Origin of the sequence: Streptomyces sp. NBC_01506 (genome assembly GCF_045040295.1) — a bacterium.
In the GTDB taxonomy this organism is placed as follows: domain Bacteria; phylum Actinomycetota; class Actinomycetes; order Streptomycetales; family Streptomycetaceae; genus Streptomyces.
The window spans coordinates 6,190,625-6,304,361 of the sequence record NZ_CP109422.1 but is presented as its reverse complement, the minus strand read 5'-3'; the positions used below and the strand labels follow the sequence as shown (position 1 = coordinate 6,304,361).

Genomic DNA, 113,737 nt, shown 5'->3' with positions numbered 1-113,737 from the left:
GCCGCGCGCCCGTACCGCCGGGGCCGGCCGCGCCCGCCTTCGGGATGTCCTTGCCACGCCCCTCCACGAGGTACCGCCAGGTGTCCGGCCCCGGCAGCCCGTCCGCCTCCGCGCCCCGCCAGCCCTGCGCCCGCTGGAACGCCTCCGTGGCACGCCGGTCGGCCTCGCTCCAACGAGGTCCGGGACCCACCTCGTAGAAGCGCCCGGCGCCCCGGCCGACGAGCATGACGCCGAGCCGGGTCACGTGCGCGCTGTCGGCGCCGGGCCCGAAGGACTTCGCACCGGGGAAGGCCACCGACGCCGGTGTGCCCGTCGGACCGCCGGCGGTGCCGCCGGTCACGCCGTTGTAGCGGTACGCCACGTAATTCGCTGAATTGTTCCAGTAGGCCATCGGCGTGGACTGCGTACGCGCGTTCGGCTTCGTCTGCTCGTACGCGAGGTAGTAGGTGTGCGTGTAGTCCGTCCAGCCGCCGAAGATCGTCACGTGTGACCCCTTGGTGGGGTCTGACGGGTTGTGGAACAGCAGGATGTCGCCGGGCTGGAGGTCGCCCCTGTCGATACGGGTGCCGAAGCGGGACAGGGTTCCCGTCCACTCGTTGCCGTCCAGGTTCCAGGCCATCGAGACATAGCCCGAGCAGTCCTGGCGGTAGCCGTCGGACCAGTACTCCGTCATGGAGTAGGGGACCTTCGCGCCCACCCACCGCTTGGCGCGGTTGATGATGTCGGCGCGGCTGGTCCTGCGCAGCGTGTCGACGGAGTGGTTCGGCGACGGTCCCGCCGACGGGGGCCCGTACAGCGGGCCGCTCTCGCCCTGCGGGGTCGCCGGATCCGGTTCGGCCACCGACGCGGTCCCGCCCGCCGTCGTATCCGCGTCGGCCTCCCCCGCCCCCGCACCGCTGACGCCGAGGGCGACGCCGGCCGCGGTGACGAGGACCAGGGCGCGGCGCGCGCCGTGTGCGGCGGGGTGGCCGCCGGCGCGCAGGGACAGACCCCGGGCCAGTCGGCGGCGCTGCTCGGCGCATCCGTCACAGGGACAGTCGCAAGCGGGTTCGTACTCCTCGAAGACCGGTGCGGTCATGCGATCCCCTCCACACTCGACAAGATGCTGTGCGGTGTTGCACGCGCGTCGGACGTCAACGATCATGACTAATCACATTTTGACGGATCAAAGGTAAAAAACGACCATCCGACAGGCCACATCACTCATCAAATGGTTGGGAGCACTCCGGAGCGTCGGGTAGAGTTCTCCAGGTCAGCAGGCGCCGCTAGCTCAGTTGGTTAGAGCAGCTGACTCTTAATCAGCGGGTCCGGGGTTCGAGTCCCTGGCGGCGCACGCACGGCTGAGGCCCCTTCGCATCACGCGAGGGGGCCTTGCTCGTTCCCCGGCATCACCGCGCGGGAGCGGGAGACCTTCGCGGCAACTTCACAGTACGGCCACAGCTCGACCTCCGACGGACCCCCCAATGGGGGCATATGACACGCAAGTAGTATCTTTCACTCTTGCGATCATGACGGGGGTCGTAGAACCTATCCTGAAGCCGACGAGTCCAACGAAGCACGCGTTTCTTGCAGTTGGGGCAGCAGAATAATTTGCTCCGGTTTGCATAGTGATCGGGGTGGGGGTCCCGTTCATGGGCTGATGTCGCGAACGGCATCATGCAACCGGAAGGTCCCGATGTGTGTCTGTACTGACGGCGGGGCGCGACCGGGCGGGCCATCACCGGGCGGCCCGCCACCGACACGTCCGGGACGGGTGGTCTGCGGGGGCCCTCTCCGGACGAACCGACCGACCAATCACGCAGCCGGTCTGCGTGCGGGGGGATGACTGATGACGTCGACGCCGAACGGCGAGCGGCCGAACAACGACGCGTCCCGGACCACTCAGCTCCGGGTTCCCCCGCAACTCAGGAGAGCCCGGCCGCGGCCCAGGCACGACAAGAACGAACTGCCCAAGTACGACTACGAGCACTACAGCCGGCTCGCGGGCCCGCTCACCCAGCCGGACCCGGACAAGCCGTACAAGGTGCAGTACCGCTCGCTGCTCTCGCAGGAGCCGCACCGGATCCGCGCCGCCCTGCTGCTCGGCGCCGCCCCGCTGCTGTCGCTCGGTCTCTTCGCCTGGCTGATGCAGCCTCAGCACTGGACCGAGCGCGACCCGAATCTGAAGAACGACACGCTGCTCGTCCTCGACATCGTGATGCTCGTCTCGATCGGACTGATCGAGCTGTTCCGCACGATGAACGTGCTGTCCAACGCGCACGCGACGCTGGTGGCACGTGACCCCGTCCCCGTCGTACCCGCGAACGGCACCCGCGTCGCCTTCCTCACCTCCTTCGTACCGGGCAAAGAGCCCCTGGAAATGGTGACGAAGACGCTGGAGGCCGCGGTGAAGATCCGGCACCGGGGGCTGATGCACGTCTGGCTCCTCGACGAGGGCGACGACCCCGCCGTCAAGGAGGTCTGCGCCCGGCTCGGTGTGCACCACTTCTCCCGCAAGGGCGTGGCGAAGTGGAACCAGGCGAAGGGCGCGCACCGCGCGAAGACCAAGCACGGCAACTACAACGCCTGGCTCGACGCGCACGGCGACGACTACGACTTCTTCGCGTCCGTCGACACCGACCACATCCCGATGGCCAACTACCTGGAGCGGATGCTCGGTTACTTCCGTGACCCGGACGTCGGCTTCGTCATCGGCCCGCAGGTGTACGGCAACTACGACACGTTCGTCACGAAGGCGGCCGAGTCGCAGCAGTTCCTCTTCCACGCCCTGATCCAGCGCGCGGGCAACCGCTACGGCTCGCCCATGTTCGTCGGCACGAGCAACGCCGTACGGATCTCGGCGCTCAAACAGATCGGCGGGCTGTACGACTCGATCACCGAGGACATGGCGACCGGCTTCGAGATGCACCGCGCCAAGAACCCGCAGACGGGCAACAAGTGGCGTTCCGTGTACACCCCGGACGTGCTCGCCGTCGGCGAGGGCCCGACCGCCTGGACGGACTTCTTCACCCAGCAGTTGCGCTGGTCGCGGGGCACGTACGAGACGATCCTCAAGCAGTACTGGCGGGGCTTCACCACACTGCCGCCCGGCAAGCTGTTCAACTACACGATGATGATCATCTTCTACCCGATGTCGGCGCTCAACTGGATCCTGGCGGCGCTGAGTTGTGCGCTGTTCCTGGGCATGGGCGCCTCGGGTGTGCAGATCGACCCGGCGATCTGGATGATGCTGTACGGCAACGCCTCGGCCCTCCAGATCGGTCTGTACATCTGGAACCGGCGGCACAACGTCTCGCCGCACGAGCCCGAGGGGTCCGGCGGGCTCGCCGGCATGGCGATGTCCGCGCTCTCGGCGCCGATCTACGCGCGCTCGCTGCTGGATGCCGTACTGCGCCGCAAGAGCGGCTTCGTGGTGACGCCCAAGGGTGACTCGTCCAGCCCGGACACGCTGTTCGGGACGTTCCGGATCCATCTGTTCTTCATTCTCGTCTTCGCCGGATCGCTGGGCTCGTCCTTCTACTTCGGGCACGACCATCCCGCGATGATCACCTGGGCGTCGCTGGCGCTGCTGATCACGGCGTCACCGATCATCGTCTGGCGGCTGGGCATGCGCGCGGAGAAAAAGAAGAAGCGCCATCAGCCGGGGCCGCCGACGCAGCCGAACTCGCGGCCCGCGCCACAGCAGGCGCCACAACCGACGCCCCCCGGGGCCCTCGACCAGACCATACAGATTTCCCTTGGGGGACCTAAGCAATGAGTGCGCTTCCCGTCCGGCCGAATCACCGCAAGAACCGCGCCCGTCGGATGGCGATAGGCGCGGCGGTGATCGTCGTGGTGGCCGGGATGAACGGGCCGGCGATGTGGCGGTTCGGTTCGGAGCAGTACCACGAATACAAGATCAACCGGCCCGAGTACAAGGCCGAGAACGGCCACTGGGGCTTTCTCGACATCCCGTCGAAATTCAAGATCAATTCGATTCACGCGGCACTGCTGCACACCGGCAAAGTGCTGCTGATAGCCGGGTCGGGCAACAACCAGAAGAACTTCGACGCGAACAAGTTCGAGTCGGTCCTGTGGGATCCGGCGACCAACGACTTCAAGATGATCCCGACGCCCAAGGACATGTTCTGCGCCGGGCACACCCAACTGCCCGACGGCAATCTGCTGGTGGCGGGCGGTACGAAGCGGTACGAGAAGCTGAAGGGTGACACCACCAAGGCCGGCGGCCTGATGGTGGTCCACAACGAGGACCCCGACAAGCCCATGACACTTCCGGCGGGCACGATGTTCACCGGCAAGGAGAACGGCAAGACCTTCGAGTCCAAGGACCCGGTCCTGGTCGAGAAGGCGGAGAAGATATTCGACCCGGTGACCGGGGCCTTCCTGCGGACCGAGCCGGGTCTGGGCCGTATCTACGTCGAGGCCAAGGAGTCCGGGAAGAAGTACGAGACCGGCACCGAGGACAACTACCGGGTGCAGGGCATGAAGGGCGCCGACGCCCGTAATGTCTACGGCATCGCGCAGAAGCTCGCGCTCGACAAGAAGGATTTCCAAGGCATCAAGGACGCCTTCGAATTCGACCCGGTCGCCGAGAAGTACATCAAAGTGGACCCGATGAACGAGGCCCGCTGGTATCCGACACTCACGACGCTGGAAGACGGCAAGGTGCTCGCGCTGTCGGGCCTCGACGAGATCGGGCAGATCGTCCCCGGCAAGGACGAGATCTACGATCCCGAGACCAAGGAGTGGGAGTACACGGGGATCATCAGGAAGTTCCCCACCTACCCGGCGATCTTCCTGATGGACAACGGCAAGCTGTTCTACAGCGGTTCCAACGCCGGATACGGCCCCGCCGACGTCGGCCGCCGGCCCGGCGTCTGGGACCTGGACACCAACAAGTTCGACAAGATCCCCGGTCTGAGCGACGCGGACACGATGGAGACGTCGGCGACCGTCATGCTGCCGCCCGCGCAGGACCAGAAGTTCATGGTCATCGGCGGCGGTGGCGTGGGCGAGTCCGAGAAGTCCAGCGAGAAGTCCCGGCTGGTCGATCTCAAGGACGACAACCCGGAGTTCAAGGACGGCGCGGCGCTCGACAAGGGCACCCGCTACCCCAGCGCGTCACTGCTGCCGGACGATTCGGTGCTGGTCACGGGCGGCGCCGAGGACTACCGGGGACGGGGCGGCTCCAACATCCTCGAAGCGCGGATGTACGACGCCAAGGCCGACGAGTACAAGCGCGTCGCCGATCCCGAGGTCGGCCGCAACTACCACTCGGGCTCGCTGCTGCTGCCCGACGGCCGCGTCATGATCTTCGGCTCCGACTCGCTCTACGCCGACAAGGCCAACACCAAGCCGGGCGTCTTCGAGCAGCGGATCGAGATCTACACCCCGCCGTATCTCTACCGGGACTCCAAGCCGGCGCTGAGCGACGGACCGAAGAAGATCGAGCGCGGCGAGTCCGGGGTCTTCAAGACCAAGGACGCCGCGTCGCTCACGTCCGCGAAGCTCATGCGGCCGAGCGCCGTCACCCATGTCACGGACGTCGAACAGCGGTCGATCGCGCTGGACATGGAGAAGACGGCGGACGGGATCGAGGTGACGGTGCCGGACAACCAGGCGCTGGTGCCGGCGGGTTGGTACATGCTCTTCGTGACGGACGACAAGGGGACGCCGTCCGAGGGTGTGTGGGTCGAGGTGCCGTAGGCCCGTATACCCGTATGTACGTGACTGAACGCGCAGGCCCCGGAGCGGAAGCAGCCCCGGGGCCTGTTCGTTCTGCCGTACGTACTGCGTGGCGTCTCTACTTGGCGTTGCGCGCCAGCTCCAACGCGTACTGCGGATACCAGTCGCCGGCCTTGGGTCCGCCCTTGCAGTCGCCGTCCGACTCCCCCGGGCGCTTGACCCACAGATACGCCTTCACCAGCGGGTCGCCGGTCTTCGTGGTCGGCGGCTCGCCGAGCGCGCGGCCCGGCGGGTTGCACCAGTTCTCGCTGGGATCGCCCGCCGTGTAGGGGCCGTTGCCGTTGCGGCTGGTGTCGATCACGAACGGCTTGTTCCCGACCTTCGCCGACAGCTTCTTGCCGAACTCCTGACTCACCTCGGTCGGGAAGAAGTTGGAGACATTGACCGAGAAGCCGTCCGCCTTGTCGATGCCCGCCCACTGGAGCGGTTCGAACAGCGAGTCGGGCGACTGCCAGCCGGCGTTGCCCGCGTCCAGGTAGACCGTGGTGGCCGGCTGCTGCTTGAGCCGTTCGACGGCCCCCTTCAGCAGGTCGTACCGCTCCTCGTGGAACTCCTCGGGCGTACACCCGTCCACCAGGTGCAGCAGCGCGTCCGGCTCCAGGACGACCGTGGCCCGGCGGTCGCCGATGCCCTTGGCGACCTTGTCGACCCACTCGCGGTACGCGTCGCCGTCCGCGGCGCCGCCCTTGGAGAACTGGCCGCAGTCGCGGTGCGGGACGTTGTAGAGGACCAGCAGGGCGTCCCGGTCGGCCTTGGTGGCGGCTTCCGTGTAACCGCGGGCCTCCGCCTCGGGGTTGTCCGGGCCGATCCACTCGCCCACGGGCTGCGAGGAGATCTTCTTGATCAGTTCGGCGTTCTTGTCGTCGCCGTCCTTCGTGTACTCGGCGACCTGCTTGGCCGCGTTTCCGTCGGGGTTGACCCAGTACGGATCGGTCGCCTTGGGCTGCTGGCTCGAGGCGGCGGCGTTCTTCTCGCCCTTGTCCTCGCCGTCGGAGGAACAGCCCGCGACGAGCAGAACCGCCCCCGCGGTCGCCGCGCATGCCGTCACTCGTAGGTTGCGACCGGAATTACTGCCGTACATCCACTCCCCCTCGGTGCCTGTTCGTCGGAGCCGCCCCCCAGGCGCCCCGTTCCTGCCCTGCCTGCTGTCTTCCTGTCTGACTGCCTGCCCGGACAAGACGGTCGAATCCATCCTGGCACACGGCCCGGAGCCGTAACGCCGCCCGCTCGCCTTCGTGTACGAGCTGTGACAGCGGGGCTCCCGGGACGCCCGGGAGAGCGGGATCAGCCATCGTGATGCGCCTCTCGCACATCGGTGAGGTACGCCGAGACCACCACGTTCGCCGTGTACGTACCGCTCTCGCGGTCGAAGGTCCCGCCGCAGGTGATCAGGCGCAGCTCGGCGCGGTCCGGCTCGTGGGAGCCGTACACCTTCCGCGCGTCGAACTTCTCCCGCGAATAGACCTTCACGTCGTCGATGGTGAACTCGGCGACCGAGTCGTCCGCTCTGGTCACCCGGACCTTCTCGCCGGGCCGGGCGGCGCTCAGCCCGTAGAAGACGGCCGGTTCGGTCTGGGTGTCGACGTGGCCGACGAGGAGCGCGGTGCCGGTGGCGCCGGGCCGGGCGCCGCTGTCGTACCAGCCGACCGTGCCCGGTTCTTCGTACGGCGGCGGCTCGACCGCCCCCGTGACGTCGAGGCCGCGGGAGACGATGGGCGCCTTTATCCCCACGGAGGGGACCTCGACGCGGCGCGGATCGGCGGGCTCCAGCGGGTCGCGGGCCGCAGGGCGTTCCTCGACCGGGCGGCCCACGGCGGCGATGTCGCCGGTCATGGGCCCGGAGGTGCCGACGACGCCGTCGTGGCCCCAGGCCCAGAGGCCGAGCAGCAGGAGGGCGAAGAGGATGCCGGTGAGGAGCCGGCCGGCTCCGGTGTGGTGGTGGGTGCCGGTCTTCGTACTGGTACTGGTACTGGTTCTGGTTCTGGTGGTCGACATCTCAGCCATGCCAGCCGTCTCAGTCGGAGTCCCGCGCGGCGGAACGCCTCCGGCGCGCGCTGCGGAAGGCCACGGCCACGGCGGCGACACCGGCGAGGACGAGACCGATCACGGTGTGCGGGGTGCTGGGGCCCGCCTCGTCGGCGGCGGCGGTGCTGGTCGTCCTGCCGCCACCCCCGGCCCGCACGGGCGCGACGGGCGACGCCTGGCTCGCGCTCGGGCTGGCGTGGGCCTGGGGCCGGGGCTGGGAGGACGGCGGCGGTGTCGGCCGGCCGGTCCGGGCGGGCTTCGGCTCGGATTCGGGCTTGGGCTCGGATTCGGGCTCGGATTTGGGCTTGGGCTCGGATTTGGGCTTGGGCTCGGACTCCGGCTTCGCGGAGGCCGTGGCGGAGGTCTTCGGCTGCGGCTTGGGCTTGGGCTTCGTGGAGGGCTTCTCCGAAGCCTCCGTCGGCTGGGGCTTCGGCTTCGGCTTCGGCTTCGGGTCGTGATCCACCTCGAAGACAGTCGCGCCCCGATGGTCGTGCCCGTCGCACCAGACGTCGACCTTGTACTTGCCGTCCTTGGCCGACGACTTGACCTTCGCCTCGCCGTTCAGCGCCTTGCGGTCACCGCCCCGGCCGGCCGCGAGTTCCGAGTCGGCGACGAAGACGTCCGACCGCGCCGCCGCCGCGCGGAGGTTCTTACAGCCCGTGACCTTGATCTTCACCTCACCGCCGGGGCGGACGGGCGCCGGCGTGACCTTCACCTTCACGGAGTCGTGGGCGTCGGCGGCGGTGGTACCGAGGACCGGGACCGCCACCATGGCGGCGACCAGCCCTGCGGCACGGAGAGCGAGCAAGCCTGAACGCATCGTGAACCTCCTGATGAGGGAAGCCTCACGCGTCCAGCCCGATCCCGCATCCGCAGCGGACCCGAAAATGCCCCGTACGCGGCTGTGACCAGCGAGTATTCAGTCAGATCCGGTCAGACCAGATCGACCAGATCGGCGATCGAGTCGACGATCGTGGAGGGCCGGAACGGATAGCGGTCGACATCGGCCGGCTTGGTCAGTCCGGTCAGCACCAGGAAGGTCTCCATCCCGGCCTCAAGACCGGCCAGGACATCGGTGTCCATCCGGTCGCCGATCATCGCGCTGGTCTCGGAGTGCGCCCCGATGGCGTTCAGCCCGGTGCGCATCATCAGCGGGTTCGGCTTGCCCGCGAAGTACGGGTCCTTCCCGGTCGCCTTGGTGATCAGCGCGGCGACGGAGCCGGCGGCGGGCAGCGGCCCCTCGGCCGAAGGGCCCGTCTCGTCGGGGTTGGTGCAGATGAAGCGGGCGCCGTCGTTGATCAGCCGGATCGCCTTGGTGAGTGATTCGAAGCTGTACGTGCGCGTCTCACCGAGCACCACATAGTCCGGGTCGTGGTCGGTGAGGATGTAGCCGATGTCGTGCAGCGCGGTCGTGAGGCCGGCCTCGCCGATGACGTACGCCGTGCCGCCGGGGCGCTGGACGTCCAGGAACTTGGCGGTCGCCAGCGCCGAGGTCCAGATGTTGTCCACGGGCACGGCGAGACCCATCCGGGACAGCCGGGCCTGGAGGTCGCGCGGGGTGTAGATGGAGTTGTTGGTGAGGACGAGGAAGGGCTTGCCGGAGTCCCGCAGCCGCTTGATGAAGGCTTCGGCGCCGGGGATGGGGGTGCCTTCGTGGACGAGGACACCGTCCATGTCGGTGAGCCAGGATTCGATCGGCTTGCGCTCTGACATGTGACGGACTCCTGCCGTACGCAGTGTGCTGGTGGCGCCGCGGGCACTGCTCCGTGCCGCTCGGCGACCCCAGCCTAATCAGGTACTGATGATGGTGGCTCCCGGGAGGCGGGGCCGGGGTGGGACGGGCGTCAGTTGCCGGTGGCGGACTTCCAGCCGTCGACGTAGCCGTCGAGGCTGGGCTCGATCTTCTGCCAGTTGGGCTCGAACAGCGTGACGCCGTCGATCAGCTTTTCCAGTTCGATGGCGTTCTCGTCGGTGGGCTTGACGTCCGTACGGGCGGGGAAGCCGCCGCCGATGCCGCTGACCTGCTTCTGTGCCTTCTCGGTCAGCATGTAGTCGAGCAGCTTCTTGCCGTTCGCGCTGTGCGGGGCGCCCTCCATGAGGCCGGCCCCGTAGTACATGGCGAACGTGGTCGGCTCGCCGCCCTCCTTCGCCGGGAACCAGATCGCGATGTTCGACAGGGTCTTGGACTGCTCGAAGTTGGTCTGTACGTCGCCGTTCGCGACAAGGATCTCGCCCTTGTCGACCTTGGGCGCGAGCTTGAAGGTGGAGGGGGTGGGGCCGACGTTGTTGTCTTCGAGCTTCCGCAGATACTCCAGCGCGGGCTTCTCGCCGCCGAAGTCGTTCATGGCCTTGATGAGGAGGCCCGTACCGTCGCCCGCGACTCCGGGGGTCGAGTACTGGATCTTGTCCTTGTACTTGGCGTCCAGCAACTCTTCCCAGGTGGCCGGAGGGTCCGTCAGTTCCTTCTTGTTGTATATGAAGCCGAAGTAGTTGTTGACGACCGACGTCCATCTGTTGTCGACGGACTTCCACGAACCGTGCACCCGGTCCGCGCCCTTGGGGTCGTACGACGCCAACAGCCCCTTCCGCTCCGCCTGTTGGATGTACGGCGGCAGGGCGACTATGAGATCGGCGCGGGTGTCGTCCTTCTCGCGGACCGCCCGGTCCACCATCTCGCCCGAACCGCCCTCCTCGTACATCACCTTGATGCCGGTCTCGTCCTCGAAATCGGCGAAGACCTTGTCGTACCAGCCGTCGAAGTCGACCCCCTTGAGCCCGTCGGCGCTGTAGACGGTGACGATCCTCTCCCCGGAGTCGCCCGAGCCGCCGCCGCACCCGGCGAGCGAGGCGGTCAGGACGAGGCTGCCGGCGACGGCCGTGAGCGGGGTGCGACAGGATCGAGTGGTGCGGGAGTTGGGGGAGTTGGGGACGTTGCGGGGCATGACGGCTCGTATCTCCTAGCGGGAGGTGGCTCGGGGCGGCGCCGGGCGGTGTCCCGTACCTCTGTACACCGACACGCCGCTCACCACCCGTAGATCGCACAGGGACCCGCGGAAATGGCGAAATCGAGGACCACGCACGCGACTTCGTGGGTCACGGGGATGGTCGGACTCCAGAATCGCTTCGTTCAGGCCCAGGACGAGCACGAGAGTACCGCTCCGTGCGCGCCCTGGCAGCGGCCGTGCCAGGAATCGAGACTGGGTCAGTGACGGCGGCGCAGACGGCGGACGCCGACGATCAGGGCGACGCCGGAGAGGACGAGCACTCCGGCGGCGATCGCGGGGCCGGTGAAGGAGCCGGAGCCGGTGTCGGCGAGCGCGCCGATGCCGAGGGGAGGCGAAGAGTCTTTGTGGCCTTGGGAGTTGGGGGACGTGCCGGGGGTGGGGTCCCGGGTGGGGTCGGGGGTACGGGGGCGGTCGCCGGTGCCGGGGGCGGTGCCCGAGTCGGGGTCGGGGGCGGGGTCCCGATTGGCGTCGGGGGCCGTGTCGGGGTCCGTTCGCGCTTCCGCGCCGCGTACCGAGAAGCGGTAGTCGTTCGACTCGCCCACCCAGTCGCCGTCACCGCCCCGCCGCTGCACCGTCGCCGCGTTCGCCACGACCTTGTTCGTGTCGGCCGCGGCCGTGAAGGCGAGCCTCGCGCGCACGGTGACGGTCTGCCGGCCCGGAACGGCGAAGCCGGGGAAGCCGCCTTCGAGGACGGCGATCGTCTCGTCCTCGTCCGACTTCTCCAGGGACATGGCCCGCCAGCGTCCCTTGTCGTCGGTGAGCTGGAGCCGGACCTGGGCCGCGGTGAGGGACCGGTGCCGGTCGCTGAGAACGATGACCGGGTGGATGTTGTGGCACGCCTCGTCGGTGCTGTTGGTGAGATCGATGGACCAGGTCGCCGGCGGACCGCCGGGGCGGTACTCGTCCGGGCCGCCGTGGATACGCGTATCGATGGGGAAGTCCGGGTCGGACGGCTTGCCACAGCTCGGCTGCCGGTCGGCCCCGGGCCCCGAACCGGGCCCGTCGCCCGCGTCCGCGTCCACCTCCGAGACGACGGCGACAGCGGTCGTCACGGGCAGCACGGTGGGCACGATCGTGCCCACCGTGATGCCCACTGCTCCGATGGCTCCGGAGATTCCGTGGATTCCGGTGGCGAGGACGGGGCGCAGTCGCATGGATCGCATGGGGGGGGTGCCTTTGCTGATCGCGAAGCGGTCGGGCATGGGGGACGGCCCCGACGCTGCCATGGGCCGGTCACGTGCCCGTGACGCCACGTCCGCCCATAGTCCGAAAATCTCATGAATACGCCCCAACGGCCCCGTCCGTCCCCGCCGTACAGCGCGATTCCCGAATCCGGCTTGACCCTCACGTCGCGTGAGGCTGGAGGGTGAGGTGCGTGACCGACTACTACAACGCGTTCGAGACGAGTCCCGTACCCGCTCCCGGCCCGGACGCGGCTGCGCCCGAGCTGTTCCGCGGCATCTACGGCATGCCGGCGTTCGTGACGATCCCCACGAGCGATCTGGCGGCGTCCGTGGACTTCTGGATCCGTGGGCTCGGGTTCTTCGAACTGTTCAGCATCCCCGGCCAGTTGGTGCATCTGCGGCGGTGGGCGTTCCAGGACGTACTCCTCGTCCCGGCGGCGAGCGCCCCGAAGGAGCCACCGGCGATGAGCGTCAGTTTCGCGTGCGTGCTCAGCCAGGTCGATTCCCTGGTCGAGGACTGCCGGGCGCTGCGCCCGGACTCGGTCGACGGTCCACGGGACACCCCCTGGAACACCCGCGACGTGGCGGTGATCACCCCCGAGAACGCACGGATCGTCTTCACCGCGGCGAAGCCCTTCGATCCGGCCAGTGAGGAGGCACGGAATCTTGCGGCCGTCGGGATCACCCCACCGGACGACGTCGGCCACGGCGACAATGAGACGCATGCCTGATGCCACCGAGGCCACAGACGCCACTGTCGCCACTGCCGCCGATGGCCTGACCGTCGGCCAGGTCTCGGCGCGGCTGGGCGTGACAGTCCGGGCGCTGCACCACTGGGACGAGATCGGTCTCGCGCGACCGTCGCTGCGCACAACTGCCGGATACCGGCTCTACACCGCCGGTGATCTGGAACGCCTGCACCGCATCGTCATCTACCGTGAGATCGGCCTCGGCCTGGACCGGATCCGGGCCGTCCTGGATGACCCGGCCACGGACGTGCCCGCCGCGTTGCGTGCGCAGCGCACCCAGGTCGCCGAACGGATCGACCGGCTTCGGCAGCTCAGTGCCGGGCTGGACCGGATGATCGACGCCCACGAGCGCGGCTTGCTGCTGACCGCCGAGCAGCAGGCCGCGGTCTTCGGCCCCCGGTGGAACCCGGACTGGCCCGCCCAAGCCCGTCAGCGCTACGGAGACACGACGCAATGGCAGCAGTACGCCGAGCGCTCGGCCTCCCGCGGTCCGGCGGAATGGCAGGACATCTCCGACGCCGTGGCCGGTCTCGACCGCGCCCTCGGCGACGCGATGGACGCCGGTGTCACACCCGGTAGCCCGGAAGCGAATCAACTCGTCGAGAGACACCGCGAAGTCTTCGCTTCGTACTTTCCCCTCACCCGGCACATGCAGGTCTGTCTCGGTCGCAAGTACGAGGCCGATCCGGGATTCGCCACCCACTACAACAGCATCCGCACCGGCCTTGCCTCGTGGTTCCGTCGCATCATCGACGCCAGTGCGCACGCCCACGGCATCGACCCCGACACCGCGACCTGGCAGTAGAGCACGGGTCCGCAAGCCCGCACCGGACTAGCGGGCAGCCGCCTCCGGCCCTCCTGGCCCCCGCCCTCGCCCGAAGACCCGCGCGTGGCCGAACACGGGCGCCAGTACGAGTTGCGCCGCGCCCTCGGCGACGGGATGCGCACCGCCGTCGGCCATGGTCACCGGTACGACGGGACCACGCGCGCGCTCCGTCAGTACGGCTCCGACTCCCGTGACGAAGCGTTCCGCCGCGGCGGCGACCGTGCGGCCACCGAGCAGCACCCGGTCGATGTCCAGCAGCCCGACGAGATTCGCCGCCCCGGCGCCCAGCACCCGCGCGGCCTCAGCCAGGTCGCCGCGCGCGACGGCCGCCATGCACAGCGCCTCGATGCAGCCGCGGTTCCCGCAGTCGCACGGCGGCCCGTCGAGCTGGATGACCTGGTGCCCGAACTCGCCCGCGCCGGTGCGGTCGCCCCGGTAGAGGGCACCGCCGAGTACGAGGCCGGCGCCCAGCCCCGTACCGAGGTGGAGATACGCGAACGAGTCGCCGGGTCCGCGCAGCGCCAGGCCGAGGGCGGCGGCGTTGGTGTCCTTGTCCAGGACGACGGGCAGGCCGAGGCGGGCGGCGAGCGCGTCGCGCAGCGGGAAGCCGTCCCACCGGGGGAAGCCGGTGACGCGCCCGAGCACTCCGGCGGTGTGGTCGAGCGGGCCGGGCAGGGCGACACCGACGCCCAGCAGCCGGCCGGGGCCCGCCGTGCCGGGGGTCGCCGTGCCGGGGGGCTCCGCACCGGGGATCGCCATGCCGGAGCCTGTCGCGCCGGGGCCCGCCGCGCGGAGCCGCGCCGCCGCCCGTACCGCCTCCACCTGCCCGGCCGCGGTCTCGACCACCTCGGCCGCCGCCGCGCCCAGGTCGAAAGGCGCCGTACGGACCGCGACCGGTGTGCCCGCCAGGTCGACCACGACGGCTGTCAGTTCGTCGCGGTCCAGATGCAGGCCCACGGCGTGGGCGGCGGAGGGGACCAGGCGCAGCACCGTCCGGGGTTTGCCGCCGGTGGACGCCCGTTGGCCGGCGCCGGCCGCCAGGCCCTCGGTGCGGAGCCTGGCCGTGATCTTGCTGACCGCCTGGGGGGTGAGGCCGGTGGATTCGGCGAGTTCGAGGCGGCTGATGCCGCCTTTCCCCGCCGTACGGAGCAGGTCGAGGACCAGCGCGGAGTTGTGGCTGCGCAGGGAGGGCAGATTCGCACCGGCGTGCGGGCTCGGGTGCGCGCCGGAACGGATGCCCGCCGACGCGCCCCCGTCCCCGTCCCCGTCCACCTCCCCGTCCACCTCCCCGTCCACCTCCACGCGCGCACCTCTGTCTCTGTCGCCGCTGTCACCCACGCTGTCATTGTCCCGCACGCTTGCACTATGGCAACACCGTTGCTTAAGTGGAAGCCATGACTGGCACCGGTACCCCTCTGCGCGTCGCACTCGTGGGCTACGGCCTCGCGGGCTCCGTCTTCCACGCCCCGCTGATCTCCGCGACCGAGGACCTGGTCCTCGACACGGTCGTCACCTCGAACCCGGAGCGCCAGGCACAGGCGCGCGTCGAGTTCCCCGACGTCCGCTTCGCCGCGTCGCCGGACGAACTCTGGTCGCGGGACGACGAGTTGGACCTGGTCGTGATCGCGTCGCCGAACAGGACGCATGTCCCGATCGCGACGGCCGCGCTCAAGGCGGGCCTGCCGGTCGTCGTGGACAAGCCGATCGCCGGCACCGCCGCCGAGGCGCGCGGCCTCGCCGCTCTCGCCGAGGAGCGCGGCCTGCTGCTCTCCGTCTTCCAGAACCGCCGCTGGGACAACGACTTCCTCACCCTGGCCCGCCTCGTCGCGGGCGGCGAGCTGGGCGACGTACAGCGCTTCGAATCGCGTTTCGAGCGGTGGCGGCCACAGACGAAGGGCGGCTGGCGCGAGTCGGGAGCGCCGGAAGAGATCGGAGGGCTGCTGTACGACCTGGGCAGCCATGTCGTGGACCAGGCGCTGGTCCTGTTCGGTCCGGCGGCGCTGGTGTACGCGGAGTCCGACGTACGCAGGCCCGGTGCCGCGGCCGACGACGACACGTTCATCGCGCTCACGCACACCGGTGGTGTGCGCTCGCACCTGTACGTCAGCGCCACCACGGCCCAACTCGGCCCGCGCTTCAGGGTGCTGGGCTCGAAGGCGGGCTATGTGAAGTACGGCCTGGATCCCCAGGAGGCCGACCTGCGCGGCGGTAAGCGGCCCAACACCCCTGAGTGGGACGGTAATTGGGGTGTGGAGCCCGAGTCGCTGTGGGGCCGTATCGGGGCCGGCGAGTCCCCGGCGACGGGTGGCGGCCACCCGGTGGAGAGCACGCCCGGCGACTATCCGGCGTTCTACGCGGGTGTCGCGCGAGCGCTGCGCGACGGTACGGCGCCGCCGGTGACCGCGCACGAGGCGGCTTCGGCGCTGGACGTCCTGGAAGCGGCGCGCCGCTCCGCCCGCGAGGGCGTCGCGGTCGCGATCGGGGCCTCGTCATGACGGCGGCCCAGGGCACGCCCCCGCCGACGGTGGCCGAACTGGAGGCGCAGGAGGCCCGGTTGGTCCTGCCGCACTTCACGTACGACGACGCCTGGGCGCTCGGCAGCCTGCTGGTGGAGCTGTCGCGCGAGCGCGAGGCACCGGTCGCGATCGACATCCGCCGGGGCTCTCAGCAGTTGTTCCACTGCGCGCTGCCAGGGTCGTCGGCGGACAACGACGCCTGGATCGACCGCAAACGGCGGGTGGTTGAGCGCTACGGCGCGAGTTCGTTCCTGGTCGGTACGCGCTTTCGCGCCAAGGGCGGCACGTTCGAGGACTCCTCGCGTCTGGACCCGGACCGGTACGCGGCCCATGGCGGCTCGTTCCCGATCACGGTGGAGGGGGCGGGAGTTGTCGGTACCGTGACGGTCTCGGGCCTTCCGCAGGAGGCGGACCACGCGCTGGTGGTGCGGGCTCTGGAGCGGACGCTGGAGCGGATGTCTTCCGGCCCTCGGGACTGACGTACCGTCAGGTCTTGATCTCGCGGAAGCCCGGCACGCTCGCGACGAGGAGTGTCCCCTCCCACAGCCGCAACGCGTCGTCGGGCCCCGGCGTCTCGGTGACGACAGGGCCGAAGAACGCGTGCCGGGCGCCGGAGGGGTGGGTGACGGCGAGGATCGGCGTACCCACCTCCCCGACGACGAGGCTCATCGCTTCGGCGTGCGAGGCGCGCAGCGCCGCGTCGTGGTCGGTGGACAGGCCCTCCTCGGCCAGTGCCGCGGGCAGCTCCGCGGCGCTCAGGGCCTCGGCGATGTCGCCCATCCACTCACGGCACCCGCCGTCATCGGCGGTCCACAGGGCGTCGTAGAACCTCCCGAGCGCCGCGTACCCGTGCGCCGCCCGGATCGCGACGCAGACGCGGGCGGGGATCCAGAGGTAGCCCTCCTCGTCGCCCTCGGGGTCGACGTCCTTGCCCTCGTTCAGCACCGAGAGGCTCATCACACGCCAGTGGATGTCGATCGGGCGCTGTTCGGCGACGGCGACGAGCCACGACGCGGTGATCCGGCTGAGCGGGCAGGCGGGGTCGAACCAGAAGTCGACGGTGTGTCGTTCCGTGACGGTGACCGTGACCATCGCAGTGCTCCCTCTCGTCGGCCCGTCCCCGCCAAACCCTTTCACGGACAGGGCGGTTACGCGTCCTTGAGTTGCTGCCGCTGCCGCCCCAGCCCCTCGATCCCCAGCTCGACCACGTCGCCGGCCCGCAGATACGGCTTCGGCTCCGGCTGCCCGAGCGCGACGCCCGCCGGCGTTCCGGTGTTGATGACGTCGCCCGGGTAGAGCGTCATGAACTGGCTGACGTAGCGCACCACTTCGGCCACCGGGAAGATCTGCTCGGCCGTCGTCCCGTTCTGCTTCCGTTCCCCGTTGACGGACAGCTCGAGCGACAGCGCCTGCGGGTCGGGCACCTCGTCGGCGGTCACGAGCCACGGGCCGAGCGGGTTGAACGTCTCGCAGTTCTTGCCCTTGTCCCACTGGCCGCCGCGCTCGTTCTGGAACTCGCGCTCGGAGACGTCGTGGGAGACGGCGTAGCCCGCGACATGCGTCAGGGCCTCCGCCGCGGAGTCCAGATAGCGGGCGGTGCGGCCGATGACGACGGCCAGCTCCACCTCCCAGTCCGTCTTCACGCTCTTGCGCGGTACGAGGACGGTGTCGTCCGGGCCGACCACCGTGTCCGGGGCCTTGAAGAAGATGATCGGCTCGGTCGGGATGTCCGCGCCCGTCTCGCGCGCGTGGTCGTAGTAGTTCAGCCCGATGCACACGATCTTGCCGATCCGGCCGACCGGCGGTCCGGTGCGCAGTCCGGCGGAGTCGATGACGGGCAGCTCGCCCGACGCGGCGGCGGACCGTACCCGCTCCAGCGCGGCCTCGTCGGCGAGCAGCGCGCCGTCGATGTCCGTGACCAGGGCGGACAGATCCCTGAGGGTTCCGTCCTGGTCGAGCAGCGCGGGGCGCTCCGCACCCGCCGTACCGACACGCAGCAGCTTCATGGTCTGTTCTCCCTGTGGTCGAGCGGGGCACCGCCGACGGGTCGCGGCCATCGGCGGACCGGCCGATCCTCCAAGACATCGGATCACTCCGCAAGACCCCGTTCACACCCTGGACCGGGCCGCGGCGCCTTCCCTGCCGCGCGTCGGCGGTCCCTGCCGCGCTTCGGCGGCCGTTACACCGCGGAGGCCAGCGCCCCCGTCGCCGGGACGTCCCGGTACAGGAAGTACCGTTCGACGGCGGTCCATGTGGTGCTTGTCACGACGTACAGCGCGGCGGCCAGCGGCACCACCCCCACCGTCATGAGCGTCGCGAAGGACAGCAGCGGCATCACCTTGGTCATGGCCCCCATCCCGGGCATCCGCTGCCCGTCCGCCCCGGCCGTGGATGTCGGCATGGCGGCCATCATCCGCTTCGTACGCCGGTAGTTGAAGGTGGCGACGGCCACGACGATCGCGAAGAGCACGACGTACACCAGGCCCGCTCCCCCGAAGATCCCGCCGTCCGCGAGCGCGTCCTTCCAGCGGTGGCCGAGCGGCGCGGCGCCGAGGGAGTGGCCGAGCAGTTCGTTCGGCTTGCCGCCGATCTCCTGGCTCGAGAACAGGTGGTACATCAGGAAGAACGCGGGGATCTGGAGCAGGCTGGGCAGGCAGCCCGCGAGCGGTGAGACCTTCTCCTTCTTGTGCAGCTCCATGATCGCCTTCTGGAGGCGTTCGGGGTTCTTGGAGTGCTTCTTGCGCAGCGCGGCGAGCTGCGGCGCGAGCTTGGTACGGGCCTTCTGGCCGCGGGCCGCCGCCCGGGAGAGCGGGTGTACGGCGAGCCGTACACAGGCGGTGAACAGGATGATCGCCACGGCGGTCGCACCGCCCTGGAAGAGCGGCTGGAGCAGGTCGGCGAAGTAGCCGACCAGGGAGGCGAAGCCGGACAGGAAGACGGACATGGGTGAGCCCTCCGGGGGGTCTCGTCGTGCCGGACGGAAGGCGCGGCACCGCTGGTGCGGCACGGCGCGGCTCGGCATGACGACCCACGTGGGGCCGGATCGCTGAGGAGGTGGCCCTACGCGGTCGTCAGGACGGGACGACCGGGGGCTCGGGGCCTGGTGCGGCCCCGTGCGTCGGGATCTCGCTGCGGCAGGAAGGCTGTTCGCTGCTCGCGGTCGCGGATCGCCGTACGGACCCGGGTGGGCGGTACGGCGGGGGCGCACCGGGCCGAGATGACGGCGGAGGTGGCGAACGCGGTGGAGGCCGCGGCGGTGGCGGCGAGGGCGACGGCGGCGGAGAGGCTGCCGGCGTCGACGAGCAGGATCTGGGCGAGGCCGAAGATCAGGAAGAGGACCGGGGCGGCGGAACGGGGCAGCCGCGTGGCGCGTCGTGCGGCGCGTCGGATCATGCCCTGCCCTCTCCCGGTGTCGTACGACTCGGCTTACTCGGCCTACTCGCTCTGTCCAGAGCCTTCCAGGCCCTCCAGCCGTTATACACGATCCGTTTCGAGAGGCTGAAGCAGCCGTCGGGGAGCGAGCAGCGCCCGCCCCACCGGATCCTGCGGTTCCGGATCGAGGCCGGGCCCCGGCCGCATCGCCACGTCGCGCGGCGGTACGGCCATGCCGCAGGCCGGGCACTCGCCGTACGAGCCCAGCTCGGTCCCGCAGACGGTGTGTGTGAACACGCGCAGCGGGGGCCCGCCTTCGATGTGCTCACGGCCCCAGAGGCCGAGGGAGCGCAGGACGGGCCACAGCGCGATGCCGCGCTCGGTCAGGACGTACTCGTCGCGCGGCGGCGACTGCTGATAGCGCCGCTTCTGAAGGACGCCGGCCTGCTCGAGGCTCTTGAGGCGGGTGGCGAGGACGGCGCGGGGCATGCCGAGATGGCTGAGGAAGTCGTTGTAGCGGCGCACTCCGTAGAAGGCGTCGCGTACGACGAGCAGCGTCCAGCGCTCGCCGACGACCTCCAGCGCGCTGGCGATCGAGCACTGCTGGGTGGAGTAGTGCTTGCCGAGAGCCATGGCCTCACCTTAACAAAATCCAGGTTCAATGAACGAACTCACCATGCTACGGTCGGACCGCCTCGTGAGTTCATTCACCGAACCTTGAAGGGTGGCACCTCGCCATGTCCTCAACACCCGTGGCCGCGAGCCCCGCCGACTCCCCTGGCCGCGCTTCCCACGGCCCCGGCGGCGCCGCGGCCACGCTCGCCGTCACCAGCGCGGCCACGACCGTCGCGCTCATGAACTACACCGCCCCGATCCCCGCGCTCCCCGACCTGACCGCCGACTTCGGCACCGCGATATCCGCCCAGGCATGGCTCCTGAACGGCGCCCCGCTCGGCCTCGCGGCCCTCCTGCTGGTCGCGGGCAGCCTCGCCGACGACTACGGCCGGCGCAGACTCTTCCTCGCGGGCACCCTCGGCCTCGCGCTCACCAACGCACTGGGCGCGCTGGCCGGCTCCACCCTCACCTTCACCCTCGCGCGGATCGCGCAGGGCGCCTCCAGCGCGGCGATCATCGCCAGCAGCCTGGGCCTGCTCGTGCACGCGTTCCCGGCCGGGCCGGGGCGGATCAGGGCCACCGGCGTCTGGGGAGCGTTCGTCAGCGCGGGAATCGCCACCGGGCCGCTGCTCGCCGGGGCGCTGGGTACGTACGGCTGGCAGCAGCCGTACGCCGTACTCGCCACGGCCTCCCTCGTCATCGCCGTCCTCGCCTTCCGCACGCTCGACGAATCCCGCGCCCCGCGCCGCGGTCGCCCCGACCTGGCGGGCGCGGTCGTGCTCGGCGCGGCCATGACCGCGCTGCTGAGCGCGCTGACGCTGGGCCGCGACGGGTGGCTGCGTACGCCCGTCGTCCTGCTGCTGGTGGCCGCCGCCGTACTGGCCGGGGTCTTCGCCGCCGTGGAGCGGCGCGTCGGCGCACCGCTGATCGATCCGGCGCTGGTGGGCCGACGGCCCTTCCAGGCGGCCACGTCGGGCGCGCTGTTCACGGGGGTGGCGGTGATCGGGCTGTTCAGCTACCTGCCCACGCTGCTCCAGCGCACGCTCGGCATCTCCCCGATGGGCGCCGCGTCGCTGTTCCTGCTCTGGTCGGGCACCGCGTTCCTGGTCGCCTTCCAGGCCCGGCGCCTCGCGGGCCGCGTGACCACCCGCCACCAACTCGTCCTGGGCTTCGCCCTGCACGCGGCGGGAATCCTGTCGATGCTGGGCGCGGTGGGCGCGAACTCGTGGGGGCGGCTGGTGCCGGGACTGCTCGTCGCGGGCGTGGGCAGCGGCCTGCTGAACACCGCGCTGCCCCGCCTGTCGGTCGAATCCGTCCCGCAGGAACGCGCGGCGATGGGCTCGGGCGCGAACAACACGGCCCGGTACACCGGCTCGTCGGCCGGAGTCGCGCTGATGATCGCGGTGGTGACATCGGCGGACACCCCGCAGTACGGCACGGACCTGGCGATCCTGGTGTCGGCGGGGGTGACGGTGCTGGGGGCGGCGCTGGTGCTGGCGCTACGGGACGCCCCGAGGACGCGCCCCTGAACGAAGGGCCCCCGCTCCCTCCTCCCCCTCCCCGCCCGGTCTCCGAAGGCCCTCCGCCCCGAACGGCGTACGGCAGTACGGTGTGGACCATGCGCCCCGACATCCCTGCCGACCACACCACTGAAGCCGAGCGCCTGCTGCGCACAGCGGCCCAGTACCCCGAGGACCGCGAGCCCCTGCTGCTCCAGGCCGCCGCCCACCTGGAACTGGCCGGCGCCCGCGACCGCGCCACCGGCCTCTACGACGACCTCCTCACCGGCGCCCCGGACCACCCCCACCTGGTGAAGGCGCTGAAGGCCGCGAACCTGTGGGAGTACGGCCACGAGGCCGAGGCCCGCGCGATCATCGACGGCCTGCGCATCGCCGAACCGCTGGAGCCCGCGCCGTGGGAGATCGTGGCTCAGACGCTGGAGGCCCACGACGAACTCGAAGCGGCCCACGACTCCTACACAACGGCCCTCAACCTGCTCCTGACCCCGGGCGAGGAAGTCCCGTACTCCGCCGGCTCTCTCCTCCTCGGCCGCCACCGCCTGCGCCGCCTGCTGGGCCTGGAGCACGACGACTGGGACGCCCTCGGCGACCAGGTGAACAAGACGTCGGTCCCCCTCGACGAACTCCACGACCCCAAACGCCTCTGGGCCCTCGGCTCCGACAACCCGGCCGAACTCCAGGCCGAGATCGCCCGCCTGCGCGCCGAACTGGGCTCGTACCGCTCGGCCCTCTCCCGCCCGTTCCCGGTCGCGGTCCTGCACTGGCCGGCGGCGGAACTGGACGAACTCCTCGCGGCGTACCCGAACCTGCGCACCGAGTACCCCTCCCGCGAGACCCACCTCGCCCAACTGGAGTCCTCCCTGCGCGAACTGGCCACCACGGGCACCCCGAACCTGGGCATCGTGACGGGCACGGTCCCCTCCTACGAGGCCTTCGCCGCCTCCGAAGCCGCCTCCCCCGCGGACCCCAACCTGCTCCCCCAATACGCCACCACCCTGGCCGCCCGCGGCCGCGCCACCGCCTGGCCCCCGGCCCGCAACGCTTCCTGCTGGTGCGGCTCGGGCAAGCCGTACAGGGACTGCCACGGGGCGGGTTAGGGGGCGGGAACGGATCAGGTCCGCGGTCATGAACACAGCGAAGCCCTCATCAGCCGGCGTCTCGGCCCGGATGAGCCGTCAGGCTCGCCGGGACACCGCACCCGAGGTGGCGGTCCGCAAGCTGCTGCACGCCTCCGGCCACCGATACCGGGTCAACGCGCGCGTTCCCGACATGCCTCGCCGGACCGTCGACATCATGTTCACCAAGGCCAAGGTCGCCGTCTTCCTCGACGGTTGCTTCTGGCACGGTTGTCCCCTCCACGCGACACAACCCAAGGCGAACGCCGAATGGTGGCGCGAGAAGCTGGACAAGAACATCGCCCGGGACAAGGAGACTTCGGCCCATCTGGAAGCGGCGGGCTGGACGGTTCTGCGGTTCTGGGAGCACGAGACACCGGAACAGATCTCGGCAGAGGTGGCGGCAAACGTGGCCCGCATCAAGTCCCGACAAGCCCGACGACCCGAGGACGGAAACCCGTGAAGAAGCTGCGTTCCCTGGATGTGTGCGCCGGAGCGGGTGGCTTGGCACTCGGGCTCGAACAGGCCGGATTCGAGCCGGTGTTGCTGATCGACAAGAAGTCCGTCGCGTGCGAGTCACTACGACTGAACAGACCTTCCTGGCAAGTCCTGGAAACGGACCTCCTGGACTTCGACCCGGTGAATCACCAGCAGTGCTACGACGTCGACCTCCTCTCGGCCGGTCTGCCCAGAGTGAAGTCGACCGCAACGCGCGGACGGACGACCGACGGCGACGAGGAGGTACGTCTCCTGGAGGCCACCATCTACCTCGTACACGCAGTACAACCGAGGGCGCTCCTGATCGAGAACGTTCCCGGGCTGGCCGGCGCGCCCGAGTTCGCCGAGTTCCGCGACTTCGCCCACAAGGAGCTCGTCCATCTCGGATACACCTTCAACTGGTTCGTACTCAACGCCGCCGACTTCGGAGTCCCGCAGGATCGCAAGCAAGGTGTGTTGGTCGCGATGAAGAGGGACGGCTCGCGCGACTACCGACCGCCCGAGGCCACTGTGAGTCGCCATGTAAGCGTGGGCCAGGCCCTGCACGCCTCGATGTCCGCCCGTGGTTGGACCGACGCCGACGACTGGGCCGCGTCGGCCGACGTCGTGGCCCCGACCGTCGTGGGGGGCTCCGAGAAGCGTGGAGGCGCTGATGTGGGCCCGACCGGAACCAAACGTGCTTGGGCCCGGATGGGAATCAACGGCGGCGCTTTCAGCGAAGAGGTACCCGGCCCCGACGGAGTCCAGGAGTCGGACACGTCCGGCTCCCCGCTCAAGAAACTCACCGTGGCACAGACCGCCGTCCTGCAATCCTTCCCGGCAGGTTGGCAGTTCGCCGGCGGCAAGACCGCCCGCTACCGGCAGATCGGCCACGCCTCGCCGCCACCCGTGGGGCACGCTCTGGGGATGTCCATCGCCGAGGCCTTGATCTGACGCGCGGGTCCCGAGAGGTGATCGAGTCTGCACGTGGCCCACTCCCTGGCGGTGGCACCGGCCGGGCGCGGGTATCCTGTCCGACGGCGATCTTCGTGGATCGGGCACGCCGACCGACCACGTGACGTCTGCCCAACAGCTACTTCGACAGCCTGGAGATCATGTGCGTGCCGTCGAAATCGTGGATCTGTTCGCAGGTCCGGGCGGACTGGACGTGGCCGCGAGGGACCTGGGGCTGACGGTCAACGGCATTGAATGGGATGACAACGCGTACGCCACACGCCAGGCCGCAGGCCTCGCCGGGCCTCAAGGTGATGTGCGGGAATACGGCCCTGCGCATTTTCCGAACGCCACGGTTCTCGCAGGTGGTCCACCCTGTCAGACCTTCACCGTGGCGGGCACCGGTGCCGGACGTAGGGCGCTGGACACAGTCCTGAAGTTCGTCCGGCGAATGGCCGGCGACGACGACGTCACCGCTGATCTGGCCGAATTGGACGACGAACGCACGGGCTTGGTGCTGCAACCGCTCCGATGGGCGCTTGAGGCCAAGAAGGCCAACAAACCGTATGACGTGATCGTGCTGGAACAGGTGCCGTCCGTACTGCCGGTTTGGGATGCCTACGCCGAGGTGCTCAGAGAACGTGGCTATTCGGTAACTCTCGACGTGCTACGTGCGGAGGAGTACGGCGTTCCTCAGACCCGTCGTCGCGCCATTCTGATCGCACGCCGGAACGGCGTCGCCAAGCTGCCTGATCCGACCCATCAGCCCTACCGCAAGGGAACAAGGCCGGCCCCGCGTCACCCAGGTCGTCCGGATCCGTGGGTGGACATGCGTCAGACACTGGATCGGACAGAACCGTTCGTCGTCGTCTCCAACTACGGCACGGGTGGTGACCCAAAGGAACGCGGCCGACGGAGCTGGGACGAGCCCTCGGCAACAGTGACCGGGAAAATCTCCCGGAACCGTGTGATGACGCTCGACGAATCGCGGGAGTTGCCCCGATTCACCCACTCCGAGGCAGGACTCCTTCAGACGTTTCCACGCGACTATCCGTGGAGCGGCAAAGACATCGCGCAGCAGATCGGCAACGCCATCCCACCACTTCTTGCCAAGCGCGTCCTTGAGGCCGCACTGGGCCTTTCGAAGCCGTCCCCCTCCGAGGCCGAGCCCGGCATGCTGGACTTCGTCGTCGCTCGTTGAGCCACAGACTGCCGGTCGGTCCGCAGGGTCACCCTTCGGCCGGTGCGGTCCTCCCCCGTACCGGAGCGTCCTGGAACAGTTCACGGAAACGTTCGGCGAGCGTATCCACAGCCAGTTCCGGGACCGGGTCGTCGGCCGGTCCGTCCGGCAGGTGCCGTCGAGACACCACCTGCGCGGAGTCGGCTCCGGCGACCCATGCCTCCAGAGCGTCGCCGTACCAGTCGTCGTCCTCCGCCAGAACGTCGTAGAGCAGCGTGCCGGCCGCCGCGTTCGCCACGGTGGCGAGCGCGTTCACCTCACGGCCTGTGCGGGCGACGCCGTTCTCCACCAGTCGGATCATCGCCTGAGCGGTGGGGCGATGATCGATGATGTCGAGGCGCAGGAGCGTGTTGAGTACGTCCTGGTTGCCGCAGGCCACCACCGCCGGGGCGTAGTCGGCACCGTTCCTGAACAGCTCCGCCGCCCACCAGAGGCGGGAGAACGCCTGGGTGTAGTGGGCCCCGCGGAAGCGGCTCGCCGACACCATCGGTGGGAGCCCGTCCTTGCCCTTGTGCGGCAGGTGACGCCACACCAGGTAGTCCGGGGCGACGGCAAGGGCGAGGTGATTCCACATCCCCTCGTCGGCGGCCTCCCTACGGGTCAGTCGGAGAGTCGCGTGCAGCCGAGGCGCGAGCCAGGCGTCGGCCCTGGTGCGCTCGTCGGCCGGGTAGAGGTGCATCACGTCGTCGATCAGGTCCCGCACCGGCTCGACACGTAGGCGAACGTCGTCGTCGGGCAACGACGTCACCTGGCGGCCCAGTTCGATGTACGGCGGATTCTCGCGGCCGGACCGGACACCCATGCCGATGTGCTTGACCGCATTGATGTCGGAGAGCAGAGCCAACCGGTCCGGGAGCGGTTCGGGCTTGTCGGTCATGCCTTGCTCGCCTTCTGGGACGCGTCGAGTACACGGATTGCGGTGCTGAGGTTCCTGGCCACCTTGGCGCGGCGACCCGCCGCGTAACTGATGCGCGGTTGCAGCTCGTTCCAACCGGAGGACTCCAGGCGCCTGGCGTGGATCTCACTCAAGGCGTCGATTCCGGACATTCCGGGGAGCACGTCGGAAAGCATCACGCGGAGTACGGCATCACGCCAGCCGCCCGGCCATTCGGGATTGCCCTCGTCGTCCAACTCCAGGTCGCTGACGGCGGAGTGGAACACCGCTGTCCAGGTGTCGGTGGCGATCTGGGTGGCGAGCATGTCCCTGACGGCCCGCTCCGCAGGGCTTCCGCCGGAGTTGAGCAGCTCGGAAACGCCTTCGAATCCGGTGTTGAGGTGCACGGTCGGGAGGTCGCCCGACGTCTCCACGATCCACGGGGCGTCCTTGAAGGGGCGGAGCCACTCCTCGGCGCCGGTGGCGAAGTCGACCTCGTTGATCTGGAGTTCCCTGCGCCGTACGGGCGTTCGGGCCATGAGGTCGACGACCCAGTTCTCCTCGGACCCACCGATGATCCGCCCCGGTACGCCGTCGACCGTAGCCACGACCGACACGGCCAGCTCGGCCTGGCTCCGATGCGCGGCCCGCCACAGCCTGATCCGCCCCGTCCACTCCCCGTCGGCGCCGCCACGAGGATGAAGAACCGCCGTGGTACGTGCGTTGGTCGCCTTCTCCGTCAGGACGAGAACCACGGACACGTCCTGCCAGGGCCCCTCTCCGAGCTCCTTCACCGGGAGGGTGGCGACAACGCTGATCCTCGCGTACTTCCAGTCGTCCCTTTCCACCTGGTGAAGTGCGACCACGCGCTCGTCCCCGGAGAACACCGACGTGTGGAGGTCCTTCTGGTCCTGCTTCACGGCCGTCACTCGCAGGACGACCTCACCGGCCAGCGTCCGGTAGGGAAAGACCTTCACGCCGGGGCACCTTTCGTCTTCTGGAGGTCGACGATCAGCCCGGCCAGCGCCGCACGGACCGGATGGGTGGACGCGTCGGTGGTTGCGGTGAAGGTCGCGCTGCGCGCGCCGGCCTTGAAGCGCAGCGCGCCGTCCACGAACTCGCAGTTGGCACCGGCGACGACCCGTGACCAGCCGACCGTCGGCCGACCACCGGATCTGACGTCGAATCGGGCAACGGGGTTCATGACCCAAGGATCCTGACGCAGAGGCAGCTTGACCTCGGCGTCGATCTGCCAGGCACCTGCTTCGTCCACGAACGCGTCCACGTCGAGAATCGTGGGGAAGCCGCCGCCCCGGGCGGCGGCCGGCGGGGCCCCGTCCAGCCCCAACAGGTCTCGCAGTGCCTTCGGGCCACCCTCGCTCCGCTCCTTGCGTTGTCCGACGAGTTCTCGCACCGCGTTGTTCGCGGCCCTGGTGAACTCGGAGATCCGCCGGTGTGCGGTGGGTGAGTAAGTGGCACGCAGCTCCTCGGTCTGTGCCCACTTGTTGTGCTCGGGAGGTTCGGACGCCCGGAGGAACGCCTCGGCCCGATCGGCCTCGACGGCGTCCCCGCCGGCCGCGTGCCCGGCCAACAGCACCGCCTGGAACGAGTTGGTGCCCAGAGGAAGATCGGGGACGCGTGCGGATCGCACCTTCATCCGGCTGCCCCGCATGGTGACCATGTGGTTGGGCTTGCCCTCGTCCGCGTCCTCGGCGGCTGTCACCAGAAGCACCGCCTCATGCTCGGCGGCCTTGCCACGGCCCCTCACGGCAGGGACCTTGAGAGGCACCTTGGCCATGGCGACCTGACCGGTCTCGGTGAGTTCGTCGACGGTCCGACCGTCGAAATACGCCTTGAGCGCCCGGGTTCGTGAAGGCTGCACGAGTTGGGGATCGACGCGCTGCTCCTTCATGACGACGACGCCGTTGCGCAACGTGCGTACCGAGGCCTCCAGCAGCGGCGAGGTGGTCTCGCCGGAGGTCATCGCGGCCCAGAAGTTGTTCGCGAGTGCGATCAGGAGCTTCTTGTGCATCGCCTGGACCGACTCCTCCTCGTCGCCCTCGTCACCCGTCGTCGACTCGTTGATCCCGCTCGCGACGTCGTGGGCCCCGACGACGAGGAAGGAGGTGCCCGGCTCGTCGTTCTCACGGGTGAGGTACAGACGCTCGACCGTTTCCTCGTCGGCCCACCAGGATCGCGCCACGTTCTCGCTGCCCGGCACCGTGTCGGGCTCACCGAACCAGGCGGGGCCAGCGCAGGCCTTACCGTCCACCACGCGCCACGGCAGGTCGAGACGTCCGATCAGCCGACGTTCGGTACGGCCTTCGTGCGCAACGGACAAGGTGGAATTGATGAGCACCAGGCCCAACCTGCTGGTGGCCCAGAGTGTGGCCTTGCCGAGTCCGTACGAGCCGCCGGCCCCGTCGTCCGACTTGTTGCTGTCGAGTTGACGTCGGACGACGGCGGCGAAGCGGCCGTCGTCGTAGTCATCGCCGGTGAGGCCCGACGCGTTGTAGTCGTCGACCCGCAACAGCACCAGCCGGTCCCGCTCGTTCATGTCCCGCAGACCTTCGGCGATGACCCTCCCCACCTTCTGCTCCTGGGCGGCGGCGGCTTCGTAGTGCGGTCGGAGGTAGGCCCAGCCGATCGACTCCCTGAAGCGCGCGAGGGGTTCGCCGCTCAGCTCGTGCAACGTGTAGCGAACGCGAACCGGTCGCGTACGGTCAAGACGCTCGTCCAGGCTGTTCTGGGTCGCTTCGCGTGCCAGCACCTCGACATCTGCCTCGAAGGCGAACGCGGCGGCGTTGCCGAAGTCTCGTCCGCCGTCGGTGTATGCCGGTCGGTGGTACCAGGAGACGGGGCGCCCGGTCACGGTGTCCGTGGTGCGGGTGTGGACGGTTCCGGTGTCGGTACCGATGGCCTCCGCGATGCGGCGCATCATGTCCTCGCGCGGCACCGCCCTGCCGGTGATCCACGCGGAGACGGCCGCGCGAGTCAGGCCGACGCGCTGCCCGAGCTCCGCCTGACTGATGCCCTGCCGCCGTAGCTGCCGCGCGAGCCAGGGACCGAAGTCCTCTCCGTCCACGTCACACCACTCCTCAGCTCAGGTTCTGCACATGCTGTGAGGTTCACTCTACACTGTTATTTGACACACTCCAGCTCCGACAATATTGATTGACACGCACACCTTCAGTCGAGACGGTTCCCTCGGTTCAGATTTTTCGCCCAGGGATAACAACCCATACGCGAATTACGTCCATGATGACCGTCTTGCCCGAATGTGGAATCCCGCTCAGAGGGCGAGAGATCGACCCGTTCACTCGAACGAGCGTCAACGGGTGGGGAGTTGACGGATGGGGAATCGCAATCTAACGTCGTGGCACAGCCGAATACCGGCAGCCGAGAAACCCTCGAATCGCTGCCCTCTACTTGCTGTGCCCAACAACAGAAGACTCCTCTCGCCGCCCACAACGTGACGAGCGGAACCGACCTGCTCGAAAAGTCTTCAATTCGACTCGGGAGAACCGCCCTCATAAGAGGTGGAGCCCAGTTGCGCTCGGTTCCATCTCTCCTCCAGGCCCGTACCTCATGGGAGCTCCTTCCCTACGGGTGCACTCGGCCGCTCCATAGACGTGCCATCGCTTCACCCTGCCCGAAAACATAGAGAACGGGGCCTCCCATGCCGGAAGACTTCTCGCACATCGACCTTTACGACTCCATCGAAGAGCCGGAACTCCGCTCCGAGTTCCTGGACGCGATCGGGAAGACACTTCCCTACATCAAGAGCGCTCGGCGCAGGCGTGAGGCTGCTCGGTGTGCTGCAGCCGAGCAGAAGAAGACCACGGAGCGGAGCGAGGTTCCGGTGACCGCCGCCTCGCGCCGCAAGCGCGGCATCCGTCGGCGTCGTCCCACGTCAACACGGAAGTCAACGACCGGACCGCGCAACAGGAATGCTCCTCGTCCCCGCATCCGGCGGTCCCCGTCCCGCCGCAGGATCATCCTCATCATCATCGAGCTGTGAGCAACCCGATACACCGTCAGACCTGACGTCTATCGTCTCACCCGGGGGGCCGGCCCCACAGCGGTCGGCCCCTTGCTCTCCTCGCGTCCGGCGATCGGCCCCAGAAACGGAATTCACTGTGAACCAAGCCTCTGCGACGGGCACTTCGGCCGCTTCCCCCGTCATCCAGAAGATTCTTGCGCAGTCGGCTCGCGTACTGGAGACCTACCGTGTCGATCCCGGCCTCATTCTGGAGCATGCCAACGGCGAGCGTCGGATCACCCAAGGGGGTTACGGGGACCGCCAGTTGTTCGAGCTGGTCCAGAACGCCGCGGACGAGGTCGCCGCCGAGCCCGGCGGGAAAATCCATGTAGTCCTCACGGATTCCCATCTCTACTGCGCGAACGAGGGAACCGAAGTCACACCCGAGGGCGCCGAGACCATTCTCCGCATGAGCGTGTCAAAAAAGCGTGGCGGCCAGATCGGCCGATTCGGCGTGGGTGTGAAATCGATCTTGGCTGTAACCGACACGCCCCAGTTCTTCAGCAGTTCAGGCTCCTTCGGGTTCGACCGGGCCTGGTCCTACGAAGAGATCCGGAAGGCCCGTGGGGCCGGGCCCGACGAGCAGTTCGAGGCACCCGTTCTTCGGATGGCCCGCCCGCTCGACGCCGCCGAGGAGCGTCTGGCCGACGCCGTGCTCGACCAGTTGCTCGACTGGGCGACCACGGTGGTGCGGCTTCCGTTGCTCGGCGGCGCTGCGGAACGGCTCGGGCGCGACATGCATCGGACGAAGGCGAAGGACGACGAGGACCGTAAGGAGTTTCCCGCCGGCTTCCAGCTCTTCTCGCACCATGTGGGGACGGTCGTTCTGGAGGATCGCCGCTCGGTGCCCCATGCCCGCCGTGAGATCACCGTCGAGCACGACGAGTACCGGCACACGATCCACGAGACCCGGACAGGGCAGGCCCTGGTGAAGAGCGACTGGAGAGTCTTCACACACGCACACCGGCCCACCGAGGTCGCGCGGCGCAGTGCCGGAGAGATGCATGACCGCGGAACGATCGACATCGCCTGGGCCGTGCCGGAGTACACCGGCGACACCGTGCTCGCGGCTCAGCGAGGGCGGGGCGAATTCTGGTCCTTCTTCCCGACCAAGTACCCCATGACCTTGAGTGGGGCACTCAACGGTGCTTGGAAGACAAATGAGGACCGGCAGAATCTGCTGGACGCCAGCCCCTTCAACCAGGAGATCATCCAGGTCGCCGCTCGGCTCGTCGTCGATTCCCTCCCTCTTCTCGCGCCGCCTCAGGACCCCGGCGCCTACCTGCCGTTGCTGCCGGGCCGTGTCAGGGAGGCGCTGAACTGGGCCGACAAGTATCTGACCGAGCAGGTATGGAAGTTGGCGGGTCAACGCCCTTCACTGCCCGACCAGGACGGCGTCCTGCAGTTCCCCCGAGACTTGCGACTGCACCCGAGCATGGGTCTCAAGGGGAGTCTGAAACTGCGGTGGCTTCGCATGTGGAACGCCTATCCGGGTCGTCCCACGAACTGGATCCACCCCTCCACCCAGGAGGACGGGCTTCGTATCGGCAAGGTCGAGCACATTCTCGACGAGACGAAGCAGCAACGTGCGACCGTACGCGAATGGTTGGAGGCACTGGTGTCCGACGGCACCGCCGAGGCCTCGGCGGTCGCCATCCGTATTCTCGCCGAGATGATTCGCGAGGATTCGCCCTTCGCGGCGGAGGCTCGCCGGGCCCACATCGTGCTCACCGAAGAACACGGCATGGTTGCCCCGGTGGCCGGCAAGGTCTTCCGTAGGACGGTCCAGGACGGTCTCAAGGACGACCTGGTGTATGTGGACACACAACTCTCGCAGGACATGTCGCTGACCGGTGACCTCAACGAGATCGGCATCCGGGAGGCGGACGCCCGTGGCCGCTTCGTCGGTGTTCTCGACCAAGGCTTCGACAGCTACGGGCCGCAGGACTGGACCCGTTTCTGGGAACTGTTCCACAGCGCCGGCGGCAGCCATGTCTCCATGGAGGTCAAGTCACGGATCTCCGCCCCGATGACCACTCTCTTCGTGCGCACGGTGGACGGGCGCTATCACCGGATGAAGGACTGCTTGCTGCCGGGCCCTGTCGTCCCCGGTGACGGGAGCCGCGACAAGTCCGTCGCGGTGGATCTGAGATTCCACTCCGACGACATGCCCGTCTTCCGCGAGTTCGGCCTCAGTGATCGGCCGGTCGGCGGACATCAGCCGACGGAAGCCCCCTGGTTCGAGGAGTACCGCGCGTCGGTGCACGAGGCCTACTGCAAAACCTTGGACAGCAGCTCCAGCCGGCCCGCGCTCAACCGGCTCAAGTTGGAGGGTGCCGCGCCCGGCGGGCCGCTGCATCTCCTGGCCCATCTCTCCGACGACGGGAAGGCCGCCTTCGTCAAGGCCCTGCCCGACGAAAGCGTCATCGACTCATGGACCATGCAGATCGGCGTCCAGGGGTCGACCCGACGGCCGGTCCTCTCTCCCCTGCGCTGGATGCTCAACCATCACGGCATGCTTCCGACGTCCCAAGGGGTCGTCCGGATCAGCGCCGCCGTAGGACCACAACTCCACGCGTACAGTGACGTTCTGCCCGTGGCGGACATCAGCGCGGAGAAGGCCCGCAAGTTGCATCTGCCCGTCGTCGTGGCCGACGTCCCACCGAGCCAATGGGCCAAACTGCTGGAGGAGTTGGCCACGAGCGTGGACGACGCTTTCGTCGGACGCACCTATGTGATGCTCACCCGCCTGGAAGTGCCGTTTCCCGAAGACACGCTCACGCGCTGTCGTATCGGCTCCGAGTGGGCCACCCGCGAGGACGGTGAGATCGCGGTGGCCGCGGGTGACGACGAATACCGGGCCCTTCGCGCCGAGCAGATCCCGGCTCTGCTCACCGACACCCAGGCGGACGCCGATCTGCTGGTCCGCTCCTGGGGAATGCTGCGCCACTCCGACGTCATAACGAAGGAGACCCGACATGTGGGGGTGGGCGAGCCGATCCTCCTGCGGGACGAGTACCCCACGCTGCGCCAACGGCTCGGCAACTCCATCAACAACTTGAGTCTTCTGCGATGCTCCGAGTTGGAGGAGCTGACCCGTACAGCGCAGGGGACCCGCGCGACGCCACTGACTGGCGCCCTGCACGGCACCACCGTGCTCGTGCTGGAGTCCAGGTCCCGACTCGAGGCGCTGATCACCGCCGACAGCGTGCTGCGTTGGGGGTTGAACGAGGCAGGCTGCCGCGCCGTGCTCGACGCCCAGGAACGTCAGGAGGCCGATCAGCAGTTGCAGAGCGCGCTTCGCAGGGTCCGCGAGGCGGAGACCGTCGAGGAGAAACTGGAGCTGCTCATCGGTCCCAAGGCGCTACGGGCCGGCCTGCCTCCAGGTCTTCTGGAGAGCGAGCGTGTCGCACTCCGTGATGCCGAGCCGTCGCCCCGCCGGATCGCCCGTATGGCGTACAACGCCCATGGGGACGGTGTGTTGCAGATGCATGCCAGGGACCTCGTGGCCGCGTACCCGAGCCATGCGCCCTCCTCCTTCACCGGCTCCTCCCCGGCCGTGAAGTTCGTGTCCGAGTTCGGCTTTCCCGATTCCTTCGCCGGTGCCCGGACCCCGACCCTGGAACCGAGGATCGACGTCTCCGGCCCCACGGAGTTCCCTCGGCTGCACGACTACCAGGAACGGCTGGCCACCAATGTGTTCGCGATGCTGGACCGACTGACCCCGCAGCGGGGGATGCTGTCCCTTCCCACCGGTGCCGGCAAGACACGGGTGGCGGCCGAGGCCGTCATCCGGTGGGTCAAACAGATGGGGGAGTTGGCAGGACCCATCCTATGGATCGCCCAGACGGAGGAGCTGTGCGAACAGGCCGTGCAGAGCTGGAGTTTCGTCTGGTCCAAGGTGGGGGCCGACAGCCCTCTCGCGATCAGCCGGCTCTGGTCGTCGAACGAGGCCGGTCCGGTGAACGACCGACCGCACCTCGTCGTGGCGACGGACGCGAAGCTCCGCAACTGCCTCGGGACGGACGGTTACAGGTGGTTGCGATCGGCCTGTCTGGTCATCGTCGACGAGGCCCATATGGCGATTGCCAAGCAGTACACGGAGATACTTTCCGAACTCGGCCTCACGGCGCGTGAGACGGAGCGGCATCTGCTCGGGTTGACCGCCACGCCGTTCCGTAACACCAACGCCGAGGAGACACGCCGGCTCGTCCAGCGCTTCGGAGGCCGGCGTCTCGACGACGGGATCTTCACTTCGGGCAACGCCTACGCAGAGCTCCAGGAGTTGGGCATGCTCGCAAGGGTCACTCATCGTGAACTCACCGGCGGCACCATCGAGCTGACGTACGACGAGAAGCAGCGTGCCGACCAACTGAGTCTGTTGTCCAAGGCGGCGGAACAACGACTCGCCGACGACCACGACCGCAACGGTCGCATCATCGACGAGATCCGCACCATGCCGGCCGACTGGCCCGTCCTGGTCTTCGCCACTTCCGTGGGGCACGCCAAGTTCCTGGCCGCCAAACTCAAGGATCTCGACATCACGGCCGCCGCGGTGGACTCGGCCACCCCGACCGGTGAACGCAGGCAACGTATCGAAGCCTTCCGTCGGGGCTCGACCCGTGTCCTCACCAACTACGGAGTCCTCACTCAGGGCTTCGACGCCCCGGCCACCCGTGCCGTCGTGGTGGCCCGCCCCACGTACAGCCCGAACGTCTACCAGCAGATGATCGGTCGTGGCCTGCGCGGGCCGCGCAACGGGGGCAAGGAGACCTGCCTGATCCTCAATGTTCGGGACAACATCACGAACTACGGGAAAGCACTTGCCTTCACAGGCTTCGAGCACCTGTGGGGAACCAAGTGAGCGACATCTATCTCGACAGTCCACAACTCACGGCCGAACAACGGGTGGTTGTCGAACAGTCCTGGGACACAAGGCTGTTGGTCACCGCAGGTGCGGGGGCCGGCAAGACCCACACTCTCGTCCGTCGCCTCGACGCGCTCATGAGTGACGAGGAGGAGGCCCTGGAAGCGCGGGAGATCCTCGTTCTCAGCTTCTCCCGGGCGGCGGTTCGGGAATTGCGCGAACGGATCGCGCAGCATGCCCGCGAAGCCCGGAGAGTCCGGGTGCAGACCTTCGACTCGTGGGCGTACACCCTGTTGAGGGGCGCCTGTCCGGACCGTGACTGGAGCGGGCTCCGCTTCGACGAGCGCATCCAGGAGGCCACCGAGGCCATCATGCAAGGAGCCGTCGAGGCCGGTGAATCCGGAGCGCCGGCCCATGTCGTCATCGACGAGGTCCAAGACCTGGTCGGTGATCGCAGAGACATGGTGGAGACACTCCTCGACCGCTTCCAGGACGGCTGCGGCTTCACCGTGGTGGGCGACGGCGCGCAGGCCATCTTCGGCTTCCAGGTGGCGGACGACGATGCCCGCGCGGCGGAGACGAACTACTTCTTCGACTGGCTCAGGGCGTCGTACCCGGACGATCTCGTCGAACTGCATCTCTCCGCGAACTTTCGGGCCCGCACCGACGAGGCCCGTACGGCGCTCTCCCTCGGCCCCACGCTCCGGCGGCTGCCCTCCGAGGCCGAGGAATCCGACGCCGCCGGTGAGCTTCTCCACCGCGAGCTTTCCGACCTGTTGCGTGCCTGCCCCGATTTCGGACCGCTCGACAGCGACTTCGCCCTCGCTTCACTCCAGGATTTCCCCGGTACGTGCGCGATCCTCTGCCGGGACAACCGGCAGGCACTCGTCCTTTCGGACACGCTGCACTCACGGGGTGTCCGTCCCCGGTTGCAGCGGTCGTTCCAGGACCGCCCCGTGCCCGCCTGGGTGGCGTCCGTACTACGTGCCACCGGCTCCACGACCTTGGTCGAGGAGCGCTTCCGGGACCTGCTTGCCGCCGGCTCGACGCCGGACATTCAGGACCCGGGCCGGATCTGGCGCTCACTGCGCGGTGCGGCGCGTGCGCCCCGCGGCCTGATGGACGTCACGGCCGTGCGCCGGCTGATCGTCGAGGGGCGCTTCCCGGACGACCTCGTCACGACAGAACCGGCCGGGCTGGTCGTGTCCACGGTTCACCGCGCCAAAGGACTCGAGTTCGACCGCGTCATCGTGGTGGAGCCTCCGACCACGAGGGAGCTACGCAGACAGCACACGCACATCGACCCGGCCGCCGAGGCAAGGGCGCTCTATGTCGCGATGACTCGCCCCCGGGACGATCTGTTCCGCATCACAGCACCCGATACGGCCCTTGTCCGAAGGGAGAGGTCCAGCGACCGTTGGTATCTGGGCGGCGGACAGTCGTACTTCCGTAACGGGTTGTCGGCATCCGGTCAGGATGTCTCTCAGGAACACCCTCCGGGTACGGACGGCTTCGAAGCGGATCCGTCGATGATTCAGAGCTATCTGGTGTCCGCGGTTCGGCCCGGCGACGAATTGGTACTGCGTGCCCAGCATGAAATGCCGATGGCCGCGGACGAGAGCCCCCCGTACACGGTTCTCCATCGGGACAGGCCGATAGGTGTGGTGTCGGAGAAATTCCGTCGGGATCTCTATTCGTCCTTGAAGATCAACCGCACATGGAACATCAACTGGCCTTTGGAGATCACGGGCTTCAGGGTCGACTGTCTGGAGAGCGTCGCCGGCAGTACGGCATCCGGCGCACGCGCCGGCCTCGGCGACCACGGAGTCTGGATCGTGCCCCGTATGTCCGGGCTCGGCCGATACAAGCGGGCCGCCATGAACTCCCAGGAAAGCCGTAACAAATGACGATCGACGAAGGCCGACATGCCCAGCACTACGCGATGCGTGACGAACTCGTCACTCAACTCCGCAAAGATCTTCTGGGACCTGGTAGAGACGACGAGGTCCTGACACAGGACCCACCCATCACGGCCTACCCCATCGGCGTGCTCTTCCCCCGTCCCTCGACGGAAGCGGCGGAGGAAGAGTTCGCCTCCCGGAGGGCCGAAGACGACGGACCCGATGACGTTCCCGTGCTGCGAGGCAGGGACATCGAGGACACCGGGCCGGATCTCGGCGTCGCGCTCGCCAACAACCGTCGGCCGTCCTCCATGGGGCTCACCTTCGCTGTCGACCCCGCCGTGTCGCGCACGATCGTCGTCACCGCCGAGGCCGCCGTCTACGATCCGATCGATCCGCAGGGCCGGCCGATCTCCGCGAAACGCGCGGAGGCCCGGAGCACCTCCGAACAGTCCGAACATTGGCGACGTCGGCTGTTGGCGCTGCGTCCTGTGACGATCGATGTGACACGCCCCGGCATGTACCGGCCGGACCCTCTCGGCGACCAAGTGGAGCTTCGGGCACTCGTACGTCGCCCCTCGGGACCCGACCACACCGTCACCGTGACTCTCACCTTGATCAACGAGAAGCGGGTCGGCGAGCGCGAACTGCAGGACGCCTTCTCCCTCTATCAGCCTCGCCTCACCGTGACCTGCCCTGCCGGTGAGCGGGCGTTCGTGGAGCGTCCGGCCACACAGGGACCGGTCGATTCGGAACAGAGTGTGAGCAGGCTGCTCCACCGGCATGCGCCCACTTTCGCCGTGGGCCACGGCTGTGCCGCCGACTGGGACTGGACCCCACCCCCCGTCGGTTCTCCACCTGCCGAGCGGTCGGCCGTCAAGGAAGTGCGGACCGAGTTCGTACCGGCCCATGACGTACTCCTGACCGACTCCAACCCGGAGATCGACGATTCGGCACTCACCATGCACGGTCTGGGGACCGGAGCGGATTCCCAAGTGCTGGCCGCGCTCGAGGATCTGATGGCGGGATACGAGAAGTGGATCGAGCGCAGGGACAGGGAAGCCACGGCGCTGAACGGAACGTCCTTCGAGGCCGCCGCCGTGGAGCAGGTCGAACAGTGCCGTGTGGCGCTGGGGCGCATGCGAGCGGGCATCCATGTGCTGAGCACGGAAGCCGATGCCATGAAGGCGTTCCGCCTCGCCAACCTGGCGATGGCTCGGCAGCGAGCCCGCGGTGAGTGGATCAGGAACGAGCGCGTCGGATCACCCGACGACAGGGCGGGACGATGGCGCCCCTTCCAGGTGTCGTTCATGCTCCTGTGCCTCGAAGGAATCGTCGATCCGGAACACGGGGACCACGAGATCGCCGACCTGCTGTGGTTCCCCACCGGAGGCGGCAAGACGGAGGCGTACCTCGGACTCATCGCCTTCACCACATTCCTGCGTCGCATGCGGCTGAACGAACGTGGCGCGGGTGTCACCGTACTCATGCGCTACACCCTCAGACTGCTCACCCTGCAACAGTTCGAGCGCGCCACGGCCTTGATCTGTGCCATGGAATGCATCCGTCTCGACGACGAAGCGACTCTGGGGGGCGAGCCCATCTCCATCGGAATGTGGGTCGGCCAATCCGCGACCCCGAACACGCTCTCAGTCGCCGATGCCAGTCTGGCGGACCTACGGAGCGGCAAGACGCTCCAGGAGAAAAACCCCGTTCAACTGCACGCCTGCCCGTGGTGCGGTACCCGCCTCGACGCGTACCAGTACGAGGTGGACGAGGAGGCGCACCGGATGTACGTCCGCTGCCCCGACGGGAGCTGCGACTTCCGGAACGGCCTCCCCGTCCACCTCGTCGACGAAGCCGTTTACCACGCCCGTCCCACACTCGTGATCGCGACGGTCGACAAATTCGCCGCCATGCCTTGGCGCGAGAGGACGGCAGCCCTCTTCAACCGTGATCGCTCGGACGGAACCCCGCCGCCCGAACTGATCGTCCAGGACGAGCTGCACCTCATCTCGGGACCTCTCGGCACACTCACCGGTCTGTACGAAACGGCGGTGGACCTCCTCTCCGACCGTCCGAAAGTCATTGCTTCCACAGCCACCATCCGACGAGCGGCCGACCAGGGCAAGGCACTGTTCGACCGCAGCGTTTCCCAGTTCCCGCCGGCTGGACTCGACGCCCGCGACTCCTGGTTCGCCGTCGAGACCCCCCGGGAACGAAAGGCCAGCCGCCAGTACATCGGTCTCCTCACGCCGAGCACGAGCCAGTCCACGTTGCTCATCCGTACCTATGCGACGCTTCTGCACCAAGCGATGCGGACCGACACGACCGATGAAGTACGCGACGCCTACTGGACGCTCGTCGGGTACTTCAACAGCCTCCGGTTGTTGGCCGCGGCCGAACTCCAGGTCCACGACGATGTCGAGGCGTATCTGGAGTACCTCGCGGACAGGGACGGCGTCGAAAGGCGGAAGATCAAGGAACAGACCGAGCTGACCAGTCGTGCCAACTCCAGCGAGGTCCCGGCCCGTCTCAAGCAGATCGAGCGGCGGCTGCCTCACGACGAGACCGTGGATGTCCTTCTCGCCACCAACATGATCTCCGTCGGCGTCGACGTGGACCGGCTGGGACTGATGGCCGTGATGGGTCAGCCGCAGACGACCGCCGAGTACATCCAGGCCACAAGTCGGGTCGGTCGACGGCACCCGGGACTGGTGGCCGTCATGCTCAACTCGGCCCGTTCTCGAGACCGTTCGCACTACGAGAATTTTTTGCACTTCCATTCGGCCCTCTACCGCGAAGTGGAGTCCACCAGCGTGACACCGTTCTCCGCTCGCGCCCGCGATCGTGGTCTGCACGCGGTGATCGTCGCCCTGACCCGCCTACTCATCCCCATCGCCCGGCCCGACGACGGCGCGGGCAGGATCGGTGAGTTCCGCGAAGAACTCGACCGGAGGGTCAAAGGCCCGCTGCTGGCCCGGGTTCTCCGGGTCGACGAGGACGAGTACGAGGCGACGTGTCAGGCGTTCGACGAGTTCGTCGATGATTGGTCCGATCAGGCCGAGGCGAACGGGGGGCTGGCATACGAACCTCAACGTGGCAGGAGGGCACCCTCACTTCTGTGCGCCTTCGACGACGAGACGAACCTGGCTGCTTGGCACACCTTGTGGAGCCTGCGTGATGTCGACGCCGAGTCCGCTCTCTTCATGGAGGCATCCCGATGACCCCGCCGCCTGCCCGACGTCGCCGAGGAAGCGCGCCCGAGCGCAGTTTCCCGCGACGTGGCTCGGTCCGACGCTCACAGATGATCACGACGTACGGAGTCGGCTCACTGGTCGCCGTCGACAACGAGTCGTTCATCGTGTCCGGGACCGACTCCTGGAACGTGAGTGACGCACCGAAAATCCACGAACACCGGCTCGCGCGCATTCTCGGGGTGAAGTACTTCCGACTTCCTCCCGCCTCCGACGAAACCAGCAGGGACGGTGTAAGGGTCCGCCGTTTCCCTCTCTGGCACTCGTGCCCCAAGTGCGGCACCTTGCAGCATGTGCGGGGCTTCAACTCTCCACCGGGGAAGAACGAGTGCGGGGAGTGCGAGGAGGAATTGGTCCCCTCCCGCTTCGTCATGGCCTGCGCTCACGGACACATCGACGACTTTCCCTACTGGAAATGGGCGCACCGCAACAACCGCCAGGTCGGGGAAACCGGTTTGTGCGGGGGAAAGATGCATCTGCGCACCAGTGGGAAGACCGCGTCGCTGCGCTCCATCCTGATCTCCTGCACCTGCGGAGTCCCCCCGGTGTCCATGGAAGGTGCGTTCAGGGGCAGAGCGCTCTCGGATCTCAAGGTCCGCTGCGACGGCAGGCGTCCATGGCTCAAGAACGCCCCTGCCGAGGCTTGCTCCGAATCGCCGAGAACCCTCCAACGAGGTTCGTCCGTGGCATGGCAGGCGATTGTGAAGACAGCCCTGTCGATCCCGCCATGGAGCGGCGGTCTCGCCTCACGCTTGGCGGACCACTGGGACGAATTGCGCGTCATGACGCGCGATCAGATAAGGATCTATCTCAAGGCCATCACCATGAAGGAGTCCTACGAGTTCTCCTTGGACGCCGTGGTCGCGCTCCTCGAAGCGGAGAATCACGAGGACGGGGGAGACGAGAGCGAGCAGAGTAAGGACAGTGCCTACGTCGCCCTTCGCAAAAAAGAGTACGAGCGACTGAGCGAAGGAAATCCGGAGAAGTCCGCCGATCGGGACGAGCAATTCATCTGCGAGCCGCCGAAGGGGTCCGCGTCGGCCCTGCTGCCCTACGGAGTGTCGACTCCGATGCTGGTCAAACGACTTCGTGAGGTTCGAGCGCTCAAGGCGTTCTCCCGGGTCGGCACCCCGGACACACATTCCGACATCTACGAGGCGCAGTTGTCACTGACTCCACAGGAGTGGCTTCCCGCCATGGAGGTCCAGGGTGAGGGGGTGTTCCTCCGACTCGACGAGCGGCGGCTCGATGCGTGGGCACAGAACGTCGCGGTGGCAGCCCGGGTGGAACGGATCAGGAACAACCAGCTACGCCAACTACGCGAGCGAGCCAAAGACCCGAAGGCCGTGCCCGTATCTCCTACGACTCCCCGCTCCGTGCTGCTGCACACACTCGCACATGCACTCATCAACGAGTGGAGTCTGGACGGCGGTTACCCGGCATCGTCGCTCCGGGAACGGTTGTACGCCGACGACAACATGGCCGGTCTCCTCATCTACACCGCAACCAGCGACTCAGCCGGCAGCCTCGGCGGCCTGGTAGCCCAGGGTGAACCGGTCAAACTGGAACATTCCCTGCCGTCGGCCCTGAGTCGCGCCCGATGGTGCTCAGCGGATCCGCTCTGTGTGGAGTCGGAGGCGAGCGGTGCCGGCAGCATCAACCTCGCCGCCTGTCACGCCTGCGTCCTGCTGCCCGAGACGAGCTGTGAATTGAACAACGGGCTGCTCGATCGGGCCCTGCTGATAGGGACACCGGAGGACCCCTCGATCGGCTTCTTCCACGACACGCAACCTCTCTGAGCCGAAGGCGAGCGTGACGTCTTCAAACTGGAGGCACGCTCCGGGGGCGGGCTGAATGCGCCGCAGGGCCAATTTCGTCGGCGCGCTGCGCGTATCACGGCTTTCCTGATCAAGGGCAACCCCGGCGATCCGACGGTCGCCGTGGTCGGTGGCGCGATATAGCCTTGAGTGGAGGAAAGACGTTCGCTTGGTGGAGAGGAAGTGATCGCCATGGCGGGCCGTAGTCGAAGCGAGGTTGAGTCGGAGATCAAGGAGACGCTTGGTCTCGTACCGCATTTCTTGGCACAGATCCCCGATGACCTGCTGGATGCCGAGTGGGAGATCTTCAAGAAGATCGAACTCGGCGAGACGCTTATCCCGAACAAATACAAGGAACTGATGGGGATAGCGTTGCATTCGGAGACGAAGTGCCGTTACTGCACGCTCTTCCACACGGAGGCCGCGAAGATGTTCGGGGCCACCGACGAGGAGATTCAGGAAGCTGTCCACTACGCGAAGAACAGCGTCGGTTGGAGTGTGTACCTGAACGGTACTCGTGAGAACTACGACCACTTCGCGGAGGAACTCGGGCAGATGAAGGACTACATGGCAGCGAAGGGCTGAGACCATGCGCCTCGAGTGGGCCCGGCCGGGTGTCGTGCGGGCGACTGCTCACGCTTACGAGTTCGCCGCGCTCGTGTCCGCAGCCCGGTTGGTGGCTGAGTCCGCGTCGCCCGAGATCCCTCCGGAGGCGTTGGAACACCTCCGTCAGATTCTCGATGAGTACGACGCCCAGGCGGTGCGTCTGCGCGAAGCGCCGTCCCCCGTGGATGGCGCTTGAGCGCAGGTGCTCTCTGCGGTCCCATGAGGTCGGGCGCAGCCCTGCGACTTCAACCGCCGAGCCGAGGAAGCACGTTGGCAGCACGGCATGACATGGACGTGGAGCGTGAGCTGTGGGATACGTATGCCGAGAGCAGCACCCGGGGCGATGTGCTCGACGGCGAGCCCGTTTTTCGGTGGACTCAGTACGCCGGGCATGGGCCGGGAGTTGAGCTGTTGGGGGAGCCCGGGTCCGCGCTCGAGGTCGGGTGTGGCACCGGGCGGGCGGTGGCCCTTCTCGCTCAGCGGGGTGTGAAGGCGACCGGAGTTGATCTCTCCCCCGTCATGGTCGGGCGTATCAGGGAGCGTTGGGGGTATACCGGAGCGCGGTTCGTCTGTGCCGGGGCGCTCGATCATCTGCGGGACAGTGCGGAGACGTATGACGCCATCTGCTCGATCTTCGGGGCTGTGTGGTTCGCCGATCCGGTGCGGCTGCTTCCGCTGATCGCTCGGCGTCTCAATCCGGGTGGGGTTCTCGTCTTCTCCCATCCCCCGGCCATCCCCGGAGCCTATGGGCCCCAGGGGATGTACAAGGGTGGCTTCGCGGGCAAGGCGATGTTCACCTATCGGTACAGCTATACGCCTCGAAAGTGGCTCGGCCTGCTCAGCGGGAGCGGATTCGCGCATGCCGAGGCGGAGATCCTGGACGCCCCGAAGCCCGGTCATATCGGGACGCTCGTCGTACGGCACAGTGCCCTAGCTGTAGTCGTCCGGGTGGTCCTGCATCCAGGTGTTGATGTTGTCGCGGGTGGTGATCAGGTCCTTGCGGTGGGTCTCCAGGTTTGGGGTGGACGTGTCGTTGCCCAGGGTCTTTTGGAGGTTGGCCGTCCATTTCAGGGGGTCCTTGAAATGGGCCGGGCCCTTCGGGTCGGCCTTCATCGCGGCGTCGAGGCCCATCAGTTCGTCGTGCACGCGGCCGAGGAAGTAGGCGCAGTCGCCGGGGGTGCAGTCGTCGCCCATGGTCGCCTGGAGGGTGGCGAAGGCGTCGCGGACCTTTTCGACCGGTGGTGTCGTGTCGTCCGCTGCCGGCTCCGCGATGGTCGGGTCCGCCGGTGCGGTCCGGGGTGGGGAGGACGCGGCCGCGTCGTCCTGGGGTGGGTTCTCGGAGCTGGAACAGGACAGCGTCAGCGCTGCCAGAAATACGACCAGTGCGGCCGTGCGACGGCCTTGGCGTATGGACATGTGGGCCCCCCTCGGGCTTGATCCGGATGAGCTTAACCATGACGGCGTCTCAGCGGCGGAGAATGACCCGGGGGGCGGGTGGGGCCGGTGGTGGCGTGGTGGAGTTTGGTGAGGACGGCGGAGATCAGTTCTTGTGGGTGGTCGCGGACCAGGGACGGGGTCACGCTCAGGACCGATACTCCGTGGGATTCCAGCAGGAGACGGCGGCGCAGGGTGGCGCGGTACTCGGTGATGCCCAGGTGGTATTCCGCCGAGTCGACCTCCAGGGCGACGCCCTCGTAGGGCCAGTACGCGTCGGGGCAGGCCAGAAAGGCGCCGGACGGGGTGTGGAGGGTGGCGTTCCAGAGGGGGTCGGGGATGCCGGCGCGCAGGAGGGTGTCGCGGGTCTCGCCCTCGGCGAGGGAGCGGATGCCGACGCGGAGGTCGTCCAGCACCGCGCGGACCGCCGGGTTGCGCAGGGCGTGGGACGCGTGGAGTTCGGCGCGGAGGTCGTCCGGGTGGCAGCGGCCCTTCTGGACCGTGCTCACCAGGAGCGAGCGGACGCGGTCGGGGGACGGCTCGTGCGCGGCGAAGTCCGAGGCCGCGCGGACCGCCCGGACGCAGGGGATGCCCTCGCCGCGGAGGGTCGGCGGCCACCGGCGGGTGGGGTGCAGGTGGACGTACGACCGGTCGCGCAGCCGGCGGCCGGCGCCGACCAGGACGTCGGCCCGGTCGGTGCGGGCGCCGCGTACGCCGTAGATGGCCAGGACCGCCTCGCCCGTCAGCACGGCGGTACGGCCCGACATCACGCAGGCGCCCCGGGCCGCGAACAGGACCGCCGCCAGCAGCCGTTGCCAGACGTCCGGCTTGCCTGTCTGTATCAGGACGACCCCCGGCAGCGGTCGCTGCCAGGGACCGCCCGTCGCGCAGCGGCGCACCGCCGTGCTGGCGGCCAGGCCGGTGGCGCGCAGTTGTCCGGTGGTCGCCAGCCGCATCTGTGTACGGGCGAGGCGGTCGATGGCCGTGGTGTCCGCTGTCGTGGGTTTCGGCATGGGTGAGTTCTGCCCACCGGTGACTCTGTGTAGTGGCAATCACGGAATGTTGTTGCCTTGTGTGGTGTGGGAAGCGTTCAACGCCTGGTCGACCCTCGGTGTGATCCGTGTCAATGGCCCGATCACGCCTGGTGGTTGTGATCCGGACGGCCCTAACGTGCCAGGACCACAAGCACGCTGATCCGTACGTGGAACGGGGGATTCTTGAGACGCAAACGGAAGTTGGCGGCGGCACTGACAGCGGTGGCGGCCGTGATCGCGGCCGTGTTCGCGGCCGGTGCCGGTGCCGGTGCAGTTGAGGGTCCGGAGCTGGTGCCCACAGGGGCGGCCACCGCGGCGGCCACGAGTCTGAAGGTCATGGACTGGAACATCCAGGGCGGGAACAGCTCGGACGGGGACGCGAACTGGGACAGCATCGTGAACACGATCGCCGCCGAGGCCCCGGACATCGTCACCCTTCAGGAAGTGCACAACGACAAGGGCCACCTGGTCGACGGCCGTCCCGGAATCAACCAGTACCAGACCCTGCTCGACAGGTTCCCGCAGTACGAGGGGCACTTCGCCAGGAGCGACACCAACGCCTACGGAGGGTCGGCCGGGCAACTGATCCTCTCCAAGTACCCCATCAACGAGAAGGTCAGCTACACACTGCCGAACGACAACAGTGGTGCAGTCGACCGCAGCATGGGCGGCGTCAATGTCGGCGTCGCCGGCACGGCTGTGCGCGTCTACAGCACCCATCTGTCCGCCGGTGAGGGCGCGGCGGCCGTCGCCCGCCGCGAGGCGCAGGCCAGGTACATCCTCGGCAAGCTCCCCGCCGACAAGATGACCACCCCGATGCTGTTCACCGGGGACCTCAACGTGCGGCCGGACGCCGCCATCCGGTCCTGGATCGCCGGTGCCGGGTGGGTCGACACCTGGACGCAGGTCAATGCCAACACCGGTGCCGCCGTGGTCACCCACCCGGGCAGCGGCGACGACGCGCGTATCGACTACGTCTACGGCTCCGGCGCGATCGATGTGTCCGACGCCCGCACCCGCACCACGACGGCCTCCGACCACCGGCCTGTGGTGGCCGACGTGACCATCCACAGCCCGTCCGTCGCCAAGTCCGGAGCTGTGCTCGCGGGCGCGGACTCGCTGGCGGGCTCGGCCGACGTCGCGGTGTATTCGGACGCCGCCGCCAAGGTCCGGGTGTGCGACAACAAGGCGGACGGTTGGGGCGTACGGGCCTACGTCTACGGAAAGGCCGGCGGCCCTCTCGTCGTGACGGGCCACGACGGGGCGTACGCGGATCGCTGTGGAACGTTCAACGTCGCCCCGGGCACGACCACTTCGCCCGTTGTGAAGGTATGTCTGTACAAGGCGGGCGAGGAGAAGGACTGCAGGCAGAAGACGATCACCTAGGGACGTCTGCCGGACGCCCGTTCAGCGCGGGGAGCAGATGTTCCTCCTCGTACGTGAAGTGGTCGTCCAGGTCCTTCGCCAGGCGTTCCAGCTCCTGCCGCAGGGCGTCCGGCGAGGCCGGCGGCTCGTCGCGCAGCTTCGTCAGCGCCGCCGAGACCGCGCGGTGTTCCGCGCGCAGGCGCTCCAGCACCGGGGCCAGCTCCGGGAATTGCCGGTCGAAGGCGGAGAACGCGCCGTCCTCGGCCGTGTGGTGCATGCTCAGCGACTCGCAGAAGCTCAGGCAGTGGCGCAGCAGCCCCCCGTCGAGAGTGGCGGGGGTGGCGGGGGTGGCGGAGGTGGCGGGGGTGGCGCGCAGCGTTGCCAGCTCGGCTCGCAACTGGGCGTGGACTCGTACGAGTTCCTCCCCTATCGCCCGGTTCCGCGCCGGGTCCGTCAGATTCAGGGGGTGCAGGGCGATCACCGGGATCGTACGGTCGGTGCCCGCCTGGTACGCGGCGAAGCCCGGGTCCCGCGCGGCCTGGAGGGCGTACTGGTGATCGCGCTCCTCGCCCTGGAGCGGTTCGGCGCGGGCCGAGAACGTCATGACGCCGCCCTCCTCGGTGCCGATCTCGACGGTGACCCGGTTGTCGGCGAGCAGGTTGAAGTACCAGCCCGGATGCGCCGGGCCGCCCGCGTTGGAGGCGAAGACGAGGAGGCGTTCGCCGTCGCGCGCGTACGCGGCGGGGTTCGTGCGCCGCTTGCCGCTCCGCGCGCCCAGCGTCGTCAGCAGCACGAGCGGAGCGCCCTCGAACATGCCGCCCACCCGGCCGCCGTTCGCCCGGAACTCCTCGATGATCAGCCGGTTGAATTCCTGGATGTCCTGCCGCTGTTCGGGTTCGGTCATGGGGTGGCCCTCTCCGGATACTCTCGATCAGAAGACGTGTTTGCTTTATAAGCAAAGATGCTTTGGATTCAAAGCTATTGAGAGGGTGGTACGGATGTCAACCGACGGCCGACATGACGAGGAGGCCACCGGTCTCGGCGTCGAGGACGGAATCCGTACGTTGTTGCTGCTCATGCCCCGGATGGTCGGGCGCGTGAAGCGGATCAAAATCCCCGCGGAGCTGGAGGCGTTCTCCCTCGCCCCCCGCCATCTGTCGCTGTTCGCCTTCCTCCTCTTCGACGGCCCGATGACCGTCAACGCGCTCGCGGCACGGCTCGAGGTCGCCCCGGCGACGGTGAGCCTGATGGTCGGCGAGCTGAGCCGGCAGGGGATCCTGCGGCGCGAGGCCGACGACAGCGACCGGCGTCGCACGATCGTCAGCATCAGCGACGAGCACCGGCCCTCCATCGACAACTGGCTCGCGCGCGGCGCCGGGGCCTGGCGCAGGGCACTGGAGCCGCTGACACCCGAGCAGCGGCGGATGTTCGTCGACACCCTTGAGGCGTACGAGCAGGGGCTGGAGTAGACGCCCCCGGAGCGCCTAGCCGGGCGTCGGGGGCAGGAACTCCTCGATCAGCGCGTGCAGTTCGGCCGGTCTGTCCAGGTGTACGTCATGGCCCGCCCCCGCCACCACCTCGACCCGCGTCCCCGCCGGGCGGCGTACGCGCATCTCCTCGGCCTCCGACGCCGGCATGGCGCCCGACTCGCCCCGCACCACCAGCGTGGGGCAGCGCACCTGCTCCCACTCCCGCCAGAACGAGCGGACGGCGCTCTCCGCCACGCAGCCCACCATCACGTCCCGGTCGACGCGCGGATACAGACCGTCGGAACGGGCCTCCAGGCCCGCCGCCCAGGCCAGACCCGCCGGGCCGCCGCCGAAGAAGCGCGCCGCCGCGTCGGCCGACGCGAACGGGACCGGCCAGGAGTCCAGCCAGGTCCCGATCTTGCCGGGCAGTTCGGGGGCCGGGCCCCTCGGTCCGGCCTCCAGCAGGACCAGCGCGCGGACGAGTTCGGGGTGGGCGGCGGCGGTGAGCAGGGCCGTAAGTCCGCCGAGGGACTGGCCGATCAGGACGGGGCGGGTCAGGGCCAGTTCCTCGATGACGGCCACGGCGTCGCGTACGTGCGCCGCGCGCGAGACATCTTCAGGAAGACGGTCGCTCATGCCGTGGCCCCGCGCGTCGTAACCGATCAGGCGGTAGCCGGGGCCGAGGAGGCCCGCGAGTGCGTCCCACTCGGCCGTGTGGCCCGCGAGGCCGTGGAGCAGCAGGACGGGGACCGCGGATTGCGCGGCGGGCTCCGGTCCGTACGCCGTGCACGTCAGTCGTACGCCGTCGCCCGTCGTGATCGTCGTGACCGTGGTGATCGTTCGTTCCTCCTTCGCTGAACGCCTGCGTGGGTGAACCGGGCAGTCCCGGCGGACCGCCCGGCGGACCGGCTCACCCGGTCAGCGCGTGCGAGATCGTGTAGATCAACAGGCCCGCCAGCGCGCCCACCACCGTGCCGTTGATACGGATGAACTGGAGGTCGCGGCCGATGTGGGCCTCGATCTTCTTGGACGTGTGCTTGCCGTCCCAGCTCGCGACCGTCTCGGAGATCACGGAGGTGATCTCGCCCCGGTACGTCGTCACGACGTAGTCCGCCGCGTCCTCCACCCAGCCCTCCAGCTTCCGCTGGAGCCTGCCGTCCGTCGCCAGGCGGGCGCCGAGCGACAGGAGGGAGGCGCGGGCGCGCAGCCGCAGTTCGCTGCGGTCGTCCTCGGCCGCGGCGATGATCATCGCGCGTACGGAGGACCACGCCGAGGCGATGATGTCCTGCACCTCGGGGCGCGCCAGCAGGTCCGACTTGAGACGTTCGACGCGCGCCCGGGTCTCCGTGTCCGACTGGAGGTCGGAGGCGAAGTCGTTGAGGAAGCGGTCGATCGCGCCGCGCGCCGGGTGGGTCGGCATGTCGCGCATCTCCGTGACGAAGCGCAGCAGTTCCTTGTAAACGCGGTCGCCGATCCTGCGGTCGACGAAGCGCGGCGTCCAGCCGGGCGCGCCGCCCTGGACCGCGTCCATGACCGAATCGCCGTGCTCGACCAGCCAGTCGTGCGCGCGCGTGCAGATCAGGTCGACGGCGCGGTGGTGGGCGCCGTCCTCCACGACGCGCTCCAGCATCTTCCCTATGCCGGGGGCGATCTCCGCGGCGTCCGCGCGGCGGGTGATCGCCTCGCCGACCACCGCCTGGACGTCGCCGTCCCGCAGGACGGTCAGCGCGCCGCGCAGGGCCGTGGCCAGTTCGGCGGTGACGCGGTCGGCGTGGGCGGGCTCGGCGAGCCAGGCGCCGAGCCGGCCGCCGATGCCCAGCCCGCGCAGCCGCTTCCGTACGACGTCGGAGGAGAGGAAGTTCTCTCCTACGAACGAGCCCAGCGACGCGCCGAGTTGGTCCTTCTTGTTCGGGATGATCGCGGTGTGCGGAATCCGCAGGCCGAGCGGGTGACGGAACAGCGCCGTGACGGCGAACCAGTCCGCGAGCGCGCCCACCATGCCGGCCTCGGCCGCCGCCGCGACGTAGCCGGGCCAACCGGTGACGCCCGAATTCTCGGCCCAGGTGGCGAGGACGTAGACGACCGCGACAAAGAGCAGCAGGCCGGTCGCGGTGGTCTTCATACGGCGGACGCCGCGCTGCTTCTCCTCGTCGGCGGCGGTGAAGCCGAGGGCTCCGCGCGCGGAGAACGGCGAGGGCTTGCCGGGGCCGGAACCGGGACCGGAGCCCGCACCGGAGCCCCCTCCGGAGCCCGAGCCCGAGCCCGCACCAGAGCCCGCTCCAGCACCGGCGCCAGCACCCGTTCGTGAGCCCTGCTCGGGCTCCGGACGGGCGGTGAGGGCCGTCGCCGACCTGCCGGGGCGGCCGGCGTCACCCGCCGCCGAGTCCGTACGTGACACATCGGCCCCGGGCACGAGCCCGTCGGGCACGGACCCACCCGCACCCCTCACTCCGTCCGGATCAGCCGGATCAGCCGGATCGCGTCGTTCCATTCAGTCCACCCATCCGCGTACATACCGCCGTGCCACCGAGCCCTGCCCTGCCTGCCCTACCGTCCCGCACCCCGCCCGTACGCATTGTCCCTACCTCTGGTACTCCCGGGGCGCATCCCGAGTTCCCGCGGCATGCCGGATGATGTCCTTTGTACGTAGGTGAGGGAGACACGGGGGACATGACCAGACAACGGGGATTCGCCCTGCTCGCGGGCCTTCTGGCGGTCGTGGCGCTGGTGTGCGCCACGATATTCGCCGGGGTCGGCGCGCTGGGCGGCGCCGGTCGCAGCGACACGGGCAGCAGTGCCCAGGCCGCCGGATCGGGGAGTGGAGCGGCGGGCGGGCGCGGCCGTACGTCCGTGGGGTCCGCGGCGCCCGCGTCCGCCGACGCGTGGATCGGGACCTGGGCCGCCGCGCCGGCCGGGGTCGAGCCCGGCGTACCCCACGGCCACGTCGGGCGTTCCATCCGTAACGTCGTGCACACCAGCATCGGCGGCACCGCCGCCCGCATCACCCTCTCCAACCTCTTCAGCCACGAGGCCCTGCTCATCGGCCGCGCCTCGATCGCCGTCGCCGCCGCGAACCACGAGGAGAACGCCGCGGCCGCCGCCGGCACCCTGCGGGCCGTCACCTTCAGTAAGAGGACGTCCGTGGTGATCCCGCCGGGCGGGCGCGTCGTCAGCGATCCCGTACGGCTCCAGGTGCCGCCCGACACCGACCTGCTGGTGAGCGTCCACACGCCCGAGCCCGGCGGCCCGGTCACGTACCACCCGCGCGCCCTGCGGACCTCGTACACGGCCCCGGGGGACCGTACGCGGGACGTCAGCGGCGCCGCGTACACCGACCGCGCCCCGGTCTGGCGTTATCTGACCGCCGTCGACGTGCTCAACCGGCAGGCGCGGGGTTCGGTCGTCGTCATCGGCGACTCGATCACGGACGGCATCGGCTCCTCCTACGACGCCGACCACCGCTGGACCGACACACTGGCCGACCGGGTGCGCGGCAGCGGTCTGGGGGTGCTCAACGCGGGCATCAGCGGCAACCGTCTGCTGCGACAGAGCCTTGCCGTAGGCAAGGGGCCGAGCGGCGTCTCCCGCTTCGGGCGCGACGTCCTGGGGCAGGCGGGGCCCGAGGTCGTCTTCGTCGAGCTGGGCATCAACGACATCATCCGCCGGCCGAACGAGACCGACCCGGACCGGATCACCGCCGGTCTGAAGGCCCTCACCCGGCAGGCGCACGCCCGGGGGCTGCGGGTCGTCGGCTCGACGCTCACGCCCTTCGGCAGCAACTCGCGCCACACCGACGAGCTGGAAGCCGTACGGGACCGGGTCAACGACGCCATCCGGTCGGGCGACGTCTTCGACCGGACCGTCGACTTCGACCGGTTGCTGCGCGACCCGTACGCCCCCGACCGGCTGCGTCCCCATTACGACTCGGGCGACGGTCTGCATCCGAGCGACGCCGGTTACGAGGCCATGGGGCGCTTCGTCGAGCTGGAAGACCTGGTCGGCGAGAAGCCCGCCCAGCTCTGAGCGCGCGGGCCGCAGGGGCGCCGGGCCGCCGGGCCGCCGGGCCGCCGGCTCAGCCGACCACCCCTCCCCCGGTCCCCCGGTCACTCGGCGAAGCGTCAGTCCAGCTCCTTGCGGAACCTGTCTTTCTCCCTACGGAGCCGGTCCTTCTCCTCCAGTTCCGCCTTCTTGCGCTCCTCTTTAAGACGACGCTTGTCCGCCGCCCTCATCTTGCGCTCCACACCCACGCCGCCCATCATCACGAACCCCGTGATGATCACCCGCGGCGATCCGGGACTCACGTCGACCGCCTCGCCGTCCTCACCGAAGCCACCCATCAGACCGAAGCCGCGCACCGTGACATCCATGTCCGGCGGTACGACGACATGGATGCCGCCCATCAGCGCGAAGCAGCGGATGACCACGTCCCGCTGCTCGAACCGCGCCTCGCGCAGGTCGATCTCACCGCCTGCCTGGATGGTGCCTCCGGTGAAGGACGGGCCCACGGTCCAGGTGCCCTTGCGGCTGAAACCTCCCCAGAAGGCGAAGCCGAACTTCGATGTCGCGCGGCTCTGCCCGATCCGGGAGCCCCAACGGCCCCCGACAGCGGAGGAGTCGGAGATCGACGGTGCGAGGTCCGCGGTCGTACCGGGGGCGGGCAGATCGCGCACCAGGGGCTGCAACTCCCCATGCGTACGGGCTCGGTACGCCGCGTCGAGACGGGTGTCGAACTCCGCCATGTCGATGCGCCCCTCGGCCACGGCCTCCCGCAGCAGTTCGGCGACGCGCTCGCGCTCGGAGTCGGAAGCGCGCATCTCAGGAAGTTCACTCGTCATGTTGTCAGCCTAGTCAAAGGTGAGTCGGACGTCACAGCGCTGGGCCGCAGACCCTCCAGGCTCCCGCGCGCACGGCGCCGCGTCCCCGCGCGCACGGCGCCGCACGCACGGCGCCGCGTCCCCGCGCTCACAGCGTCGATCGCTCCGCAGGCTCCGGGACCTTCCCCCTGGAGAGCATCTTCGCGATCACGGACTCGATGTCCGGCTCCCGCACCGACAGGTCCATCAGCGGATACTCCGCCGCGATCCGCGCCACCAGGGGCGCCGCCGACTCCGCCGCCGGGAAGGCCAGCCACTGCCGCGGCCCGTCCACCTTCACCACCCGCGCCCCCGGCAGCTCGACCGGCGGCAGCTCGCGTTCGAGGTCGACAACCAGGGTCCGCTCGCTCTCGCCCACCTCGTGCAGCCCGGCCAGCGCCCCGTCGTACATCAGCCGGCCGTGGTCGATGACCATGACCCGCTCGCAGAGCTGCTCGATGTCGGTGAGGTCGTGCGTGGTCAGCACCACCGTCGTACGGCGCTCGGCGTTCAGATCGCGCAGGAATTCGCGGACCCGGGCCTTGGAGATCACGTCCAGGCCGATCGTCGGCTCGTCCAGATACAGCACCTCGGGGTCGTGCAGCAGCGCCGCCGCGATGTCGCCGCGCATCCGCTGGCCGAGTGAGAGCTGCCGTACGGGGACCTCCAACAGCTCGCTCAGTTCGAGCAGTTCGACGCAGCGCTCCAGATTCTCCCGGTACCGTTTGTCCGGGATGCGGTACATACGGTGCACCAGTCGGTACGAGTCGATCAGCGGCAGGTCCCACCACAGGGTCGTGCGCTGGCCGAACACCACACCGATACGGCGCGCCAGCTTCGTACGCTCCCGCGACGGGTCGATCCCGGCGACGCGCAGCCGGCCCGCGCTCGGCGTCAGGATGCCGGTGAGCATCTTGATGGTGGTGGACTTGCCGGCGCCGTTGGGGCCGATGTAGCCGACCATCTCGCCGCGCGCCACTCGGAAGGTGATGCCGTCGACCGCGCGCACCTGCTGCTTCTCGCGGCGCAGCAGGCCCGCCCTGCGACGGACGTCGAAGACCTTCTCGATGCCGTCCAGTTCGATGAGGCCGGAGCCGTCCGAATCCATGTCGTGTCCCTTTCCGGTGTCCCTCTCCAGTCCGCGGTGCGGCTCTGTCCGTGGCCCTGACTTCCCTAACTTCCCGTGCTGCGGTACATGCGCAGCCCCACCCGCCACGCCAGCCCCGCCACCACGCAGAACCCCACCGCCACCAGCGGCGGCAGGAACGCCACCCAGTCCGGCAGCCCCAGCGGATCCTCGCGGTCCATCACGTACAGCGCGGGCATCCAGTTGACGAAGGCGAGCGGCACCACGAACGTCACCCCGCGCACCAGGTCCGTCGCGAAGACCGTGGGCGGGTACTGGAGCAGAGTGGTACCGCCGTACGTGAAGGAGTTCTGCACCTCGGCGGCGTCCTGCGCCCAGAACTGGAACGCCGCGCCCGCCACGAACACCGCCGCGAAGATCACCGCGCCGCTGAGCAGCATCATCGGGATCATCGCCACCTTCAGCGGCGTCCAGGCGATGTCGAGCGACGTCAGCGCGTATCCGAGCACGAGTACGCCCTGGGTGATCCGGCCGAGGCGCCGCAGCGCGAACCGGTCGGCCGCGACCTGCGCGAGCACCGGCACCGGGCGGACCAGCAGCGTGTCCAGAGTGCCGTCCCTGACCCGGCGGCCCAGCCTGTCCGTCGAGCCCATGACCAGGTCGGCGAGGCCGAAGGACGTACCGGCGGCGCCGTACAGGAAGGCGACCTCGGGCAGCGAGTAGCCGCCCAGTCGGTCGACGTGGGAGAACATCAGCAGGATCGCGATGAAGTCGAACGCGGTCACCGCGAAGTTGCCGAAGGCCGTCATGGCGAACGACGCGCGGTAGGTCATCGTCGACCGGATCCACATGGCCGCGATCAGGCCGTACGCGCGCAGCCCCTCCCACAGAGGCGAGCGGGACCACTCCCCGGCGACCGCGACCGCGACCGGGCCCCCGCCGCCGGCCGTTTCGCCGGCCGTTTCGTCGGCCACATCCGTACTCAGCTCGTCAGCCACCCTGCACCACCACCCGTCGCGTCGCCACGGACTGGAGCAGCCGCCCGAGCGCCAGCAGCGCCAGCGCCCAGCCCGCCTGGAAGGCGAACGCCCCCAGCAGCCCCCACCCGGTGTGACGGCCGAGGAAGACGTCCGCCGGGACCTGGAGCAGCGACGACCACGGCAGCGCCCTCGCGACCTCGCCGAGCAGACCGGGAAAGAGCGTCAGCGGCAGCAGCATCCCGGAGAAGAACAGCCCCATCAGGAAGGCGATCTGGCCCACGCCCGCGCCGTCCAGCAGCCAGAAGGCCGACAGGGCGACCAGGAAGCGCAGGGCGAAGCTGACCACGACTCCCAGGAACACGGAGAAGAGGAAAGCGAGCCAGATCAGCGGATCGCCGGGCAGCGCCAGATCGAAGGCGAGCGCGCCGAGCGCCATCGGTACGATCCCGCGCCCCATCAGATGGAACGCGGCGCGCCCCAAGTCGGAAGCCATCCACCACAGTTGGAGATCCACCGGCCGGTAGAGGTCGATCGCGACGTCGCCGGTGCGGATGCGCTCCATCAGCTCGTTTTCGAAGCCGCCGCCCATCATGGCGCAGGTCATCAGCAGCGCCTGGCCGAGCCATACGTAGGTGAGGGCCTGCGAGAGGTCGTAGCCGCCGAGCTGGGGCCGCTGGTCCCACAGGGCCGTGTAGGTGTACGCCATGATGAAGCCGAAGACGGTGTTGGTGAACACCCCGGCTGCCGTGGCGATCCGGTACGTCGCATAGCGGCGAAAGCCACCCGCCGCGACGACCGCGTACAGACGCACGTCAGCACTCCCCCTCGGCCCCGTTACGTGTGGTCTCCCGGCGCCGTTTCCGCTGTACGGCACCAAAGCGCACGAGCCTAGCCCAGGGGGGTCAGCCACCGCGAGCGGTTATCCGGTCGGCGGCCCGGCACCGGTTCGAGCGTGTTTCATGGTGCCTCAGACGAATCACCCGTAACACCCATCTAGCTCGTACCGCCCCATATGACCCGGCCGAGGAGCCTCCGCACACATGAGCGACGCGCAGCAGCAGGGCTGGGCCCCGCGCGACCCGACGGACCACGGCTCCGGATCCGACACCGGCTCCGACACCGGCTCCGGGCCCGGCGCGAAAACCGGTCGCCAGGGCGGCAAGGGCCCCAAGGGCCGCAAGGAGCGCAAAGGCCGCCGCAAGCGCACCGGTTGGCGCCGGGCCCTGCCCACCTGGCGGATGCTGCTCGGCGCCTTCCTGATCTGCGCGTTCCTCCTCATCGGCGGCTTCATCACCGGCTACACCCTCGTCAAGATCCCGGCCGCCAACGTCGCGGCCGTCGCCCAGTCCAACGTGTATCTGTACGAGGACGGCAGCCAGCTCGCACGCGACGGCGAGGTCAACCGCGAGAACGTGCCCCTCTCCCAGATCCCGCCGCACGTGCGCCGCGCCGTACTGGCCGCCGAGGACCGGGACTTCTACAACGAACCCGCCATCGACCCCCAGGGCATGATCCGCGCCGCCTGGAACACCATGACCGGCAAGGGCACCCAGGGCGGCTCCACAATCACCCAGCAGTACGTCAAGAACTACTACCTCGCCCAGGAACAGACCGTCGTCCGCAAGTCGAAGGAGTTCTTCATCTCGATCAAGCTCGACCGCGAGGTGAGCAAGACGCAGATCCTCGAGGGCTATCTCAACACCAGCTACTTCGGGCGCAACGCGTACGGCATCCAGGCCGCCGCACAGGCCTACTACAGCAAGGACATCCAGGACGTCGACCTCGCGGAGGGCGCCTTCCTGGCCGCGCTGCTCAACGCGCCCAGCGCGTACGACGTGGCCACGCACCCGGAGAACAGGCCGCAGGCGCAGGGACGTTGGGAGTACGTCCTGAACGGAATGGTCACCGAGAAGTGGCTCTCCCCCGCCGACCGGGCCGCCCTGGCCTTCCCGGTGCCCGGCAAGGCCAAGCCGTCCACCGGCCTGTCGGGGCAGCGCGGCTACATCGTCCAGGCGGTCGAGGACTACCTCACCAAGAACAAGATCATTGACGACAGCACCCTCGCCACCGGCGGCTACCGGATCACCACCACGCTCCAGCGGCCCAAACAGAACGCCCTGGTCGACGCCGTGAACGACCAGGTGATGTCGAAGGTCGACGACACACGCGCGGCCGACCGCAACGTACGGGTCGGCGGCGTCTCCATCGACCCCGCCACCGGCGGCGTCGTCGCCATGTACGGCGGCGTCGACTACACCCGGCAGTACGTCAACAACGCGACCCGCCGCGACTATCAAGTCGGCTCCACCTTCAAGCCGTTCGTGTTCGCCGCCGCCGTCGAGAACGACTCGCGGACGCAGGACGGCGAACAGATCACCCCCAACACCGTCTACGACGGCACCAACAAGCGCATGGTGGAAGGCCCCAACGGGTCCACCGGCTACGACCCCGCCAACGAGGACGACGTCTCCTACGGCCCCGTCACCGTCAGCGAGGCCACCGACAAGTCCATCAACGCCGTGTACGCGCAGATGGCGCAGGACGTCGGGCCCACACAGGTACGCGCCACGGCCGTCGACCTGGGCATCCCCGACGACACCCCCGACCTCACCGCGTCGCCGTCCATCGCGCTCGGGCCGGCCACGGCGAGCGTGCTCGACATGACGGAGGCGTACGCGACACTCGCCAACCACGGCGCGCACGGCACGTACACGATGGTCACGAAGATCACGAAGGACGGCGCGACCGTCGAACTGCCGCGCGGCCGACCGGGACAGGCCGTCAGCCGCCAGGCCGCCGACACCACCACGGCGATCCTCCAGAGCGTCGTGGAGGGCGGCACGGGCACGGCGGCCCAGTCCGCGAACCGACCGGCGGCCGGCAAGACGGGCACGGCGGAGGACGACAAGGCGGCCTGGTTCGCCGGCTACACGCCCGACCTCGCGACCGTCGTCGCGATCATGGGCGCCGACCCCAAGACGGCGCAGCAGCGGCCGCTGTACGGCGCGCTCGGTCTGGCGCGCGTCAACGGCGGCGGGCCGCCCGCGCAGATCTGGGGCCGGTACACGGCGGCGGCGCTGGAAGGCACCGACGCCACCGGGTTCGAACTGGTCCTGGAGGACGGCGTGGAGGACATCTCCCCACCGCCGGACGGCGAGTCCGGCCGGCCCGAACGGTCCTCGTCACCGGGGCAGTCGCGGAGCCCCGGCGCATCGGGACAGCCCGACGCGCCGGGCCGCAGCTCGGGACAGAGCGCGGGCGCGGCGCAGGGGCGCGGCGAAGGCGCCACCACCGGCGGGAGTCAGGGACAGACGCAGGGCCAGACACCGGGACAGACCGGCGGCGGCGGTACGGACGGGGGCCAGGGCGACGGCGGGACGCAGGGCCAGAGCCAGGGGCAGGGGCAGACGAACGGACTGACCGACGGACTCCTCGGAGCCGGCGGCGGAGGTGGTGGAGGTGGCGGCGACGGAGGCGGGGGTGGCGGCGCAGGCGGTACGGCGGACGGGGGTACGGGCAACGGCGCGCCCCGCACCCCACATCCGCCGCAGTGACACCGCTCGGCGGCGGATTCTCGGTGACCGATCCTCAGTGACCCGACGTCGCCTTCAGACCGACCACGGCCACCAGCAGCAGACTGACGAAGAAGATCCGGGCGGCGGTCGTCGGCTCACCCAGTGCCACCATGCCGACGATGGCCGCACCGGCCGCGCCGATCCCGACCCATACGCCGTAGGCCGTACCGATCGGCAGCGTCTTGGCGGCCTGCGACAGCAGCACCATGCTGACGACGATTCCGGCACCGGTGAACACGCTCGGCCACAGCCGGGTGAAACCTTCGGTGTACTTCATCCCGATCGACCAGCCGACTTCGAGCAGACCGGCGATGATGAGCAGGACCCAGGCCATGACGGCACCTCCGAGAAGAACGCGGACAACAGGTGCGTCGTCTTTCGATTGACCCGGTACGGCGCGTCTCGGCGGGTCCCTCAAACGTAGCAAAGAGACGGCGGAAGGGCCCGGTGACGCTGGTCACCGGGCCCTTCCGCCGTCTGCCGTCTTGCCGTCTGCCGTCTGCCGTCTGCTAGAGGTAGAGCCCCGTGGAGTCCTCCGACCCCTCGAAGCGGTCGGCCGCCACCGCGTGCAGGTCGCGTTCGCGCATCAGTACGTAGGCCACGCCCCGCACCTCGACCTCGGCACGGTCCTCGGGGTCGTACAGCACCCGGTCCGCGGGCTCCACCGTCCGCACGCTCTGGCCGACCGCGACCACCTCGGCCCAGGCGAGGCGCCGCCCGACGGCGGCGGTCGCCGGGATGACGATGCCACCGGACGAACGCCGCTCGCCCTCCGGGATGTCGGTCCTGACCAGCACCCGGTCGTGCAGCATCCGGATGGGCAGCTTGTCATGGGAGGTGTCGAGGGTGTTGTCGCTCACACCCACGAACCTACCCGCCCGAACACGCGCCCCACGACGGACCCCGCACTCAGGGCCGGCGGCGGCGCGCCGACATCGCGAGCAGACCCACCACACCGACGACGACCAGCGCCACCGGGACAAGCCGCTCCAGCCGCGGAGCGCCGTCGTCCGAGACGAACCTGTCCTTCACACCCGCCACCGTGCGATTCACCGCGACAAACGCCTTGCCCGCGGTCTGGTCCACCCGGGAAACCATCCGGGCCTTCGCGTCGCCCACGATCGTCTGCGGGTGCACCCGCACCCCGATCTCGTCCAGCGTCTCGGCGAGCTGGTCGCGCCTGCGGACGATGTCCGCCTCGATCTGCGCAGGGGTCCTGGCATCCGACACCGCGCTGCCTCCGTCGTCGTGTCCGATTGATTGGTCCTTCGATCCTTCGCCTTCACCGACAGTCTGTCAGCTCGGCGGCTCTCGCACCCCGCGGCGCCCCTACTACGCTCGGCCCGATACACCCGGGCGACCTGCCCGCCCCCGTACCGAGGAGAACCATGAGCGAGCGACTTCAGCCGGGCGACACCGCCCCCGCCTTCACCCTGCCCGACGCGGACGGCAACGACGTCTCGCTCGCCGACCACAAGGGACGCAAGGTCATCGTCTACTTCTACCCCGCCGCCCTTACCCCCGGATGCACCAAGCAGGCCTGCGACTTCACCGACAACCTCGGCGTGCTGGCCGGCGCCGGCTACGACGTCATCGGCGTCTCGCCCGACAAGCCGGAGAAGCTCGCCAAGTTCCGCGACAAGGAGAACTTGAAGGTCACGCTGGTCGGCGACACCGACAAGGCCGTCCTCACCGCGTACGGCGCCTTCGGCGAGAAGAAGCTCTACGGCAAAACGGTGACGGGCGTCATCCGTTCGACCGTCATCGTCGACGAGGAGGGCAAGGTCGAGCGCGCCCTGTACAACGTCCGCGCCACCGGCCATGTCGCGAAGATCATCAAGGACCTCGGTATCTAGGTCGTGTCTTCGCGAGCCGGAGCCCCGCGACGCCACCACCGCCGTGGCTCCGGCTTGCGGCCCCACCCGCACGGTGCTGAGGCTTTCCCGAGGACTCACGTCCCCGAGGAAAGGACCCCGGACCATGGCGGCACCCGAGCACGAACAGGCTGTCGACTCCCCGGCGGCCCGCCGGCACCCGACCCTCTTCCGAGCGCTCGAACGCCGTAAGAACCCACGACTGCGCAGGTCGGACATCACCATCACCGACGAAGCGGCCGTCAAGCGGGCCGTGAAGGCGGCCTCGCTGGGCAATGCCATGGAGTGGTTCGACTTCGGCATCTACAGCTATCTGGCCGTGACCATCGGCCATGTCTTCTTCCCCACCGGCAACGACACGACCGAACTGCTCTCCTCCTTCGCGACCTTCGCGGTGGCCTTCCTCGTACGGCCACTCGGCGGCATGTTCTTCGGTCCTCTGGGCGACCGGATCGGCCGCAAGAAGGTCCTCGCCACGACCATGATCATGATGGCCATCGGCACCGGCACGATCGGGCTGCTCCCCTCGTACGCCGCGGTCGGCTTCTGGTCCCCCGCTCTGCTGATCCTCTTCCGGCTGATCCAGGGCTTCTCCACCGGCGGCGAGTACGGCGGCGCGTCCACCTTCATCGCCGAGTACGCCCCCGACAAACGGCGCGGATTCTTCGGCAGCTTCCTCGAATTCGGCACTCTCGCCGGCTACATCGGCGCGGCCGGGCTCGTCACCGCGCTCACCGCGTGGCTCGGTCCCGGCGGCATGGACGACTGGGGCTGGCGCGTACCGTTCCTCGTCGCCGCGCCGCTGGGACTCATCGGCCTCTATCTGCGGCTGAGACTGGACGAGACCCCCGCGTTCGCCAAGATGGAGCAGGGCGGGGTCCACGCGTCCGAGGCCGCCGACGCGGTCGAGACCAGCACCACCTCGGACCTCCGGAAGATCTTCCACGACCACTGGCCGAGACTGATCCTGTGCGTCTGCCTCGTCGGCGCGTACAACGTCACCGACTACATGCTGCTGTCGTACATGCCGACCTACCTCTCCGACCAACTCGACTACAGCGACACCCACGGGCTGCTCATCCTGCTCGGCGTCATGGTCGCCCTGATGGCCGTCATCAACCAAGTGGGCCGTCTCAGCGACCACTTCGGCCGCAAGCCCCTTCTGATGACCGGCATGCTCGGCTTCCTCGTCCTCTCCCTTCCGGCGTTCCTGCTGATCCAGCAGGGCGCCGTCCCCGCGATCATCGCCGGGATGGCGATGCTGGGGCTGTCCCTGGTCTGTCTCCTCGGCACCATGTCGGCGGCCCTGCCCGCGCTCTTTCCCACGAGCGTCCGCTACGGCTCCCTGTCGGTGGGCTACAACCTCTCCGCGTCGCTGTTCGGCGGGACGACCCCCTTCGTGATCACCGGCCTGATCGGACTCACCGACAACAAGCTGATGCCCGCGTACTACGCGATGTTCGCGGCACTGATCGGTGTCGGCGCGGTGGCCTGCATGGAGGAGACGGCACGTCAGCCGCTGGAGGGATCGCCCCCGTCGGTGGAGACGGCGGAGGAGGCGGCGGCGCTGGTCCAGGCGCAGGCGTCGGGGCTGAGGTTGTGAGGTTGTGAGGTTGTGAGAGCCGGGGCCGGCTGTCCCGGGCGGGCAGCCGATTTTCGCTCACCTCGACCGTGAGCGGTGCGAGTTATCCACATTTCGGACGTGACAAACCGATTAGCGGCTCGTTGGGCTGTACGGGACCGCGAACACGCGGTCGGATACGGAGCGAAAACATGCCGGTGAGTCCCTACACGCGGCAGCGCCTCGCCCAAGCGGCGGCCTCGTCGCGGACGTTGTCGGATGCGCTGGTCAAGTTGGGCGTGGATCCGAAGAGTTCGACACGGCGCTACATACAGGAACGCATGAGGACGATGGGCATCTCGACCGCACACTTCCAGCGAGAGGGAACGCGCTGGACCGAAGACGTACTCTCGCCCGCCGTCGCGGCCTCGGCGACCATGTGTGAAGTGCTGCGACGCCTTGGACTCGATGTGGTCGGCGGCCACCACACCCACATCAGCCGACGGGTGCGATCCCTCGGAATCGATACGTCGCACTTCGCTCGCCCGTCAGACGCGGGAAAGCCGAGGCGTCGGCGGACATCACGAGAACTGCTCGTGGAACAGGAAGCGGCCGTCGCGCGTCGTGTTCCGGGCGCGCGGCTGAAGGCCGCGATGGCCGCGCTCGGCGTCCCCGAGCGCTGTGCGTTGTGCGGTACGGACCCTGTCTGGCAGGGCCGGCCGCTCCCGCTCGAAGTGGACCACATCGACGGAAACTGGCAGGACAACCGATTGCGGAATCTCCGCCTCCTGTGCCCCAACTGCCATTCGACGACTGACACTTACCGGCGGCGCGCGAAGGGACGCCAGGGAGCGGCGGCACTTCCCGCACCGCGAAGGGCGGGCGGCCGGTGAGCGGGGGCGGCCGCTACTCACGTGCGCGTCTGGTCGAGGCGGCGGAGCGGTGCGTCGATGTGGACGAGGTCATCGCCTTCTTCGGCACACGCCCCTACGGCCATCTGCGCCGGTATCTGCTCAGGCGCTTCGCGCACTTCGGTATCGACGTCTCGCACTTCCGACGCCCCGGGGACATCCGGCGAGGGGAGGCGCGTCCGGACCCGGCCCGACTCGGCGAAGCCGTACGCCGGTCCCGTTCCGTCGCCGAGACTCTTCGCCGGCTCGGGATACCGGACAACGGCCGTCAGCGAGCCCGGCTCCGCGGCTGGCTGGCCGACGACGGCCTCGACACCTCCCACTTCCTGGGGCAGGCGCATCGGCGCGGCAAAGGCTCGCCGACCCCGGCGAGGAGCCCGGAGGACATTCTCGTCAAGCACCGGGGAAAGACCCGTACCAGAACCGTTCTCCTGCGCAGGGCGCTCCTCGAGACCGGCGTCGAGCTGCGATGTGTGGGGTGCGGGACAGGGCCCGAGTGGAACGGGCAGCCGATGACACTTGAGATCGACCACATCAACGGCGACCTGAGCGACGACCGCGCCGAGAACCTGCGGCTGCTCTGCCCGAACTGCCACGCGGTGACAGCCACGTGGTGCCGTGGTGGCGGAAGGCGCTCCTCGTACAGCTCGGCGGAGGGCGTGCGGGGCATGTAGGGCGCTATCGCGTATCGGAACATTCGCAGGCCCGATACCATGGCTGGCGACCAGCGGCCGTTGCTGAATTGGTATAAGCGCGACACTTAGGATGTCGTGGGAGAAATCCCATGTGGGTTCGAGTCCCACCGGCCGCACATGACCGATGGCCCCGTCCCAGCGGGGAGGGGGCCATCGGCGCGACTCAGCCCAGCAGTTCCCGCACCGCCGGTACCAGTGACCGGAACGCCTTGCCGCGGTGGCTGATCGCGTTCTTCTCCGCCGGGGTCAGTTCCGCGCAGGTGCGGGTGTCGCCGTCCGGCTGGAGGATCGGGTCGTAGCCGAAGCCGCCCGTGCCCGACGGGGTGTGGCGCAGGGTGCCGCGGAGTTGGCCTTCGGCCACCCGTTCCGTGCCGTCCGGGAGGGCCAGGGCCGCCGCGCAGGCGAAGTGAGCCGTGCGGTGGGGGGCCGTGATGTCGGAGAGTTGGGCCAGGAGCAGGTCGAGGTTGGCGCGGTCGTCGCCGTGGGTGCCCGACCAGCGGGCGGAGAAGATGCCGGGGGCGCCGCCGAGGACGTCGACGCACAGGCCGGAGTCGTCGGCGACGGCCGGGTGGCCGGTCGCGCGGGCCAGGGCGTGGGCCTTGAGGAGGGCGTTCTCGGCGAAGGTGACGCCGGTTTCCTTGACGTCCGGGATGTCGGGGTAGGCATCCGCGCCGACGAGGTCGTGGGTGAGACCGGCGTCGGCGAGGATGGCCTTGAGTTCGGTGATTTTCCCGGCGTTGCGGGTGGCGAGGATCAGACGCGTCATGCGTCGATTATCCGCCGGTGAAGCGGTGGGCCCGCGGTGGGTCCGTTACGGGGTGCAGACCTTGCCGATCTCGGTGGCCGCGTCCGTCACGGGGCTGAGGTCGGGGGTGGCGTCGCCGTTCTCGATGGCCTCGCGGACGGTGCCGACGCCGGTGTCGAGGTCGTCGACCGCCTTACTGAGGTCCGCGTTGTCGGTCTTGTCCTTGAGCTTGCCCAGCTCGGTGTCGATGTCGTTCAGCGCTTCCACGGCCTGCGTCGGGTCGTCCGCCGCGCTGGAGGCCGCCTGCTGGAGCTTGTCCACACTGGTGGCGATGGCGTCGGCGGTCTGGACGCAGTCCAGGGCCTTGTCGAGTGCGCCACAGCCGGCCGTCCCCGTGAGCGTGAGCAGGACGGCGGCTATGGTCACCGCGGTGCGTCGGCGCGAGGCCATGGGTGGGTTCCCTCCCTTGGTGCGGAAGGGCGTACGGGCAAGTCCGTACGCCTTTGAGAGTCGCGACTGTAACGACGCCCGCACCAGGGCTCTTGGTTGCCTCTTTACCTGACGAGCCGACTGACGAGCTATCTGGCCAGGGTTTCTTCCAGGACTGCGGTCTGGAGGGCGGCGAGGTCCGCGCAGCCGCCGGTGGCGAGGTCGAGGAGCGCGCCGAGTTCCTTGCGGTCGAAGGGTTCGGCCTCGGCGGTGCCCTGGACCTCCACGAAGCGGCCGTCGCCGGTGCAGACGACGTTCATGTCGGTGTCGGCGCGCACGTCCTCCTCGTAACAGAGGTCGAGCAGGGGCGCGCCGTCGACGATGCCGACGCTGATCGCGGAGACCGTTCCGGTCAGGGGCTTGCGGCCGGCCCTGACGATCTTCTTGGTCCTGGCCCATTCGACGGCGTCGGCGAGGGCGACGTACGCCCCGGTGATGGCGGCGGTGCGGGTGCCGCCGTCGGCCTGGAGGACGTCGCAGTCGAGGACGATGGTGTTCTCGCCGAGCGCCTTGTAGTCGATGACGGCGCGCAGCGAGCGGCCGATGAGGCGGGAGATCTCGTGGGTGCGCCCGCCGATCTTGCCGCGTACGGCTTCGCGGTCGCCGCGGGTGTTGGTGGAGCGGGGCAGCATCGAGTATTCGGCCGTGACCCAGCCTTCGCCGCTGCCCTTGCGCCAGCGCGGGACGCCCTCTGTTACGGAGGCGGTGCAGAAGACCTTGGTGTCGCCGAAGGAGATGAGTACGGATCCTTCGGCGTGCTTGCTCCATCCGCGTTCGATGGTGACGGGGCGGAGCTGTTCGGGGGTGCGGCCGTCGATTCGAGACATGGGTGTGAGCCTAGCGGGACGTGGGTGAGGGGCCTCGTTCCGGTTCTCCGCTGTACGTACGGCGCTTGCGCGGTGCTGTACGGCGGTTGTCCGGATCGGGCCCCTCTGTAGAAGGCCGTCCGAGCGGTTACATCATGTCTTCGATGTCGGCGGCGATCGGGTCGGCGTCGGTGCCGATGACGACCTGGATCGCGGTCCCCATCTTGACGACGCCGTGCGCGCCGGCGGCCTTCAGGGCGACCTCGTCGACCTTGTTCGGGTCGACGACCTCGGTACGGAGGCGGGTGATGCAGCCTTCGACCTCTTCGATGTTCTCGATCCCGCCGAGCCCGGCGACGATCTTCTCAGCCTTGCTGGCCATGTTGTGCTCCCTGCTGTCCAAGGGGTGTTGTCCCGGTGCACCGTGGGTCCGATTTTTCACGGTAACTCACGGTTGGCCCATCTTCACGGGCGGGTGACCGCCTCGTACCGAAAGATGACGGTCACCGGCGGTACGCCGTCCGTGGCCCGGCCTCGGGAGCGTATCGCAACTGGTCTACACCACTGTGCCACGGGAGGACGCGGATGAGTTCGACGGGTGCCGACGCGTCGGCCGTCCCTCCGGCGGTGCCCCCGCGGCGGTGGTGGAACGGTCTGTTCCAGGGGCTTCAGAAGGTCGGGCGCAGCCTCCAGTTGCCGGTGGCGGTGCTGCCCGCGGCGGGTCTGCTGGTCAGTCTGGGCAATCTCTTCGCGGCGTATCTGCACGGCCCCTTCTGGGACAAGACGACCAAGGTCTTCCTCCAGGGCGGCAACGCGATCCTGGACGGGAGTTTCGGGCTGCCGCTGCTGTTCTGCATCGGGGTCGCGATCGGCTTCGCCAAGAAGGCGGACGGGTCCACGGCGCTGGCCGCCGTCGTGGGCTTTCTCGTCTATCACAACGTCCTGGCGGCGTTCCCCGCCGACAACACGGTCACCGACGCGCTGCCGGAGGGCACGCCGCAGAATCCGGGGGTCCTCGGCGGCATTCTGATCGGGCTGCTCACGGCGGTGGTCTGGCAGCGTTTCCACCGTACGAGGCTGGTGGACTGGCTCGGCTTCTTCAACGGCCGTCGTCTGGTGCCGATCCTGATGGCGTTCCTGGGGGTGATCCTCGGGGTGCCGTTCGGGCTGCTGTGGCAGCCGGTGGGTGACGCGTTGACGTCGTTCGCGAAGCAGTTGATCGATCTGGGCGCGTGGGGCGCGGGCATCTTCGGTGTGGCGAACCGGCTGCTGATCCCGATCGGGATGCATCAGTTCCTGAACACGTTCTTCTGGTTCCAGGCGGGCGAGTTCACGACGAAGGACGGGACCGTGGTCCAGGGTGACCTGACGCGGTTCTTCGCCGGGGACCCCACTGCGGGTCAGTTCATGTCGGGCTTCTTCCCGATCATGATGTTCGGTCTGCCGGCCGCCGCGCTCGCGATCGCGCACTGCGCGCGGCCCGAGCGGCGCAAACAGGTGGCGGGGCTGATGGTCTCGGTCGCCCTGACGTCGTTCGTGACGGGCGTCACGGAGCCGCTGGAGTTCTCGTTCATGTTCGCCGCGCCGCTGCTGTACGGGCTGCACGCGCTGCTGACGGGTGCGTCGATGGCGATCACGTGGGCGCTGGGTGTGCACGCCGGGTTCAGCTTCTCGGCGGGGTTGATCGACTATGTCGTCAACTGGCATCTGGATACGAAACCTTGGCTGATCATTCCGATCGGGCTGTGCTTCGCGGTCGTCTACTACGCGCTGTTCCGCTTCGCCATCGTCAGGTTCAACCTGCCGACGCCAGGCCGGGAGCCGGAGGCGGTGGAGGAGGAAGTCGAGCGGGAGAACATGGGGAAGTGAGCCGGCGAGAAGTGAGCTAGGGCAGCGTTTCGCCAGGCCCTCCTCAAGGACCCTCGGACCCTTGGTCCGGGGGTCCTTGCGCGTGCCGGAACCGTGCCGGAACCATGCCGGAACCCGCCCGGATCCATCGAGTCCGGATCGAAAGAATTCGAAGGTTCCTTATTCAACCCTCACCATGCTACAACTGGTCTACACCACTCATAGGTGTAGACCACATGGCCGCGCGCCGTGTTCCGCAGGTCGCCGCCGCTCCCCATTGTCCCTGCTCACGGCGGTGCCTTGTCCTCTGGAGGAAGTTGATGTCCACGGCCAGCGCCGCCCCCGCGGCACAGAAAAAGGGCTCCGGCGTGATGTCCGTCATGCAGCGCATCGGCCGCAGCCTCATGCTGCCGGTCGCCGTGCTGCCCGCCGGCGCCCTGCTGGTACGCCTCGGCAACCCCGACATGCTCGGGCGCGAGTCGTTCCCCACCTTCATCACCAAGATCGCCGGCTACATGGCGGCGGGTGGCGGCGCGATCCTCGACAACATGCCGCTGCTGTTCGCCGTCGGCATCGCCATCGGCTTCGCCAAGAAGTCGGACGGCTCGACCGCGCTCGCCGCCGTCACCGGCTATCTGGTCTTCCAGAAGGTCCTCGCCACCTTCACGGACAGCAACCTCCCGCAGGTGGCGAGCGTCGTCGACGGCAAGATAGTCATGTCGGACGCCCCGGTGAACGCGGGCGTCCTCGGCGGTGTCGTCATGGGCGTCGTGGTCGCCCTGCTCTACCAGAAGTTCTACCGGACGAAACTGCCCGACTGGGCGGGCTTCTTCGGCGGCCGGCGGCTCGTCCCGATCCTGTCGGCCTTCGCCGGTCTGCTCATAGGCATCGTCTTCGGACTCATATGGCCCGTCCTCGGCGCCGGTCTGCACAACTTCGGTGAGTGGCTGGTCGGCTCGGGCGCGGCCGGCGCCGGTATCTTCGGTGTCGCGAACCGCGCGCTGATCCCGATCGGCATGCACCACCTGCTCAACTCGTTCCCCTGGTTCCAGGCCGGTTCGTACGAGGGCAAGAGCGGCGACATCGCGCGCTTCCTCGCCGGTGACCCGTCGGCCGGACAGTTCATGACCGGCTTCTTCCCGATCATGATGTTCGCGCTGCCCGCCGCCTGTCTCGCGATCGTCCACTGCGCGCGCCCCGAGCGCCGCAAGGTCGTCGGCGGCATGATGTTCTCGCTCGCGCTCACCGCCTTCGTCACCGGTGTGACGGAGCCGATCGAGTTCACCTTCATGTTCATCGCGCCGGTGCTGTACGCGATCCACGCCGTGCTGACCGGTGTGTCCATGGCCCTGACCTGGGGGCTGGGCATGAAGGACGGCTTCGGCTTCTCGGCGGGCGCGGTCGACTTCTTCCTCAACCTGGGGATCGCGACCAACCCATGGGGTCTCGCGCTGGTCGGGCTGTGTTTCGCGGCCGTCTACTACGCGGTCTTCCGCTTCGCCATCGTCAAGTTCAACCTGCCGACGCCAGGCCGGGAGACGGACGAGGAACTGGCCGAACTCCAGAAGGCCGAGGCCAAGTAGCCGCCCGGCAGAGGTTGTTGTACACGACGGTGCCCCCCGGCCTTCCGAAAGGCCGGGGGGCACCGTCACGTGCGCGTCGGGAGGACCCGTCTCAGACCTCGTACACCGCGCCCGGCGTGGCGAGTTCGGCCGGTCCGCCGTACACCGCCCGCGCGTCGTTCAGATTCCGCTCGGCGTCCGTCCACGGCGGGATGTGCGTGAGGACGAGTCTGCGCGCCCGCGCGAGGGCGGCGTGCTCGCCGGCCTCGCGGCCGTTGAGGTGGAGGCCGGGGATGTCTTCCTTGCCGTAGGTGAACGCGGCTTCGCAGAGGAACAGATCGGTGTCCTCGGCGAGTTCGACCAGTGCCTCGCTGACGCCGGTGTCGCCGGAGTAGGTGAGCGATCTGCCGTCGTGCTCGACGCGGATGCCGAACGTGTCGACGGGATGGGCGACCTTCTCCGTACGGACCGAGAAGGGCCCGATCTCGAAGGAGCCCGGCTTGAGCGTGTGGAAGTCGAAGACCTCGCTCATGGACTTGTCCGTCGGGGTGTCGGCGTGCGCGGTGGTGAGGCGCTGCTCGGTGCCGTCGGGACCGTAGACCGGGATGGTGTCGCAGCGTCCGCCGTCGTGACGGTAGTAGCGGACGACGAAGTAGCCGCACATGTCGATGCAGTGGTCGGCGTGCAGATGGCTGAGGAAGATGGCGTCGAGGTCGTAGAGACCAACGTGACGCTGCAACTCGCCGAGGGCACCGTTGCCCATGTCGAGGAGCAGCCGGAAGCCGTCGGCCTCTACGAGGTAGCTGGAGCAGGCCGATCCCACGGAGGGGAAGGAGCCCGAGCAGCCGACGACGGTGAGCTTCATGGAGCGTGAACCTCCGTGGCGTGGAAGGGGGGCGACGGGGGTCGTTCGGTCTGTCGAGCGTAAGGCGCTAAACGGCTGGTCGCTCCTCCACACCGGCCTGTTGTGGGGGAACTCACCTGCTCTGTCACCGGTTCGGGCGGACCTTGTCGCGGACGGCGCCCGGGGCCGTCCGGCGAGCGCGGGGGTACGGTCTGGGGCATGAACACGACCTGGTGGGTGGCTCTGATCGCCGTGGTGGTGCTGGCCATGATCGCCACGGTCGTGGACGGGCGCGGTCGCGGTCCGCGGCCTCCCCGCGGGCGCTCGCGGCGCCCCCGGCCGCCGGGCCGGACGGGCGGAGGGCCACCGCGCGGGCCCGCCGGGCGGAAGACCGAGGGCGGGAGCGGGGCCGGGGGCCGCGGGCCGCGGCCCGGCGAGATCTGGTGGGCGATGGTGCCGTACGAGGACGGGCCCGGGGCCAAGGACCGGCCGTGTCTGGTGCTCTCGGTACGGGGCCGTACGGTGCTGGTCGCGAAGATCACCAGCAAATCCCGCAGCAAATCCCGCGAGGAGCGCCCCGGCGTGATCGCGCTGCCGCCGGAGGCGGTGGGCGACACGGACGGACGACGCAGCTTCCTGGAGACGGACGAGCTGCGGCGGGTGGACACGAAGGCGTTCCGCCGCCGCGTGGGGCCCGCGGATCCGGGGCTGTGGCGGCAGGTCAGGCATCTGGCTCGCTGAAGCGTGTCGCGGCAGGCAGCGGCGCGGCAGGCGGTGGCGCGCGCCGCGCTTCAGGGCAGCGGGGCCGGTGGGTACTGGGGTGTGGCGTACGGGCGTGGGGTGTGCCGGGTCAGGACGATGGCCACCAGCATCGCCACGGCCGCCGCGAAGGCGCTGGTGACGTTCCAGCCGGTGGTGGTGTCCCGGTAGTAGTCGGAGAGCTGGTCGTACTGGATGCCCGCGAGGTCGCGGAGCTGGAGGTACGTGGCGATGCCGAGCAGCGTGAGCGCCGCCCCGCGCGCGGCCGGTGCGTTGCGCAGCAGCAGTACGCCGACGACGAGGAACGCCGCGATGAGCGCGCTGTGGTAGTACGTGAAACCGGGTGAGATGCCGTACGAACCACGGGACTTGATGTTCAGCAGCTCGTGCCACCACTCGGAGAACGCGCCCCGGCCACCCTCCGGACCGATGGCCTGGTCGAAGTCCCGCAGGGTGCGGGCGAACCAGAAGCCCTGGAGCGCACCGATCAGGATGAGCAGGACACCGGCCGCGCGCCGGCCGCCGGTCGCGGGCTCGCGGGGTACGTCGCGTTCGCGGGCCATCAGCATCAGGACGAGCACGGTGGCGGCGGCGAGGAACGCGAACACGTAGGTGAGCACGATCAGCGGGCCGTTCTCGGCGTCGAACATGCCCTCGCGGTAGTCGGCCCTGGTCAGGCCGCTGATCTGGCGGGCGCCGACGCCCAGGAGCAGGAACGCCAGGAGCAGGGTGGCGCCGCGCGCGGTGCGGCGCAGGGTGAGGGCGACGATGCCGACGACGAGCAGGGCGGCGGCGAAGGCCCATTCGTGGGCGGTGAACACCAGCAGCGGCGGGCCCGCGTCGACTTTCACGAGGCTGTCGAGGAACAGGTCCACGTCGGGGTCCAGCCGGTTCCACATGGAGACGAACCAGGAGACGAGGACGCAGGCGAAGACGAGGAGCAGGATGCCGGAGGTGACGTACGCCCCGAGGTACCGGCGCGACGCGCGGTCGGTGGTTCCCGGCGGCGCGAAGGGCTCGGGCGGGCCGAAGCCCGGCGGAGGGGAACCGGGCGGGGGGTAGCCGGGCGGGGGATAACCCGGCGGAGGGTAGCCGTATCCGGGGGCGGGTGCCGGTGCCGGGCCCGAGCCGGGGGCGTGTCCGGGCGCGGGTCCCGGGCCTTTCGGGCCGCCCGTACCACCCGCGCCGCTCCAGCGGTCGTCCATCTCTGCCCCCGTCGCCGATGTGTGCCGATGCGCGCTGCGTGCGCCAGCCGACACCGATCGTCACTGCCGGGAGCGGTGGTGCAACAGCCCCCTGCGGGGACTGTTGCACCACTGTTGCCCGCTCAGGCCCAGAGCTGGCCCTGAAGCGTCTCGATGGCCTCTTCGTCCGTGGCCGCCGTGTAGACGCCCGTGGAGAGGTACTTCCAGCCGCCGTCCGCGACGACGAAGACGATGTCGGCGCTCTCCCCCGCCTTGACGGCCTTGTTGCCGAGGCCGATCGCCGCGTGCAGGGCGGCTCCGGTGGACACTCCCGCGAAGATGCCCTCCTGCTGGAGGAGTTGACGGGTACGGGTGACGGCGTCGGCGGAGCCGACCGAGAAGCGGCTGGTGAGGACGGACGCGTCGTACAGCTCGGGGACGAAGCCCTCGTCCAGATTCCGCAGGCCGTAGACCAGGTCGTCGTAGCGCGGTTCGGCCGCGACGATCCTGACGTCGGGCTTGTGCTCGCGCAGATAGCGGCCGACGCCCATGAGGGTGCCGGTGGTGCCCAGGCCGGCCACGAAGTGGGTGACGGACGGCAGGTCGGCGAGGATCTCGGGTCCGGTGGTGGCGTAGTGCGCGCCCGCGTTGTCCGGGTTGCCGTACTGGTAGAGCATCACCCAGCCCGGGTTCTCGGCGGCCAGCTCCTTGGCCACGCGTACGGCGGTGTTGGAGCCGCCCGCCGCCGGGGACGGGATGATCTCGGCGCCCCACATGGCGAGCAGTTCGCGCCGCTCCTGCGAGGTGTTCTCCGGCATCACGCAGATGATCTTGTAGCCCTTGAGCTTCGCGGCCATGGCCAGCGAGATACCGGTGTTGCCGCTGGTGGGCTCCAGGATGGTGCAGCCCGGTGTGAGCCGGCCGTCCTTCTCGGCCTGCTCGACCATGCGCAGCGCCGGGCGGTCCTTGATGGAGCCGGTCGGGTTGCGGTCCTCCAGCTTGGCCCAGATCCGGACGTCGTCGGACGGGGAGAGGCGGGGCAGCCGTACGAGGGGGGTGTTGCCGACGACCGCGAGCGGGGAGTCGTAGCGCATCAGAGCGTGTACGTGTCGGACATCAGCGCCTCGCGTGCGCCGCCCGCGACGGCCGGGAGGATCGTGACGCTGTCGCCGTCCGCGAGCTGGGTGGAGATGCCGTCCAGGAAGCGGACGTCCTCGTCGTTGAGGTAGACGTTCACGAAGCGCCGCAACTGGTCGCCGTTGGCGCCGTCGACGATGCGCTCGCGGATACCCGTGTGGCGGGATTCGAGGTCGGTGAGCAGCGCCGCGATGGTGTCACCGGTGCCTTCGACGGCCTTGGCTCCGTCGGTGTAGGTACGGAGGATGGTCGGAATGCGGACCTCGATGGCCATGGCGTGGGCTCCTGTCGGAAAAGAGGCGTGACGGGCGCGCGGCTCGGCCCCCGCGCGGGGGGTGGTGCTCGGGGCAGGCGTCCGGGCCGTGACTCAGGCCGCGGCGCCGGCCGTACACATGGCGCTGGCAAGGCGGCACAGGTCGACGTGCAGGCGCGCCACCAGCAGATCGCCGGGCGTCTTGTCGCTCACGTCGTGGGAAACCATGGGGTCATCGTATCGATTCCCGGTCCGCATCCCGGTATGGCATCTCGCATGATGGACGTTCGGTGTTCGTCAGGTGGACAGGGCCGGGGACTCGGGCAGATAGACGACGGTGGGGGCGCCGGTCCGGGGATGGGGTGTGACCTCGGCAGCCACCTCGTAGACGGCGGCCAGGAGGGCGGGGGTCAGGACCTCGGTGGGGGTTCCGGAGGTGACGACGGTGCCCGCTTTGAGTACGTACAGGCGGTCGCAGTAGTACGCGGCGAGATTCAGGTCGTGCAGGGCGAGCAGCTTGGTGGCCCCCAACTCCTTCATCAGGGTGAGGACTTCGAGCTGGTGGCGGATGTCCAGGTGGTTGGTCGGCTCGTCCAGGACGAAAAGCGCGGGCCTCTGTACGAGGGCGCGGGCGACGAGGGCCCGCTGGCGTTCGCCGCCCGAGAGGGACGGGAAGGCGCGGCCGGCCAGTGAGGTGATGCCGACCCGCCTCAGCGCGGCGTCGGTCAGCGCGGTGTCGGCCGCCGTGTCCGCCTCCCAGAAACGCCGGTGCGGGGAGCGGCCCATGGCGACGACCTCGCGGACGGTCAGCTCGAAGTCGGTCTGCCCGTCCTGCGGGACGGTGGCCATGCGGCGGGCGCGCGCCTTGGCGGTCATGGTGTGCAGGTCCTCGCCGTCCAGCAGGGCCCGGCCGTGGGTGGGGCGCAGCGCGCCGTACACGCAGCGCAGCAGGGTGGTCTTGCCGCTGCCGTTGGGGCCGACGAGTCCGACGGTCTCGCCGGGGGCGGCGGTCAGGTCGACGGCGTCGACAAGATGACGGCCGTCTCCTACTCCGTAGGAGACCCCCTTCACCTGGAGCGTGGCAGCGCGATCGCTCGTACCGGTGCTCATACCGGTGCTCATACCGGGGCTCGTACCGGCGCTCATACCGGGGCTCCTTCGGGGCGGCGGCGCATCAGCCACAGGAAGAACGGGCCGCCGATGAGCGCGGTGAGGACACCCACGGGGATGTCCTGCGGCGCGGCGACGGTACGGGCGGCGAGGTCCGCGACGACGAGCACGAGGGCCCCGCCGAGCGCGGCGACGGGCAGCAGCGGCCGGTGCGCGGCCCCGACCACCATCCGCGCGGCGTGCGGCACGAGCAGCCCGACGAAGCCGATGGCGCCGCTCGCGGCCACCATGACGCCGGTGACCAGCGAGACGAGGACGAACACGGCCGCGCGGAAGCGCCCGGTGTCGAGACCGAGTACGGTCGCGCCCTCCTCCCCCACCAGCAGCAGGTCCAGCGGTCGGGCGAGCGCCATGAGGACGGCGGTGCCCGCGACGAGGACGACGGCCGGGACGGCGAGCGTGCCCCAGCGGGCGCTGCCGAGCCCGCCGAGCGACCAGAACAGCGCCTCCTGGAAGTGCTCGGGCCGGGCGGAGACGACCAGGACGAGTGTGGTGAGGGCGGACAGGATGTACGAGACGGTCACCCCGGCCAGTACGAGCCGCCCGCCGGTCATCGCGCCGCCGCGCCGGGCCAGCGCGTAGACGAGGGTCATCGCGACGAGCGAGCCCGCGAAGGCGGCGGCCGGCATGGCGACGGTGGTGGTGATCCCGCCCCCGATCCCGCCGCCGATCCCGAAGACCAGCACGATGACGGCCCCGGTGGACGCCCCCGAGGAGATCCCGAGCAGGAACGGATCGGCCAGTTGGTTGCGTACGAGGGCCTGGAGGACCGTCCCCACGACGGCGAGACCGGCGCCGACGACCGCGCCGAGCAGCACGCGCGGCAGCCGTACGTCCAGGACGATCGTGCGGAAGGGGCTGGGCTCCGCGCCGCCGGTGAGGATCGTGACGACCTCACCGGGCGGGATACGGACGGAGCCGAGCGCGAGCCCGGCGACGACGGCGCAGCCGAGGGCCACGGCGAGAGCCGCGAGCACGAGGACGTGCCGCAGCCGGCGGTGACCGGGCGGGGTCCGGCAGGTCATGGCGGGAAAGCCCTACTCGCCTGCCTCGGGGTGGAGTTGGGGGTGGAGTTGGGCCGCGAGGCGTTGGACGGCGGCGGGGGCGCGGACGCCGAGCACGGCGTCGGAGAGCGGCAGGACGGCGAAGCGCTTGTTCCTGATCGCCGGGACGTCCTTCAGTACGGGGTCCTGAAGCAGCCGCTTCTTCTTCTGCGCGACGGTGGTGGCGCCGTAGTCGTAGATGAGAATCGTCTCGGGCTTGCGCGCCACGACCTGCTCCCAGGTGGCGTCGCCGAAGGACTTGTCGAGGTCGGCGAAGACGTTGTGCCCGCCGGCCCGCTCGATCAGCTCGTTGCCGATGCCCTTGCCGCCCGCGGTGAACGCGGTCTTGTCGCCGCTGTCGTAGACGAAGACGGAGACCGGTTTCACGTCCTCGAGCCCGGCGGCGGTGGTGGCCAGGGTGGTGCGTGCCTCGGCGGTCCACTTCGTGGCGCGGTCGGCGACGCCGAAGGTGCGACCGACCTCCCGCACCTCGCGGAACACGTCGTCCATGGAGGTCCGGCCCTCGGCGCAGTTCTCCAGGTTGAGCCGGGTGTCGATGCCGGCGTCCTTCAGGTCGTCGCGGGTGCGGCCGTCCTTGGCGGCGAAGGCGCTGTTGTAGCCGCCGTAGACGAAGTCGGGGTTCGCGGCGAGAAGTCGCTCCTTGGAGGGGTACTCCTCGGCGATGACCGGGACGCTGTCGTACGCCTTCCGGTAGGCGGGCAGGACCGCGTCGTCGAGCCAGGCGGTGCCGACGAGGGTTTTGGTGAGGCCCAGCTCGATCATGATCTCGGTGACGTGCTGGTTCATCGTGACCACGCGCTTCGGGGGTGCCTCGAAGGTGGTCTTCACACCGCAGTTGGTGACGGTGTACGGGAATCCGGCGGCCGGCGCTCCGGCGTCGCGGACGGGGTCCGGGGCGGTGGAGCAGGCGGTGAGCGGGAGCAGCAGCGGTAGCAGGACCGCCGGTATGAGGGCGTGGCGCCGCGAGGACATGGCTGGGCCTCCTCCGGGGGATTTCCGCGTCCCCTGGCATGGTGGGAGAAGGGCGACAGGTCAGTTCCTGGCTTCCGGGCTCCCGCTCGCGCGGGGCCCGGTCACAGTGGCGGGACCGTGCCGGATTCACACCGGCTTCCTGGGTCCTGCCGCCCTGGATCGCGTCAGTCTCTCAGACGACCTCGACCTCTTCTTCCGTGACCTCGCCGTCCACGATGCGGTACGAGCGGAACTGGAACGGGCCCATGTCGTCGGTGTCGGCGGTGGAGACCAGTACGTAGTGGGCGAACGGCTCCATCGCCAGGTCGATGTCCCGGCGGGAGGGGTACGCCTCGGTCGCGGTGTGCGAGTGGTAGATGACCACCACGTCCTCGTCGCGCGCCCGCAGCTCGTTGTCGAGCTGCTTGTGCTCGGTCGAGTCGAACTCGTAGAACGTGGGCGAGCGGGCCGCGTTGAGCATCGGGATGAAACGCTCGGGCCGGTCGCTGCCCTCCGGGCCCGCGATCACGCCGCACGCCTCGTCGGGGTGGTCCGCCCGCGCGTGGGCGACGATCCGGTCGTACAGCGCCTGGGTGATGGTCAGCATGAAGTGAAGGATAAGCAGATGGCCTCCGCGGTTGAGATGCGGAGGCCACCTGGTGAGACGCGTGCTCCACAACCTGGTCCGGGCCGGGGTTGAGGCCCAGGTTCAGGCCCAGGTTCAGGCCCGGGTTCAGGCCGGGTTCACCGGGTCCGGCCGGGCCGGTTCCTCCTCGATCGCCGTACGGGCCCGCGCCGGGCTCCTGACCAGCGACCACCCCGCGCCCAGGAACACCGCCCACACCGCGCCGACGTACAGCGACACCCGGGCGTCGGAGTCGTACGCGATCAGACACGTCACGAACGCCAGGAAGACCAGCGCCACCCAGCTCAGGGCCGAGCCGCCCGGCGCCGGGAACGAGGACGCCGGAAGCCGGCCCGCGACCACGGCGGAGCGGTACTTGATATGGCTGACGAGGATCATCATCCAGGTCCAGATACCGGCGGCGGTGGCCACCGAGGTGACGTACAGGAACGCCTTCTCCGGGACGATGTAGTTCAGGAGGACGCCGACGCCCATCAGCGCGACGGACGCCGTGATCCCGGCGGCGGGTGTGCGGCGGGTGTTGAGCCGGCCCAGGGCCTGCGGCGCCTCCTTGTTGGCCGAGAGGTCGCGCAGCATCCGGCCGGTGGAGTACATGCCGGAGTTGCAGGACGACAGGGCCGCTGTCAGCACGACGAAGTTGACGATTCCGGCGCCGAGGGGAATGCCGATCTTGGCGAAGGCGTGGACGAACGGGCTCTCGCCCTCGCTGAATTCGGTCCACTTCACGACCGCGAGGATGACGGTGAGCGCGCCTACGTAGAAGACGATGATGCGCCAGGGCAGCGTGTTGATCGCCTTGGGGAGCGTCTTCTCCGGATTCTCGGACTCGCCCGCCGTGACGCCGACGAGTTCGACGGCGAGATAGGCGAACATCACGCCCTGAAGGGTCATCAGGCTGGAGCCGATGCCGTTGGGGAAGATGCCGCCGTGCTGCCAGAGATTGCCGGTGGCCGCGGTGTCGCCGGCGTTCGAGAAGCCGAGGGTGAGGACGCCGAGGCCGATGACGATCATGCCGATGATGGCGGTGACCTTGACCATCGAGAACCAGAACTCGACCTCGCCGAAGATCTTGACGGAGATCAGGTTGACGCCGAAGAGGACGACGAGGAAGACGAGGGCGCTGACCCACTGCGGGATCGTGGGGAACCAGAAGTGGATGTAGATCGCCGCCGCCGTCAGCTCGGCCATGCCGGTCACGATCCACATGAGCCAGTACGTCCAGCCGGTGACGTAGCCGAAGAACGGGCCGAGGAATTCGCGGGCGTACTCCGCGAAGGAGCCGGAGACCGGCCGGTAGAGCAGCAGTTCGCCGAGCGCCCGCATGATGAAGAAGATCACCACGCCGGCGAGGGCGTACATCAGGATGATGCTCGGTCCCGCCTTGGCGATGTTCGCGCCCGCGCCCATGAACAGACCGACGCCGATGGCGCCGCCGATCGCGATCATCTGGACCTGGCGGCTGCCGAGTCCGCGTTCGTAGCCCTCCTCCGAGGTGTTCACGGAGGGCTCGTCGGAGGGCCTTTTCGGGGGCTTTCCCGAGGTGTTGTCGACCTGTGGGGAGGTCATGGTGATGCGCCCTTTCTCCTGCCTGTGCCGGTGGTCGTGAAGATTTACCACGGGCGGGGCGGCGATCCACGGAGGACGCTGTGGCGCGGCCCACAGGAAGGAGCGGACGAATCTCGCCCCGGATCGCAGAGCATGCGGGGGCGCTGACGCGATCGGGCCCGTCAGGGCATCATCGTCTCGACCAGCGTCTCCTGGAGCGCCCCGAGCCACAGATACGCCATCACCATCGGCTTGCGCGGATCGGAGTCCGGCAGCCGGTACAGGCTCTCGCCCTCGTCCTCGTCGGAGACGTCCAGCCTGCTGCCGATCGTCAGGCGCAGGTCGTTGAGCGCGCCGAGCCAGTGCCGGCAGTCGTCGGGGGTCAGCTTCAGTACGGCTCCGCCCTCGCCGGCGGCGGACAGGGCGTCCAGCGTGCGGACGAGGGCGAGACCGTCCTCGCGCTTGCGGGTCCGCAGGTCGTTCTCGGTGAAGCGCCTGAACTCGGAGGCGTACTCGCGCAGTTCGTCGTCGGTGTCGTCGCCGAAGCCGTACGCGTCGGGGAAGAGACGGGCGAGCGCGGGGTCGGACGGCGGCTTGCTGGGGCCCTCCGCGAAGAGGGCGGCGAGGGGGTCCTCGCCCTTGGCCGGTTCGTCGCCGGGGCCGATCAGCTCCAGGAGCTGTACGGCCAGGGAGCGCAGGATGGAGATCTCGACCTCGTCCAGCGCGACCGCGGCGCCACCGCCGGGGATCGCCTCGAACTGGCCGGCCATCAGTTGGTGTCCTGGGAGAGCGTGGCCCACAGACCGAATCCGTGCATCGCCTGCACGTCGCGTTCCATCTCCTCGCGGCTGCCGCTGGAGACGATGGCGCGGCCCTTCTGGTGGACGTCGAGCATCAGCTTGTGCGCCTTGTCCTTGGAGTAGCCGAAGTACGTCTGGAAGACGTACGTCACATAACTCATGAGGTTGACCGGGTCGTTGTGGACGATCGTCATCCACGGCACGTCGGGCTGCGGGACGGTGAACGTCTCCTCGGCCGACTCGGGAAGTTCGATCTCTGTCGGGGCAACACTCACGGTTCGGGACGACCTTCTTCTACTCCGCCGGGGGTCCCGGGACATGCCCCGGGATGCACAGCCTCACTGCCCCCATGCTGCCACCTGGTGGGGTCTGTCGCACAAACGGCGATCGAAATCGTCACTCTGACGAGATGCACGGTAATATCGTCCGTATGAACTCTGCGGACCTTGAGAAGGACCTCGCCGGGGGCCCCGCGAACGACGAGGGCGGCCGGCGGATCGGCGTCCCGTCGACCGCGCTCTTCACCGACCAGTACGAGTTGACGATGCTGCGCGCGGCACTGCGGGCGGGCACGGCCGGACGCCGCTGCGTCTTCGAGGTGTTCACCCGGCGGCTGCCCGAGGGGCGGCGTTACGGAGTCGTCGCGGGCACCGGCCGGGTCCTGGACGCCGTCGAGAACTTCCGCTTCGACGCGGACGTCGTCGCCTTTCTGCGCGAGCGCGGGATCGTCGACGGACCGACGCTCGACTGGCTCGCCGACTACCGCTTCAGCGGCGACATCTGGGGCTACCGGGAGGGCGAGGTGTACTTCCCCGGCTCGCCGATCCTGCGCGTCGAGGGCTCCTTCGCCGAGTGCGTGCTGCTGGAGACCGTGATCCTGTCGATCCTCAACCACGACTCGGCGATCGCCGCCGCCGCGTCCCGGATGTCGGCCGCCGCCGGCGGGCGCCCGCTGATCGAGATGGGCGCGCGCCGTACGCACGAGCTGGCCGCCGTCGCCGCCTCGCGCGCCGCGTACATCGGCGGCTTCGACACCACGTCCGACCTGGCGGCCGGGTTCCGCTACGGCATCCCGACGGTGGGCACCAGCGCGCACGCCTTCACGCTGCTGCACGACAACGAGCGCGACGCGTTCCAGGCGCAGGTGGACGCGCTCGGCAGCGGTACGACGCTGCTCGTGGACACCTACGACGTGGCCGAGGCGGTCCGTACGGCCGTGGACGTCGCCGGGCCCGAGCTGGGCGCGGTACGCATCGACTCCGGCGATCTGCTGCTCGTCGCGCACCGGGTGCGCCAGCAGTTGGACGACCTGGGCGCGGTGAACACCCGGATCGTGGTCACCTCCGACCTGGACGAGTACGCGATCGCCTCACTGGCCGCCGCGCCGGTGGACGCGTACGGGGTCGGCACCCAACTGGTCACCGGCAGCGGCAATCCCACCTGCTCGATGGTGTACAAAATGGTCGCCCGTGCCCAGTCCGCCGACCCGAGGGCACCGCTGCACGCGGTGGCGAAGAAGTCGCTGGGCGGCAAGACGTCGATCGGTGGCCGCAAGTGGGCGGCGCGGCGGGTGGACGCCGAGGGGTACGCGGAGGCCGAGGTCGTCGGCACCGGTCCCGTGCCCCCGGACCTGCTGGACCGGCAACTGCTGGTGGAGCTGGTCAAGGGCGGTGAGACCGTCGCGCGCGAGCCGCTGGACGCGGTCCGCGAGCGGCACGTGGCGGCGCGGGCGGGGCTGCCGATGTCGGCGATCCAGCTCTCGCGCGGTGAGCCGGTGATCCCGACCGTGTACATGTGACCGTGTACACGCGACCGCGGACAGTGACCGACCCTCCTTCCAGGACGGACACGAGGTATGGGAGAGGCGTGGGAGGCATGAACGCAGACCCACCGGGAACGCCAGCCAACGAGAGGCCGACCACGGCGAGACACCTTAGGCTCGGTGGCCCGCTCCCGCTCCCCACCGAAGGACACCCGCCATGCACCGCGCACTGATAGTCGTGGACGTTCAGAACGACTTCTGCGAGGGCGGCAGCCTCGCGGTGCCGGGCGGCGCCGACGTGGCCGCCGCCATCACCGATCTGATCGGCCAGACGACGGCCGGCTACCGCCATGTGGTCGCGACGCGTGACCACCACATCGACCCCGGTGACCACTTCTCCGCGCGCCCCGACTACGTGCGCTCGTGGCCGGTCCACTGTGTCGCGGGTACGGAGGGTGTGGGCTTCCACCCCAACTTCGCGCCCGCCGTCGCCTCCGGGGCGATCGACGCGGTCTTCGACAAGGGCGCCTACGCCGCGGCGTACAGCGGCTTCGAGGGCGCCGACGAGAACGGGGTGCGGCTCGGCGACTGGCTGCGGGCGCGCGAGGTGGCCGAGGTCGACGTGGTCGGCATCGCCACCGACCACTGCGTACGGGCCACGGCCCTGGACGCGGCGCGTGAGGGATTCACCACACACGTCCTGCTGGATCTGACGGCGGGCGTCGCCGAGGCGACGACGGACCAGGCACTGACGGAGCTGCGCGCGGCGGGCGTGCTGCTGACCGGCAAGCCGGTGGTGTAGCACCCGCCGGCGACCGGCGAAGCCGGACAGGGCTTAGGTCCTGTCCGGCGGATCTTCGGGGATCAGGCCGGGGCGGCTGGTGCGGTGCATCGCAAGGCGGAGGATCATCCTCGTACTGGACGTACTTGGATGACTCCGACAACGCAGGGAGGTGCCGTGCCAGGCGTCCCGGACCCCCGAAGATCCGCCGGACAGGGCCTATGCGGCGCTGCCGCTGTCGGTCCGCAGTCCCGGCCGCCGCCACGAGGGCGACCCCGGGGCCGGGAGTGCCTGGGGCGCCGCGAGCACCCCTGTGCGGCCGTGGCGCGGCTCCGCCGGGCCGTAGCGCCGGGACGGGCGCAGCAGGGTCCGTATGGGCTGCCACAGCTCGTGGGCGCCGTGCGGGGTGCCCCGCCACAGGAGCCCGTCCGGATGGTGCAGGACCGCCGTGATCTCGTCCAGGGTCGGCGGTTCCGCGTTACCGCGCAGATAGACGGCCCGCAGTCCGAGATTCCGCAGCCTGGTCAGGGCGCGGGCCCGGTTCATCGCATGCACCAGGATCCGGACGGAACGGCCTTCGGCCACCGGGCTGGGCACGGTCAGCGCCACCACCACGGTCCCGTTCGGGAGTCTGCTGAAACCTCCACCTGCCATGTGTCCTCAATCCCCCCGTAAGACGTCGTGTCAATAAGAGTCGGTAGGACGCACCTAAACACGATCGGCCGCCGCCCCGCTAGGGGGCGACGGCCGATCATGGCTTGACCTGCGACGATGTCCTTTACTTGGTCGAGCGGTCCACCTTCAGCGTGATCGTGGAGCCGTCGCGCGGCTCCTTCACGATGGAGATCTTGGTGTTGGTGTCAGGAACGTCGACACCACCGGTCGGGTTCTCCGGGTACCAGTAGGTGCCCTTGCGGTCGTCGAAGACCGAGGTGCCCGGCTGCGTACGGATCCGCTGCGCCGTGTCGGCCTTGTGCAACTGGAACGAGTCGGTCGGGTACAGGCTGAACGACGAGTCGAACGTCTGGATCTTGTTGCGCATCAGCGTGCCGTCGGCCCACTTCAGGGGCTTGGCGTGGGCGTCGACCGGCAGGATCAGACCCTTGCCGGGGTGGACCCTGGTGTTGTTGTCCTTCTGCGAGGTGTCCCAGAGCCAGATCATGAGGCCGTTCTGGTACGCGTAGTGCTCGACCCAGCCGTCCTTCGGCGCCTTGAAGCCGAAGTTGTACGGGCCCGACTTGAGGGTCTTGTCGTAGCTGACGTACTGCCGGTTCTCCGCGATGTAGAACTGCTCGTAGTCCTTGGTGAAGGACTCACCGACGCGCGAGAAGCCCTTCGCGGTCCAGCCCGCGTCGTCCGCCTCGGCGTTGTCGGTGAACAGCGGGGCGCCGTCGGCGACGACACTGATCGTGTCGGCCGTGAAGCCCTTGCCGCCCGCGCCGCCGTCCGTCTGGTAGCGGAAGCGGACGTCGACCTTGCCGCCCGCGTACGCGTCCAGCGAGTACACGAGCTTCTTGTGGGCGCCGGAGACACCGGTCAGGGCCGGCTTGTCGCCCGCGTCGCGCGTGATGGCCTTGCCGTCGGCGGTGCCGTCGACCGGGGTCCAGTTGGCGCCGCCGTCCTGCGACACCTCGGCGTACAGGTAGTCGTAGTTGGCCTCGATGTCCCACCAGCCGTCCAGTTCCAGCGACGCCTTGGACTTGCCGGTGAGGTCGACGGACCGGGTCAGGGTGTTCTTGAGGTCGTCGCCCATGTCGCTCCACCACTGTTTGGAGCCCTCGGCGGGCTTCACGACAGTCGTGGTGACCGGCTTCTTCGGCAGCTCTACGACGAGCGCCTGCGGGTTCTTCGTGTTGTACGCCGACACGCCCAGCTTGTGGGTCGACGCCGTCGCGGCCTTGGCCTCGTCGTAGTCGAGCCAGCCCAACTGGAGCTTGTCCCAGGCGGTCATGTCGCCCGGCAGGTCGCCGATCTCGCCCTTGCCCCGGCCGAGCCAGGAGCCGGCGGACATCAGGGTCCAGTAGCCGGTGGAGTTCTCGCCGCCCGACGTGTCGTACAGGTCGGGCAGACCGAGGTCGTGGCCGTACTCGTGGGCGAAGACGCCGAGTCCGCCGTTCTCCGGCTGCATCGTGTAGTCGCCGACCCAGATGCCGGTGTCACCGATCTGCGTGCCGCCGGACTTGTTGTCCGCGGGGCCCGTCTTGCCGGCGTCGGTGCCGTACGCGTACCAGCGGTGCGCCCACAGGGCGTTCTCGCCCTCGGCGCCGCCGCCGGCCGACTCGTCCTCGCCCGCGTGGACGATCTGGAAGTGGTCGATGTAGCCGTCGGGCTCGTTGAAGTTGCCGTCGGCGTCGAAGTCGTAACGGTCCCACTCGTCGTAGCTCGCGAGGTCGGCCTTGATCTGCGCGTCCGTACGGCCCTTGGCCTTCTGGTCGGCGGCCCAGGCGGCGGTGCCGTCGCGTACGGCGTCCCAGACGTTGGCGCAGTTGGAGTCGCCGCAGTAGTTGGAGCCGTAACGGGCCTCGTTGTACTGGACCTTGACCCAGTCGGAGACCTCACCGTCGACCGAGTAGCGGCCGGAGGAGGTCTTCTCGTAGTAGGTCTTCAGCGACTCCTTCGGCTGGCCCTTGGCGTCGGTGCCCTCGCCGAAGTAGAGGTCCTGGAAGTGCGCCTGGTTGTAGTCGGCCTGCCAGGCGGTGGAGTTGTCCACCGTCCGGTCGGGCTCGGCTATCTCGTTGTGCTGCGGGCCGGGCTCGCCGCCGTACTTCGTGATGGGGGCCTCGGGGCCGTCCGCGCCGTCCGGGTCGTACTGGGTGGTGTTGTCGACCTCGTCGCCGAACTCCACCAGGATCGTGAAGATCTTGTCGGTCTTCTCCCGGCCCAGCTCGACGTACTTCTTGTTGTCGAGCTTCACGACCTGGGAGCCGCCGCGGTTCTGGATCTCGGCGTCGCCGGCCAGGACCTGCTCCAGGGCGGCCTTGCGCTGCTGCTCCTGCTGCTTGCTGAAGGGGCCTTCGAGGTCGTGCTCGACGTCGCCCTTCTGCGGCGCCGGATCACGGCGCTCGATGCTCGCCGGACTCGCTGTGGTGTTGCCCTCGGCCTGCGCCGGGGCGAGCGTGGACGCCGTCGCGGCTGCCGTGGCGAGGGCCACGAACACCGCGGAGGCTCTGATCGCCCGTCGATTGATGGTCACTTGACGTTTCCTCTCCCCGCACCCGGAGTCCGCGGACCTGCTGTGTGGGGATCCGCGCGCGGGGTGCGCGTCACAAGTGACGACATTCGACCGGAGTTGAAGAAGAAAAGACAGTCCTTGACTTGCGCAGGCCAAGTGCACTATGCACAAGTCGAGTTCCGGTATGCGGACAGTGGGGGGCCGGACAGCGGGCGCACCAAGGTGTCATACAGCGGGGGCGCGTGACTCCGTGCGCCCCCCATGCTCCGGCCTCGTGGGTTAGGTCACGCTTACTGTCGGTTCCTGCCGGGCATTCACCGTCGTAGGGTCGTTTGACAGAGCGACTTCGCGCAGACACGCGAGACATCCTCAACACCCCCGAAATCACTCCCGATTGCCCTGAGGGACGGATACAGCCATGCCGCGTCCGACTGCCGCACAGCTTGCCTACGGTTCCGCCACCGTCGTCCTCGCCACCCTCGCGATGCTGCTGCTCTCCGGCATCACGTCGGCCGTCGGCATCGCGGTGATCGCGCTCGTCTCCCTCTGTCTCGGCCTTGTGGTGTCGCTCAAGGCGGTGCGGCCACGGATTTCCACCGCCGCACGCCCGGTCCGTACGAGCCGTACGAGTCACGCCGCTACCTCCGTCACCACTGCCTCGGGTCCTGCCGTCGGGTCGCCGTCCGCCGCGGAGGCCCGGATTCCGGCGTCATTGCGCCGCTGACACCACCACGGTCTTCGCCGCCTTGTCGTGCAGACCCTGCCGATAGGGCCGGTCGAGCAGGATCAGAATCAGGATCAGCAGCGGCCAGAAGCAGGCGCAGCAGACGAGTGCGGGCACCCAGAGCACGAGTGCCCGCAGGAGCGAGGTCCGGGAGTCGGGCACCCGTCCGTCGTTGAGCATGGCGACGCGGATCTTGAACAACCTTTTGCCGAGGGTCTGGCCGCCCCACTGCGTCATCACCGCGTCATAGCCGACATACGCGACGATGGTGATGAGCCGGAAGACCCACTGCCCGCCGCCGTTGACACCGTTGACCGCGTCGTCCCAGTTGTCGGAGCTGTCCGACCAGCGGTGGTAGACGTTGAACGGGATGCTGATGAGCGCGAGCGGGATCGCGACGATGATCCAGTCGACGATGCGCGCCAGGATGCGCTTGCCCATGGCCGCGAGCGGCGGCATCCCGCGCAGCGGATCGTTTCCGCCGTACGGATCGCCGGGGGGTGGTGGCCCGGATCCGCCGTACGGGTCACCCGGCGGGGGTGGGTTGGAACCGCCGTACGGGTCACCCGGCGGGGGCGGGTTGGAACCGCCGTACGGGTCACCGTAACGAGGCGGCGGGCCGCCCGGCGTACCGCTGCCCGGGGGTGGGCCGCCGCCCGGCGGCGGCCCGTCGGGCGGCGGCTGCTTGCGGAACGGGTCGTCGTCAGGCGGCTGACCGGGCGGCGGCTGATCGTTGCTCATGGGGGCAGTGCACCGCGCCGTGCGGGTAGCCGCAACGGCTCACCCGCCGTTCGGACGAGCCGCCGCCACCCGGCGGATGACCCCGCGTCACCCCGCGCCCCTCACCCCGCGCCTCACCCCGCGCCTCACCCCGCGACGAAGGTGTGCGCCGCCTTGTCGTGCCAGCACTGCCGCCACGGCCGGTCGAAGACGCACCACAGCACGTTCAGTACGCCGATGACGAGCACCCCGAGCACTCCGTACACCAGCCAGCGGCGCAGTGCCGAGCCGAAGGACGGGGCCTCGAACGACTCGATGCCGCGCACCTGGAGACCGAACAGCTTCTTGCCGAGTGTGCGGCCCCACTTGGCGGTCGGCAGCGCCTCGTACAGCACGCCGATGACCAGCAGCGCGGCGAGCACCCCGCCGAAGTAGCCGGCCGTGGTGCCGTCGATCAGCCAGACCGTGACGGTCTCGCCGGTCTGCTTCGCCGCCTCGACCTTGTCGTCGATGTGCGCGAGCGCCTTGGACAGCAGAGGTACGGAGACGGCCCCGACGATCCCCAGCAGGACGACGGTGTCGATCAGCCGGGCGGCGAACCGCTTGCCGAGCGGGGCGGGGCGGGCCGACGCCTGGGTCTGGGCGGCTTGCAGGAACGGGTCGTTGACCGGTGGCTTCCACGGCAGGACCGGCAGGCCGGTGGCGGGGTCGACGGCGGGGCCGGGACCGGGGCCGGGACCGGCGGACTGGGTGGCCGGTGACTGCGCGAGCTGGTGCACCTGCTGCGGCCAGGAGGCGGAGCCGCCGCCGGGGCCGGGTGCGAGCGGGCCGGGGGTGGCGGGGGGCTGCATGGAGCGGGACTGGAGCGGGTCGGGTTGCTGCGGAGTGTGTGGCTGCTGCGGGGTGTGGGGTTGTTGAGGTGCCTGGGGCTGCGGCGGGACGGGTGCCGGGCCGCCGGGGCGGGGCCGCATGGCGCGGATGGCCATGGTGCCCTCGGTCTGCCCTGTCCGGCCCGTGGCCTGCTCGCCGCGCGCGACGCCGCCGGTCGGGCCGGCGGGACCGACCGGGCGGATGGTTACGGTGCCGTCGGTCGGCGCCTCGCCGCCTCGCGGTGCGGGCGCCGGGCCCTCGTCCGTACGACCCTGGCCGCCGCGTCCGGGACGCGGCAGGCGGATCACGGCCGTGCCCTCGGGGGCTGAGTCGCCGTCACCCTGGCCCGTCCCGGCGCCCGGTCCCAGGGCCCGTACGCCGGGCAGCGCGCCGCCCGTGGGATCCACCGGGTCGGCCGCCTGGCCCGGCACCCGGGGGTCGCGCGAATCGCGCGCGTACCGGGGGTCCCTGGCATCGTCCGATTCCGGCGCGCCCCGCGCGTCCGGCGGGCCGTCGCCCCAGGAGACCCGGGCGTCACGCTCGCCGCCGAAGCCGCTCTGCCGGCGGGTGTCCGCCTGCCAGACGGAGGCCGGTTCCTGACGGGGCTCCTCGGCGGGGTCCTCGTCGAAGAACATCGGCCCCGTCTCCTCGACCGCGGGGGTCGCCGGGTTCGCGGGGGCCGGGGTCCGCCCGGCCGTCGTCGCGGGGGGCGCCGCGGGCACCCCCGCGGGCGGTTCCGGCATGGCCTCGCCGGCCTGCGGCGCCGGCCGGCTGGTGCCGGGTACCCAGGACCCGCCGTTCCAGTACCGGACATAGCCGGGGATGGACGGGTCCGGGTAGTAGCCGGGGGAAGGGCTGCCGTCTCCGGTTGCCGAGGTCGGGGCGCTCATCACCGTGGTCCCGTATCTCTTCGATGGGCTCAACTCAAGGGTCCACATCTATCAGACCACCGGACGGCCCTGTGTCCATCCGGCCGTTTGGACCTCGATTCGGTCACGAAAGAGTCACGGTACGTCGTGGGAGCAAGTTCTTGCCCGAAGTCGCGTAATGGCGGCGGGAGTCGGCGCTCTCCATCGGTACGGCCCGCTCCCGGGCGTCGTACGAGGAAGGGAAGCACCTGATATGCACACCGTGGTGGAACGCGAGCTGGAGCTGAATCTGGTGCTCTCGCCCGAGCGCAGCGTCCCTGTCCCTGCCCGGCTGACCTACCGCACGGCGGATCCGTACGCGGTCCACATCACCTTCCACATCAGCTCGGACTCCCCCGTCAACTGGACGTTCGCGCGCGAACTTCTGGTCGAGGGGGTGTTCCGGCCGTGCGGCCACGGTGACGTACGGATCTGGCCCACGAAGGCCGACGGCCGCGCCGTCCTGTGTGTGGCGCTCAGCTCCCCCGACGGCGACGCGCTGCTGGAGGCGCCCTCGGGGGCGGTGTCGGCGTGGCTGGAGCGGACGCTGAGACTGGTGCCGCCGGGCACCGAGACGGACCGGCTGGGGATCGACGCGGGACTCGCCCTGTTGCTCGCCCCCATGCCGGCCGACGATCTGTGGCTGCGGGACCCGTGGCCGTCCGACGAGTCGGCGGAGGGCGAGTCCTGAACACCCGCCGCGAGTGGCGCCGTTGGTCGGCGCGTCCTCACATCGGCGGTTCAGAACAGCTTTCCGGGGTTCAGCAGGTTCAGCGGGTCGAACGTCTTCTTGATGCCGCGCTGCAACTCCATGCCCACCGGGCCCAGTTCGCGGGCCAGCCACTCCTTCTTCAGGACGCCGACACCGTGCTCCCCGGTGATGGTGCCGCCCAACTCGAGCCCCAGCGCCATGATTTCGTCGAACGATTCGCGGGCGCGCCGGGACTCGTCCGGGTCCGAGGCGTCGAAGCAGACCGTGGGGTGGGTGTTGCCGTCGCCCGCGTGGGCGCAGACGCCGATCGTCAGGCCGTACTTCTCGGCGATGCGGTCGATGCCCTCAAGGACCTCGGCGAGCCGGGAGCGCGGGACGCACACGTCGTCGATCATGGTGGTGCCCTTGACCGCCTCCAGCGCGACGAGCGCCAACCGCCGTGCCTGGAGCAGCATTTCGGACTCGGCGGGGTCGTCGGCGGGGACGACCTCGGTGGCGCCGGCCGCCGTACACAGTTCGCCGACGGCGGCGAGGTCGGCCGCCGGGTCGGCGGTGTCGAAGGCGCAGAGCAGCAGGGCCTCGGTGGTCTCGGGCAGGCCCATGTTCGCCAGGGAGTTGACGGCCCGGACGGTGGTGCGGTCCATCAGCTCCAGCAGGGACGGGGTGTGGCCGCCCTCCATGATGCGGCAGATGGCGTCGCAGGCGGCGGCAGCGGAGGCGAACTCGGCTGCCAGGACGAGCTGTTGGGGTGGTGCCGGCTTGAGCGCGAGGACGGCCTTGACGACGACGCCGAGGCTGCCCTCCGAGCCGACGAACAGCCGGGTGAGGTCGTATCCGGCGACGCCCTTGGCCGTGCGGCGGCCGGTGGTCAGGAGCCGGCCGTCGGCGAGGACGACGTCCAGGCCGAGCACGTACTCGGCGGTGACGCCGTACTTCACGCAGCACAGTCCGCCGGACGCGGTGCCGATGTTGCCCCCGATGGTGCAGGTCTCCCAGCTCGAGGGGTCCGGCGGGTAGTAGAGCCCGTGCTCGCCGACAGCGCGTGAGAGGACCGCGTTGACGACACCGGGCTCGACGACCGCGATCCGGTCGACCGGGCTGATCTCAAGGATCTTGTCCATCTTGACGAGGGACAGCACGACGCAGCCGTCGGAGGCGTTGGCGGCGCCGGACAGTCCCGTACGCGCGCCCTGCGGCACCACGGGTACGCGCAGTGCGGTCGCGGTGCGCATCACATGCTGGACCTGCTCGACGGTGCGCGGCAGTACGACCACGGCCGGGGAGCCCGCCTCGCAGAAACTCGCCATGTCGTTCGCGTAGGACGCCGTGATGTCCGGGTCGGTGATCAGGGCCTCGGCGGGCAGACCGGCTCGCAACTCCGCGAGGAGGTCGTCCGTGGCTACGGGGGCGGGGGAGGCGGTGGGCGCGGCGGCGAGGTCATCCATGATCCCAGCGTGGCACTCCGGGGCCATCGGTGTGAACCCGTCTGCGATCCACACCACAAGGCCGGGTGTGGTCTTCGTATTGACGCACAGTAATCACATGAACGCCAAGAACCCCTTGAACAGGCAGCACATGAGGCACATCCGAAGGGCCGCGCTGGCCACAGGTGTGGGGGCGGTCCTCGTCGCGGGCGTCCTTGTGTTCGTACCGGACACGGACGACGGGCCACCGCCGCCGAGCCCGGAGGCACGGGCACGGGCCGCCGTGGGCGCGGGCGCGCCCGCCGCGCTGCCGGACGTGGCGGCGCTGATCCGGGACCGGGAGGCCTGGCTGCGGAAGAACCCGAAGGACGCGGGGTCCTGGGCGGTGCTGGGCGCGGCGTACGTGGAGCGCGGCGGGCTGCGGGCGGACACGGCGTACTACCCGAAGGCCGAACGGGCGCTGCGGCGCTCGCTCGACATCACACCGGGTGAGCGGCGCAACCCGGCGGCGACGGCGGGCCTGGCGTCGCTGGCCAACGCGCGGCACGACTACGCGTCGGCCAGAAAGTGGGGCGAGGCGGTACGCAAGGCGGACCCGGCGCGCTGGACGACGTACCCGGTCCTGATCGAGGCGTACAACGGACTCGGCGACTACGTGGCGGCGGGCAAGGCCCTGGACAAGCTCCGGGCGCTGCGCTCCGACGCCCGGGTGCTGTCGGTGTCGTCGCTGGTCTACCGCGACCGGGGATGGCGCGAGGACGCGGCGGCCAAGGCGGACGAGGTGCTGATGAAGGCCAGGACGCCGGTCGAGAAGGCCGCCGCGCTCCACGCGCTGGGCGGGCTCGCCTGGGAGCGCGGTGAGCCGAAGGAGGCGTTGAAGCACTACGACGCCGCGCTGAAGGCGGCGTCGGACCACCATCCGTCGCTGGCGGGCCGGGCGCGCGTGCTGGTGGCGCTGGAGCGGACGGACGAGGCCGTCCAGGACTACCAGGCGGCGCTCGCGCAGCGCCCGCTGCCCGAATACGCCCTGGAGCTGGGCGAGTTGTACGACTCGCTGGGGCTGGACGGGGACGCGCGGAGCCAGTACGACGTGCTGCGGGACCGTACGGCGAGGGCGGCGGCCGACGGCGTGAACGAGGAGTTGCTGCTGGCCCGCTTCGAGACCGACCACGGCGATCCGCCGGCGGCCGTGGAGCGGCTGGAGTCCCAGTGGCGGCGCGGTCACCGGAGCATGCAGGTGTGCGACGCGCTGGCCTGGGCGCTGTACCGGGCGGGCGACGCGGAGAAGGCGCTGCCGTACGCGAAGAGGGCGACGGACCAGGGGATGCGGAGCGCGCTGTTCGCGTACCACCGGGGGGAGATCGAGCGCGCCCTGGGGATGGACGGCCCGGCGCGCCGCCATCTGGAGGAGGCGCTGCGGACGAACCCGCGGTTCTCGCCGCTGCTGGCGCCGAAGGCCCGTGAGGCGCTGGAGGAGTTGGGTGAGCTGCCGGACGGTGGTCCGAAGGACATGTACGGGAACGGCGAGTACACGCCGCTGACGCCGAAGCCCACAGCGCCGTCGGCCTCGGCTTCGGCCTCGCCTTCGGCGCCCGTGTCGTCCGATCCGGCCGCGCGGCCGTCCGCGTCACCGGCCCGGCCGGAGCCCGTATCAACGCATACCGCGCCCGTATCGACACCATCCGCCGCCCGCAACTGAATAATCGCCTCCGGTGGGCCCGCGACTGGGCCCAGAGGCCCTGCGTCTGGGCCTGCCCTCGTCCTTAGTCTCCATTTCGCTCGGGGAAATGGCTGACGGCTTGGGCGAGGAGTCCGGATGAACGGCACGCAGTGCGTACGCGGATCGGGGCGGCGGCGCGACAGAGGGCAGGGCGGTGTCGAGTACGTCGCGCTGATAGGTGTCGTCGCCGCGATCGTCGGCGCGATCCTGGCGCTGACCGTTCCCGACGACACCTCCGTGGCGCTCAAGGACGCGGTGTGCCGAATAGTCAACGCCGGTGACGGCGACCAGAGTTGCGACTCCGGGGACGGCGGAGGCGGCGATGGCGACGAGGGCGACGGCGGCGGCGGGGACGGCGACATACCCGACGCCCCGCCGGGCGACCCCTTCCAGCCGGCCAAGTGTTTGCTCGCCCAGGATCAGACCAAGACCACGGTCGTCGTCGACATCGTTTTCATCGAGATCAGCGGCTCGGAGACGGTCAAGCTTCAGCAGTGGTCCGACGGCACCGTCACCCTGGAGCGCGTCGGCGAAGGCAGTATCGGCGTGAAGGGCAGCATCTCGGCCGGTATCCCCGGTCTGAAGGACTGGGGCGGCAGCGCCTCGCTGAGCGGCAGTTACAAGAACGGCAGCGGCAGCGGCGGCCAGTGGATGTTCAACGGAAACAAGACCGGCGACCCGCAGAAGGACCTGGAGCTGAACCTCGCGGACGCCAAGAAGTTCGCCGCGTACCTCAAACAGAACGACAGTTGCCGCTACCAGAGCGGCTACAACCCCGGGGCGAACATGGGCGCCTGCCAGTCGAGCGCGGCTTCCAACAAGCCCGCTCTCGAACCGGAGTTGGCACCGGACGTCGACATCACCAAGACCAGCACCTCGGTGGCAGGTGGAGTGAGCTTCGGCAAGTCCTTCACGAAGGGCAAGGGCGGCAAGGACAAGGACGGCAAGCCGACCGATCTCGGCAGTATCTCGGGCGAGTTCGGGACCGGGACGATGACCGAGGACGTGGTGGTCATGCGCGCCAACACCGGCCCCGACGCCGGGAAGATCACCTTCATCTACACCTTCAGCGTCGACGCCAAGGGCGGCGAACTCGCCCAGGGCAAGGCCACCCGCATGCAGCAGGTCGCCGTCACCTACGACGCGAAGACGTTCGACCAGGAGGAGAAGGACGGCAAGGAGCACCGCCCGGAGAAGCTGGTGATCACCACCAGCCAGGAGAACGGCGAGGGTGCCGGTGTGCAGGTCGGGGCGGGGGCCAATGTGCCCGGCACGCCGGTGACGATCGATGTCGGCGGCGGTGGCGGCACCATCAACTCCAAGATTCACACCGAGTCCGCCGAGGTCGTCCTCGACAACGACGGTGACAGCAAACTGGTCGAGGACTGGCTGCGCGGCCGGGGCGACTTCCCCGCGTCGGACGCCCTGCCCACCCCCTCGGACGCGGCGGAAGCACCCGGCGACGACGCCGGACCGCTGGAGCGCCTGCTCTACAACAAGGGCAAGCTGTCGCGCCTGGACTACAACGCCAACACCGACTGGTGGAACGCCTCACTCGGCATCGGCTTCGGCATCTCCGCCGGCCAAGTGACCGCGGGCTTCAAACTCTTCGGCATCGACATCACCCACGAAGAGAAGAACCAGACCATCACCGGTGACCCCACCTACGCCACCGGCCCCAAGAACGGCGGCGCGCGGCCGTGGGTGGAGTGGAAGAACTGCACGCAGACGACACCGATCGCGTGATTCACACCGTACGGCCGCGCGCCGTCACGCCCCCGTGACGACCTGGTTAACCCCGCCCCCGGTGAGGAGACATCCTTGACCACCGGTGGCAAGATCGGCCCAACTCACACACCATGTGGGCTGTTGTCCGTCCCCCGCCCTGGAGGCGTCTTGTCCACGCGTACGCGAATCGTGTTGCCCGTCATAGCCACCACAGCCGCCCTCGTCGCCATGACGGGATGTACGAGCACCGAGTCCTCCGGGTCCGACGGCTCAAAGCTGGAGCTGGTCAACTCCGGCAAGCTCACGACCTGTACCCATCTGCCGTACGAGCCCTTCCAGTCCCGCCAGGACAACAAGATCGTCGGGTTCGACGTGGATCTGGTGGATCTGGTCGCCAAGGAGTTGAAGGTCACCCAGGAGATCGTCGACACGCCTTTCGAGGGCATCCAGACAGGCGAGGACCTCAACGCCCGTAAGTGCGACGTAGCCGCCGCCGGCATGACGATCACCCCCGTACGTGAGGAGAATCTGGACTTCTCCGCCCCCTACTTCGAGGCCACGCAGGCGCTGATCACGAAGAAGGGCTCCTCCTACGACTCACTGGCCGCTCTCAAGGGCAAGAAGCTGGGAGTCCAGCAGGGCACGACGGGTGAGGAGTACGCGAAGAAGAACGGGAAGGACGTGGAGACCGTCCAGTTCGAGGACCTGGCGCTGCTGCTGACGGCGGTGAAGACCGGCCAGGTCGACGCCGCCGTCAACGACAACGGTGTCCTCTTCGAGTACGTGCGCACGAACCCGGACACCGAGGTCACCGCCGAGTTCGAGACGGGCGAGCAGTACGGCGTCGGAGTGCGTACCGGCAACGACGCGCTGCGCACGGAGATCGACAAGGTCATCAAGGCGGCCAAGTCGGACGGCCGTTACGACGAGATCTACAAGAAGTGGTTCCCCGCCGCTCCCAAGAGTTAAGGAACCACCACCGATGTCCATGACCCGCCGACAACGGACCCGCGTCATACGTGGCGTTCAGTACGCCGTCCTGGTCGCCGTGCTTCTCGCCGTCGCCCTGGCCGCCGACTGGGGCGAGATCCAGCGAGCGTTCTTCGATGTCGAGGTGGCAAAGGCGCAGTTCCCCGACATCATCACCACGGCACTGGTCAACACCGTCATCTACACCCTGCTCGGCTTCGGGTTCGGGCTGGCGCTGGGGCTGCTGCTCGCGCTGATGCGGCTGTCGCAGGTGCCGCCGTACCGCTGGCTGGCCGTCGCCTACATCGAGTTCTTCCGCGGCATTCCGGCACTGCTCGTCTTCATCGCCCTCGGCTTCGGTGTGCCGCTCGCCTTCCAGGTGGCGCTCAACCAGTACGTGACCGTGATGCTGGCACTGGGTCTGGTCGGAGCCGCCTACATGGCGGAGACGATCCGGGCGGGAATCCAGGCCGTGCCCAAGGGGCAGACGGAGGCGGCGCGTTCGCTCGGTATGTCGCAGGGGCGGGCGATGGTCTCGATCGTCATTCCGCAGGCCCTGCGGATCGTACTGCCGCCGCTGACCAACGAGTTGATCCTGCTGACGAAGGACTCGTCGCTGGTCTATCTGCTGGGGCTGTCCCTGTCGCAGTACGAGCTGGCCAAGTTCGGCCGGGACGCCCTGAATCAGAATCGCAGTCTCACCCCGATCCTCATCGCCGGTCTCTGCTATCTGGTCATCACCCTGCCGCTGGGCCATCTGGTCCGGCGGCTCGAAGCGCGTACGGCAAGGGCGAGGTGAGCGCGGTGGCGGAACAGGCGGAACAGGGCGACGAGGCGCCCGCGATCGAGGTACGCGCTCTGCACAAGTCGTTCGGCACGCTGGAGGTCCTGGCCGGCATCGACTTCACGGTGGCGCGCGGTGAAGTGGTGTGTGTCATCGGCCCGTCGGGCTCCGGCAAGTCGACGCTGCTGCGCTGTGTGAACCGGCTGGAGGAGCCGACATCCGGCACGGTCATGGTGGCCGGCGCCGAGGTCACCGACCCGGACGTGGACATCGACAAGGTGCGCCGTGGCATCGGGATGGTCTTCCAGTCGTTCAACCTCTTCCCGCATCTGACGGCGCTTCAGAATCTGACGCTCCCTCAACGCCGGGTACTGGGGCGCGACAAGACGCAGGCGGCTCGGATCGCGCGCGAACGCCTGGCCCGCGTCGGTCTGACCGACAAGGAGGCTTCGTATCCGGCCCAGTTGTCCGGCGGACAGCAGCAACGGGTCGCGATCGCACGGGCGTTGGCGATGGACCCGCAGCTCATGCTGTTCGACGAGCCGACGTCCGCGCTGGACCCGGAGCTGGTGGGTGACGTGCTCGCGGTGATGCGTGTCCTCGCGGACGAGGGGATGACGATGCTCGTCGTCACGCACGAGATGAGCTTCGCCAAGGAGGTGGCCGACCGGGTCGTCTTCATGGACGGCGGGGTGATCGTGGAGGAAGGCCCCCCGGCGCGGGTGATCGGCGCGCCCAGCCATGCCCGTACGAAGTCGTTCCTGTCCCGCGTGCTGGACCCTGCGGCGGCGAAGATGAGCCCGTCCGGCGATTGAGGACGAACGCGGCCCCACGGATCAGCTCCGGTGGGGCCGCGTACCGCCGCCTCAGAGATTGCCGCGCTTGTCCTGCTCCCGCTCGATCGCCTCGAACAGCGCCTTGAAGTTGCCCTTGCCGAAGCCCATCGAACCGTGCCGCTCGATCATCTCGAAGAACACGGTCGGCCGGTCCTGGACCGGCTTGGTGAAGATCTGGAGCAGATAGCCGTCCTCGTCGCGGTCCACGAGGATCTTCAGCTCGCGCAGGGTCTCCACGGGCACCCGGGTCTCGCCCGCCCACTCGCCGAGGGTGTCGTAGTACGAGTCGGGGGTGTCGAGGAACTGGACACCGGCCGCCCGCATCGTACGGACGGAGCTGACGATGTCGTTCGTCGCGAGCGCGATGTGCTGGACGCCCGCGCCGCCGTAGAACTCCAAATACTCGTCGATCTGCGACTTCTTCTTCGCGATCGCCGGCTCGTTGATCGGGAACTTCACCTTCAGGGTGCCGTCGGCCACGACCTTCGACATGAGGGCGGAGTACTCGGTGGCGATGTCGTCGCCCACGAACTCCTTCATGTTCGTGAAGCCCATGACCTTGTTGTAGAACGCCACCCACTCGTTCATCCGGCCCAGCTCGACGTTGCCCACACAGTGGTCGATCGCCTGGAAGGTGCGCTTCTGCGGGGGCGCGACCATCGGAGCGGCGGCGGAGAAGCCGGGCAGATACGGGCCGTCGTAGCCGGTCCGCTCGACCAGGGTGTGGCGGGTCTTGCCGTACGTGGCGATGGCCGCGAGTACGACGGTTCCGCTCTCGTCCTTCAGCTCGTACGGCTCCTGGAGGCCGGTGGCGCCGTTCGCGGTGGCGTAGGCGTACGCGGCGCGGGCGTCCGGTACCTCGATGGCGAGATCGATCACACCGTCGCCGTGCTCGGCGACATGGTCGACAAGGAAGCGGCCCCACTCGGTGGACGCCTTGATGACGGAGGTGAGGACGAAGCGGGCCGAGCCGTTCGTGAGCACGTAGCTCGCGGTCTCGCGGCTGCCGTTCTCGGGGCCGGAGTAGGCGACCAGTTGCATACCGAAGGCCGTCGAGTAGTAGTGGGCCGCCTGCTTGGCGTTGCCGACGGCGAAGACGACGGCGTCCATTCCCTTTACGGGGAAGGGGTCGGCGTCGCGCGCGGTGGACGGGGCGGAATCGAGGTTCACCGAGGTATCTGCCATGAGGGCAGCGTCTCGCCGTTCCGCAAGGTGCGCAACAGTTCGTGCTTTCGCTGGGCAGTCTGTACAGCCAGGGGTGAGGATGACCGGACCATCTGCACAGGATGACCAGCAGGATAACCACCGCGAACCACCTCAGGAGGCGCCATGGGAATCGACGGGCTCGACGGCAGACTCATCGCCCTGCTGGCTCGGGAGCCGCGTATCGGGGTCCTGGAGGCGTCGCGCCGGCTGGGGGTGGCGCGCGGGACCGTACAGGCCCGGCTGGACCGCCTCCGGACGAACGGCGTCATCCGGGGCTTCGGTCCGGACGTCGATCCGGCCGCTCTCGGCTACCCCGTAACGGCGTTCGCAACCCTGGAGATCAAGCAAGGACAAGGTTCGGATGTTCGAACACATTTGAGCAACGTTCCAGAGGTGCTTGAGCTGCATACCACGACAGGAACCGGGGATATGCTCTGCCGACTCGTCGCTCGTTCGAACGCCGATCTTCAACGGGTGATCGACCGGGTTGTCGGTTTCGCGGGTATTCAGCGGGCCTCCACGGCGATCGTCATGGAGAACCCCGTTCCGCTGCGGATCATCCCGCTGGTGGAACAGGCCGCGCGGGACACCGACGGCGACGGACCCGAACCGGCCTGACCCGGCCGATCCGACCCACCCGAACCGGCCTGACCCGGCCGACCGACCGACTCCGACCCACCGAGAGGAGCGCCGTGGACTTCTGGGACTATCTGGCCAACCGCCACCAGCAGTTGCTCACCGACTCGTTCCAGCACGCCAGCGCCGTCTTCCAGTGCATGGTGATCGCCACCGTCCTGGGTGTCGTCATCGGCGTACTGACCTACCGCAGCCCCTGGGGCGGCAATCTGGCGATCCTGTCCACCGCCTCCATCCTGACCATCCCGTCTCTCGCGGCCATCGGTCTGCTGATCCCGCTGGTCGGTCTCGGCGTCGCGCCCACGGTGATCGTCCTGACGCTGTACGGGCTGCTGCCCATCGTCCGTAACGCCGTGGTCGGACTGCGCGGTGTGGACCCGGACCTGGTGGACGCCGCCAAGGGCATCGGGATGTCACGTACCGCCCGGCTGCTCAAGGTCGAGCTGCCGCTCGCCTGGCCGCCGATCCTCACCGGCATCCGGGTCTCCACCCAGATGCTGATGGGCATCGCCGCCATCGCCGCGTACGCGTCGGGGCCCGGCCTCGGCAACGAGATCTTCCGTGGCATCGCCTCGCTGGGCAGCGCCAACGCGATCAATCAGGTGCTCGCCGGGACGATCGGCATCGTTATTCTCGCCCTGCTCTTCGACGCCGCGTATGTGCTGCTCGGCCGACTCACCATCCCGAGGGGGATCCGTGTCTGAGACCGCTGAGACCGCTGACCAGAAGACGGCCGACGCCGTGAGTGTGGTCCCGAACGGCGCCGCGGGGGGCGCCGGATCGGGGTCCGGCTCCGGCTCCGGCTCCACGAGCGGCGCCACCATCCAGCTCGACGGCCTCACCAAGCGCTATCCGGGCAGTGCGAACCCGGCCGTGGACAACGTCTCGATGGAGATCAAGGCGGGCGAGACCGTCATCCTCGTCGGCCCGTCCGGCTGCGGTAAGTCCACCACCCTCAAGATGATCAACCGGCTGATCGAGCCCTCGTCCGGGCGGATCAGGATCAACGACGAGGACGTCACCGACATGGACCCGGTGAAGCTGCGCCGGCAGATCGGTTACGCGATCCAGTCGTCCGGTCTCTTCCCGCACATGACGGTCGCCGAGAACATCGCGCTCGTACCGAAGATGGTCGGCTGGTCCAAGTCCAGGGTGAAGGACCGGGTCGAGGAGATGCTCGACCTCGTCGGGCTCGACCCGCGCGAGTTCCACGGCCGCTATCCGCGCCAGTTGTCGGGCGGCCAGCAGCAGCGTGTGGGGGTGGCGCGGGCGCTCGCCGCCGATCCGCCGGTGCTGTTGATGGACGAGCCGTTCGGCGCCGTCGACCCGATCACGCGTGACCATCTCCAGGACGAACTGATCCGTCTCCAGCACGAGTTGCACAAGACGATCGTGTTCGTGACGCACGACTTCGACGAGGCGATCAAGCTCGGCGACCGCATCGCGGTCCTGCGGGAGCGTTCACACATCGCGCAGTTCGACACCCCGGAGGCGATCCTCACCAACCCCGCCGACGACTTCGTGTCGGGCTTCGTGGGCGCGGGGGCGGCGCTGAAGCGGCTCAACCTCACCCGCGTACGGGAGGTGGAGATCGCCGAGTTCCCGACGGTGACGGTCGAGGACCCGCTCCAGTCGATCTTCAACAAGCTGAGCAGCGGCCCGCACAACGAGCTGCTGATGCTGGACCGGAAGAACCGCCCGTACAAATGGCTGCGCCGGGGCGACCTGTCGCGCGCCAAGGGCTCGCTCGCCAACGCGGGCCAGCTCGTCCACGACACCGTGACGCGGGACGCCACCTTGCACGACGCGCTGGAGGCGGTCCTGACCGACAGCGGCGGCCGGGTGGCCGTGACCGGCAGACGGGGCGAGTACATCGGTGTCGTCGACATGGAGACGCTGATGACGTCCGTGCAGGAGATGCTGGAGGCGGACAGGCTCACCGCCTTCGAGCACCAGCACGAGCTGGCGGAGCAGCGCCGGGAGCGGTCCGGGCAGGACTCGCGGGGCGGGCAGGAGCCACGGGGCGCTCAGCAGTCACGGGGCGCTCAGGAGTCCGGCACCGGGCGCGAGCCGGCGGGCGGCGGTGCCGACGTATGACCGCTCCCGCTCAGAAACAGCGCCCGCCGGGCGAGCACGACGTCAAGGGACACGCCTTCCGCGACGAGGAGTCGGAGCCGGTCGCGCCGCCCGCCGCCCCGAAGCGCCGGATCACGGTCGCCAAGCTGGTGACGGTGCCCGCCGTGGTGGCGGTCGTCCTGCTGCTCACCTTCGTATGGATCACGAATGTCTCGCTCGACTCGATCGCGCGGAACTCGCTCGCCGGCGGCAATGTGCAGTTGCGCCTGTGGCAGCACATCGAACTGACCGCGATCTCCACCTTCTGGGTGCTGATCATCGCGATCCCGCTGGGCATCGCGCTGACCCGGCGCGGTCTGTCCAAGGCGGCCCCGGCGGTGACCGCCCTGGCCAACATCGGTCAGGCGACCCCGGCCATCGGGCTGCTGGCGCTGCTGGTGATCTGGCTGGGCATCGGCCCGTCGACGGCGATCGTCGGCATGGTCATCTACGCGGTGCTGCCGGTGCTCGCCAACACCGTGGCGGGTCTGAAGGCCATCGACCCCCGGCTCGTGGAGGCGTCGCGCGGCATAGGGATGTCCGCGCTCGGGACGCTGAGCCGGGTCGAACTGCCGCTGGCCGTACCGCTGATCCTGGCGGGCGTACGGACGGCGCTGGTGCTCAACGTGGGCACGGCGACCCTGGCCACCTTCGGCGGCGGTGGCGGGCTCGGTGACCTGATCACCTCGGGCATCCAGACGCAGCGCATGCCGGTCCTGATACTGGGCTCGGTGCTGACGGTGACGCTGGCGCTGCTGATCGACTGGCTGGCGTCGCTGGTCGAAGTGGTCCTCACCCCGCGCGGACTGGAGGAGCGCTGATGCGCACGACGACCATGCGATACCGCAGGCTCGTGACGGGCGGGGTGGCGCTGCTGCTGAGCGCCGCCACCCTCGGCGGCTGCGGCCTCAAGAGCGGGTCCCCGATGGTGGACAACGTCGTCCCGGGCTCGGTCGGCCAGGGCGAACCCCTCAAGGGCGCCTCGCTGACGGTCACGTCGAAGAACTTCAGCGAGAACATCATCCTCGGCCAGATGATCGGCCTGATCTTCAAGGCGGCGGGCGCGGAGGTCGTGGACCGGACGAATCTGCCGGGGTCGATCAGCGCGCGCGAGGCGATCGTCAAGGGCGACGCGGACGCGATGTACGAGTACACGGGCACGGCCTGGATCACGTACCAGGGCAACACGAAGCCGATCGTCGACCCGGGCGACCAGTGGACGGCCGTACGGGACGAGGACCGCTCGCACGACGTGACCTGGCTGCCGCAGTCCACGCTCAACAACACGTACTCGCTGGGCATCAGCAAGAAGAACAACGAGAAGTACAAGCTCAAGACGATGTCGGACGTCGCCGAGCTGTCGAAGAAGGATCCGGGCGCGGTCACGATCTGTGTGGAGAACGAGTTCGCGTCGCGGGACGACGGGCTGCCGGGGATGGTGAAGGCGTACGGGATGGACATCCCCGCGTCCAGCGTGAAGAAGATGGACGCCGGCATCATCTACACGCAGGTGTCGGAGTCGGACTCCTGCCTGGTGGGTGAGGTGTTCACGACGGACGGCCGGATCAAGGCCATGGATCTGGACACGGTCGCCGACGACAAGCACTTCTTCCCGAACTACAACGCGGCGCCGGTGATCCACAGTTCGACGTACGAGAAGTACCCGGAGATCGCCGGTCTGCTGGACCCGCTGAGCAAGCGGCTGAACACGTCGATCGCACAGGAGCTCAACGCGAAGGTGGATGTGGACGGCCAGGATCCGCACGAGGTGGCGAAGGACTGGCTGGTCGAGGAGGGCTTCATCAAGGAGGGCTGAGCCCTCGCTCGTACTCGCACCCGACTTACAAAGAAGTAGTTGCAAAGAATCCCTTGCAACTACTTCTTTGCATGTCTACGCTAGTCCCATGTCCGAGACCCCCGACGTCCCCTCTCCCTCCCCCGGCACCGCCTTCACACCCGAGCCTGATGTCCGCACCCTGGACCCGCGCTCGCTGCGCGGCCTCGCGCATCCCCTGCGGATGCGGCTGCTGGTCGCCCTGCGGCACTACGGCCCGGCCACCGCGTCCCAACTCGCCGAGCGGCTGGGCGAGTCGAGCGGTGCCACCAGCTATCACCTGCGGCAGCTCGCGAACCACGGGTTCGTCGCGGACGACCCCGAGCGGGGCAAGGGCCGGGAGCGGTGGTGGAAGGCGGAGGACAAGGGGGTCATGGTCGACAACGCGCTGTACCACGACCCCAACCCCGAGGTACGCGGGGCGCTGAGCACCTTCATCCACGAGACCGCCTCCATCCACGGCCAGGAGCTGAGCACCTGGCTGGCCACCACGCACGACTGGCCGGAGGTCTGGACGACCAAGGCCGACCTCAGCGACTTCACGCTGCGGCTCACCCCTGAACTGCTGGCCGAACTGGACGGCCGGGTACACGACTTGATCAACAGCTACCGGGACCGCGCGGCGTCCGAGGGTGACGAGTCCGTGGCGCAGGTACGGATCCATCTGCACGCGTTCCCGCAGAAGAGGTTCGACACCCCGGACGCCTGACCCCGGACGCCTGACCCGGACGCCCGACCCGGACGCCCGACCCGGACGCCTGACCCACCCTTTCTCCGGCACCACCACACCCAACGCGCGAAGGGTCGATTTGTCATGCCATTTTCCGATGTGCACCTCCAGCTCCACGCGATACGCGCCACCGCACTCCGCGCGGAGGCCGCCGCGTACTCCCACCCCCACAGCACCCCCGTCCTGCGGGCCCGACTGGGCTGGCTGCTGGTCGAGTTGGGCCTGCGGCTCGTCAACCAGCCCGCGGTGGCCCGGGTCCGCCCCGTATGAGCACGGTGCCGGTACGGCGGTGGCCGCTCACCGCCGTACTGACCGCCAACGCGATCTCCGCCACAGGCAGGACCCTGAGCCTGATCGGCATCCCCTGGTTCGTCCTCCAGACCACCGGCAGCGCCGGCCGCGCGGGAGTGGTGGCCTTCTGCGCCACCCTCCCGGTGGTGCTCGCGGCGCTCATCGGCGGCCCGGTCATCGACCGGATCGGGCGGCGCCGCGTCTCGATCGTGTCCGACGTGCTGTGCGCGCTCTCGGTCGGGGCGGTCCCCCTGCTGCACCGCGCCGACGCGCTCCCGTTCTGGACGCTGTGCGCACTGGTGGCGCTGCACGGCCTGGCCCACACACCCGGCGACACGGCCCGCTACGTGCTCGTACCGGATCTCGCCGAGCACGCGGGCACCTCGCTGACCCGCGCCGCGAGCCTCTTCGACGCGGTCGAGCGCGGCGCCCGGATGCTCGGCGCGGCGCTCGCGGGCCTGGTGATCGCGCTGCTCGGCGCCGAAGTCGCCCTGCTGCTCGACGCGTTGACATTCCTGCTCTCCGCGCTGCTGATCGGCGCCGGACTGCGCGGCGTACGGGGAGCGCAGCCGGTCAAGGGCCTGGCGCCGGTGTCACTGCGTACGTACGGCACCGAACTGCGCGAGGGCTACGCCTACTTGGCGCGCACCCGGCTGCTGGCGGCGGTCGTCCTCATGGTGATGTTCATGAACGGTATCGACCAGGGCTGGAACGCGGTCCTGCTCCCCGTCCACGCCGAACGGAACCTGGGCGGCGCCGCCGAACTGGGCCTGGTGACAGCGGTGTTCGGGGCCGGAGGACTGCTGGGGGCGCTGCTGTACGGCGCGATCGGCCACCGCTTCCGGCGCCGTACGGTCCTCACGGTCGCCGTCCTGCTCTGCGGCACCCCGCGCTTCGCGGTCGCGGGCCTCACCGACTCGACGGTGGCGCTCGCCGTCGTCATGGGCGCGGCGGGGCTGGCGGGCGGCATGATCAACCCGATCCTGACGACGGTGATGTACGAACGCGTCCCGGACCACCTCCGCAGCCGCGTGACCGGCGCGATGACAGCGGGCTGCGAACTCACCATGCCCCTGGGCGCCTTGACGGCGGGCCTGCTGGTCGAATCCTCCGGTCTGTCCCCCGCCCTGCTCCTGATGGGCGCGGCCTACCTGCTGGCCACCCTGAGCCCGGTACTGCTCCCGGTGTGGCGCGACCTGGACACCGTGCACAAGGTCACCGCGCCGGCGCGGCGGGTACCGGCGTGATGTGCCGGGTGAACGCCCACAGCGCGAGTCCGAGGCCGCTGAACCCGGCGCCCAGTGCGCAGACGGCGCCCCAGCCGGCCACCGTATAGAGGGAGGTGGCGGCGATGGCGCCGGTGGCGCTGCCGATCGAGTAGAAGACCATGTACCCACCGATCAGCCGGCTGCCCGCGTCCGGGCGCAGCTCGTAGATCAGCGTCTGATTGGTGACATGGACCGCCTGCACGGCGAGGTCGAGAAGGATCACTCCGACGACCAGGGCCCAGAGCGAACCGCGGGTGAAGGCCAAGGGCAGCCACGAGGCGGTGAGCAGCGCCAGGGCGATGCCGGTGGTCCGCCGGGAGAGTCCGCGGTCGTTCAGCCGGCCCGCCGCGGTCGCGGCCAGGGCACCGACGACACCGATCAGCCCGAGCGCCCCGATCGCGCTGTGCGACATGAAGTACGGGGCCTCGCTGAGCGGCAGCGCGACGCCGCTCCACAGGGTGCTGAACGCGGCGAAGATCAGCAGACCGAACAGGGCCCGGAGCCGCAGCAGTCGTTCCCGTGCGAACAGGGTGATCGTGGAGCGCAGGAGTTGTCCGTAGCGCAGGGTTGTCGGCGCGGCGTCACCGTGGCGCGGCAGCACCCGGTACAGGACGAGGGCGAGCAGCGCGGTCAGCGACGCCGAGGCGAGGTACACGGAGCGCCATCCCGCGAGATCGGCCAGGAGCCCGGACACGGTGCGGGCGAGCAGGATTCCCACGACCACGCCGCTGGTGACCAGACCGACGACCCGTCCGCGCCCGGCGGGAGGGGCCAGTGATGCCGCGAAGGCCAGCAACGTCTGCGTGACGACGGCGAGAAGCCCCGTCGCCGCCATGCCCGCGAGCAGGATCGCCGCCGTGCGGGCGGCGGCCACCACGGCCAGCGCGACCACCAGGAGCAGCAACTGGGCGACGATCAGCCGTCTGCGGTCGGCCACGTCGCCCAGCGGCACAAGGAGGAAGAGTCCCAGCCCGTATCCGACATGCGTGAGCGTGACCACGCTGCCGACGAGTGCCGGGCTCATGGCGAGGTCGTGGCCGATGGTCACCAGGAGCGGCTGCGAGAAGTAGACGTTGGCCACCGCGGCCCCGCAGGCGACGGCGAACAGCAGGACGACACCACGGGACAGCGCGAACGCGGAACTTTCCCCGCTTCGCGCCACGACCTCACCGCTGCCGGGCATCGGCACCCCTCCACACGCTTGGTTTCATCTTGCTACCAGCAGCGACGGTAGCTTTCTTGGTAGCATGTTGCAACCAGCATGAGAGAGAGGAACGCCATGGTGAGCAGGACGCGCTTCGACGACAGCGAATGCCCCGTCGCCCGGTCGGTGGACGCGATCGGCGACTGGTGGTCCCTGCTGATCGTGCGGGACGCCTTCGACGGAAGCCGCCGCTTCGGAGAGTTCCAGCGCAGCCTCGGCGTCGCGAAGAACATCCTCACCGCCCGCCTGCGCGCCCTGGTCGCCGGCGGCGTCCTCGAATCCGTCCCCGCCTCGGACGGCAGCGCCTACCGCGAGTACGTACTGACTCCGAAGGGCAAGGCGCTGTTTCCCGTCATCGTGGCGCTGCGCCAGTGGGGCGAACAGAACTTCTTCGCCCCCGGCGAACCACACTCACAGTTGGTGGACCGCCAGGAGGGACAGCACCTGCGCCCCCTGCACGTACTGTCCGCGGACGGCCGACACCTGAACCCCGACGACACCACGGTCCACAAGGTCTCCACCCACGCCGGTCCTTCTGCCGGCTCCTGATGGAAGCGGTCCGGACGGGGTGCACCCGCCTTCGGCCGTGAGCGTGGGGAAAGCCGCTTGATCTACGCCGTCCGCCAGCCGTTGAGGGAGGCATCGACGTTCCCGACGGCTACCGCTGCGGGAGTTCGGGTCTCAGGCCCTGCGGGTGGACGTGGGTGGCGGTGCACTCGACGGGATCACCGATGTCCGCGAAGTGGTCGAACGGATCGGTGAACCGGCCGTGCGCACCTACCAGGAGCTGGTGCGTCGCAGCGCCGTCCACACCGAGGCCGACGTCACCCGCACCCGACAGCGCGTCGCCACGGCACGCGGCATCATCGACGCCTGATCGCGTCGTCCGCCGCATCTGTGCGGAACCGGCGGCATGACGACGTCAGCAGCCCGGCACCTTGCCCCCCTGCTCCAGCGCCTTCAGCGACGACACCGCGTCCTTCAGGGTCCTGACGGGGATCAGCCGCATGCCGGCGGGGAGTTCGGACTGGGCGTCGGCGCATTCCGGCTCCGGGACCAGGAAGACCGTCGCGCCGTCGCGGCCCGCCGCCTGGGTCTTGAGCGAGACGCCGCCGACCGCGCCGACCTCGCCCGTCGCGCTGATCGTGCCGGTGCCCGCGATGTCGCGGCCGCCGGTGAGGTCGCCGCCCGAGCCGTCGCCGTCGAGCATGTCCACGATGCCGAGGGCGAAGAGGAGGCCCGCGCTGGGGCCGCCGACGTCGGCGAGGTGGAGGGTGACGTCCACGGAGTCGCGTTTGCGGCCGAGTTGGGCGAGTGCCGCGTCCACGGCGGAGTTCTGCGACTTCACCATCTCGTCGGTGTTGTGCTTCTGGATCTCCTTGTCGGACTGGCCCGCCGGGTAGACGGAGTCGCGCGGCAGCACCGCGCGGTCGGTGCGGATCCAGCCGTCGAGGACGTCGGTGAAGTCGACGTCGGCGGAGGGGCCCGTCGCCAGGATCGTCGTCATCCGCAGTTGCCCCTGCGTCTTACGGGTCGGCACGCCCTCGATCGAGATGACGGGGGTGCCCCGGTAGTCGCCGAGGACGTTCGCGGTCAGGCCGGGCTGGGCCACCGCGTACGGCAGCGGGGCCACGCCGACGACGACGAGCAGCGCGACGATCGGCACCGCGGACAGGGCGAGGGTGCGGGGACGCGAGAGACCGGCGAGACGAGAGAGCACAGCGCCAATCTATCGGCCCCACGGGCACCCGAATCCCCGGGCCCCGCCGCCCTCAGCGCAGTGCGTCCGCCACCTCGCGCGCCGCGTCGACCACGCGCGGGCCCACCCGCTCCGGCACCGAGTCGGCCAGCATCACCACACCCACGCTGCCCTCGAGCCCGGTCACCCCCACGAGCGCGGCGGCGGCGCCGCTCGCGCCCGCCTCCAGTTCGCCGTGGGTCAGCGTGCACCGCGCCTCGGTGTACGAGCCCTGCCGCGCGGCCAGGATGGCCTTGCCCGCGGCCCCCCGGTCCAGCGGGTGCCGGAAGCCGGCGCGGTACGCGACGTGGTAGTCCGTCCAGGTCGGCTCCACGACGGCCACGGCCAGCGCCTCGGCGCCGTCCACGAGCGTGAGATGGGCGGTCGCGCCGATGTCCTCGGCGAGCGAGCGCAGGGCGGGCAGCGCCGCTTCCCGTACGAGGGGATGCACCTGGCGGCCCAGGCGCAGCACCCCGAGACCCACTCGGGCGCGTCCGCCCAGATCGCGGCGGACCAGCGCGTGCTGCTCCAGGGTGGCGAGAAGGCGGTAGACGACGGTGCGGTTGACGCCGAGTTTGTTGGACAACTCGGTGACGGTCAGCCCGTGGTCGGTGTCGGCGAGCAGTTTGAGGACGCGCAGTCCCCGGTCGAGCGTCTGGGAGGTCTCCGCGGTCACGACGCCCTCTCCTTCGGAGTTTCGGAGTGAGCCGCCAGGCAGGCCATGGCGCACCGGCTGCGCTCCGCGGCGGTGCTGCCACGGCGCGTATGTATTGCCGGGACATTACTTATCCGTACCGCTCAGCGGAAGACCTCGTCCAGAATCCGGTCATGGGCGGCCAGTTGCTCCCTGTTCGCGCCACAACAAGCGGCGAAAAGGGGTACCCGCTGACTATTCATCCGATTTCCCATGAATGGACGCGCGTAGAAACCTCTCGGAAGCGCTTCACGGAGACGTCTCGGACGTCGAAACGGGGTTCGACAGGCGCGAAAAAAACCTTCGCGCTCAGCGCATCCGGGTCGCCCATTCCTGGACTTTTCGGATCCGCTCGCGGAGTTGGCCCCCGGTCGCCTCCGCGCTGGGCGGTCCGCCGCACACCCGGCGCAGCTCCGTGTGGATCACTCCGTGCGGCTTGCCGCTCTGGTGGACGTACGCGCCGACCATCGTGTTGAGCTGTTTGCGCAGTTCGAGCAGTTCCTTGTGGGAGACCACGGGGCGCCGGTCGGCCGGCAGCTCCAGCAGATCCGCCTCGGCGTCCGGCTTCTTGCGGCTGTGCGCGATCTGCCGGGCCTGCCGCTTCTGGAGCAGCATCTGCACCTGGTCGGGCTCGAGGAGGCCGGGGATGCCGAGATAGTCCTGCTCCTCCTCACTGCCGGGGTGCGCCTGCATGCCGAACTCGGCGCCGTCGTACAGCACCCGGTCGAAGACCGCGTCGGACTCCAGCGCCTCGAAGGGCAGCATGTCCTGCTCGCCGGTGTCCTCGTCCTCCTGGCGCTCGGCCTCCGCCATCTCCTTCTCGGACTCGGCGTACGGGTCGTCCTCGCCCTCCTTCTTGGGCTTGTCGAGGACGTGGTCGCGCTCCAGCTCCATCTCGTTGGCGAAGCCGAGGAGGTTGGGGATGGTGGGCAGGAAGACGGACGCGGTCTCGCCGCGCCGCCGGGAGCGGACGAAACGGCCGACTGCCTGCGCGAAGAACAGCGGCGTGGAGATGGTCGTGGCGTACACGCCGACCGCCAGGCGTGGTACGTCGACGCCTTCCGACACCATGCGTACGGCGACCATCCAGCGCTCCGTGCTCGCGCTGAAGTCGTCGATGCGCTGCGAGGCGGCGGCCTCGTCGGAGAGCACGACGGTCGCCTTCGTCCCGGTGATCTCGCGGACGATCTTGGCGTACGCGCGCGCCGAGTCCTGGTCGCTGGCGATGACCAGACCCCCGGCGTCCGGGATGGACTTGCGTACTTCGGTCAGCCGCTGGTCGGCGGCGCGCAGCACGTTGGGCATCCAGTCGCCGCGCGGGTCGAGCGCGGTGCGCCACGCCTGCGAGATCGCGTCCTTCGTCATGGGCTCGCCGAGCTTGGCGGCGACCTCGTCACCGGCCTTGGTGCGCCAGCGCATGTTGCCGCTGTAGCTGAGGAAGATGACGGGGCGCACGACGCCGTCGCCCAGCGCGTTGCCGTATCCGTAGGTGTAGTCGGCGGACGATCGGCGGATGCCGTCGTTGCCCTCCTCGTACGTGACGAAGGGGATCGGGTTGGTGTCGGACCTGAACGGCGTGCCGGTCAGCGTGAGCCGCCTGGCGGCCGGCTCGAAGGCCTCGAGACACGCCTCGCCCCAGGACTTCGAGTCACCGGCGTGGTGGATCTCGTCGAGGATCACCAGGGTCTTGCGCTGCTCGCAGCGGTTGCGGTGGAGCATGGGGCGTACGCCGACGCCCGCGTACGTCACGGCGACCCCGTGGTACTCCTTGCTCAGCGGTCCCGCGCTGTACTCCGGGTCGAGCTTGATCCCTATCCGCGCGGCGGCGTCCGACCACTGCTTCTTAAGATGCTCGGTCGGCGCGACGACGGTGATCTGCTGCACGACATGGTGGTGCAGCAGCCAGGACGCGAGGGTCAGCGCGAAGGTGGTCTTCCCGGCGCCGGGGGTCGCGACGGCGAGGAAGTCGCGCGGCTGCTCCTGGAGATAGCGCCCCAGCGCCTTCTCCTGCCAGGCGCGCAGCTTGTTGGCGGTGCCCCAGGGGGCGCGGCCGGGGAAGGCGGGTGAGAGGTGGTGGGAGGCGGTAGTAGTCACGGTCTCCGGTTCGCGGACGCTCGGGTGCACGGGCTGGGGCGGGGGGCTCGGTAACGGACCGGGCCCCAGGCTCAGATACGACAACCGGGCCACCCTACCGGCGGCCCGGCCCGAACCTCGTACGAACAAGCCGGGGCCGGCCAGGTGCGACCCGGGTCACATACCGTCGTGCAGAGCGCGCAGTCGCCGCGCGATCTCGCCGGCTTCCCTGATCGTGCCGGAGGCCACACCGATGACCAGTTCGTACGCCGCGTCCTGATCGATGTCGATCATCTCGGTACCGTTGACGTCGAGGAAGACAGCCGTCGACATCCAGGCCATCCGCTTGTTCCCGTCCACCAGCGGATGGTTCACGGCCAGTGACTGGAGCAGCGCCGCGGCCTTCTCGAAGAGGTCCGGGTACGCCTCGACTCCGAACATCCGCGATTCGGGGCGGTGCGTCGCCGAGTTGAGCAGACCGAGGTCTCGGACCGCGATCCGCTGCCCGTCGCAGCCGAGTTCCGCGAGGTCGAGGCTCTCCTCGACGGTCAGGTACTTCATGTGCCTACTCCCCCAGCCGCCGCAGCAGATCGGCATGGCTTACCGCGTACTTGGCACCGATTCGGCGGACGGCGGCACGATCCCCCTCCTGTTCCAGGAAGCGGTCGACCGCTTCCTGGACGATCGACTGCACAGTGCGCCCCTCCGTCTCGGCCTGGCGCCTCAGCGCCTCTTCCTGGTCGTCACGGAGACGCAGGTTCATGGTCATACCGGAACGGTATCGACGGATCGGGCCTCAGCGGTACCAATTACCGCACCCGCACCCTCGTCGCCACCCACACCCCCGCCAGCGCCACCGCCGCCATCGGGAGGAACACCGCCGCGAACGCCGCCGGGTGGGAGGCGTCGGCCGAGGTGAGGTCGTGGGCGCCCACCGCGCCGCCGCCCAGGGCCGCGAACGCCGCGCCGCCCGCCGCCAGCAGCAGGACGTTCGACAGGCCGTCGGATATCTGGAGCGCGGCGGAGTTCGTGCCCGCCTCCTCAGGAGGTGAGAGCTTCAGCAGCAGCACGCTCGTGGACGCGATCACCGCGCCCATGCCGAGGCAGCCGACCGCCCAGGCGACGCCCAGGGTCCACACCGGGACCGACTCGATCAGCACGGCCGGCGCCGCGGCGATGGCGGCGGCGACCAGCACCATGCCGGCCATCAGCAGCCGTTCGCGGTGCGGCTCCATGCGGGGGCGGGACTGGATGTACGAGCCGAGTGCCCAGGTCGCGCCGCCGACGGCCAGCGAGAGCCCCGCCATCGTCGGGGACAGGCCCCGCTGGGTGACCAGCATCAGCGGCACGAAGCTCTCCGCCGCGATGAAGGAGCCCGCCGCGACACCGCGCAGCAGGATGACCGACGGCATGCCCCGGGCGGCCCGGTAGGTGCCGCGCGGCAGCAGGCCGAGGACGGCGGGAACGATCAGCGCGGCACCGGCCGCGGCGGGCAGCAGGGACCACCAGTTCAGGTCCTGGCCCGCGTACTGGAGCAGCCCCGCGCCGAGCGAGATCGCCAGCGCGAGACGGATCCGGCGCCGGTCGAAGGCCGGTACGGACTCCGATGGGTCGGCGGGCTGGGCGGGCCCGCTCGCCATCTGCCGTATCGCCGGCAGCGCGGTCGCCAGCGGCAGCACCACCAGCACCGGGATACCGATGAACACCCAGCGCCAGCCGAGGTGTTCGGTGACGGTGCCGGAGGCGAGCGGTCCGACGACCGAGGGGATCACCCAGCTCGCGGCGAACGCGGCCATGATCGCGGGCCGCAGCCGCTCCGAGTAGGCGCGGCTGACCACGACGTACAGCGCGACGATCACCAGCCCGCCGCCGAGCCCCTGGACCGCGCGGCCCGCGATGAACAGCCACATGGCGCCGGCCGTGCCGGAGAGGAGCAGGCCGACCGCGAAGGCGGTGATCCCGGTGACGAGCGGCCTCAGCGGGCCGCTGCGGTCGGCCCACTGCCCGGAGAGCACCATCGCGAAGAGGCTGGTGGTGAAGTACGCGGAGAAGGCGAACGCGTAGAGCGAGACGCCCCGCAGCTCGCGCGCGGCGACCGGCATCGCCGTACCGACCGCCGTGGCCTCGAAGGCGATCAGCAGGACGACGCTGATGATGCCGATGCTCAAGCCCCGGTGGGTCCTGCCGAGGATGCCGTCCTGGCCGGCGGCAGCGGGTGGAGTGGCTTCGGTGGCGACCTCGGCGTCGCTCGGGTCCAGGGCGGTCATGGACTCAGGGTAAGGGGCGTCGACCCCTTTGGGCCCTGTCGCTGGTCGCGGACGTCCTGGTCCGTTGGGCCTAGGTCCCCCATGAACGGCGTGTGGCAGTCGTGTTGCGTGGTGCGCCGCCCTCTTGAGGGGCGTACGTCGGCCCGCCTACGGTCGGGTCAGCGCTACGCACACGGCCGTGTGCCCGAGTGGTTCAGGGGCTCGACTGCAAATCGAGTTACGTGGGTTCGATTCCCGCCACGGCCTCCTAAGAAGGTCTCGTCGGAAGGCTTCCTCTTCAGGAGGGGGCCTTCTCTCACGATCGCCCCGGCGCGCCCACCCTCACGCCTCCACCCTCACGCCCCCGCCGTCACCACGGCCGACTGCGGCCTGATCGGCAGCCTGTTCACCGGGCGGCCCGTCGCCGCGCGTACCGCCGCCGCGACCGCCGCCGGGGAGGTCACCACCGGCGCCGCGCTCGCCGGCTTCGCGCCGAACGGGGCCACCACGTCGCGCTCCTCGACCAGTTTGACGATCCGGATGTCCGCCGCGTCCAGGGACGTCGGCAGTGCGTAGCCGGTGAGGTCGGGGCGGCGTACCAGACCGCGTGTCGTACGAAGGTTCTCCGTCAGGGCCGTACCGATGCCCTGGGTGACGCCCGCCTCGATACGGGTCGCGAGCTGCGCCGGGTTGAGAACCCGGCCGACGTCCTGCGCGACGGCCATCTCCACGACGCGGATCGAGCCGAGTTCGATGTCGACGTCCACGACCGCGCGGATCGCGCAGAAGGCGAGCCCGACGAACGCGTCGCCCTGGCCGGAGTCGTCCAGCGGTTCGGTGGGGTGCGGGCGGCACTGGGCGGTGGCCCACAGTTCCTTGCCGTCCATCGCCTCGGTGACGGTGGTCGACAGCACACCGTCGTAGGAGGTGATCTTTCCGTCGGTGATCTGAAGCAGCTCCGTCGACATCCCGAACTGGTGCGCCAGCGGCTGGAGCAACTGCGTACGGACCATCTTCGCCGCGCGCTCGACCGCGCCGCCGGAGACCCAGGTATGCCGGCCGTGCGTGGCGGGGCCCGCCGGGGGCTGGTCCGTGTCGACCGAGGCGACGTGGACCTCCTCGATGCCCAGCGTCTCCTGGACGATCTGGCGGGCGAGCGTGGAGAAGCCCTGCCCGGTCTCGACGGCCGCGCAGATGACCGTGGCGACGCCGTCATGGACCTTGACGGTGGCCGTGGAGACCTC

Annotated in this window: 104 protein-coding genes, 3 tRNA genes, 2 pseudogenes and 2 riboswitches (2 of these 111 cut by a window edge); of the genes and pseudogenes, 51 read left to right on the top strand and 58 right to left on the bottom strand. The window is 69.3% G+C overall.

The features are described from left to right. Positions 1–1,078: the 5' portion of a peptidoglycan-binding protein gene (locus OG329_RS28025; protein ID WP_405799080.1), read on the bottom strand. It extends 236 nt beyond the left edge of the window; the window shows 1,078 of its 1,314 coding nt (coding positions 1–1,078); its start codon is at positions 1,076–1,078; its stop codon lies off the left edge, out of view. A 181-nt stretch (positions 1,079–1,259) separates the two neighbouring features. Here OG329_RS28025 and OG329_RS28020 point away from each other — a divergent pair. The 3 genes from OG329_RS28020 to OG329_RS28010 all read left to right on the top strand — a co-directional run bounded on the left by OG329_RS28020 (position 1,260) and on the right by OG329_RS28010 (position 5,706). Continuing rightward, positions 1,260–1,333 (top strand) — tRNA-Lys (locus tag OG329_RS28020). 495 nt (positions 1,334–1,828) lie between these two features. Beyond that, the gene (locus OG329_RS28015) at positions 1,829–3,757 is read left to right on the top strand and encodes a glycosyltransferase family 2 protein (RefSeq protein WP_405799078.1); all 1,929 of its coding nucleotides are present in this window, start codon (positions 1,829–1,831) and stop codon (positions 3,755–3,757) included. Next, positions 3,754–5,706, top strand: coding sequence for a galactose oxidase-like domain-containing protein (locus tag OG329_RS28010; RefSeq protein WP_405799076.1), 1,953 nt, complete (start codon positions 3,754–3,756; stop codon positions 5,704–5,706). Before OG329_RS28015 ends, OG329_RS28010 begins: the two co-directional genes overlap by 4 nt. 97 nt (positions 5,707–5,803) lie before the next feature. On the opposite strand, the gene OG329_RS28005 is transcribed toward OG329_RS28010, so the two are convergent. The 6 genes from OG329_RS28005 to OG329_RS27980 form a co-directional block, all read right to left on the bottom strand. Beyond that, positions 5,804–6,826: a glycoside hydrolase family 6 protein gene (locus OG329_RS28005; RefSeq protein WP_405799074.1), complete on the bottom strand. Its 1,023-nt coding sequence runs from the start codon at positions 6,824–6,826 to the stop codon at positions 5,804–5,806. A 203-nt stretch (positions 6,827–7,029) separates the two neighbouring features. Next, positions 7,030–7,740: a class F sortase gene (locus OG329_RS28000; RefSeq protein WP_405799072.1), complete on the bottom strand. Its 711-nt coding sequence runs from the start codon at positions 7,738–7,740 to the stop codon at positions 7,030–7,032. A 19-nt stretch (positions 7,741–7,759) separates the two neighbouring features. Further along, on the bottom strand, positions 7,760–8,590 hold the full coding sequence (locus OG329_RS27995) for a hypothetical protein (protein ID WP_405799070.1): 831 nt from the start codon (positions 8,588–8,590) through the stop codon (positions 7,760–7,762). Positions 8,591–8,703: 113 nt separating this feature from the next. After that, positions 8,704–9,483, bottom strand: a complete 780-nt coding sequence (locus OG329_RS27990; protein WP_405799069.1) for an HAD-IIA family hydrolase — start codon at positions 9,481–9,483, stop codon at positions 8,704–8,706. A 131-nt stretch (positions 9,484–9,614) separates the two neighbouring features. After that, positions 9,615–10,712 carry a 2-aminoethylphosphonate ABC transporter substrate-binding protein gene (locus OG329_RS27985; protein WP_405799067.1) on the bottom strand — a complete coding sequence of 366 codons (1,098 nt, stop codon included), beginning with the start codon at positions 10,710–10,712 and terminating at the stop codon, positions 9,615–9,617. A 260-nt stretch (positions 10,713–10,972) separates the two neighbouring features. Further along, positions 10,973–11,938, bottom strand: a complete 966-nt coding sequence (locus tag OG329_RS27980) for a hypothetical protein (protein ID WP_405799065.1) — start codon at positions 11,936–11,938, stop codon at positions 10,973–10,975. A gap of 212 nt (positions 11,939–12,150) precedes the next feature. Between OG329_RS27980 and OG329_RS27975 the strand changes: the two genes are divergently transcribed. Together OG329_RS27975 and OG329_RS27970 are read left to right on the top strand one after the other, a co-directional pair. Continuing rightward, the gene (locus OG329_RS27975; RefSeq protein ID WP_405799063.1) at positions 12,151–12,690 is read left to right on the top strand and encodes a VOC family protein; all 540 of its coding nucleotides are present in this window, start codon (positions 12,151–12,153) and stop codon (positions 12,688–12,690) included. Beyond that, complete coding sequence (locus OG329_RS27970) at positions 12,683–13,513, top strand: MerR family transcriptional regulator (protein ID WP_405799061.1); 831 nt, start codon at positions 12,683–12,685, stop codon at positions 13,511–13,513. The genes OG329_RS27975 and OG329_RS27970 overlap by 8 nt, the downstream gene beginning before the upstream one ends. A gap of 27 nt (positions 13,514–13,540) precedes the next feature. Here OG329_RS27970 and OG329_RS27965 read toward each other — a convergent pair whose 3' ends face one another. Further along, positions 13,541–14,770: an ROK family protein gene (locus OG329_RS27965; RefSeq protein WP_405802059.1), complete on the bottom strand. Its 1,230-nt coding sequence runs from the start codon at positions 14,768–14,770 to the stop codon at positions 13,541–13,543. A 158-nt stretch (positions 14,771–14,928) separates the two neighbouring features. Between OG329_RS27965 and OG329_RS27960 the strand changes: the two genes are divergently transcribed. Next, on the top strand, positions 14,929–16,029 hold the full coding sequence (locus OG329_RS27960) for a Gfo/Idh/MocA family oxidoreductase (protein WP_405799060.1): 1,101 nt from the start codon (positions 14,929–14,931) through the stop codon (positions 16,027–16,029). Beyond that, positions 16,026–16,529: a heme-degrading domain-containing protein gene (locus tag OG329_RS27955; protein ID WP_405799059.1), complete on the top strand. Its 504-nt coding sequence runs from the start codon at positions 16,026–16,028 to the stop codon at positions 16,527–16,529. Before OG329_RS27960 ends, OG329_RS27955 begins: the two co-directional genes overlap by 4 nt. 7 nt (positions 16,530–16,536) lie before the next feature. On the opposite strand, the gene OG329_RS27950 is transcribed toward OG329_RS27955, so the two are convergent. From OG329_RS27950 to OG329_RS27930, 5 genes are all read right to left on the bottom strand, one after another. Further along, on the bottom strand, positions 16,537–17,142 hold the full coding sequence (locus OG329_RS27950) for a disulfide bond formation protein DsbA (protein ID WP_405799057.1): 606 nt from the start codon (positions 17,140–17,142) through the stop codon (positions 16,537–16,539). Between the two features lie 56 nt (positions 17,143–17,198). Beyond that, entirely contained in the window at positions 17,199–18,056 is an 858-nt protein-coding gene (locus OG329_RS27945; RefSeq protein ID WP_405799056.1) for a fumarylacetoacetate hydrolase family protein, read from the bottom strand. Between the two features lie 173 nt (positions 18,057–18,229). Further along, positions 18,230–18,994 carry a YidC/Oxa1 family membrane protein insertase gene (locus OG329_RS27940; protein ID WP_405799054.1) on the bottom strand — a complete coding sequence of 255 codons (765 nt, stop codon included), beginning with the start codon at positions 18,992–18,994 and terminating at the stop codon, positions 18,230–18,232. Between the two features lie 116 nt (positions 18,995–19,110). Next, on the bottom strand, positions 19,111–19,443 hold the full coding sequence (locus tag OG329_RS27935) for a DUF6412 domain-containing protein (RefSeq protein ID WP_405799052.1): 333 nt from the start codon (positions 19,441–19,443) through the stop codon (positions 19,111–19,113). Positions 19,444–19,524: 81 nt separating this feature from the next. Further along, positions 19,525–20,055: a winged helix-turn-helix transcriptional regulator gene (locus OG329_RS27930; protein WP_405799050.1), complete on the bottom strand. Its 531-nt coding sequence runs from the start codon at positions 20,053–20,055 to the stop codon at positions 19,525–19,527. Between the two features lie 104 nt (positions 20,056–20,159). On the opposite strand from OG329_RS27930, the gene OG329_RS27925 reads away from it, so the two are divergent. The 5 genes from OG329_RS27925 to OG329_RS27905 all read left to right on the top strand — a co-directional run bounded on the left by OG329_RS27925 (position 20,160) and on the right by OG329_RS27905 (position 25,304). After that, positions 20,160–21,566: an MFS transporter gene (locus tag OG329_RS27925; RefSeq protein ID WP_405799048.1), complete on the top strand. Its 1,407-nt coding sequence runs from the start codon at positions 20,160–20,162 to the stop codon at positions 21,564–21,566. An 89-nt stretch (positions 21,567–21,655) separates the two neighbouring features. Continuing rightward, positions 21,656–22,654, top strand: a complete 999-nt coding sequence (locus OG329_RS27920; protein ID WP_405799047.1) for an SEC-C metal-binding domain-containing protein — start codon at positions 21,656–21,658, stop codon at positions 22,652–22,654. Between the two features lie 28 nt (positions 22,655–22,682). Further along, positions 22,683–23,135 (top strand): very short patch repair endonuclease, encoded by a 453-nt coding sequence (locus OG329_RS27915; RefSeq protein ID WP_405799046.1) that lies wholly within the window; start codon positions 22,683–22,685, stop codon positions 23,133–23,135. Beyond that, the gene (locus OG329_RS27910) at positions 23,132–24,103 is read left to right on the top strand and encodes a DNA cytosine methyltransferase (RefSeq protein WP_405799045.1); all 972 of its coding nucleotides are present in this window, start codon (positions 23,132–23,134) and stop codon (positions 24,101–24,103) included. Before OG329_RS27915 ends, OG329_RS27910 begins: the two co-directional genes overlap by 4 nt. Positions 24,104–24,266: 163 nt before the next feature. Then, complete coding sequence (locus OG329_RS27905; RefSeq protein ID WP_405799044.1) at positions 24,267–25,304, top strand: DNA cytosine methyltransferase; 1,038 nt, start codon at positions 24,267–24,269, stop codon at positions 25,302–25,304. Between the two features lie 28 nt (positions 25,305–25,332). On the opposite strand, the gene OG329_RS27900 is transcribed toward OG329_RS27905, so the two are convergent. From OG329_RS27900 to OG329_RS27890, 3 genes are read right to left on the bottom strand one after another with little or no spacing between them, the layout of a single operon-like run. Continuing rightward, positions 25,333–26,220, bottom strand: a complete 888-nt coding sequence (locus OG329_RS27900; protein ID WP_405799042.1) for a DUF6339 family protein — start codon at positions 26,218–26,220, stop codon at positions 25,333–25,335. Next, complete coding sequence (locus tag OG329_RS27895; protein WP_405799041.1) at positions 26,217–27,194, bottom strand: hypothetical protein; 978 nt, start codon at positions 27,192–27,194, stop codon at positions 26,217–26,219. Before OG329_RS27895 ends, OG329_RS27900 begins: the two co-directional genes overlap by 4 nt. Continuing rightward, positions 27,191–29,302 carry a helix-turn-helix domain-containing protein gene (locus tag OG329_RS27890; RefSeq protein WP_405799040.1) on the bottom strand — a complete coding sequence of 704 codons (2,112 nt, stop codon included), beginning with the start codon at positions 29,300–29,302 and terminating at the stop codon, positions 27,191–27,193. The genes OG329_RS27895 and OG329_RS27890 overlap by 4 nt, the downstream gene beginning before the upstream one ends. Before the next feature lie 594 nt (positions 29,303–29,896). Here OG329_RS27890 and OG329_RS27885 point away from each other — a divergent pair. From OG329_RS27885 to OG329_RS27855, 7 genes and pseudogenes are all read left to right on the top strand, one after another. Beyond that, a complete protein-coding gene (locus OG329_RS27885) occupies positions 29,897–30,238 on the top strand; it encodes a hypothetical protein (protein ID WP_405799038.1) in 342 nt (113 codons plus the stop codon). Positions 30,239–30,356: 118 nt separating this feature from the next. After that, entirely contained in the window at positions 30,357–35,123 is a 4,767-nt protein-coding gene (locus OG329_RS27880) for a DEAD/DEAH box helicase (protein ID WP_405799037.1), read from the top strand. Further along, positions 35,120–37,033, top strand: a complete 1,914-nt coding sequence (locus OG329_RS27875) for a UvrD-helicase domain-containing protein (protein WP_405799035.1) — start codon at positions 35,120–35,122, stop codon at positions 37,031–37,033. Before OG329_RS27880 ends, OG329_RS27875 begins: the two co-directional genes overlap by 4 nt. After that, entirely contained in the window at positions 37,030–40,254 is a 3,225-nt protein-coding gene (locus OG329_RS27870) for a helicase-related protein (protein ID WP_405799034.1), read from the top strand. The genes OG329_RS27875 and OG329_RS27870 overlap by 4 nt, the downstream gene beginning before the upstream one ends. Then, positions 40,251–42,083, top strand: coding sequence for a DrmB family protein (gene drmB / locus OG329_RS27865; RefSeq protein ID WP_405799032.1), 1,833 nt, complete (start codon positions 40,251–40,253; stop codon positions 42,081–42,083). Before OG329_RS27870 ends, drmB begins: the two co-directional genes overlap by 4 nt. Positions 42,084–42,293: 210 nt before the next feature. Then, on the top strand, positions 42,294–42,686 hold the full coding sequence (locus OG329_RS27860) for a carboxymuconolactone decarboxylase family protein (RefSeq protein WP_405802057.1): 393 nt from the start codon (positions 42,294–42,296) through the stop codon (positions 42,684–42,686). A gap of 291 nt (positions 42,687–42,977) precedes the next feature. Then, positions 42,978–43,637, top strand: a pseudogene (locus OG329_RS27855) (class I SAM-dependent methyltransferase); the annotation flags it as partial. Here the strand turns inward: OG329_RS27855 and OG329_RS27850 are convergent. After that, positions 43,638–44,123: a hypothetical protein gene (locus OG329_RS27850; protein WP_405799031.1), complete on the bottom strand. Its 486-nt coding sequence runs from the start codon at positions 44,121–44,123 to the stop codon at positions 43,638–43,640. A 32-nt stretch (positions 44,124–44,155) separates the two neighbouring features. Next, positions 44,156–45,154 carry a hypothetical protein gene (locus OG329_RS27845; protein ID WP_405799030.1) on the bottom strand — a complete coding sequence of 333 codons (999 nt, stop codon included), beginning with the start codon at positions 45,152–45,154 and terminating at the stop codon, positions 44,156–44,158. Positions 45,155–45,358: 204 nt separating this feature from the next. Here OG329_RS27845 and OG329_RS27840 point away from each other — a divergent pair, with 204 nt between their 5' ends. After that, positions 45,359–46,561 carry an endonuclease/exonuclease/phosphatase family protein gene (locus OG329_RS27840; RefSeq protein ID WP_405799029.1) on the top strand — a complete coding sequence of 401 codons (1,203 nt, stop codon included), beginning with the start codon at positions 45,359–45,361 and terminating at the stop codon, positions 46,559–46,561. Here OG329_RS27840 and OG329_RS27835 read toward each other — a convergent pair. Then, complete coding sequence (locus tag OG329_RS27835; RefSeq protein WP_405799027.1) at positions 46,554–47,444, bottom strand: nitroreductase/quinone reductase family protein; 891 nt, start codon at positions 47,442–47,444, stop codon at positions 46,554–46,556. The genes OG329_RS27840 and OG329_RS27835 overlap by 8 nt on opposite strands. Positions 47,445–47,538: 94 nt before the next feature. On the opposite strand from OG329_RS27835, the gene OG329_RS27830 reads away from it, so the two are divergent. Beyond that, positions 47,539–48,009 (top strand): MarR family winged helix-turn-helix transcriptional regulator, encoded by a 471-nt coding sequence (locus tag OG329_RS27830; protein ID WP_405799025.1) that lies wholly within the window; start codon positions 47,539–47,541, stop codon positions 48,007–48,009. 15 nt (positions 48,010–48,024) lie between these two features. On the opposite strand, the gene OG329_RS27825 is transcribed toward OG329_RS27830, so the two are convergent. Together OG329_RS27825 and OG329_RS27820 are read right to left on the bottom strand one after the other, a co-directional pair. Then, positions 48,025–48,804 (bottom strand): alpha/beta fold hydrolase, encoded by a 780-nt coding sequence (locus OG329_RS27825; protein WP_405802055.1) that lies wholly within the window; start codon positions 48,802–48,804, stop codon positions 48,025–48,027. Between the two features lie 115 nt (positions 48,805–48,919). Then, positions 48,920–50,500, bottom strand: a complete 1,581-nt coding sequence (locus OG329_RS27820; protein ID WP_405799024.1) for a DUF445 domain-containing protein — start codon at positions 50,498–50,500, stop codon at positions 48,920–48,922. A gap of 179 nt (positions 50,501–50,679) precedes the next feature. Here OG329_RS27820 and OG329_RS27815 point away from each other — a divergent pair, with 179 nt between their 5' ends. After that, positions 50,680–52,032: an SGNH/GDSL hydrolase family protein gene (locus tag OG329_RS27815; RefSeq protein WP_405799022.1), complete on the top strand. Its 1,353-nt coding sequence runs from the start codon at positions 50,680–50,682 to the stop codon at positions 52,030–52,032. A 95-nt stretch (positions 52,033–52,127) separates the two neighbouring features. On the opposite strand, the gene OG329_RS27810 is transcribed toward OG329_RS27815, so the two are convergent. The 4 genes from OG329_RS27810 to OG329_RS27795 form a co-directional block, all read right to left on the bottom strand. Beyond that, positions 52,128–52,844, bottom strand: coding sequence for a DUF1707 domain-containing protein (locus tag OG329_RS27810; RefSeq protein ID WP_405799020.1), 717 nt, complete (start codon positions 52,842–52,844; stop codon positions 52,128–52,130). A 127-nt stretch (positions 52,845–52,971) separates the two neighbouring features. Further along, positions 52,972–53,970 carry an ATP-binding cassette domain-containing protein gene (locus OG329_RS27805; RefSeq protein WP_405799019.1) on the bottom strand — a complete coding sequence of 333 codons (999 nt, stop codon included), beginning with the start codon at positions 53,968–53,970 and terminating at the stop codon, positions 52,972–52,974. Between the two features lie 65 nt (positions 53,971–54,035). Further along, on the bottom strand, positions 54,036–54,839 hold the full coding sequence (locus OG329_RS27800; RefSeq protein WP_405802054.1) for an ABC transporter permease: 804 nt from the start codon (positions 54,837–54,839) through the stop codon (positions 54,036–54,038). Between the two features lie 100 nt (positions 54,840–54,939). Then, on the bottom strand, positions 54,940–55,740 hold the full coding sequence (locus OG329_RS27795; protein WP_405799017.1) for an ABC transporter permease: 801 nt from the start codon (positions 55,738–55,740) through the stop codon (positions 54,940–54,942). A gap of 229 nt (positions 55,741–55,969) precedes the next feature. Here OG329_RS27795 and OG329_RS27790 point away from each other — a divergent pair, with 229 nt between their 5' ends. After that, positions 55,970–58,483 carry a transglycosylase domain-containing protein gene (locus OG329_RS27790; RefSeq protein ID WP_405799015.1) on the top strand — a complete coding sequence of 838 codons (2,514 nt, stop codon included), beginning with the start codon at positions 55,970–55,972 and terminating at the stop codon, positions 58,481–58,483. A gap of 34 nt (positions 58,484–58,517) precedes the next feature. Here OG329_RS27790 and OG329_RS27785 read toward each other — a convergent pair whose 3' ends face one another. The 3 genes from OG329_RS27785 to OG329_RS27775 form a co-directional block, all read right to left on the bottom strand. Next, positions 58,518–58,838: a DMT family transporter gene (locus OG329_RS27785; protein WP_405799013.1), complete on the bottom strand. Its 321-nt coding sequence runs from the start codon at positions 58,836–58,838 to the stop codon at positions 58,518–58,520. A 31-nt stretch (positions 58,839–58,869) separates the two neighbouring features. Then, positions 58,870–58,940: riboswitch (guanidine-III (ykkC-III) riboswitch) on the bottom strand. A gap of 73 nt (positions 58,941–59,013) precedes the next feature. Then, positions 59,014–59,316 carry a co-chaperone GroES gene (locus OG329_RS27780; protein ID WP_189107154.1) on the bottom strand — a complete coding sequence of 101 codons (303 nt, stop codon included), beginning with the start codon at positions 59,314–59,316 and terminating at the stop codon, positions 59,014–59,016. 97 nt (positions 59,317–59,413) lie between these two features. After that, positions 59,414–59,734: a DUF3618 domain-containing protein gene (locus OG329_RS27775; RefSeq protein WP_405799011.1), complete on the bottom strand. Its 321-nt coding sequence runs from the start codon at positions 59,732–59,734 to the stop codon at positions 59,414–59,416. 158 nt (positions 59,735–59,892) lie between these two features. Here OG329_RS27775 and bcp point away from each other — a divergent pair, with 158 nt between their 5' ends. From bcp to OG329_RS27750, 5 genes are all read left to right on the top strand, one after another. Continuing rightward, a complete protein-coding gene (bcp, locus tag OG329_RS27770) occupies positions 59,893–60,360 on the top strand; it encodes a thioredoxin-dependent thiol peroxidase (protein ID WP_405799010.1) in 468 nt (155 codons plus the stop codon). 124 nt (positions 60,361–60,484) lie between these two features. Continuing rightward, positions 60,485–61,981 carry an MFS transporter gene (locus OG329_RS27765; RefSeq protein WP_405799008.1) on the top strand — a complete coding sequence of 499 codons (1,497 nt, stop codon included), beginning with the start codon at positions 60,485–60,487 and terminating at the stop codon, positions 61,979–61,981. 170 nt (positions 61,982–62,151) lie between these two features. Then, positions 62,152–62,832: an HNH endonuclease gene (locus OG329_RS27760; RefSeq protein ID WP_405799006.1), complete on the top strand. Its 681-nt coding sequence runs from the start codon at positions 62,152–62,154 to the stop codon at positions 62,830–62,832. Further along, the gene (locus OG329_RS27755) at positions 62,829–63,524 is read left to right on the top strand and encodes an HNH endonuclease signature motif containing protein (RefSeq protein ID WP_405799004.1); all 696 of its coding nucleotides are present in this window, start codon (positions 62,829–62,831) and stop codon (positions 63,522–63,524) included. The genes OG329_RS27760 and OG329_RS27755 overlap by 4 nt, the downstream gene beginning before the upstream one ends. Before the next feature lie 53 nt (positions 63,525–63,577). After that, positions 63,578–63,661, top strand: a tRNA-Leu gene (locus tag OG329_RS27750). 47 nt (positions 63,662–63,708) lie between these two features. Here the strand turns inward: OG329_RS27750 and rdgB are convergent. The 4 genes from rdgB to OG329_RS27730 form a co-directional block, all read right to left on the bottom strand. Continuing rightward, on the bottom strand, positions 63,709–64,311 hold the full coding sequence (rdgB, locus tag OG329_RS27745) for an RdgB/HAM1 family non-canonical purine NTP pyrophosphatase (RefSeq protein ID WP_405799003.1): 603 nt from the start codon (positions 64,309–64,311) through the stop codon (positions 63,709–63,711). A gap of 45 nt (positions 64,312–64,356) precedes the next feature. Continuing rightward, positions 64,357–64,740 (bottom strand): hypothetical protein, encoded by a 384-nt coding sequence (locus OG329_RS27740; RefSeq protein WP_405799001.1) that lies wholly within the window; start codon positions 64,738–64,740, stop codon positions 64,357–64,359. Positions 64,741–64,868: 128 nt separating this feature from the next. Next, on the bottom strand, positions 64,869–65,606 hold the full coding sequence (gene rph, locus OG329_RS27735; protein ID WP_405798999.1) for a ribonuclease PH: 738 nt from the start codon (positions 65,604–65,606) through the stop codon (positions 64,869–64,871). A gap of 127 nt (positions 65,607–65,733) precedes the next feature. Next, entirely contained in the window at positions 65,734–65,967 is a 234-nt protein-coding gene (locus tag OG329_RS27730) for a glucose PTS transporter subunit EIIB (protein WP_405798998.1), read from the bottom strand. 203 nt (positions 65,968–66,170) lie between these two features. Here OG329_RS27730 and OG329_RS27725 point away from each other — a divergent pair, with 203 nt between their 5' ends. Together OG329_RS27725 and OG329_RS27720 are read left to right on the top strand one after the other, a co-directional pair. After that, positions 66,171–67,454 (top strand): PTS transporter subunit EIIC, encoded by a 1,284-nt coding sequence (locus OG329_RS27725; RefSeq protein ID WP_405798996.1) that lies wholly within the window; start codon positions 66,171–66,173, stop codon positions 67,452–67,454. Positions 67,455–67,753: 299 nt separating this feature from the next. Then, on the top strand, positions 67,754–69,016 hold the full coding sequence (locus OG329_RS27720) for a PTS transporter subunit EIIC (protein WP_405798994.1): 1,263 nt from the start codon (positions 67,754–67,756) through the stop codon (positions 69,014–69,016). A gap of 91 nt (positions 69,017–69,107) precedes the next feature. Here the strand turns inward: OG329_RS27720 and OG329_RS27715 are convergent, their stop codons facing one another. Further along, positions 69,108–69,860 carry an MBL fold metallo-hydrolase gene (locus OG329_RS27715; protein WP_405798993.1) on the bottom strand — a complete coding sequence of 251 codons (753 nt, stop codon included), beginning with the start codon at positions 69,858–69,860 and terminating at the stop codon, positions 69,108–69,110. A gap of 198 nt (positions 69,861–70,058) precedes the next feature. On the opposite strand from OG329_RS27715, the gene OG329_RS27710 reads away from it, so the two are divergent. Continuing rightward, entirely contained in the window at positions 70,059–70,580 is a 522-nt protein-coding gene (locus tag OG329_RS27710) for a type II toxin-antitoxin system PemK/MazF family toxin (protein ID WP_405798991.1), read from the top strand. A 50-nt stretch (positions 70,581–70,630) separates the two neighbouring features. Here OG329_RS27710 and OG329_RS27705 read toward each other — a convergent pair whose 3' ends face one another. The 11 genes from OG329_RS27705 to clpS all read right to left on the bottom strand — a co-directional run bounded on the left by OG329_RS27705 (position 70,631) and on the right by clpS (position 79,668). After that, on the bottom strand, positions 70,631–71,803 hold the full coding sequence (locus OG329_RS27705) for a hypothetical protein (RefSeq protein WP_405798990.1): 1,173 nt from the start codon (positions 71,801–71,803) through the stop codon (positions 70,631–70,633). A gap of 122 nt (positions 71,804–71,925) precedes the next feature. Next, positions 71,926–72,876 (bottom strand): PLP-dependent cysteine synthase family protein, encoded by a 951-nt coding sequence (locus OG329_RS27700; protein ID WP_405798988.1) that lies wholly within the window; start codon positions 72,874–72,876, stop codon positions 71,926–71,928. Then, positions 72,876–73,193 carry a MoaD/ThiS family protein gene (locus tag OG329_RS27695; protein ID WP_405798987.1) on the bottom strand — a complete coding sequence of 106 codons (318 nt, stop codon included), beginning with the start codon at positions 73,191–73,193 and terminating at the stop codon, positions 72,876–72,878. The genes OG329_RS27700 and OG329_RS27695 overlap by 1 nt, the downstream gene beginning before the upstream one ends. Before the next feature lie 93 nt (positions 73,194–73,286). Beyond that, positions 73,287–73,400 carry a putative leader peptide gene (locus OG329_RS27690; protein WP_354608293.1) on the bottom strand — a complete coding sequence of 38 codons (114 nt, stop codon included), beginning with the start codon at positions 73,398–73,400 and terminating at the stop codon, positions 73,287–73,289. A gap of 69 nt (positions 73,401–73,469) precedes the next feature. After that, positions 73,470–74,282, bottom strand: coding sequence for an ABC transporter ATP-binding protein (locus tag OG329_RS27685; protein ID WP_405802053.1), 813 nt, complete (start codon positions 74,280–74,282; stop codon positions 73,470–73,472). A gap of 32 nt (positions 74,283–74,314) precedes the next feature. Next, on the bottom strand, positions 74,315–75,367 hold the full coding sequence (locus tag OG329_RS27680; RefSeq protein ID WP_405798985.1) for a FecCD family ABC transporter permease: 1,053 nt from the start codon (positions 75,365–75,367) through the stop codon (positions 74,315–74,317). 12 nt (positions 75,368–75,379) lie between these two features. After that, a complete protein-coding gene (locus tag OG329_RS27675; protein ID WP_405798984.1) occupies positions 75,380–76,378 on the bottom strand; it encodes an ABC transporter substrate-binding protein in 999 nt (332 codons plus the stop codon). Between the two features lie 40 nt (positions 76,379–76,418). Continuing rightward, positions 76,419–76,551: riboswitch (cobalamin riboswitch) on the bottom strand. After that, positions 76,551–76,964, bottom strand: a complete 414-nt coding sequence (locus OG329_RS27670; RefSeq protein ID WP_405798983.1) for a Mov34/MPN/PAD-1 family protein — start codon at positions 76,962–76,964, stop codon at positions 76,551–76,553. Its footprint overlaps the riboswitch before it by 1 nt. A 126-nt stretch (positions 76,965–77,090) precedes the next feature. After that, positions 77,091–78,569, bottom strand: a complete 1,479-nt coding sequence (locus OG329_RS27665; protein WP_405798982.1) for an amino acid permease — start codon at positions 78,567–78,569, stop codon at positions 77,091–77,093. A 161-nt stretch (positions 78,570–78,730) separates the two neighbouring features. After that, positions 78,731–79,318, bottom strand: a complete 588-nt coding sequence (locus OG329_RS27660) for a DUF2017 domain-containing protein (protein ID WP_405798980.1) — start codon at positions 79,316–79,318, stop codon at positions 78,731–78,733. Beyond that, the gene (gene clpS, locus OG329_RS27655) at positions 79,318–79,668 is read right to left on the bottom strand and encodes an ATP-dependent Clp protease adapter ClpS (protein ID WP_405798978.1); all 351 of its coding nucleotides are present in this window, start codon (positions 79,666–79,668) and stop codon (positions 79,318–79,320) included. Before clpS ends, OG329_RS27660 begins: the two co-directional genes overlap by 1 nt. A 110-nt stretch (positions 79,669–79,778) precedes the next feature. Here clpS and OG329_RS27650 point away from each other — a divergent pair, with 110 nt between their 5' ends. Beyond that, positions 79,779–81,146, top strand: a complete 1,368-nt coding sequence (locus tag OG329_RS27650; RefSeq protein WP_405798977.1) for a nicotinate phosphoribosyltransferase — start codon at positions 79,779–79,781, stop codon at positions 81,144–81,146. Between the two features lie 181 nt (positions 81,147–81,327). Next, positions 81,328–81,912: an isochorismatase family protein gene (locus OG329_RS27645; protein WP_405798975.1), complete on the top strand. Its 585-nt coding sequence runs from the start codon at positions 81,328–81,330 to the stop codon at positions 81,910–81,912. Positions 81,913–82,239: 327 nt separating this feature from the next. Here OG329_RS27645 and OG329_RS27640 read toward each other — a convergent pair. Then, positions 82,240–82,545: pseudogene (locus OG329_RS27640) on the bottom strand (hypothetical protein); the annotation flags it as partial. A gap of 124 nt (positions 82,546–82,669) precedes the next feature. Next, a complete protein-coding gene (locus tag OG329_RS27635; RefSeq protein ID WP_405798973.1) occupies positions 82,670–85,084 on the bottom strand; it encodes an immune inhibitor A domain-containing protein in 2,415 nt (804 codons plus the stop codon). 397 nt (positions 85,085–85,481) lie between these two features. Between OG329_RS27635 and OG329_RS27630 the strand changes: the two genes are divergently transcribed. Beyond that, a complete protein-coding gene (locus OG329_RS27630) occupies positions 85,482–85,787 on the top strand; it encodes a hypothetical protein (RefSeq protein WP_405798971.1) in 306 nt (101 codons plus the stop codon). Here the strand turns inward: OG329_RS27630 and OG329_RS27625 are convergent. Both OG329_RS27625 and OG329_RS27620 read right to left on the bottom strand, forming a co-directional pair. Next, entirely contained in the window at positions 85,773–86,528 is a 756-nt protein-coding gene (locus tag OG329_RS27625) for an RDD family protein (protein ID WP_405798970.1), read from the bottom strand. The two genes, OG329_RS27630 and OG329_RS27625, sit on opposite strands and share 15 nt — an antisense overlap. Positions 86,529–86,653: 125 nt before the next feature. Then, positions 86,654–88,267, bottom strand: a complete 1,614-nt coding sequence (locus OG329_RS27620) for an RDD family protein (protein WP_405798968.1) — start codon at positions 88,265–88,267, stop codon at positions 86,654–86,656. Positions 88,268–88,499: 232 nt separating this feature from the next. Between OG329_RS27620 and OG329_RS27615 the strand changes: the two genes are divergently transcribed. After that, the gene (locus tag OG329_RS27615) at positions 88,500–88,976 is read left to right on the top strand and encodes an SsgA family sporulation/cell division regulator (RefSeq protein WP_405798966.1); all 477 of its coding nucleotides are present in this window, start codon (positions 88,500–88,502) and stop codon (positions 88,974–88,976) included. A 50-nt stretch (positions 88,977–89,026) separates the two neighbouring features. On the opposite strand, the gene OG329_RS27610 is transcribed toward OG329_RS27615, so the two are convergent. Beyond that, the gene (locus OG329_RS27610) at positions 89,027–90,442 is read right to left on the bottom strand and encodes an FAD-binding oxidoreductase (RefSeq protein WP_405798965.1); all 1,416 of its coding nucleotides are present in this window, start codon (positions 90,440–90,442) and stop codon (positions 89,027–89,029) included. 97 nt (positions 90,443–90,539) lie between these two features. Here OG329_RS27610 and OG329_RS27605 point away from each other — a divergent pair, with 97 nt between their 5' ends. From OG329_RS27605 to OG329_RS27585, 5 genes are all read left to right on the top strand, one after another. Continuing rightward, a complete protein-coding gene (locus OG329_RS27605) occupies positions 90,540–92,120 on the top strand; it encodes a tetratricopeptide repeat protein (RefSeq protein WP_405798963.1) in 1,581 nt (526 codons plus the stop codon). A gap of 117 nt (positions 92,121–92,237) precedes the next feature. Next, positions 92,238–93,887, top strand: a complete 1,650-nt coding sequence (locus tag OG329_RS27600) for a hypothetical protein (protein ID WP_405798962.1) — start codon at positions 92,238–92,240, stop codon at positions 93,885–93,887. Between the two features lie 210 nt (positions 93,888–94,097). Continuing rightward, complete coding sequence (locus OG329_RS27595; protein WP_405802052.1) at positions 94,098–94,838, top strand: ABC transporter substrate-binding protein; 741 nt, start codon at positions 94,098–94,100, stop codon at positions 94,836–94,838. A 13-nt stretch (positions 94,839–94,851) separates the two neighbouring features. Continuing rightward, positions 94,852–95,637, top strand: a complete 786-nt coding sequence (locus OG329_RS27590; RefSeq protein WP_405798961.1) for an amino acid ABC transporter permease — start codon at positions 94,852–94,854, stop codon at positions 95,635–95,637. Positions 95,638–95,642: 5 nt separating this feature from the next. Beyond that, positions 95,643–96,437, top strand: coding sequence for an amino acid ABC transporter ATP-binding protein (locus tag OG329_RS27585; protein WP_405798959.1), 795 nt, complete (start codon positions 95,643–95,645; stop codon positions 96,435–96,437). 51 nt (positions 96,438–96,488) lie between these two features. Here OG329_RS27585 and hppD read toward each other — a convergent pair whose 3' ends face one another. Beyond that, positions 96,489–97,643, bottom strand: a complete 1,155-nt coding sequence (gene hppD / locus OG329_RS27580; protein ID WP_405798957.1) for a 4-hydroxyphenylpyruvate dioxygenase — start codon at positions 97,641–97,643, stop codon at positions 96,489–96,491. A gap of 144 nt (positions 97,644–97,787) precedes the next feature. Here hppD and OG329_RS27575 point away from each other — a divergent pair, with 144 nt between their 5' ends. The 8 genes from OG329_RS27575 to OG329_RS27540 all read left to right on the top strand — a co-directional run bounded on the left by OG329_RS27575 (position 97,788) and on the right by OG329_RS27540 (position 104,517). Further along, the gene (locus tag OG329_RS27575) at positions 97,788–98,282 is read left to right on the top strand and encodes an Lrp/AsnC family transcriptional regulator (RefSeq protein ID WP_405798955.1); all 495 of its coding nucleotides are present in this window, start codon (positions 97,788–97,790) and stop codon (positions 98,280–98,282) included. Positions 98,283–98,356: 74 nt separating this feature from the next. After that, positions 98,357–99,004: an ABC transporter permease gene (locus tag OG329_RS27570; protein WP_383643924.1), complete on the top strand. Its 648-nt coding sequence runs from the start codon at positions 98,357–98,359 to the stop codon at positions 99,002–99,004. Positions 99,005–99,047: 43 nt separating this feature from the next. After that, positions 99,048–100,397: a betaine/proline/choline family ABC transporter ATP-binding protein gene (locus OG329_RS27565; RefSeq protein ID WP_405802050.1), complete on the top strand. Its 1,350-nt coding sequence runs from the start codon at positions 99,048–99,050 to the stop codon at positions 100,395–100,397. Then, positions 100,394–101,236 (top strand): ABC transporter permease, encoded by an 843-nt coding sequence (locus OG329_RS27560; protein ID WP_405798954.1) that lies wholly within the window; start codon positions 100,394–100,396, stop codon positions 101,234–101,236. Before OG329_RS27565 ends, OG329_RS27560 begins: the two co-directional genes overlap by 4 nt. A gap of 14 nt (positions 101,237–101,250) precedes the next feature. After that, positions 101,251–102,231 carry a glycine betaine ABC transporter substrate-binding protein gene (locus OG329_RS27555; protein ID WP_405802048.1) on the top strand — a complete coding sequence of 327 codons (981 nt, stop codon included), beginning with the start codon at positions 101,251–101,253 and terminating at the stop codon, positions 102,229–102,231. Between the two features lie 88 nt (positions 102,232–102,319). Further along, entirely contained in the window at positions 102,320–102,958 is a 639-nt protein-coding gene (locus tag OG329_RS27550) for an ArsR/SmtB family transcription factor (protein ID WP_405798952.1), read from the top strand. Between the two features lie 105 nt (positions 102,959–103,063). Beyond that, positions 103,064–103,249, top strand: coding sequence for a hypothetical protein (locus OG329_RS27545; RefSeq protein ID WP_405798951.1), 186 nt, complete (start codon positions 103,064–103,066; stop codon positions 103,247–103,249). Further along, positions 103,246–104,517 carry an MFS transporter gene (locus OG329_RS27540; protein ID WP_405798949.1) on the top strand — a complete coding sequence of 424 codons (1,272 nt, stop codon included), beginning with the start codon at positions 103,246–103,248 and terminating at the stop codon, positions 104,515–104,517. The genes OG329_RS27545 and OG329_RS27540 overlap by 4 nt, the downstream gene beginning before the upstream one ends. Here the strand turns inward: OG329_RS27540 and OG329_RS27535 are convergent. Further along, a complete protein-coding gene (locus tag OG329_RS27535; protein WP_405798947.1) occupies positions 104,486–105,721 on the bottom strand; it encodes an MFS transporter in 1,236 nt (411 codons plus the stop codon). The genes OG329_RS27540 and OG329_RS27535 overlap by 32 nt on opposite strands. A 96-nt stretch (positions 105,722–105,817) precedes the next feature. Between OG329_RS27535 and OG329_RS27530 the strand changes: the two genes are divergently transcribed. Next, a complete protein-coding gene (locus OG329_RS27530) occupies positions 105,818–106,291 on the top strand; it encodes a winged helix-turn-helix transcriptional regulator (RefSeq protein ID WP_405802046.1) in 474 nt (157 codons plus the stop codon). A 151-nt stretch (positions 106,292–106,442) separates the two neighbouring features. Beyond that, positions 106,443–106,619 carry a hypothetical protein gene (locus tag OG329_RS27525; protein ID WP_405798945.1) on the top strand — a complete coding sequence of 59 codons (177 nt, stop codon included), beginning with the start codon at positions 106,443–106,445 and terminating at the stop codon, positions 106,617–106,619. A gap of 45 nt (positions 106,620–106,664) precedes the next feature. On the opposite strand, the gene OG329_RS27520 is transcribed toward OG329_RS27525, so the two are convergent. From OG329_RS27520 to OG329_RS27495, 6 genes are all read right to left on the bottom strand, one after another. Next, positions 106,665–107,462, bottom strand: a complete 798-nt coding sequence (locus OG329_RS27520; protein ID WP_405798943.1) for a S16 family serine protease — start codon at positions 107,460–107,462, stop codon at positions 106,665–106,667. A gap of 52 nt (positions 107,463–107,514) precedes the next feature. Then, a complete protein-coding gene (locus OG329_RS27515; protein ID WP_382563253.1) occupies positions 107,515–108,156 on the bottom strand; it encodes an IclR family transcriptional regulator in 642 nt (213 codons plus the stop codon). Positions 108,157–108,483: 327 nt separating this feature from the next. Further along, positions 108,484–110,268, bottom strand: a complete 1,785-nt coding sequence (locus OG329_RS27510; protein ID WP_405798942.1) for a DEAD/DEAH box helicase — start codon at positions 110,266–110,268, stop codon at positions 108,484–108,486. 156 nt (positions 110,269–110,424) lie between these two features. Continuing rightward, positions 110,425–110,808, bottom strand: a complete 384-nt coding sequence (locus tag OG329_RS27505; RefSeq protein ID WP_405798940.1) for a type II toxin-antitoxin system death-on-curing family toxin — start codon at positions 110,806–110,808, stop codon at positions 110,425–110,427. Positions 110,809–110,812: 4 nt separating this feature from the next. Beyond that, a complete protein-coding gene (locus tag OG329_RS27500; protein ID WP_405798938.1) occupies positions 110,813–111,016 on the bottom strand; it encodes a CopG family transcriptional regulator in 204 nt (67 codons plus the stop codon). Between the two features lie 40 nt (positions 111,017–111,056). Next, complete coding sequence (locus OG329_RS27495; protein ID WP_405798936.1) at positions 111,057–112,514, bottom strand: MFS transporter; 1,458 nt, start codon at positions 112,512–112,514, stop codon at positions 111,057–111,059. A 174-nt stretch (positions 112,515–112,688) separates the two neighbouring features. On the opposite strand from OG329_RS27495, the gene OG329_RS27490 reads away from it, so the two are divergent. Continuing rightward, positions 112,689–112,760: transfer RNA gene (locus OG329_RS27490), tRNA-Cys, on the top strand. 89 nt (positions 112,761–112,849) lie between these two features. On the opposite strand, the gene OG329_RS27485 is transcribed toward OG329_RS27490, so the two are convergent. Continuing rightward, positions 112,850–113,737, bottom strand: partial view of a xanthine dehydrogenase family protein molybdopterin-binding subunit gene (locus OG329_RS27485; protein ID WP_405802045.1) — the end only. The gene runs 1,422 nt beyond the window's last position; 888 of the gene's 2,310 nt are visible here — the last part of the coding sequence; the start codon falls outside the window, past its right edge — the gene reads right to left on this strand; its stop codon occupies positions 112,850–112,852.

Excerpts from the sequence above, each read along its gene's own strand:
- OG329_RS27760 (WP_405799006.1), top strand. The coding sequence starts at position 62,152 with ATGCCGGTGAGTCCCTACACGCGGCAGCGCCTCGCCCAAGCGGCGGCC.
- OG329_RS27610 (WP_405798965.1), bottom strand. The coding sequence starts at position 90,442 with ATGGATGACCTCGCCGCCGCGCCCACCGCCTCCCCCGCCCCCGTAGCC.
- OG329_RS27970 (WP_405799061.1), top strand. The coding sequence starts at position 12,683 with ATGCCTGATGCCACCGAGGCCACAGACGCCACTGTCGCCACTGCCGCC.
- OG329_RS27530 (WP_405802046.1), top strand. The coding sequence starts at position 105,818 with ATGGTGAGCAGGACGCGCTTCGACGACAGCGAATGCCCCGTCGCCCGG.
- OG329_RS27675 (WP_405798984.1), bottom strand. The coding sequence starts at position 76,378 with ATGTCCTCGCGGCGCCACGCCCTCATACCGGCGGTCCTGCTACCGCTG.
- OG329_RS27790 (WP_405799015.1), top strand. The coding sequence starts at position 55,970 with ATGAGCGACGCGCAGCAGCAGGGCTGGGCCCCGCGCGACCCGACGGAC.
- OG329_RS27860 (WP_405802057.1), top strand. The coding sequence starts at position 42,294 with ATGGCGGGCCGTAGTCGAAGCGAGGTTGAGTCGGAGATCAAGGAGACG.
- OG329_RS27820 (WP_405799024.1), bottom strand. The coding sequence starts at position 50,500 with ATGGAACGACGCGATCCGGCTGATCCGGCTGATCCGGACGGAGTGAGG.
- OG329_RS27885 (WP_405799038.1), top strand. The coding sequence starts at position 29,897 with ATGCCGGAAGACTTCTCGCACATCGACCTTTACGACTCCATCGAAGAG.
- OG329_RS27495 (WP_405798936.1), bottom strand. The coding sequence starts at position 112,514 with ATGACCGCCCTGGACCCGAGCGACGCCGAGGTCGCCACCGAAGCCACT.
- OG329_RS27560 (WP_405798954.1), top strand. The coding sequence starts at position 100,394 with ATGACCGCTCCCGCTCAGAAACAGCGCCCGCCGGGCGAGCACGACGTC.
- OG329_RS27625 (WP_405798970.1), bottom strand. The coding sequence starts at position 86,528 with ATGAGCAACGATCAGCCGCCGCCCGGTCAGCCGCCTGACGACGACCCG.
- OG329_RS27695 (WP_405798987.1), bottom strand. The coding sequence starts at position 73,193 with ATGGCCATCGAGGTCCGCATTCCGACCATCCTCCGTACCTACACCGAC.
- OG329_RS27680 (WP_405798985.1), bottom strand. The coding sequence starts at position 75,367 with ATGACCTGCCGGACCCCGCCCGGTCACCGCCGGCTGCGGCACGTCCTC.
- rph (WP_405798999.1), bottom strand. The coding sequence starts at position 65,606 with ATGTCTCGAATCGACGGCCGCACCCCCGAACAGCTCCGCCCCGTCACC.
- OG329_RS27915 (WP_405799046.1), top strand. The coding sequence starts at position 22,683 with ATGAACACAGCGAAGCCCTCATCAGCCGGCGTCTCGGCCCGGATGAGC.
- OG329_RS27630 (WP_405798971.1), top strand. The coding sequence starts at position 85,482 with ATGCCGCGTCCGACTGCCGCACAGCTTGCCTACGGTTCCGCCACCGTC.
- OG329_RS27720 (WP_405798994.1), top strand. The coding sequence starts at position 67,754 with ATGTCCACGGCCAGCGCCGCCCCCGCGGCACAGAAAAAGGGCTCCGGC.
- OG329_RS27935 (WP_405799052.1), bottom strand. The coding sequence starts at position 19,443 with ATGATCCGACGCGCCGCACGACGCGCCACGCGGCTGCCCCGTTCCGCC.
- OG329_RS27600 (WP_405798962.1), top strand. The coding sequence starts at position 92,238 with ATGAACGGCACGCAGTGCGTACGCGGATCGGGGCGGCGGCGCGACAGA.
- OG329_RS27575 (WP_405798955.1), top strand. The coding sequence starts at position 97,788 with ATGGGAATCGACGGGCTCGACGGCAGACTCATCGCCCTGCTGGCTCGG.
- OG329_RS27990 (WP_405799069.1), bottom strand. The coding sequence starts at position 9,483 with ATGTCAGAGCGCAAGCCGATCGAATCCTGGCTCACCGACATGGACGGT.
- OG329_RS27740 (WP_405799001.1), bottom strand. The coding sequence starts at position 64,740 with ATGGCCTCGCGCCGACGCACCGCGGTGACCATAGCCGCCGTCCTGCTC.
- OG329_RS27710 (WP_405798991.1), top strand. The coding sequence starts at position 70,059 with ATGAACACGACCTGGTGGGTGGCTCTGATCGCCGTGGTGGTGCTGGCC.
- OG329_RS27670 (WP_405798983.1), bottom strand. The coding sequence starts at position 76,964 with ATGCTGACCATCACCCAGGCGCTGTACGACCGGATCGTCGCCCACGCG.
- OG329_RS27605 (WP_405798963.1), top strand. The coding sequence starts at position 90,540 with ATGAACGCCAAGAACCCCTTGAACAGGCAGCACATGAGGCACATCCGA.
- OG329_RS27730 (WP_405798998.1), bottom strand. The coding sequence starts at position 65,967 with ATGGCCAGCAAGGCTGAGAAGATCGTCGCCGGGCTCGGCGGGATCGAG.
- OG329_RS27665 (WP_405798982.1), bottom strand. The coding sequence starts at position 78,569 with ATGACCTCCCCACAGGTCGACAACACCTCGGGAAAGCCCCCGAAAAGG.
- OG329_RS27500 (WP_405798938.1), bottom strand. The coding sequence starts at position 111,016 with ATGACCATGAACCTGCGTCTCCGTGACGACCAGGAAGAGGCGCTGAGG.
- OG329_RS27960 (WP_405799060.1), top strand. The coding sequence starts at position 14,929 with ATGACTGGCACCGGTACCCCTCTGCGCGTCGCACTCGTGGGCTACGGC.
- OG329_RS28010 (WP_405799076.1), top strand. The coding sequence starts at position 3,754 with ATGAGTGCGCTTCCCGTCCGGCCGAATCACCGCAAGAACCGCGCCCGT.
- OG329_RS27765 (WP_405799008.1), top strand. The coding sequence starts at position 60,485 with ATGGCGGCACCCGAGCACGAACAGGCTGTCGACTCCCCGGCGGCCCGC.
- OG329_RS27595 (WP_405802052.1), top strand. The coding sequence starts at position 94,098 with ATGACGGGATGTACGAGCACCGAGTCCTCCGGGTCCGACGGCTCAAAG.
- OG329_RS28005 (WP_405799074.1), bottom strand. The coding sequence starts at position 6,826 with ATGTACGGCAGTAATTCCGGTCGCAACCTACGAGTGACGGCATGCGCG.
- OG329_RS27645 (WP_405798975.1), top strand. The coding sequence starts at position 81,328 with ATGCACCGCGCACTGATAGTCGTGGACGTTCAGAACGACTTCTGCGAG.
- hppD (WP_405798957.1), bottom strand. The coding sequence starts at position 97,643 with ATGGCAGATACCTCGGTGAACCTCGATTCCGCCCCGTCCACCGCGCGC.
- bcp (WP_405799010.1), top strand. The coding sequence starts at position 59,893 with ATGAGCGAGCGACTTCAGCCGGGCGACACCGCCCCCGCCTTCACCCTG.
- OG329_RS27845 (WP_405799030.1), bottom strand. The coding sequence starts at position 45,154 with ATGCCGAAACCCACGACAGCGGACACCACGGCCATCGACCGCCTCGCC.
- drmB (WP_405799032.1), top strand. The coding sequence starts at position 40,251 with ATGACCCCGCCGCCTGCCCGACGTCGCCGAGGAAGCGCGCCCGAGCGC.
- OG329_RS27955 (WP_405799059.1), top strand. The coding sequence starts at position 16,026 with ATGACGGCGGCCCAGGGCACGCCCCCGCCGACGGTGGCCGAACTGGAG.
- OG329_RS27540 (WP_405798949.1), top strand. The coding sequence starts at position 103,246 with ATGAGCACGGTGCCGGTACGGCGGTGGCCGCTCACCGCCGTACTGACC.
- OG329_RS27925 (WP_405799048.1), top strand. The coding sequence starts at position 20,160 with ATGTCCTCAACACCCGTGGCCGCGAGCCCCGCCGACTCCCCTGGCCGC.
- OG329_RS27940 (WP_405799054.1), bottom strand. The coding sequence starts at position 18,994 with ATGTCCGTCTTCCTGTCCGGCTTCGCCTCCCTGGTCGGCTACTTCGCC.
- OG329_RS27615 (WP_405798966.1), top strand. The coding sequence starts at position 88,500 with ATGCACACCGTGGTGGAACGCGAGCTGGAGCTGAATCTGGTGCTCTCG.
- OG329_RS27650 (WP_405798977.1), top strand. The coding sequence starts at position 79,779 with ATGAACTCTGCGGACCTTGAGAAGGACCTCGCCGGGGGCCCCGCGAAC.
- OG329_RS27535 (WP_405798947.1), bottom strand. The coding sequence starts at position 105,721 with ATGCCCGGCAGCGGTGAGGTCGTGGCGCGAAGCGGGGAAAGTTCCGCG.
- OG329_RS27835 (WP_405799027.1), bottom strand. The coding sequence starts at position 47,444 with ATGACCGAACCCGAACAGCGGCAGGACATCCAGGAATTCAACCGGCTG.
- OG329_RS27785 (WP_405799013.1), bottom strand. The coding sequence starts at position 58,838 with ATGGCCTGGGTCCTGCTCATCATCGCCGGTCTGCTCGAAGTCGGCTGG.
- OG329_RS27690 (WP_354608293.1), bottom strand. The coding sequence starts at position 73,400 with ATGGTTTCCCACGACGTGAGCGACAAGACGCCCGGCGATCTGCTGGTG.
- OG329_RS27715 (WP_405798993.1), bottom strand. The coding sequence starts at position 69,860 with ATGAAGCTCACCGTCGTCGGCTGCTCGGGCTCCTTCCCCTCCGTGGGA.
- OG329_RS27555 (WP_405802048.1), top strand. The coding sequence starts at position 101,251 with ATGCGATACCGCAGGCTCGTGACGGGCGGGGTGGCGCTGCTGCTGAGC.
- OG329_RS27685 (WP_405802053.1), bottom strand. The coding sequence starts at position 74,282 with ATGAGCACCGGTACGAGCGATCGCGCTGCCACGCTCCAGGTGAAGGGG.
- OG329_RS28015 (WP_405799078.1), top strand. The coding sequence starts at position 1,829 with ATGACGTCGACGCCGAACGGCGAGCGGCCGAACAACGACGCGTCCCGG.
- OG329_RS27550 (WP_405798952.1), top strand. The coding sequence starts at position 102,320 with ATGTCCGAGACCCCCGACGTCCCCTCTCCCTCCCCCGGCACCGCCTTC.
- OG329_RS27900 (WP_405799042.1), bottom strand. The coding sequence starts at position 26,220 with ATGACCGACAAGCCCGAACCGCTCCCGGACCGGTTGGCTCTGCTCTCC.
- clpS (WP_405798978.1), bottom strand. The coding sequence starts at position 79,668 with ATGTCCCGGGACCCCCGGCGGAGTAGAAGAAGGTCGTCCCGAACCGTG.
- OG329_RS27815 (WP_405799022.1), top strand. The coding sequence starts at position 50,680 with ATGACCAGACAACGGGGATTCGCCCTGCTCGCGGGCCTTCTGGCGGTC.
- OG329_RS27700 (WP_405798988.1), bottom strand. The coding sequence starts at position 72,876 with ATGCGCTACGACTCCCCGCTCGCGGTCGTCGGCAACACCCCCCTCGTA.
- OG329_RS27930 (WP_405799050.1), bottom strand. The coding sequence starts at position 20,055 with ATGGCTCTCGGCAAGCACTACTCCACCCAGCAGTGCTCGATCGCCAGC.
- OG329_RS27805 (WP_405799019.1), bottom strand. The coding sequence starts at position 53,970 with ATGGATTCGGACGGCTCCGGCCTCATCGAACTGGACGGCATCGAGAAG.
- OG329_RS27545 (WP_405798951.1), top strand. The coding sequence starts at position 103,064 with ATGCCATTTTCCGATGTGCACCTCCAGCTCCACGCGATACGCGCCACC.
- OG329_RS27780 (WP_189107154.1), bottom strand. The coding sequence starts at position 59,316 with ATGCTGCACGACCGGGTGCTGGTCAGGACCGACATCCCGGAGGGCGAG.
- OG329_RS27505 (WP_405798940.1), bottom strand. The coding sequence starts at position 110,808 with ATGAAGTACCTGACCGTCGAGGAGAGCCTCGACCTCGCGGAACTCGGC.
- rdgB (WP_405799003.1), bottom strand. The coding sequence starts at position 64,311 with ATGACGCGTCTGATCCTCGCCACCCGCAACGCCGGGAAAATCACCGAA.
- OG329_RS27725 (WP_405798996.1), top strand. The coding sequence starts at position 66,171 with ATGAGTTCGACGGGTGCCGACGCGTCGGCCGTCCCTCCGGCGGTGCCC.
- OG329_RS27985 (WP_405799067.1), bottom strand. The coding sequence starts at position 10,712 with ATGCCCCGCAACGTCCCCAACTCCCCCAACTCCCGCACCACTCGATCC.
- OG329_RS27870 (WP_405799034.1), top strand. The coding sequence starts at position 37,030 with ATGACGATCGACGAAGGCCGACATGCCCAGCACTACGCGATGCGTGAC.
- OG329_RS28000 (WP_405799072.1), bottom strand. The coding sequence starts at position 7,740 with ATGTCGACCACCAGAACCAGAACCAGTACCAGTACCAGTACGAAGACC.
- OG329_RS27590 (WP_405798961.1), top strand. The coding sequence starts at position 94,852 with ATGTCCATGACCCGCCGACAACGGACCCGCGTCATACGTGGCGTTCAG.
- OG329_RS27830 (WP_405799025.1), top strand. The coding sequence starts at position 47,539 with ATGTCAACCGACGGCCGACATGACGAGGAGGCCACCGGTCTCGGCGTC.
- OG329_RS27850 (WP_405799031.1), bottom strand. The coding sequence starts at position 44,123 with ATGTCCATACGCCAAGGCCGTCGCACGGCCGCACTGGTCGTATTTCTG.
- OG329_RS27995 (WP_405799070.1), bottom strand. The coding sequence starts at position 8,590 with ATGCGTTCAGGCTTGCTCGCTCTCCGTGCCGCAGGGCTGGTCGCCGCC.
- OG329_RS27945 (WP_405799056.1), bottom strand. The coding sequence starts at position 18,056 with ATGAAGCTGCTGCGTGTCGGTACGGCGGGTGCGGAGCGCCCCGCGCTG.
- OG329_RS27920 (WP_405799047.1), top strand. The coding sequence starts at position 21,656 with ATGCGCCCCGACATCCCTGCCGACCACACCACTGAAGCCGAGCGCCTG.
- OG329_RS27705 (WP_405798990.1), bottom strand. The coding sequence starts at position 71,803 with ATGGACGACCGCTGGAGCGGCGCGGGTGGTACGGGCGGCCCGAAAGGC.
- OG329_RS27950 (WP_405799057.1), bottom strand. The coding sequence starts at position 17,142 with ATGGTCACGGTCACCGTCACGGAACGACACACCGTCGACTTCTGGTTC.
- OG329_RS27660 (WP_405798980.1), bottom strand. The coding sequence starts at position 79,318 with ATGGCCGGCCAGTTCGAGGCGATCCCCGGCGGTGGCGCCGCGGTCGCG.
- OG329_RS27620 (WP_405798968.1), bottom strand. The coding sequence starts at position 88,267 with ATGAGCGCCCCGACCTCGGCAACCGGAGACGGCAGCCCTTCCCCCGGC.
- OG329_RS27980 (WP_405799065.1), bottom strand. The coding sequence starts at position 11,938 with ATGCGATCCATGCGACTGCGCCCCGTCCTCGCCACCGGAATCCACGGA.
- OG329_RS27810 (WP_405799020.1), bottom strand. The coding sequence starts at position 52,844 with ATGACGAGTGAACTTCCTGAGATGCGCGCTTCCGACTCCGAGCGCGAG.